General features: G+C 52.4%; 114 protein-coding genes and 1 pseudogene (1 of these 115 cut by a window edge). 67 read left to right on the top strand and 48 right to left on the bottom strand.

Translation table 11 applies throughout. The features are described 5' to 3' along the window. The 8 genes from ACN2TU_RS21660 to ACN2TU_RS21625 form a co-directional block, all read left to right on the top strand. Positions 1–345, top strand: the 3' end of a protein-coding gene (locus tag ACN2TU_RS21660; protein ID WP_435158362.1) for a thiolase C-terminal domain-containing protein. It extends 825 nt beyond the left edge of the window; only the last 345 of its 1170 coding nucleotides appear in the window; its start codon lies off the left edge, out of view; its stop codon occupies positions 343–345. After that, positions 342–773, top strand: coding sequence for a Zn-ribbon domain-containing OB-fold protein (locus ACN2TU_RS21655; RefSeq protein ID WP_435158360.1), 432 nt, complete (start codon positions 342–344; stop codon positions 771–773). Before ACN2TU_RS21660 ends, ACN2TU_RS21655 begins: the two co-directional genes overlap by 4 nt. A 375-nt stretch (positions 774–1148) precedes the next feature. After that, on the top strand, positions 1149–2024 hold the full coding sequence (locus ACN2TU_RS21650; RefSeq protein ID WP_435158358.1) for a hypothetical protein: 876 nt from the start codon (positions 1149–1151) through the stop codon (positions 2022–2024). A 459-nt stretch (positions 2025–2483) separates the two neighbouring features. Further along, positions 2484–2792, top strand: coding sequence for a hypothetical protein (locus tag ACN2TU_RS21645; protein WP_435158356.1), 309 nt, complete (start codon positions 2484–2486; stop codon positions 2790–2792). A gap of 236 nt (positions 2793–3028) precedes the next feature. Further along, complete coding sequence (locus tag ACN2TU_RS21640; RefSeq protein ID WP_435158353.1) at positions 3029–4249, top strand: vWA domain-containing protein; 1221 nt, start codon at positions 3029–3031, stop codon at positions 4247–4249. A 239-nt stretch (positions 4250–4488) separates the two neighbouring features. Further along, a complete protein-coding gene (locus ACN2TU_RS21635; RefSeq protein ID WP_435158351.1) occupies positions 4489–4815 on the top strand; it encodes a hypothetical protein in 327 nt (108 codons plus the stop codon). Next, complete coding sequence (locus ACN2TU_RS21630) at positions 4709–6214, top strand: DUF6895 family protein (RefSeq protein ID WP_435158350.1); 1506 nt, start codon at positions 4709–4711, stop codon at positions 6212–6214. The genes ACN2TU_RS21635 and ACN2TU_RS21630 overlap by 107 nt, the downstream gene beginning before the upstream one ends. 789 nt (positions 6215–7003) lie before the next feature. Then, positions 7004–8752, top strand: a complete 1749-nt coding sequence (locus ACN2TU_RS21625; RefSeq protein WP_435158349.1) for a carboxypeptidase-like regulatory domain-containing protein — start codon at positions 7004–7006, stop codon at positions 8750–8752. A gap of 81 nt (positions 8753–8833) precedes the next feature. Here the strand turns inward: ACN2TU_RS21625 and ACN2TU_RS21620 are convergent, their stop codons facing one another. The 3 genes from ACN2TU_RS21620 to ACN2TU_RS21610 form a co-directional block, all read right to left on the bottom strand. Then, positions 8834–9043, bottom strand: coding sequence for a hypothetical protein (locus ACN2TU_RS21620; RefSeq protein ID WP_435158348.1), 210 nt, complete (start codon positions 9041–9043; stop codon positions 8834–8836). 90 nt (positions 9044–9133) lie between these two features. Next, entirely contained in the window at positions 9134–9391 is a 258-nt protein-coding gene (locus tag ACN2TU_RS21615) for a hypothetical protein (protein WP_435158347.1), read from the bottom strand. 205 nt (positions 9392–9596) lie between these two features. Then, positions 9597–9836 carry a hypothetical protein gene (locus tag ACN2TU_RS21610; RefSeq protein ID WP_435158346.1) on the bottom strand — a complete coding sequence of 80 codons (240 nt, stop codon included), beginning with the start codon at positions 9834–9836 and terminating at the stop codon, positions 9597–9599. Positions 9837–10158: 322 nt separating this feature from the next. Here ACN2TU_RS21610 and ACN2TU_RS27000 point away from each other — a divergent pair, with 322 nt between their 5' ends. From ACN2TU_RS27000 to ACN2TU_RS21600, 3 genes are all read left to right on the top strand, one after another. Continuing rightward, on the top strand, positions 10159–10347 hold the full coding sequence (locus ACN2TU_RS27000; RefSeq protein WP_472850217.1) for a DUF8008 family protein: 189 nt from the start codon (positions 10159–10161) through the stop codon (positions 10345–10347). Positions 10348–10625: 278 nt separating this feature from the next. Next, positions 10626–10949, top strand: coding sequence for a hypothetical protein (locus ACN2TU_RS21605; RefSeq protein WP_435158344.1), 324 nt, complete (start codon positions 10626–10628; stop codon positions 10947–10949). After that, the gene (locus ACN2TU_RS21600; RefSeq protein ID WP_435158343.1) at positions 10950–11459 is read left to right on the top strand and encodes a PIN domain-containing protein; all 510 of its coding nucleotides are present in this window, start codon (positions 10950–10952) and stop codon (positions 11457–11459) included. It begins immediately after the preceding gene. Between the two features lie 58 nt (positions 11460–11517). Here ACN2TU_RS21600 and ACN2TU_RS21595 read toward each other — a convergent pair whose 3' ends face one another. Beyond that, positions 11518–11676, bottom strand: coding sequence for a hypothetical protein (locus tag ACN2TU_RS21595; RefSeq protein ID WP_435158342.1), 159 nt, complete (start codon positions 11674–11676; stop codon positions 11518–11520). Between the two features lie 684 nt (positions 11677–12360). On the opposite strand from ACN2TU_RS21595, the gene ACN2TU_RS21590 reads away from it, so the two are divergent. Beyond that, positions 12361–12963 carry a DUF7342 family protein gene (locus ACN2TU_RS21590; RefSeq protein ID WP_435158341.1) on the top strand — a complete coding sequence of 201 codons (603 nt, stop codon included), beginning with the start codon at positions 12361–12363 and terminating at the stop codon, positions 12961–12963. A 4-nt stretch (positions 12964–12967) separates the two neighbouring features. Then, entirely contained in the window at positions 12968–13387 is a 420-nt protein-coding gene (locus ACN2TU_RS21585; protein ID WP_435158340.1) for a toxin-antitoxin system TumE family protein, read from the top strand. Positions 13388–13389: 2 nt separating this feature from the next. Here ACN2TU_RS21585 and ACN2TU_RS21580 read toward each other — a convergent pair whose 3' ends face one another. Continuing rightward, complete coding sequence (locus tag ACN2TU_RS21580; protein WP_435158338.1) at positions 13390–13629, bottom strand: hypothetical protein; 240 nt, start codon at positions 13627–13629, stop codon at positions 13390–13392. Between the two features lie 330 nt (positions 13630–13959). Here ACN2TU_RS21580 and ACN2TU_RS21575 point away from each other — a divergent pair, with 330 nt between their 5' ends. Then, a complete protein-coding gene (locus tag ACN2TU_RS21575) occupies positions 13960–14238 on the top strand; it encodes a hypothetical protein (RefSeq protein WP_435158337.1) in 279 nt (92 codons plus the stop codon). 373 nt (positions 14239–14611) lie between these two features. Here ACN2TU_RS21575 and ACN2TU_RS21570 read toward each other — a convergent pair whose 3' ends face one another. Together ACN2TU_RS21570 and ACN2TU_RS21565 are read right to left on the bottom strand one after the other, a co-directional pair. Then, entirely contained in the window at positions 14612–14800 is a 189-nt protein-coding gene (locus ACN2TU_RS21570; protein ID WP_435158434.1) for a helix-turn-helix domain-containing protein, read from the bottom strand. Between the two features lie 255 nt (positions 14801–15055). Continuing rightward, positions 15056–15265 carry a hypothetical protein gene (locus ACN2TU_RS21565; protein WP_435158335.1) on the bottom strand — a complete coding sequence of 70 codons (210 nt, stop codon included), beginning with the start codon at positions 15263–15265 and terminating at the stop codon, positions 15056–15058. A 387-nt stretch (positions 15266–15652) separates the two neighbouring features. Between ACN2TU_RS21565 and ACN2TU_RS21560 the strand changes: the two genes are divergently transcribed. From ACN2TU_RS21560 to ACN2TU_RS21535, 6 genes are all read left to right on the top strand, one after another. After that, positions 15653–16333, top strand: coding sequence for an IS6 family transposase (locus ACN2TU_RS21560; protein ID WP_435158334.1), 681 nt, complete (start codon positions 15653–15655; stop codon positions 16331–16333). Positions 16334–16609: 276 nt separating this feature from the next. Next, positions 16610–16909 carry a bacteriophage holin gene (locus ACN2TU_RS21555; RefSeq protein ID WP_435158333.1) on the top strand — a complete coding sequence of 100 codons (300 nt, stop codon included), beginning with the start codon at positions 16610–16612 and terminating at the stop codon, positions 16907–16909. A 464-nt stretch (positions 16910–17373) separates the two neighbouring features. Beyond that, positions 17374–19095, top strand: coding sequence for a SulP family inorganic anion transporter (locus tag ACN2TU_RS21550; protein ID WP_435158332.1), 1722 nt, complete (start codon positions 17374–17376; stop codon positions 19093–19095). Between the two features lie 146 nt (positions 19096–19241). Then, complete coding sequence (locus tag ACN2TU_RS21545) at positions 19242–19439, top strand: hypothetical protein (protein ID WP_435158331.1); 198 nt, start codon at positions 19242–19244, stop codon at positions 19437–19439. Then, complete coding sequence (locus ACN2TU_RS21540) at positions 19429–21816, top strand: amino acid permease (protein ID WP_435158329.1); 2388 nt, start codon at positions 19429–19431, stop codon at positions 21814–21816. Before ACN2TU_RS21545 ends, ACN2TU_RS21540 begins: the two co-directional genes overlap by 11 nt. Positions 21817–22466: 650 nt before the next feature. Then, the gene (locus ACN2TU_RS21535) at positions 22467–23387 is read left to right on the top strand and encodes a phosphatase PAP2 family protein (RefSeq protein ID WP_435158328.1); all 921 of its coding nucleotides are present in this window, start codon (positions 22467–22469) and stop codon (positions 23385–23387) included. A 59-nt stretch (positions 23388–23446) separates the two neighbouring features. Here ACN2TU_RS21535 and ACN2TU_RS21530 read toward each other — a convergent pair whose 3' ends face one another. The 5 genes from ACN2TU_RS21530 to ACN2TU_RS21510 all read right to left on the bottom strand — a co-directional run bounded on the left by ACN2TU_RS21530 (position 23447) and on the right by ACN2TU_RS21510 (position 27969). Beyond that, positions 23447–24769 carry an RNA-guided endonuclease InsQ/TnpB family protein gene (locus ACN2TU_RS21530; protein WP_435158326.1) on the bottom strand — a complete coding sequence of 441 codons (1323 nt, stop codon included), beginning with the start codon at positions 24767–24769 and terminating at the stop codon, positions 23447–23449. A 415-nt stretch (positions 24770–25184) separates the two neighbouring features. Further along, positions 25185–26294 carry a demethoxyubiquinone hydroxylase family protein gene (locus ACN2TU_RS21525; protein ID WP_435158324.1) on the bottom strand — a complete coding sequence of 370 codons (1110 nt, stop codon included), beginning with the start codon at positions 26292–26294 and terminating at the stop codon, positions 25185–25187. Positions 26295–26381: 87 nt separating this feature from the next. After that, a complete protein-coding gene (locus ACN2TU_RS21520) occupies positions 26382–26756 on the bottom strand; it encodes a DUF7475 family protein (protein ID WP_435158323.1) in 375 nt (124 codons plus the stop codon). Positions 26757–26845: 89 nt separating this feature from the next. Beyond that, positions 26846–27646 (bottom strand): ZIP family metal transporter, encoded by an 801-nt coding sequence (locus tag ACN2TU_RS21515; RefSeq protein ID WP_435158322.1) that lies wholly within the window; start codon positions 27644–27646, stop codon positions 26846–26848. Positions 27647–27729: 83 nt separating this feature from the next. Further along, positions 27730–27969 carry a hypothetical protein gene (locus ACN2TU_RS21510; RefSeq protein WP_435158320.1) on the bottom strand — a complete coding sequence of 80 codons (240 nt, stop codon included), beginning with the start codon at positions 27967–27969 and terminating at the stop codon, positions 27730–27732. 199 nt (positions 27970–28168) lie between these two features. On the opposite strand from ACN2TU_RS21510, the gene ACN2TU_RS21505 reads away from it, so the two are divergent. The 6 genes from ACN2TU_RS21505 (at position 28169) to ACN2TU_RS21480 (ending at position 34750) form a co-directional block, all read left to right on the top strand. Continuing rightward, positions 28169–29551, top strand: coding sequence for a phenylacetate--CoA ligase family protein (locus ACN2TU_RS21505; protein ID WP_435158318.1), 1383 nt, complete (start codon positions 28169–28171; stop codon positions 29549–29551). Positions 29552–29628: 77 nt separating this feature from the next. Next, complete coding sequence (locus tag ACN2TU_RS21500) at positions 29629–30132, top strand: alpha/beta hydrolase (protein WP_435158316.1); 504 nt, start codon at positions 29629–29631, stop codon at positions 30130–30132. Beyond that, on the top strand, positions 30110–30538 hold the full coding sequence (locus ACN2TU_RS21495) for a hypothetical protein (RefSeq protein WP_435158441.1): 429 nt from the start codon (positions 30110–30112) through the stop codon (positions 30536–30538). Before ACN2TU_RS21500 ends, ACN2TU_RS21495 begins: the two co-directional genes overlap by 23 nt. Before the next feature lie 1393 nt (positions 30539–31931). After that, positions 31932–32378, top strand: coding sequence for a right-handed parallel beta-helix repeat-containing protein (locus ACN2TU_RS21490; RefSeq protein ID WP_435158315.1), 447 nt, complete (start codon positions 31932–31934; stop codon positions 32376–32378). Next, positions 32375–33982 (top strand): choice-of-anchor D domain-containing protein, encoded by a 1608-nt coding sequence (locus tag ACN2TU_RS21485; RefSeq protein WP_435158432.1) that lies wholly within the window; start codon positions 32375–32377, stop codon positions 33980–33982. The genes ACN2TU_RS21490 and ACN2TU_RS21485 overlap by 4 nt, the downstream gene beginning before the upstream one ends. 72 nt (positions 33983–34054) lie before the next feature. Next, positions 34055–34750, top strand: a complete 696-nt coding sequence (locus ACN2TU_RS21480; protein ID WP_435158314.1) for a phosphoglycerol geranylgeranyltransferase — start codon at positions 34055–34057, stop codon at positions 34748–34750. 184 nt (positions 34751–34934) lie between these two features. Here ACN2TU_RS21480 and ACN2TU_RS21475 read toward each other — a convergent pair whose 3' ends face one another. Then, entirely contained in the window at positions 34935–35222 is a 288-nt protein-coding gene (locus ACN2TU_RS21475) for a hypothetical protein (protein ID WP_435158312.1), read from the bottom strand. A 216-nt stretch (positions 35223–35438) separates the two neighbouring features. Here ACN2TU_RS21475 and ACN2TU_RS21470 point away from each other — a divergent pair, with 216 nt between their 5' ends. From ACN2TU_RS21470 to ACN2TU_RS21460, 3 genes are all read left to right on the top strand, one after another. Next, positions 35439–36086: a dihydrofolate reductase family protein gene (locus ACN2TU_RS21470; protein WP_435158311.1), complete on the top strand. Its 648-nt coding sequence runs from the start codon at positions 35439–35441 to the stop codon at positions 36084–36086. A gap of 462 nt (positions 36087–36548) precedes the next feature. Beyond that, the gene (locus ACN2TU_RS21465; protein WP_435158309.1) at positions 36549–36995 is read left to right on the top strand and encodes a VOC family protein; all 447 of its coding nucleotides are present in this window, start codon (positions 36549–36551) and stop codon (positions 36993–36995) included. A gap of 172 nt (positions 36996–37167) precedes the next feature. After that, positions 37168–37416 carry a hypothetical protein gene (locus ACN2TU_RS21460; protein WP_435158306.1) on the top strand — a complete coding sequence of 83 codons (249 nt, stop codon included), beginning with the start codon at positions 37168–37170 and terminating at the stop codon, positions 37414–37416. Positions 37417–37644: 228 nt separating this feature from the next. Here the strand turns inward: ACN2TU_RS21460 and ACN2TU_RS21455 are convergent, their stop codons facing one another. Beyond that, entirely contained in the window at positions 37645–37929 is a 285-nt protein-coding gene (locus ACN2TU_RS21455) for an SWIM zinc finger family protein (protein WP_435158304.1), read from the bottom strand. A 130-nt stretch (positions 37930–38059) separates the two neighbouring features. Beyond that, positions 38060–39166: a nitrilase-related carbon-nitrogen hydrolase gene (locus ACN2TU_RS21450; RefSeq protein WP_435158302.1), complete on the bottom strand. Its 1107-nt coding sequence runs from the start codon at positions 39164–39166 to the stop codon at positions 38060–38062. Positions 39167–39706: 540 nt separating this feature from the next. Here ACN2TU_RS21450 and ACN2TU_RS21445 point away from each other — a divergent pair. Then, the gene (locus tag ACN2TU_RS21445) at positions 39707–40561 is read left to right on the top strand and encodes an SMP-30/gluconolactonase/LRE family protein (protein WP_435158300.1); all 855 of its coding nucleotides are present in this window, start codon (positions 39707–39709) and stop codon (positions 40559–40561) included. 53 nt (positions 40562–40614) lie between these two features. Here ACN2TU_RS21445 and ACN2TU_RS21440 read toward each other — a convergent pair whose 3' ends face one another. After that, a complete protein-coding gene (locus ACN2TU_RS21440) occupies positions 40615–41022 on the bottom strand; it encodes a PPC domain-containing DNA-binding protein (RefSeq protein ID WP_435158298.1) in 408 nt (135 codons plus the stop codon). A gap of 611 nt (positions 41023–41633) precedes the next feature. Here ACN2TU_RS21440 and ACN2TU_RS26995 point away from each other — a divergent pair. Further along, positions 41634–41798, top strand: coding sequence for a DUF6788 family protein (locus ACN2TU_RS26995; RefSeq protein ID WP_472850216.1), 165 nt, complete (start codon positions 41634–41636; stop codon positions 41796–41798). Positions 41799–42061: 263 nt separating this feature from the next. Here ACN2TU_RS26995 and ACN2TU_RS21435 read toward each other — a convergent pair. Beyond that, a pseudogene (locus ACN2TU_RS21435) lies at positions 42062–42274 on the bottom strand (helix-turn-helix domain-containing protein); the annotation flags it as partial. Between the two features lie 209 nt (positions 42275–42483). Here ACN2TU_RS21435 and ACN2TU_RS21430 point away from each other — a divergent pair. From ACN2TU_RS21430 to ACN2TU_RS21405, 6 genes are all read left to right on the top strand, one after another. Further along, positions 42484–43650: a thiolase domain-containing protein gene (locus tag ACN2TU_RS21430; RefSeq protein WP_435158296.1), complete on the top strand. Its 1167-nt coding sequence runs from the start codon at positions 42484–42486 to the stop codon at positions 43648–43650. Next, on the top strand, positions 43647–44033 hold the full coding sequence (locus ACN2TU_RS21425; RefSeq protein ID WP_435158293.1) for a Zn-ribbon domain-containing OB-fold protein: 387 nt from the start codon (positions 43647–43649) through the stop codon (positions 44031–44033). Before ACN2TU_RS21430 ends, ACN2TU_RS21425 begins: the two co-directional genes overlap by 4 nt. A gap of 40 nt (positions 44034–44073) precedes the next feature. Continuing rightward, on the top strand, positions 44074–44574 hold the full coding sequence (locus tag ACN2TU_RS21420) for a gamma carbonic anhydrase family protein (protein WP_435158431.1): 501 nt from the start codon (positions 44074–44076) through the stop codon (positions 44572–44574). Between the two features lie 84 nt (positions 44575–44658). Further along, positions 44659–46677, top strand: coding sequence for an AMP-binding protein (locus ACN2TU_RS21415; RefSeq protein ID WP_435158291.1), 2019 nt, complete (start codon positions 44659–44661; stop codon positions 46675–46677). 133 nt (positions 46678–46810) lie between these two features. Continuing rightward, positions 46811–47785: a 3-hydroxyacyl-CoA dehydrogenase family protein gene (locus tag ACN2TU_RS21410; RefSeq protein WP_435158289.1), complete on the top strand. Its 975-nt coding sequence runs from the start codon at positions 46811–46813 to the stop codon at positions 47783–47785. Between the two features lie 94 nt (positions 47786–47879). Beyond that, on the top strand, positions 47880–49550 hold the full coding sequence (locus ACN2TU_RS21405; protein WP_435158287.1) for a TCP-1/cpn60 chaperonin family protein: 1671 nt from the start codon (positions 47880–47882) through the stop codon (positions 49548–49550). Between the two features lie 196 nt (positions 49551–49746). On the opposite strand, the gene ACN2TU_RS21400 is transcribed toward ACN2TU_RS21405, so the two are convergent. The 5 genes from ACN2TU_RS21400 to ACN2TU_RS21380 all read right to left on the bottom strand — a co-directional run bounded on the left by ACN2TU_RS21400 (position 49747) and on the right by ACN2TU_RS21380 (position 55667). Beyond that, entirely contained in the window at positions 49747–50646 is a 900-nt protein-coding gene (locus ACN2TU_RS21400) for a carbohydrate ABC transporter permease (protein ID WP_435158286.1), read from the bottom strand. Next, entirely contained in the window at positions 50636–51529 is an 894-nt protein-coding gene (locus tag ACN2TU_RS21395) for a carbohydrate ABC transporter permease (protein ID WP_435158285.1), read from the bottom strand. The genes ACN2TU_RS21400 and ACN2TU_RS21395 overlap by 11 nt, the downstream gene beginning before the upstream one ends. Before the next feature lie 123 nt (positions 51530–51652). Further along, a complete protein-coding gene (locus tag ACN2TU_RS21390; protein WP_435158283.1) occupies positions 51653–53074 on the bottom strand; it encodes a type 2 periplasmic-binding domain-containing protein in 1422 nt (473 codons plus the stop codon). Between the two features lie 465 nt (positions 53075–53539). Next, complete coding sequence (locus tag ACN2TU_RS21385) at positions 53540–54658, bottom strand: ABC transporter ATP-binding protein (protein ID WP_435158281.1); 1119 nt, start codon at positions 54656–54658, stop codon at positions 53540–53542. Positions 54659–54890: 232 nt separating this feature from the next. Then, on the bottom strand, positions 54891–55667 hold the full coding sequence (locus ACN2TU_RS21380) for an SDR family NAD(P)-dependent oxidoreductase (protein ID WP_435158280.1): 777 nt from the start codon (positions 55665–55667) through the stop codon (positions 54891–54893). A 184-nt stretch (positions 55668–55851) separates the two neighbouring features. On the opposite strand from ACN2TU_RS21380, the gene ACN2TU_RS21375 reads away from it, so the two are divergent. Both ACN2TU_RS21375 and ACN2TU_RS21370 read left to right on the top strand, forming a co-directional pair. Then, positions 55852–56706: a beta-keto acid cleavage family enzyme gene (locus ACN2TU_RS21375; RefSeq protein ID WP_435158279.1), complete on the top strand. Its 855-nt coding sequence runs from the start codon at positions 55852–55854 to the stop codon at positions 56704–56706. A 493-nt stretch (positions 56707–57199) separates the two neighbouring features. Beyond that, entirely contained in the window at positions 57200–57967 is a 768-nt protein-coding gene (locus tag ACN2TU_RS21370) for an IclR family transcriptional regulator (protein WP_435158430.1), read from the top strand. Positions 57968–58572: 605 nt separating this feature from the next. Here ACN2TU_RS21370 and ACN2TU_RS21365 read toward each other — a convergent pair. Further along, positions 58573–59253 carry an IS6 family transposase gene (locus ACN2TU_RS21365; RefSeq protein ID WP_435158278.1) on the bottom strand — a complete coding sequence of 227 codons (681 nt, stop codon included), beginning with the start codon at positions 59251–59253 and terminating at the stop codon, positions 58573–58575. A 126-nt stretch (positions 59254–59379) separates the two neighbouring features. Here ACN2TU_RS21365 and ACN2TU_RS21360 point away from each other — a divergent pair, with 126 nt between their 5' ends. Together ACN2TU_RS21360 and ACN2TU_RS21355 are read left to right on the top strand one after the other, a co-directional pair. Next, positions 59380–59772: a DUF6788 family protein gene (locus ACN2TU_RS21360; protein WP_435158276.1), complete on the top strand. Its 393-nt coding sequence runs from the start codon at positions 59380–59382 to the stop codon at positions 59770–59772. 293 nt (positions 59773–60065) lie between these two features. After that, positions 60066–60530 (top strand): nuclear transport factor 2 family protein, encoded by a 465-nt coding sequence (locus tag ACN2TU_RS21355; RefSeq protein WP_435158274.1) that lies wholly within the window; start codon positions 60066–60068, stop codon positions 60528–60530. A gap of 168 nt (positions 60531–60698) precedes the next feature. On the opposite strand, the gene ACN2TU_RS21350 is transcribed toward ACN2TU_RS21355, so the two are convergent. Next, positions 60699–61556, bottom strand: coding sequence for a 3-hydroxyacyl-CoA dehydrogenase family protein (locus tag ACN2TU_RS21350; RefSeq protein WP_435158272.1), 858 nt, complete (start codon positions 61554–61556; stop codon positions 60699–60701). Between the two features lie 125 nt (positions 61557–61681). Here ACN2TU_RS21350 and ACN2TU_RS21345 point away from each other — a divergent pair, with 125 nt between their 5' ends. Further along, on the top strand, positions 61682–62122 hold the full coding sequence (locus ACN2TU_RS21345) for a PaaI family thioesterase (protein WP_435158271.1): 441 nt from the start codon (positions 61682–61684) through the stop codon (positions 62120–62122). 201 nt (positions 62123–62323) lie between these two features. On the opposite strand, the gene ACN2TU_RS21340 is transcribed toward ACN2TU_RS21345, so the two are convergent. Genes ACN2TU_RS21340 through ACN2TU_RS21330 form a run of 3 tightly spaced genes read right to left on the bottom strand, consistent with a single transcriptional unit; the run spans position 62324 to position 64909 of the window. Next, positions 62324–62740: a MaoC family dehydratase gene (locus ACN2TU_RS21340; protein WP_435158270.1), complete on the bottom strand. Its 417-nt coding sequence runs from the start codon at positions 62738–62740 to the stop codon at positions 62324–62326. Continuing rightward, on the bottom strand, positions 62740–63198 hold the full coding sequence (locus tag ACN2TU_RS21335; protein ID WP_435158268.1) for an FAS1-like dehydratase domain-containing protein: 459 nt from the start codon (positions 63196–63198) through the stop codon (positions 62740–62742). The genes ACN2TU_RS21340 and ACN2TU_RS21335 overlap by 1 nt, the downstream gene beginning before the upstream one ends. A 52-nt stretch (positions 63199–63250) precedes the next feature. Further along, on the bottom strand, positions 63251–64909 hold the full coding sequence (locus ACN2TU_RS21330; RefSeq protein ID WP_435158267.1) for an AMP-binding protein: 1659 nt from the start codon (positions 64907–64909) through the stop codon (positions 63251–63253). A gap of 232 nt (positions 64910–65141) precedes the next feature. On the opposite strand from ACN2TU_RS21330, the gene ACN2TU_RS21325 reads away from it, so the two are divergent. Further along, positions 65142–65945, top strand: a complete 804-nt coding sequence (locus ACN2TU_RS21325) for an enoyl-CoA hydratase/isomerase family protein (RefSeq protein WP_435158265.1) — start codon at positions 65142–65144, stop codon at positions 65943–65945. A gap of 1 nt (position 65946) precedes the next feature. Then, positions 65947–66726 carry an enoyl-CoA hydratase/isomerase family protein gene (locus ACN2TU_RS21320; protein ID WP_435158263.1) on the top strand — a complete coding sequence of 260 codons (780 nt, stop codon included), beginning with the start codon at positions 65947–65949 and terminating at the stop codon, positions 66724–66726. Positions 66727–66748: 22 nt separating this feature from the next. Here ACN2TU_RS21320 and ACN2TU_RS21315 read toward each other — a convergent pair whose 3' ends face one another. Next, positions 66749–67876, bottom strand: a complete 1128-nt coding sequence (locus ACN2TU_RS21315; protein WP_435158261.1) for an acyl-CoA dehydrogenase family protein — start codon at positions 67874–67876, stop codon at positions 66749–66751. 105 nt (positions 67877–67981) lie between these two features. Between ACN2TU_RS21315 and ACN2TU_RS21310 the strand changes: the two genes are divergently transcribed. Then, entirely contained in the window at positions 67982–69154 is a 1173-nt protein-coding gene (locus ACN2TU_RS21310; RefSeq protein WP_435158259.1) for a thiolase domain-containing protein, read from the top strand. After that, entirely contained in the window at positions 69151–70572 is a 1422-nt protein-coding gene (locus tag ACN2TU_RS21305; protein WP_435158258.1) for a zinc ribbon domain-containing protein, read from the top strand. Before ACN2TU_RS21310 ends, ACN2TU_RS21305 begins: the two co-directional genes overlap by 4 nt. A gap of 6 nt (positions 70573–70578) precedes the next feature. Here ACN2TU_RS21305 and ACN2TU_RS21300 read toward each other — a convergent pair whose 3' ends face one another. Continuing rightward, a complete protein-coding gene (locus ACN2TU_RS21300; protein ID WP_435158256.1) occupies positions 70579–71364 on the bottom strand; it encodes an SDR family NAD(P)-dependent oxidoreductase in 786 nt (261 codons plus the stop codon). Positions 71365–71975: 611 nt separating this feature from the next. Between ACN2TU_RS21300 and ACN2TU_RS21295 the strand changes: the two genes are divergently transcribed. Further along, a complete protein-coding gene (locus tag ACN2TU_RS21295) occupies positions 71976–72731 on the top strand; it encodes an IclR family transcriptional regulator (protein WP_435158255.1) in 756 nt (251 codons plus the stop codon). A 23-nt stretch (positions 72732–72754) separates the two neighbouring features. Here the strand turns inward: ACN2TU_RS21295 and ACN2TU_RS21290 are convergent, their stop codons facing one another. After that, a complete protein-coding gene (locus ACN2TU_RS21290) occupies positions 72755–73615 on the bottom strand; it encodes an amidohydrolase family protein (protein WP_435158254.1) in 861 nt (286 codons plus the stop codon). Positions 73616–73713: 98 nt separating this feature from the next. Here ACN2TU_RS21290 and ACN2TU_RS21285 point away from each other — a divergent pair, with 98 nt between their 5' ends. Further along, on the top strand, positions 73714–74109 hold the full coding sequence (locus tag ACN2TU_RS21285; protein WP_435158253.1) for a cupin domain-containing protein: 396 nt from the start codon (positions 73714–73716) through the stop codon (positions 74107–74109). A 6-nt stretch (positions 74110–74115) separates the two neighbouring features. On the opposite strand, the gene ACN2TU_RS21280 is transcribed toward ACN2TU_RS21285, so the two are convergent. Continuing rightward, positions 74116–75039, bottom strand: a complete 924-nt coding sequence (locus ACN2TU_RS21280) for a TIGR03619 family F420-dependent LLM class oxidoreductase (RefSeq protein ID WP_435158251.1) — start codon at positions 75037–75039, stop codon at positions 74116–74118. A gap of 110 nt (positions 75040–75149) precedes the next feature. Between ACN2TU_RS21280 and ACN2TU_RS21275 the strand changes: the two genes are divergently transcribed. Together ACN2TU_RS21275 and ACN2TU_RS21270 are read left to right on the top strand one after the other, a co-directional pair. Continuing rightward, positions 75150–75308, top strand: coding sequence for a hypothetical protein (locus ACN2TU_RS21275; RefSeq protein ID WP_435158250.1), 159 nt, complete (start codon positions 75150–75152; stop codon positions 75306–75308). Positions 75309–75310: 2 nt separating this feature from the next. Next, positions 75311–75748: a cupin domain-containing protein gene (locus ACN2TU_RS21270; protein ID WP_435158249.1), complete on the top strand. Its 438-nt coding sequence runs from the start codon at positions 75311–75313 to the stop codon at positions 75746–75748. A 75-nt stretch (positions 75749–75823) separates the two neighbouring features. Here the strand turns inward: ACN2TU_RS21270 and ACN2TU_RS21265 are convergent, their stop codons facing one another. From ACN2TU_RS21265 to ACN2TU_RS21230, 8 genes are all read right to left on the bottom strand, one after another. Then, positions 75824–76972, bottom strand: coding sequence for an acyl-CoA dehydrogenase family protein (locus ACN2TU_RS21265; protein WP_435158247.1), 1149 nt, complete (start codon positions 76970–76972; stop codon positions 75824–75826). A 146-nt stretch (positions 76973–77118) separates the two neighbouring features. Next, on the bottom strand, positions 77119–78285 hold the full coding sequence (locus ACN2TU_RS21260; RefSeq protein WP_435158246.1) for a thiolase family protein: 1167 nt from the start codon (positions 78283–78285) through the stop codon (positions 77119–77121). Further along, positions 78282–79319 carry a thiolase family protein gene (locus tag ACN2TU_RS21255; RefSeq protein ID WP_435158244.1) on the bottom strand — a complete coding sequence of 346 codons (1038 nt, stop codon included), beginning with the start codon at positions 79317–79319 and terminating at the stop codon, positions 78282–78284. The genes ACN2TU_RS21260 and ACN2TU_RS21255 overlap by 4 nt, the downstream gene beginning before the upstream one ends. Before the next feature lie 127 nt (positions 79320–79446). Next, positions 79447–79938, bottom strand: a complete 492-nt coding sequence (locus ACN2TU_RS21250; protein ID WP_435158243.1) for a Zn-ribbon domain-containing OB-fold protein — start codon at positions 79936–79938, stop codon at positions 79447–79449. 185 nt (positions 79939–80123) lie between these two features. Next, a complete protein-coding gene (locus tag ACN2TU_RS21245) occupies positions 80124–80885 on the bottom strand; it encodes an SDR family NAD(P)-dependent oxidoreductase (RefSeq protein ID WP_435158242.1) in 762 nt (253 codons plus the stop codon). Between the two features lie 258 nt (positions 80886–81143). Beyond that, a complete protein-coding gene (locus tag ACN2TU_RS21240; RefSeq protein ID WP_435158241.1) occupies positions 81144–82775 on the bottom strand; it encodes a class I adenylate-forming enzyme family protein in 1632 nt (543 codons plus the stop codon). 383 nt (positions 82776–83158) lie between these two features. Then, the gene (locus ACN2TU_RS21235; protein WP_435158240.1) at positions 83159–83611 is read right to left on the bottom strand and encodes a nuclear transport factor 2 family protein; all 453 of its coding nucleotides are present in this window, start codon (positions 83609–83611) and stop codon (positions 83159–83161) included. 240 nt (positions 83612–83851) lie between these two features. Continuing rightward, the gene (locus ACN2TU_RS21230; RefSeq protein ID WP_435158239.1) at positions 83852–84796 is read right to left on the bottom strand and encodes an amidohydrolase family protein; all 945 of its coding nucleotides are present in this window, start codon (positions 84794–84796) and stop codon (positions 83852–83854) included. Between the two features lie 122 nt (positions 84797–84918). Between ACN2TU_RS21230 and ACN2TU_RS21225 the strand changes: the two genes are divergently transcribed. Continuing rightward, on the top strand, positions 84919–85320 hold the full coding sequence (locus ACN2TU_RS21225) for an acyl-CoA thioesterase (protein WP_435158238.1): 402 nt from the start codon (positions 84919–84921) through the stop codon (positions 85318–85320). A gap of 256 nt (positions 85321–85576) precedes the next feature. Here ACN2TU_RS21225 and ACN2TU_RS21220 read toward each other — a convergent pair whose 3' ends face one another. From ACN2TU_RS21220 to ACN2TU_RS21205, 4 genes are all read right to left on the bottom strand, one after another. Continuing rightward, positions 85577–86752 (bottom strand): acyl-CoA dehydrogenase family protein, encoded by a 1176-nt coding sequence (locus tag ACN2TU_RS21220; RefSeq protein WP_435158237.1) that lies wholly within the window; start codon positions 86750–86752, stop codon positions 85577–85579. Positions 86753–88246: 1494 nt separating this feature from the next. After that, positions 88247–89878 (bottom strand): class I adenylate-forming enzyme family protein, encoded by a 1632-nt coding sequence (locus ACN2TU_RS21215; RefSeq protein WP_435158236.1) that lies wholly within the window; start codon positions 89876–89878, stop codon positions 88247–88249. Positions 89879–90177: 299 nt separating this feature from the next. Next, positions 90178–90360 carry a 3-hydroxyacyl-CoA dehydrogenase family protein gene (locus tag ACN2TU_RS21210; protein WP_435158429.1) on the bottom strand — a complete coding sequence of 61 codons (183 nt, stop codon included), beginning with the start codon at positions 90358–90360 and terminating at the stop codon, positions 90178–90180. 60 nt (positions 90361–90420) lie between these two features. Beyond that, positions 90421–92082: a flavin-containing monooxygenase gene (locus ACN2TU_RS21205; RefSeq protein WP_435158235.1), complete on the bottom strand. Its 1662-nt coding sequence runs from the start codon at positions 92080–92082 to the stop codon at positions 90421–90423. Between the two features lie 782 nt (positions 92083–92864). Here ACN2TU_RS21205 and ACN2TU_RS21200 point away from each other — a divergent pair. Further along, complete coding sequence (locus tag ACN2TU_RS21200) at positions 92865–93839, top strand: alpha/beta hydrolase (RefSeq protein ID WP_435158234.1); 975 nt, start codon at positions 92865–92867, stop codon at positions 93837–93839. A 41-nt stretch (positions 93840–93880) separates the two neighbouring features. Here the strand turns inward: ACN2TU_RS21200 and ACN2TU_RS21195 are convergent, their stop codons facing one another. Further along, entirely contained in the window at positions 93881–95401 is a 1521-nt protein-coding gene (locus tag ACN2TU_RS21195; protein WP_435158233.1) for an aldehyde dehydrogenase family protein, read from the bottom strand. A 399-nt stretch (positions 95402–95800) separates the two neighbouring features. On the opposite strand from ACN2TU_RS21195, the gene ACN2TU_RS21190 reads away from it, so the two are divergent. The 5 genes from ACN2TU_RS21190 to ACN2TU_RS21170 all read left to right on the top strand — a co-directional run bounded on the left by ACN2TU_RS21190 (position 95801) and on the right by ACN2TU_RS21170 (position 100729). Next, positions 95801–96106: a putative quinol monooxygenase gene (locus ACN2TU_RS21190; protein WP_435158232.1), complete on the top strand. Its 306-nt coding sequence runs from the start codon at positions 95801–95803 to the stop codon at positions 96104–96106. Between the two features lie 672 nt (positions 96107–96778). Then, positions 96779–97096 (top strand): hypothetical protein, encoded by a 318-nt coding sequence (locus tag ACN2TU_RS21185; protein ID WP_435158231.1) that lies wholly within the window; start codon positions 96779–96781, stop codon positions 97094–97096. 500 nt (positions 97097–97596) lie between these two features. After that, positions 97597–99558: an archaea-specific SMC-related protein gene (locus ACN2TU_RS21180; RefSeq protein ID WP_435158230.1), complete on the top strand. Its 1962-nt coding sequence runs from the start codon at positions 97597–97599 to the stop codon at positions 99556–99558. 519 nt (positions 99559–100077) lie between these two features. Then, positions 100078–100341 (top strand): pyridoxal-phosphate dependent enzyme, encoded by a 264-nt coding sequence (locus ACN2TU_RS21175; protein WP_435158229.1) that lies wholly within the window; start codon positions 100078–100080, stop codon positions 100339–100341. 202 nt (positions 100342–100543) lie between these two features. Beyond that, positions 100544–100729, top strand: coding sequence for a hypothetical protein (locus ACN2TU_RS21170; protein WP_435158227.1), 186 nt, complete (start codon positions 100544–100546; stop codon positions 100727–100729). Positions 100730–101562: 833 nt separating this feature from the next. Here ACN2TU_RS21170 and ACN2TU_RS21165 read toward each other — a convergent pair. Beyond that, on the bottom strand, positions 101563–102324 hold the full coding sequence (locus ACN2TU_RS21165; protein WP_435158226.1) for an IclR family transcriptional regulator: 762 nt from the start codon (positions 102322–102324) through the stop codon (positions 101563–101565). A gap of 333 nt (positions 102325–102657) precedes the next feature. Then, entirely contained in the window at positions 102658–103443 is a 786-nt protein-coding gene (locus ACN2TU_RS21160) for a creatininase family protein (protein ID WP_435158224.1), read from the bottom strand. Between the two features lie 367 nt (positions 103444–103810). On the opposite strand from ACN2TU_RS21160, the gene ACN2TU_RS21155 reads away from it, so the two are divergent. The 6 genes from ACN2TU_RS21155 (at position 103811) to ACN2TU_RS21130 (ending at position 109963) form a co-directional block, all read left to right on the top strand. Beyond that, a complete protein-coding gene (locus ACN2TU_RS21155) occupies positions 103811–105523 on the top strand; it encodes an ABC transporter substrate-binding protein (RefSeq protein WP_435158222.1) in 1713 nt (570 codons plus the stop codon). A 111-nt stretch (positions 105524–105634) separates the two neighbouring features. Further along, positions 105635–106597: an ABC transporter permease gene (locus ACN2TU_RS21150; protein ID WP_435158428.1), complete on the top strand. Its 963-nt coding sequence runs from the start codon at positions 105635–105637 to the stop codon at positions 106595–106597. Positions 106598–106599: 2 nt separating this feature from the next. Continuing rightward, on the top strand, positions 106600–107598 hold the full coding sequence (locus ACN2TU_RS21145) for an ABC transporter permease (protein ID WP_435158220.1): 999 nt from the start codon (positions 106600–106602) through the stop codon (positions 107596–107598). Beyond that, positions 107588–108628 (top strand): ABC transporter ATP-binding protein, encoded by a 1041-nt coding sequence (locus ACN2TU_RS21140; protein ID WP_435158218.1) that lies wholly within the window; start codon positions 107588–107590, stop codon positions 108626–108628. The genes ACN2TU_RS21145 and ACN2TU_RS21140 overlap by 11 nt, the downstream gene beginning before the upstream one ends. Continuing rightward, on the top strand, positions 108621–109754 hold the full coding sequence (locus tag ACN2TU_RS21135; RefSeq protein WP_435158216.1) for an ABC transporter ATP-binding protein: 1134 nt from the start codon (positions 108621–108623) through the stop codon (positions 109752–109754). The genes ACN2TU_RS21140 and ACN2TU_RS21135 overlap by 8 nt, the downstream gene beginning before the upstream one ends. Beyond that, positions 109751–109963 carry a hypothetical protein gene (locus ACN2TU_RS21130; RefSeq protein WP_435158213.1) on the top strand — a complete coding sequence of 71 codons (213 nt, stop codon included), beginning with the start codon at positions 109751–109753 and terminating at the stop codon, positions 109961–109963. Before ACN2TU_RS21135 ends, ACN2TU_RS21130 begins: the two co-directional genes overlap by 4 nt. 232 nt (positions 109964–110195) lie before the next feature. On the opposite strand, the gene ACN2TU_RS21125 is transcribed toward ACN2TU_RS21130, so the two are convergent. Beyond that, positions 110196–110885, bottom strand: coding sequence for an MATE family efflux transporter (locus ACN2TU_RS21125; RefSeq protein WP_435158211.1), 690 nt, complete (start codon positions 110883–110885; stop codon positions 110196–110198). A gap of 35 nt (positions 110886–110920) precedes the next feature. Then, entirely contained in the window at positions 110921–111262 is a 342-nt protein-coding gene (locus tag ACN2TU_RS21120; protein WP_435158209.1) for an MATE family efflux transporter, read from the bottom strand. Positions 111263–112115: 853 nt separating this feature from the next. Here ACN2TU_RS21120 and ACN2TU_RS21115 point away from each other — a divergent pair. The 4 genes from ACN2TU_RS21115 (at position 112116) to ACN2TU_RS21100 (ending at position 115105) form a co-directional block, all read left to right on the top strand. Continuing rightward, complete coding sequence (locus ACN2TU_RS21115) at positions 112116–112991, top strand: ParA family protein (RefSeq protein ID WP_435158207.1); 876 nt, start codon at positions 112116–112118, stop codon at positions 112989–112991. Continuing rightward, positions 112988–113401 carry a DUF7970 domain-containing protein gene (locus tag ACN2TU_RS21110; RefSeq protein ID WP_435158205.1) on the top strand — a complete coding sequence of 138 codons (414 nt, stop codon included), beginning with the start codon at positions 112988–112990 and terminating at the stop codon, positions 113399–113401. Before ACN2TU_RS21115 ends, ACN2TU_RS21110 begins: the two co-directional genes overlap by 4 nt. A gap of 241 nt (positions 113402–113642) precedes the next feature. Continuing rightward, positions 113643–113774, top strand: a complete 132-nt coding sequence (locus tag ACN2TU_RS21105; RefSeq protein WP_435158427.1) for a DUF7333 family protein — start codon at positions 113643–113645, stop codon at positions 113772–113774. 128 nt (positions 113775–113902) lie between these two features. After that, positions 113903–115105: an MFS transporter gene (locus ACN2TU_RS21100; protein ID WP_435158203.1), complete on the top strand. Its 1203-nt coding sequence runs from the start codon at positions 113903–113905 to the stop codon at positions 115103–115105. The last annotated feature ends 238 nt before the right edge of the window (positions 115106–115343 follow it).

Raw genomic sequence — 115343 nt, 5'->3', positions numbered from 1 at the left:
GATATCGCGGAGGTCCACGACGCCTTCACCGTCTGCGAGGCCATGCTCGCGGAGGCCGTCGGCTTCGCCCCCGCGGGAACGGGCTATCAGAGCTACCAGGCGCCAGCGGAGCGGGCTGACGGCTGGACAGACGTGCAGTTGAGTCCGAGCGGCGGACTGAAGGCCCGCGGCCACCCCATCGGCGCGACCGGGCTCTTGCAGGCGCTCGAAGCCTACGAACAGCTCACGGGGGCCGCAGGCGACCGCGCGGTCGAGGGGGCCGAGACGGCCTTGTTACTCAACGAAGGGGGCGTCGCGGACGCCGTCACCGTCGGCCACGTACTCACGACAGCGGAGGCACCATGACTGACGGTGACCTCGATGTGACCGACCCGCGGACACTTCCGGGCTTCTTCGACGCCCTCGCGGACGGCGAACTCATGGGCGGGGTCTGTGCGGACTGTGGACAGGTGCTGTTGCCGCCGCGGCCGGCCTGCTACGCCTGCGGCAGTCGCGCCGTCGACGTCGAATCGCAGTCGCGCGAGGGCCGGGTCTTCTCGTACACGGAGATCCACACGCCGCCGCCGGCGTTCGCGGCGGACGCGCCCTACACGGTCGCCGTCGTGGAACTCGCGGACGGTGGCCGCCTCCTTGGGCGCGTGGCCGCCGACTACGCCGACGTCGCCATCGGTGATTCGGTCGAACTCACGGTGCGCGAGCCGACGGCTGCAGAGCGGGAGGTCTCGCTCGACTATGAGACCGACTGGCCGATCCACGTCTTCGAGCCGCGGTGAGGGTCAGGCCCGGCTCCACGTTGAATGTCGGTGGCTAACCAGGTAACTCGACGACTCGCTGGTTTCTCAAGCGGCGTGTGATGAGTTCGAGCGATATGACGACCAGCAGATTTCGTTCGTTGATCACACGAGTGCGGTACTGGCTCGTGAATACGATATCGACCATATCCTTGCCTTTGATCGGGATTTCACGACGCTCGGACTCACTCGCGTACCTGCGGATATTCACTTCCCCGAGTGATGTTGGTTTGGGGATCGAGGACGGCTTTAGCTGGATGATTTGTGTGCGTCTTCTGTCCCGTGATACAGTCAAAAGTGCCAGCGGAAATTTATTCGTCCGGTAGTATTTTCAACATCTGTGAAGAACTAGCGAGTATGGCGATACGTGCTGAATCTCGGGGTAATCTATCGAACGGTGAACGCCCCGACACGCTCTATGCGTTCGTCGCTGGTCTCTACGTTGCCATCCTCCTCACTCCGATCATTATTCTCGGAATTTCAACGGTTAGCGCCGATGGTGCCACCCTGTACGTCAGCTTTCTTGTTTCTGTTACTCTCTTGGGGATCATTGCTGGGTGGCTTATTTCTCACACAGCTGGGCTTGCAATTCGGCTTGGTCGCCACGACATAATTTGGCTGCTCGTCGCTATTCCGTTTGTCCCCTTTGTCGGTGTGTTTGCAGCATCTGGAATCGGTGTTTCACCACCCGGTATTGCAATCGTACTTGCAATGGTGACAATGATCGGTGGGATGTTTACGAGTCTCCCTCTCGTCACGATGAGCCGGAATAGATACACAACTGCTGCGCTTGCAGGGACGACTGAAATCACAGAGTGGGAGGGACGGTGGTCACAACGGTGGCGACAGATCTCGTATGGCGTGATGATTATCGCGATTCTCGGGAGTAGTGCTGGTATCATTGCGCAGGTTATGTTTCGCGTCGAGTGGGCGGGAGATCTATACTTGCTAATGGTGCTCTGGGCACCGCTTGCAGGCGCAGGGAACCCACGGACGTTTCGCGTTACCGATGCTGGCCTCGTTGTTGAGCGACCGATGCTGCATCGGTTCCGACCGTGGACAGCGTTCACAGGCTATTCACTCAACGACGAGGCGTTGGTAATTCACCGAAAGGGATGGTGGCGTCAGAACCTTCGGTGCGATCGAGACGATATCGATAATGTCGATGCAGTCACAGCAGCACTCGATACTGTGTTGGCTGACCGCACTGGTCCATTCTCAAAAAATGTGTGACTGTCTCATTTTTTAACAATAGCACAAAGCATATACCGAACCCCACAAAGGATCAGGTGTGGCGCGGTTGCCTCTGACACCCTGAATGGGCTCCCACGTGGGTCTGGCGCCATCACTCCCGATCCACACGCCCTCTCCCTCGCCACACCCTCCTTCCTGCTCGCACGCGTGCCATAGTGTGCCCGAGCAGAAACCCTACATTCATCATGCATACACTGACCTCCGCAATTAGTTCGGGGCCGGATCGGCAGACACGATTCCAGACCGGTCTGGTCGCTTTTGGGTTGTTTGTGTGTTCTGCTGGGTTTCTCGCTGTGGTAAAACAGTTTGACTGGTCTGTATTCCAATTTCTTCGGTTAGAATAGGATCAAACTGCTACAGTCGAATTCCGACTAAACCGCGAATGCAGGCCGCCAGCTCTTCGAGACGGTCCAACGCTCGGAACAGAATACCGAGCTCGTGAACTTCCGCGAGAAACGTGCCGAGAGTCAACAGAACGAGGACAAATACCTCGATGTGCTTGAGCACGCGAAGAACGTCGCCAATACGAACGACGTAATGGTCGCACGAATCGGGTATCGAGAGGTTGCGACGCATTATGGCTGTGCGTACAAGAACGACGGGAATCGGGTGATGGAGGAGATGGCCGAACGGATCCAGGATGTGAGTTACAAGGAATCCCGTTGCGCGGGAAGATCTGTCGTTTACGACGGAGAAGATGTCACATATGTGGGGATTCTCACTAATAGGTTCCCTGAACCAAGTTAATTCATTGACAAGGTATCTTTGACTGTGTTCTTGAGCAAATATTTCCATAATATTTAATTACTTCTGATAAGAATATTTCGATATAGAGCAAGAACCATCAACCCATTCAGTTATAGATTGAAGAATAACCCACATACATATGTATTTATTATTAATGAGGTACAGGTATATGTAGCAGACGAGAAGAAATCAGATGATCCACTACCCACTCAGTGGGTAAACGGTCATGTTGGGACATGGATGACTTCTGTCGGCAGGAGACGATAGAGATGCAGAAGAAAACGACGGAAACGCAAATAGACTTGGAAGAACCGAGACTGACACGCCGCCTAGTCATGAAGATCGCCGGTGCCAGCACGTTAGTTGGAGGACTCAATTTTGCCACCAGAGTGGCAGGAGCTCAAACGTTAGAGGACCTCTGTGAACTTGCACAACTCGATGTGATCGTCGTTCTTGACCAGTCCGGCTCGATGAGCATAGGATCGCCGACTAGGATGCAACAAGCCAAGGCCGGGGCGACGGCCCTAGTAAACGCGCTGAACGTCTCAACAGACGGTGTGCACGTCGGTATGTTGACGTTCGGTGGTGAACCCGGCTCCAGCGACATCCCATTGTTCCAGCCACTCACTGGCAATGCCTCCACAGCTCTAGGAGCGATCAGCAGCATTCCCGATAGCCCATCTGGCGATATCTTCACCAACATGGAGGCCGGTGTCCAAGCTGGCCGGGAAGAATTGAGCGGGATGGATTACTCCGACGATATCGTTGCAAGCGGAAACTACCGCTCGGACGTACCGAAAATAATGGTGCTCCTCGGCGACGGGGCACCGAACCGAGACAACAACGACAATGAAGATCCCAGCACGTTCTCTAGTCTCGGTGGGAACGACCCGTCCGAGGAAGCGAACGCCGCAAAGACGGTGGATGGTATCGAGGTTTACACCATCGGCGTCGGCCTAAATTCGTTGGGCCAAGACCTGATGCTGGAGATGGCCAGCGAACCGAAGACGTCACACGCCTTCCCCAACGTGGATGTCGGGCAAATCGAGGCTACGTTCGAGGAGATCGCAGCAGACATCTGCCCGACTGAGGTCGAAATCGATATCAAGCCTGGGAGCTACCCGAACGCCATCAACTGTAACACCAACCGCGAGGGCGTGATCCCGGTGGCCATCCTTACTACCACGGACTTCGACGCGACGACGGTCGATCCATCATCGCTTCGGTTCGGGTCGCCAAGCACGGTTATCGGCGGTGGCGGCGCCACACTTGCCCATGGCAGTGGCCATATCGAGGATGTGGATTACGATGGCGACGTGGATTTCGTGGGGCACTTCCCGGTGAAAGATGCTGGGTTCACGGACGGTGACACGGAGGGTGTACTCGTTGGCCTGACCGAGAGCGGTGAAAGCCTTGCTGGTATAGATAGCGTCAAGATCGTCGGGAAGTGCCAATAGACACCAACCCGATACGCCGTTACTCGTCGAACTGAGAGCACAATCAAAAGCAACGAAAAGTGATGAGACGACGGCTCGAATCACTCTCGTTGACAGCAACTGACAACCACCTTACTTGGAAGCAGAAGTTCCCTAACGAGCCGTGTTCTTCCCAGATCTGTTTACACTCGGCCAGAATGGAATCCCCATTATAAATCGCTAAGTTTATATTTTTATATATCTTATATAATATGCGGTTGATGGTTGTATCGACCGTAATGGTGTCTATAATGACCAAAAATGTAAAGAGAAATTCCGAAGTTAGCGATCTAACTCCTGAGCGAGCGGTACTCGATCTCGTGATGTCCGACGCTTTCCGCAAGGAGGTTTTCGATATCGACGACATCAGTGTGGGCGACCTCGTCAATGTCACCGCGAAGAGTGAACTGCCAGATCTAAAGTTCGATCCGAGCTGGGTCTGTGTTAATCGAGGCGTTCTCATCTACGGGATGTACGATCACGACCGGCTGTTCGATCGCGAGATTATGGAAGACGTCCTCGAAGGAACTGGAAACGTGGAAAGGTAGCCGGCCCGATAGCCGGCTGTTTTACTTTGTAATCATGAAGAGTGAAAATATGAAGAACGAAAACGCAAAAGCGGAGAGCAATAGCGATTGGAGTTCATCCGGGGCTGAATCACAGTGCTTGATCGACCCAGTCCACGAGGACGAGGTCCCGGCAGTACTCGACGAGTTTTCGGAGAGGATCGACGAGTGGTTGTCTGATCGCGTCGACGAGTTCGATCCACTCTTGTGGACGAGTACTGACGACCGGGATTTCCGCCGGAAAGCATTCAGCGAACTCAGCCTCTATCTCCACGTTAGGGGGATATCCGGTCTCCCGCGATCGGCGATACCGCTTCAGGAACTCATAGATGAGCGCGTAAATGACCCCCGGTACTACACGTTGTTGTTCCGGTACCCTGAGCGTTTCCTCGCGTTCGCTTATCCGTTCGCTTATGCAGAGAGTAGCGGTACCCTGAGACGGGACGCCGCATCGGCTGTGGAACGGACACTGACCGACCCGTATATTTGGTCGGTGGAAAAGGTTCCCCACCGTGTGATGGATCTCTGGTGCTTTTGCCTTATGTACGGCTACGAGATCGATTTAAACACGGACGATATCCTGCGTATGAGTTGTCTCCACTATCCGCTTGACCCGTCAACTGCGACTCCAATGGACGTGTACGCGCTCACGCACAATCTCCTCTTCTACCATAACTTTGGGGTCAAGAACGCCGCGTTTCCGGGGGAACCAACGGTATACGATATCGAGGAGCTGTTGACAGGACTGCTCCTTCGATTCATCCTCGAAAACGACACAGACATCGTCGCCGAACTACTCGCTGTTGGAGTACTGGAACGAAAACTCGCGCCGACAATTGTCAGGGCGGCCCTGGGCTGGCTTCGTGACAAAATGAGTGGTCGATCCTATATACCTGGCCCGCAGAGAGAGGATAGCGGGATAGACGCAGAAGGACTAAGCGAGTGGGAAGCCAACTATCACACTAATATAGCTACTGCGATGGCTATCGAAGTTCTCAAGCGAGACTGGCCGGCTCTGTGTCAAGAGTACGGAAAGGCTGATCCAGCGTCTCAGATTCCGAACGATGATCTCCTTCGACTCGGAGACGCGTTTCGGGCGCTCGCTTCATACGATCTAGAGGCGGCGGCGAATCATCTCGCCAAACTCTCTGGATCACCCGTCGTAGATGCGTACCCAAACTTAATTACCAACGCAGTTGGGTACCTCCGCAGCCAGCGGACACCAGACGGGGAGTTCGGGTTCCTCTCCGATGAACTGGCCCTTTATTTGGCATTGGGTGGTAGCAGCGAGTCGTTTCAGGAACGATACGTGAATCCGATCACGGCAGCCTGCAATAGAGCACTCGCCGAATTCTCTCACGAAACATCGACACCGGTATAACCGTAGTTGAGGGAAGCCGACGACACGCCGGTAATCGTCATACTCGTAGATGGACTGGTCGAATAGCAGCAAAGAGCTGAAAGCGTTCCCAGCTTGGAATAGTACCCGAAAGGAGACATGTGGAAAAGCGAATCGGTATCCAGACCCTGCTAGCTGGAAGGAGTCAGTCTTCTTTGTTTCTGGCTCGCTACCCTTCGCCGCTCTTGGGGTAGGCCGCGTTTGGGATAACTCGTCCTTACGAAACGGTTCTGACGACGAGAATCGATAACATACGACCGGTCGACCTCCCGGAGAACGATCATAACGTAATTGGCATCTCCCACTGGAAAGAAGCGTTCAATGTGTGTATAGATGTATTTTTATATAAGTTTTTCTGATATATTATCAACGATATAATTATAAAACATTGTATAAATAGGAGGAGAAGTGTGTTTACCGACATGAACGGAGATATGCTGAAGGCCGACCTGCTGCGTCACGTCCAGGCGGACGACTGTGGTCACCGATCGATTCGATCACGGACGGATACCGCGGGTTTTCTCCTCAATAAAGGTCGGCGAGTATGCGCTCGTCGAGAGGGATGGCCGTCAATGACCGATTCGATGGTCTGTTGTAGCTTGATCGCTGTTGATCGCTGACGAGAGGCACGAACAAACCAGAAACCAGGAAGAAACCATGCAATACACCTTTAATGGACGCCTTTGTGGATATATCTGCTCAGGCATTCAGGAACCGATAGAGAAGGCAACCGTTCGCCTCTACCGACCCGATTGGGAGCAGCGAGAGCTCGTGGAGCTCGCCACGGCCAGGGAGAAAGAGACCTTCAGGATCCTTGACGACGACGTCGTCGAGGCGAAAGCCGACCGGCTGCTTGCCGAGAGAGATACGAACGAGGAGGGGGAGTTCTCGATAGATGTGGACGACGCGGACTATGACGGCGGTCCGTTCGAGATCGACGTCCGGACAGACCACGTCCCGGGTGCACAGGCAAAGGACACGGAGCCGGTTCAGTTCACGATCACGACACTCCAGCCACGGTGGCGCAAGTCTGAGCAGGGAGCGATCGCGTTCTGGGAGTACTGTCTCCCGAAACGCTCGTGGTGTCACGTGCGTTCGCTGTTCGACGTCTGGGTCGTCTGTGGCAGGGTCACAGTCTGCGGGAGCGACGCACCGGTGCCCGGCGTGACCGTCGCCGCCTTCGACACCGACATCATCGAGGACGATCCCTTGGGTTCTGATACGACCGATAGCGCGGGTGCGTACCGCATCTATTACACGTCGGAGATCTTCGAGCGAACGCCGATGCCGTGGCTTGACATCGAGTTTACGCCCGGGCCGGACCTATTCTTCCGGATCACCGCTAGTGGGGGTGGGATCCTTCTCGACGAGGACCGCAACGAAGGCCGAACTCCGGGCCGTGAGAACGTTGGACACTGCCACCACGTGGACCTCTGCGTCCCGATTAAGGATGGGAAGGACCCGAAGGGGTGGGGGAAGGTAACCCCAACGCTCTGGACCGGAGTCGGATCGGCGTTCGCCGTGCCAGGGGACTTCGACGACGACGGCTACGCCGAGTCCGGCGGAACGAAGTACGCCCTGACGGGCAATATCCAGTTCACGGGCAGCGCGCCAGTCTATGGCCCGAGTGGTGCGGCGCTTGAGTACCGGTTCCTCGTCTCCGAGACGACCGCCTCGAACGCGACCGGGTCACTCCCGGCCAGCACGTTCACCAAGGCGATCGGTGACGATGCCAACCCGGGTCTGTTTGCGTCCTCGAAGTTGGGAACGATTCTTGTGTTCGTTCCTGCGTCCGGCGAGGCGGAGTACGTCGAGGTCTGGTCCTCGCCTGCCGACCTCGATACCGACGGTTGGCTCAACATCGAGAAGGCCATTGACCGCTCGCTCCAGAACGACTCCGACGTGGGTGTCGGCCTGACCGAGGTTAACCCTCTTGCGTGGGACGACAGCGACCAGCTTATGGGCCTCAACAGCACCGTGTTCGCGCCGAATGACCCCGATCCGACGCCCGCGAACGTAGGCGATCCCATACCGAACGGGACGTACCCCGAGCGGAAGGTCTCGATCAGGTTTGAGACGCGGAACGCCGGGAGCCTGCTCGCCGGCGGCCACGGCAAGACGCTCAACTCGATGGTGATCGACAACAATCCGGCGTTCAAGCGGCTTTCGTTCCTGCCCTTCGAGGGCGCCGATCCTTGTGCACCTATCTCGGGCACAGTCGAGCTTGCCTACAACGTCTACCATGACCACCTCGGGCAGGCTTGGATCACTCTCCAGAAGAACACGGATCCGTCACAGGGAATTGACGACAATGCAGCCGCTACCGACAAGATCCCGGTGGACATCGACCTCTCGGGGGTCTCCGAGGGGGTGCACAACACAGGCTTGGACATCACGAGCGAACTCGACGGCCGGTGTGTCTACATCGTCCAGTTGCACGAGCGTCGGCGCTTGCATACCGGATACATGGCCGTGCCCCCGAGCCACACGCCCCCGATTCCGTTCTTCTATGAGCCATAGTCGAACAGCTGCTCATCAGGAGATACAATCTGGAAATCTACGAGGGCTTCGTCGAAGAATGCTGCAAGCAGTGAACCGATCTCATCGCGAGAAATAGCGTCTCGGTTCTTTTTTGACGACATGCGGAACCAACAACTCCCGATAAAACCCGACGTCATACTCGTTCAACTCCTCACTCGCCAACAGCACCCGTTCACGCGACTGCTTTGCATCGTCGACCACCGCATACGACACGCTCTGACCAGGGGTACGCGCCAACCCCAAATCAGCCGCTCGCCCCAGTGCCGCCACACTCCGGGTTGACTGCGTGTAGTCTTCCCGCTTTTTCGAGACACGATTAGTGATTACCAACGCATTCGGGTCAACCGCTCCCCACTCCAGTCAATCAACCCACGACTGCAATTCCTCACAAACCGCCTCTGGATCACGATATGCATCCACCGCTCGAATCAACGCTTTCTGCGCATCGTCGATATACGAGGGCGAACTTCGCTGGCGACACTCGATGCCCCGATGTTTATACTTGTCTTCACCAGCGACTTTCCCGAAGTACTTCGTGAACGCACCGGTATCCGAATCACGAAACCGCACAAACGCTATCCAGTCGTAGTGGACTTCGTGTTCGAGCAGTGGTGGCAAAACAGCAGATTCTCTGCTCCAAACTGTTTGGTTTTTCGCTTACCACAAAGCATTTAAGTTTGGCAGACATTATCTAGCATGTGGCGAGGTCGCTCTGACATTCACCGGATCTGGCGCCATCACTCCTGATCCGTCCTTGCCCCGCCACATCTCTCTTTACAAAGAATGGGTACCGATTCGTGAGCGCTGGGTAGTGGAACGCTCGTTACTGTGTAGATTCGTAATCAGTGAGTCTAAGCTTGCCCTCAACTTCGTAGAGATGGCCCTTGTTGTAGAGCCGTTCGACAATATCTGTGGCACTTGGACGGTTCAACTCCTCCTCTTCCTTAAGAATCGAGTACGCTTGTTCGTAAGTCACCTCTCCCTCAGCTGGGAGCTCTCTCCCAAGTGCATCGAGCGCTTCTTGAGCAAGTGGTGTGAGTGGCGACTTCTCATTAGAGCCCATTCGTGCTGCCACGTTCGCATCTTGAGTAAGTAAACCTCCCGGACAGAGAGGTATTTGTGACACTATCTAATTGTTTGAGACAAGGGGAAATGCGCACACGGTGTGGAAGGATGGGCTTGGAATGAACACAGTGGTCCACACCGTCTACTGGGGTACGCTAACTGCATTTGATTCATAGAACTCGATGGATAAAGTCCCCAGCCAACCGGAGCAAAACTGAACACACGCGGGAGCAGCCGCTATCCCACATCCCTCACACATTACTACACCGCGAACACGATTGACGACACGAGTACTCTTGAGTTAGCATAAAATATAACTAATAATCCCCAACAACAGCAAACGTTCCGGCGATAGACGCCTTGGAAAGATCAAGCGCCAGCGATCCAAGGACGGCTTGAGTTACAAAGAGACGCGGCTCGTCCTGAAAGCCGATGTCGAACTTTCCGGGGAAGTTACGAATCAGAACACAGACGACAGTCCGACCACAGACGCGGTTGCCGGAGAGTAGCGTGGTCGGGACGAACTCACGCCCGAGAGGGACACGAATCTAACACGAACACCCACACAAACGCGGATGTGGACGCCCCAAATTGACACAGTTCGGGGCTGACGCCGTACGGCTACTCGTAAGTACGGTAGTTGGATCGGCGTCTATCGGCTCAAAGCCAGCGGGAGGGGGAGAGGTTGTGCCGGCCACCTTGTCTGTGGTCGGGATGGCCGGTACGTAGGACTCCCGTGATGGAATGCGACAACAGAGTTTTCCCCCTCGGCTCACAATGTACACACATGAGTTCGGATACAGGCGAGAAAAAGCGAGTTCAATTCCGTGCTCCCGAGCGGCTTGTCCAGCAAACGGATACGCTCGCCACAGTCTTGGAGACAGATCGAACGACAGTCATTCTCTCGGCACTCCGAGACTATCTTCGCGATGCCGCGCATAACGACGAACTCAAACAGGAAATCGCAGAAGCATTCTACAGTGATGATATTACGTTTACACAGTTGAAAGAACTCGTTGGCCACGAAGAAGCCGCCAATTTCCGGATTCTCAAAGAGCAGCTCGAGGATGAATTCATCGATGCGACCGCCGAGGAGCTAACTGATTCATAAATGCAGATTGTCGCAGACACATCTGCTCTCGTGAGCCTCGGCACGGTCGCCAATCACACGTGGAACCCACTCGACCATCTCCTTGCTACCCACACGATTATCGTTCCAACGCTGGTTTTCGATGAGTTAGGAGAGACAGCAGCATACGATGATGCATCAGGACAGGGTGCAAAACAGGTTCTCGATCGGCGGGAAGCTTTTGACGAACGAGTTGTCGATCTCGAAGAATCATTCCCACTTGATGATGGCGAGAACGCCGCCGTGACACTCACAAATGAACTAAACGCGACGCAATTTTTATGTGACGAGTTTAATCGTCTTGCTCTCATTCATGCCTCACTCGTTGACACTCGGCTTGTAACAACGCCGATGTTGCTCGTTGTGCTCGTACGAAATGAAATCGTGTCGCCGACTGATGCTGAGTCACTACTCGATGAGATGAGTACTGCCCGCAGTTGGTCGAAAAACACCTATGTACAACGTGCTAGAGCCGTCTTGAATAGCCAGTGACTTCGTCGATTCGTATAGCTTGACTGCAGGTCGCTAACTCTTTGAGACGGTTCAGCGTTCAGAACAGAATACGGAGCTCGTCAATTTCCGGGAGAAGCGTGCCGAGAGTCAGCAGGTCGAGGACAAGCGACTGGAGTGAGCCATTCATTCGCCCGTCGGTTTCGAGCAGTGTAATGCCGGGGTCAAGCGATGGAAGTTCTGGTGAGGTCTGGTGCATTATCACAGATATCATATTTACCGGGTATCAGATAGGCACGCCAGGGCCTATTCCGAATATTCCAATAGAGGAAATATCAATGAAAATCGATGCGAGTGACGGTCGTGCTGGTCACCACTATGAAGCAAGAGCCGATGTTCTGTTACCGTCAGTTTGGGGCACCTCTACATCCAGAACTCTCCGTCTGGAACAGATCTCAGAAAGCTCCGACAGAATCGGTCGTCAGTAGCCCGATCGGATCGTTTCCGATTGGATTTTCCGAAAACGCAGTTCTCCCACCAACGCTCATTCGGAGAAAGACAAGGAAAGCCGACCGCAAGGCTCTCACAGCCAGCCAGGCCGTTAGCGTCGGATGATGGCGTCGGGAATGGCCAGGTGTGAGAGCGCATCTGTATCATCGGACGGTGGCATAAAACGCATTCCGGTAACACAAATGCTGATTGTAGTAACTGTCATACGCAACACGCCCGACAATGGCGGTGGAATTCGCCGCACCTCATCTATTTTTTGGAGTTTTAGTTCTCGGCAGGTAAAGTATCAAATGAGAGTAAGTTATCACAGTATACTAACATCATTGCACCACCGGATTCCTAATAGGAGTCAAATATGATTTGTAGTGCGACTACTATAGTATTGATTTAGCAAATCTTTTTAGTCGTCTGTACTAATAGAATAGTAAGCATCATGAGTGACTCTCCACGGGACATTGCCTCGGAATGGGAAACCGAACTCGAGAGTCGGACGACTGTCGAGAAGGTATACGATGTGCTTCTCCAGTTGAACGATCCGCTCCGGGTCTCTGAGATTGCAGACCGAGCAGGAGTCGCACCAGATACCGCACGGAAATATCTGGAATTCCTCAGAGAGATGGGAGTCGCGAAGAAAATTGGCGACGATCCAGTGACGTATGGTCGGAACGACTCATATCTTGAATGGCGGAATATCGATCGTCTGCAGCGAGAGTACACTATCGAAGAGTTAAACAATCGACTATCGGAACTCAGTGATACCATCTCGTCATTTCAGGAGACCTATGAGGCCGAATCGCCTGGTGATGTCGTCCCGCAGGAGCATGGCTACGAGAAGCTTGATCAGACGATGGACGATCTCCGACAGTGGAACGCTGCCTGTGAAGAAGTCGATACGCTTGTCGAGGCACTCGGACACGGTACACCAAGTGCACAGACGGGGACGGTGAAAGTGGCAGATATGGTTCGGTTCTTCCAGCGGCTTCAGTCCGGCCAACCAAATTCGACTGCAGACACACGCTCAGAAAACCACTCGTGATCAGATGGATGGGAAGTCACCGAACAAGGAGATTCTGCGAAGAGTTGTACGGAAACTTGGAAATATAAGTCTCGTTACGCAGGTTAACCCATTTTCATTCAACAAACCTGCGACCGTCGAGGTCGTCTTTGATGAGACTGCATATCCTGAGCAGATCTCGTATGTGTATATCGATATCGAGTTACAGCTCAATGGTGATTTCTATATTCATTATGTGGAAGAGTGGGAAAGAGAACGGAAAGAGTGCCGCTGGGATCGACACGAGAATCCACATAACGCTCGCGATCACTACCATCCGTTTCCAGCAGCGACTACTGATGATGCAGAAGATCGACGTTATCCCGAGGACTTCTTTGATGTAATTGGAGAGGTCATCACAGATATTCAGTCACGGTGGGGAGAAACGTTCGAGATAGCCGACTAACCTCACTGTTTAGATCCATAATCAGTGAGTCGGAGTTCCCCCTCAACTTCGTAGAGATGGCCCTTATTGTACAACCGTTCGATGATATCTTCGGCAGCAGGCCGCTCAAGATCCTCTTTCTCAGCCAGAACGGCATAGGCTTGCTCGTAGGTGAGCTCACCAGCAGGTTGGATTGTGTTCACGAGTGCATCAAGCGCTTCTTGCGCAGGTGGTGTGAGTGGCGACGTCTCATTTGAACCCATTCGTACGACCAAATTCGAGGACGCGATAGGTAAACCCTCGGACAGAGTCCACTCGTTACACTACCTAGCTCATTGTGAGAAGGGGAATGAGCAAGCGACATGGGAGCATGGGTTGGGATGAGCACAAGAACCCACATCGCCTGCTGGGTTACGTTGACTGCAGTCTACGCTTGGTACGTGATGGATAAAGACGTCAGCCAACCAGAGCGGAAGTGAAACTGAATACACGGGAGGATTCGCGGCCTGGACGCTTCTCACCAACAACGCTGAGCCGAGAGCGCAACTGCCAAGCCGAATATTCTTGGGTTAGTATAGAATACTAACCCCCCAATGCCCAACACAATCAAACGTTCCGGCGATGGCCTCGCTCTCCAGGTCACAAAGCCTGCCCGAGCCGCTGGACTCGTTGAAGAGGCCGACGACGAGCCGACCCGTCTTGCAGACATCCGCGTGTTTGCATTCGGCGGTCTCCTTCTCGTCGTCGACATCGACCGTATCACCGACGAGAACATCGTCGAGCTCGCAACGTCAGCCGCGCTCGTGTATTCGAGAAGGTCTCTGTCTACCTTCCGTAAAAAGGGTGAAACGGTAATATTGGTTTCCAGGTAGTTGAATGGAATCGACAGACAGCTATCGGCAAAGGAGCCGTGCCAGCAGGCCACCAGAGTGGTTGTCAGCGGGTTTTGCTGGTCACAATGCAGCTTCTTCTCGTGCTTTGTTCGCGTGGTGCTGCGCTTTCTGTGCTTCAGGGAGACGTAAATTGAGCGTTTTCTTGTCAGCTTGGAGTATCCGGGTTCGGCTGGGTTCTCCCTTCAAACATTCTGATCTTTGAAAAATTCTTCCTGGCCTTCTCGCAAACTCCTTATTTGTGTAGCTATTCATTAGATACCTTCATTATCGAACCATCAATCGTCGAAACAGGATCAACAGTACATACAAATCTATGCTATAACACGGATGCTGTTGAGTTACCTCTAAGAGATCATCTGGATCGATCTTCAATCATCGTCTCATGAATCATTATACTGAGCCCTCGGCGAAGTCGTTGTGAATACGCGCTATCACTAATATCAAAGGACTCTGCCAACGTCGTCAAGGTTGTTTGCCGTGGGATCTGAAAATATCCACGCTTGTAGGCCGTTACTACCGCCTCCCGTTGTTCCGACGTCATTGAATTCCCCTCATGTGGGTAATGGGGATTGTAGACGGGGCGCAAAATGACTGGGATATCATTCTCATCACATTTTTCACGAAACTCGGGTAGGTCGTCGTGGCGTGGGAATTGCAACCGAAAGTCCCAGCCCTCACCAATGCTTTCTCCCTCAAGTAGTCGTGCCCACGTGTCCATCATCACTTGGAGGAGACCGTTGACCTCATGGCTCCAATAAACCTCGAAGGGCTGTCGTTTCCCGTTGCTAGTGAGATACTAGACATCTTCTGTGAGCGGTGATGCAGCAAGGATCGCAGTGATTTCGTCTTGGTCCCGATCAGCGTTTGACACCCAGAATAACGGAATGATCGAATCTTGAAGGGGAACGATACGTTCGAGTTCGATCTGGATTCCAGGCACTTCCTCAAGCAAGCGGCCTAACTCGAATGCATTTGCCGAAACCGTGATATCAACGATTGGAATCATGGACAGATCTCTGTGTAAATGAGTTTGTCTTATGAGCGGATGGGTATAAATATCCTTCACATGTAAAAGTTTCATGTTCTGAATATTATATTGTCACTGTGGTGTCGTGACTCTTTGATCCTTTAAATAAGGTGTTAATTTATGAAGCTATCCTTCGACAGCGAAGAAACATCAACCGTACATTAATGATAGTATTAGAAAGTAAAAATGGGATTTACCTCATTCTCCGAAAAACATGATACCTCCTCCCATTACAGAGAGGCCGATAAATGGGACAGAACGGTGAGCTGCTTCCTATGAGAAAAGCTGAATCATCACGAAACGATACGAAGTGAAAGTGAAGGCACTGTCTAGATAAGGACGAGCAGGTCAAAAAGCTAGTTGTTCATGCTACCTTCAAACCTGCTCAGAGAGAGTTTAGACACGGCTACGCTTGAATGTTGGGAGCGTGAGCGGACGGCAACGCCCGTCAGGGCGTTCGCCGTCCGCCTCCACGCGACCGGTTGTTCGCTTAGAGAAACAAAAGCGATTCTCGCGCTCCTCGGCGTGAAACGGTCGCATCAAGCGATCTTTCAATGGATCCATCGAGTATCAGACAGCGTGTCCGACCCGCCGTCGGCATCGCCGACGCGGGTCGCGGTGGACGAAACCGCTGTCAAAATCAACGGTGAGTGGTTTTGGGTATTCGCTGCAATAGACACCGAAACAAAGCTGTTGCTTGATGTCAAAGTGTTTGATCGGCATGGTACTGATCCGGCGGCTGCGTTTCTGTCTGATTTGGCCGAGAAACACGATCTTTCAGACACTGTGTTTCTCGTCGATGGCTACGGCTATCGGACTGCCCTCTTCCGAATTGGATTGCGCGGTCAGCTTGACTATACGGAGCGAAACCTGATCGAAAAGTGGTTTCACACGCTCAAACAGCGCATTGACCGCTTCCATACGTCATGGGTGGGCAATCGGCCAATCGTCCAGCGGTGTCTTGAACAGTTTGTGCATTACTATAATCATCAACGACCGCATCAATCGCTCAACAACCGAACGCCTGTCGAGGAGGAGCTAAACTAGACAGTGCCACCCGGTTCAAAATGCGTGATTGATTTGATAACCGAAGTAGAACGTGCGACAGCAGCGAGGTCAATCTCTTGAATTTGGCCGATTTAGGCGATTGACTTCCTGTGGGCAGTATAAGCGGAAATGAAATCAGCCGGGTCACCGCCCTCGGGGAAGCACAAAAACCTCTCGCATCCGTGAAAGCGGCTTCGAGTGCCAGCATGACTCTTTCTTTCCGCCCGGTGTTAATCGCCTCTTCCCGAATTGTGTCTTCTCATCGAGTCACACCGAATGGCCCCCAATTTTATTCTACTTGTCGTCGCATCCTTGTCGATTACTTCAGAGACACTACGACTCGACTCGTGGGCGTTCGGCTGGGCGTGCGGACTGCTCTGGGCAGGGAGCGTCGTCGTTCTCGGCCTCACCGCCCGAGTCGGATGGGGAAAACGGTGGGAACGACTCCTCGCCGACGTGTATCGTGGCTACAACGAAACCACCGCTGGACTCGCTCTCGGAGCAGTCTGGGGGTTTTTCGACGCGTTCATCGGTGGTTACACCTTTGCTCTATTGTACAATCGCCTCCGTCAGTAATGTCCATACTGTCACGCCGACCGCCTCATCGAATGAACGAAATGTACGATGTCGGGATAGAATTTTCATTAGAGGGATTGTTACGATAGACGACAAGATGGATCTCATCTACTGCAAACGAATCTTTGCCTGCCGCTGACGGTGTTTCTGAACGAAGATGTGATCCTGTCAACTCTCTCGTGCAGGCACGAAAACGAGCACGTTCTTCGATGACCATCCGAACATTGACCGGCTATTACTCGTCCTTACGTTTGCCTTTGGGAGTACTCTCGCAAGCTATCTACTCGGTGGAAACGTCGGGGGTGGCAGCGATTTCGGGGATTCTCGTCGGTGTGCTCTACGTCTGCATTCGAGAGTATAGATAACTTTCACAAAGAAGAGGTATGAGTAAATCATTCTCACGCTCCGGGTCGAGAGCTAGCTTTTTGAAAACTGCTGCCGTGAACACAGTGGCACACTGGACAATGGGAACGGAATCTTCGGATCAGCGTTCGTCATCGTTTAGCCTTTTTCCAATCGTCGAGTGGCGTCGCCGCTACGACCGGTCGTGGCTACGATCGGACGTATTCGCGGGAATTACGGTTGCTGCAGCAGTCATCCCCGAAAGCATGGCGTACGCATCACTCGCCGGTCTCCCACCAGAGACGGGCCTGTACGCGAGTCTTTTCGCTGTTTCCACGTATCTCTTCTTCGGCACGTCGAAACAGGTCATCTACGGTCCGACCTCCGCACTCGCAGTCCTCCTCGCCGCACAAGCTACCGGACTCGGGACGACCACTACGGCATCTGATTATGCGACGATTGTTGCAGTGACGACACTACTCGTTGGTGGAATCGCCGTCATCGCGTGGCTGCTTCGCCTCGGATTCCTCGTGAACTTCATCTCCGAGTCCGTCTTGACCGGATTCTCGGCGGGAGCCGCCCTGTTCATCATCTCGACTCAGCTCGACAAACTAGTCGGCATCGCCGGTCCTTCTGGCCCGTTCTACGACCGCGTCTGGTTCGTCCTCACCCATCTTTCGGGCGTCCACCCACTCACCGCAGCGGTTGGTATCACCGGAATCGTCCTCCTCGTTCTCGGCAGGAAGTACCTCCCGCGCGTACCGACTGCGCTCGTCGTCGTGCTACTGTCAATTGCGTTTGCGACGGCGACGAATCTCGCCGCTCGGGGCGTCGCCGTCGTCGATCCGATACCGAGTGGACTGCCCTCACCTGCCGTGCCACAGTTCGCTCCGAACAGCGTCATCGGACTGTTCCCGATCGCGCTCGCGCTGTTCTTGCTCTCGTACGTGGAAGGCATGGGGGCCGTCGAGACGTTCGCCCAGCGCAACGACTATCGAGCGGACGCGAACCAAGAACTGCTGGCGACCGGTGTCACAAATATCGCTGCAGGACTCGGGCAGGGATTCGTCGTCGGTGGCAGTATGTCTCGGTCGGCACTGAACGACGCTGTCGGTGGAAAGACACAACTGACGAATGCTGTCATCGCCCTCGTCCTCGTTGGCGTCCTCGTCTTCTTGACCGGCCTCTTCACCGCTCTCCCGGAGACGATTCTGGCGGCAATCGTCATCGTCGCCGTCACCGACCTCATTGATGTCCCCGCGTTGCGCCGATTCTATCGCATCGACACGTTGGAGTTCGCCACAGCTAGCTCCGCGTTCGCTGGCGTCCTCGTCTTCGGCATCCTCTACGGCGTCTTCATCGGTGTCCTCGTTTCCATCTTCGTAGTCGTCGGCCGGGCGACGTATCCCCACACGGCCGAACTGGGACGAGTCCCCGAGTCCGACGAGTTCGGCGACCTGTCCCGCCACCCCAAGAACGAGACGATCCCGGGAGTTCTCGTTTATCGAGTCGATGCGGAACTGTTCTTTGCAAACGCACCGACCGTCCGACGGAACCTCCTCGACAGACTCGACGCCCGCCCATCACCTGTCGAACTCGTCGTGTTCGATCTTCGGTCGTCACCGACGATCGATGTGACGGCAGCCGACACACTCCTTACTATCGCTGACGACCTCGAACAGCGCGGGATCGACGTTCGTCTCGCCGAAGCGGACGGTACCGTCCGCGATGTTCTCGACGAAGTACAGCCAGATCATTCGCTCGGGCAGACAACACTCAACGAACGTGTTATCACGGTCATCGAGGAGTGGCAAGACGAGACTGCAACGGGAACCGACGAATGATCGTTTCGAAGCGCCGCTTCGGTCGAGTCACAGAACTTCACGTTTCCCCATCTCGTTCGCGGTATCCACTTCCCGAATTAACGAATTCATGCGAAAATTCTCTGTTCCTATCCACGATTTTATCCATTTGAACTATTATCGAGGGCGTGGTAGCCGTGGTGGTGGTTTTTCTCCAATCGTCCACGTTAGTCTTGGAACTCGGGATCCTGTTGACGGTCCTCGCGTGGGGTGGCCTCCTCGTCGTCGTCCTCCACGGCCGGTACGTCGTCGAGCGAATCGCTGCGGGCACGTACCAGAACGCCCCGGCCGACGAGGCCGAGAAATCAGAACAGTATGAGCGATAGCGACTCACCGCTCGGCGGACTTGACGTTTCGGCGGACGGCGCGGACTTCGCCCGTGAACTCTCGCTGTTCGACATCATCGTCATCGGTATCGGCGCGATGATTGGCGGGAGCATCTTTGTCCTCACGGGACTCGCCGCAGGGGAATCCGGGCCAGCACTCATCTTGGCGTTTGCGCTCAATGGCTTCATCACCATCTTCACTGGGATGGTGTATGCCGAACTCGGCAGTGCGTTCCCAGAACCGGGCGGCGGTTATCTCTGGGTGAGAGAAGCCCTCGGTCGCTCACAGGCGTTCATCTCGGGATGGATGAGTTGGTTCGCACACGCGGTCGCCGGGTCGCTGTACATCCTCAGCTTCGGGTCGTTCGTCACGCTCATCCTCACCGAATTCTTCCGGGCACCGACCTTCGGCCTCTCGCTGGTCGATCTCCAAAAACTATTCGCCGTCGCGGCGGCGGCCGTCTTCACGTACATCAATTACCGCGGTGCGAAGGAGACGAGTCGCGCCGAGAACGTCGTCACGATGCTCCAATTGTTCATCCTCGCTGTGTTCATCGTTGCTGGCCTCTGGACCATCGCTGGCCAGTCGAACACGACCGTTCGCTTCGAACCGTTCTTCCCGAACGGCGTCGGCGGCGTTTTTCTCGCCATGGGACTGACGTTCATCGCGTTCGAGGGGTACGAAATCATCGTCCAATCTGGGCGAGAGGTCGTCAATCCCCGCGAAAACATCCCGAAGGCGGTCTTCTACTCGATGTTCGTCGTCGTCACCATCTACATCCTCGTGGGTATTGTCCTGCTCGGTGCCGTCGATGTGACGCCGGCGCTCCTCGAAACGGCCCGCCAGACCGACAGCATCGGCGGAAGCACGGTCGCAGACCTTCCAGCGAACCCGGCACTTTGGCAAGTCCTTGGTCATCTCGGCGAGTTCGGCCTCGCACAGGCCGCCGGACAACTCCTCCCCTACGGGACGCTCGTCATCCTGCTGACCGGGATTCTTTCAGCGTTGGCCGCGCTTAACGCGACAACATTTTCCAGTTCGAGAGTCGGGTACGCACTCGGCAACGACCGTGTCTTTCCGGATCCGTTCAGTCGCATTCATCCCGACCACCAGACGCCGCATGTCTCGGTACTCCTCAGCGGCACGCTCATCGCCGTGATGGCGGTCTCGCTCCCACTCGCACAGGTCGCCGCCGCAACCGACCTCATGTTCCTCCTCCTCTTTTTGCAGGTGAACTACTCGATGATTCGACTTCGACGCGAGTACGGCGACGTCCTCGAATACGGCTACATCTCGCCGTTCTTTCCCTACATCCCTATCGTGGGCATTCTGACAAAGTTATTTCTGGCGGTCTACTTCTTCAACTACAGCCCGCTCGCATGGTACATCGCCATCGCGTGGATTCTCGTCGGCTTCGGCGTGTTCCTCGCGTACTCCCGTGGCCGTATCCGCCGCACCGAGATTCGACGTGAGACCAGAGTCGTTTCCGACGAGCGCCGCCCGACCGAGCGGCCCTATCAGGTTCTCGTACCCATCGCGAACCCCGAAAGTGCGAAACCGCTGGTCGAACTTGCGAGCGCGATTGCACGCCGCAACGACGGGGAGGTTCTACTGACAAGCGTCGTAACGATTCCCGTTCAAACACCGCTGGAAGACGGCCTGCAGTTCGTCGAGAACGAACCCCAAATGCTCGAAGACGCGATGCAGTACGCGCCGGACGACGTGCCGATACACCGGACAGTGACACTCGGTCGTGGCGCGGGTCGAAGCATCACGAACATCGCCTATCAGCGTGACAGTGAACTCATCTTGCTCGGCTGGCGCGGGCGGCGTCGGCGCTCCGCGGAGTTCGCACTCGGCTCGACCATCGACACCGTCGTCGAGAACCCGCCGTGCGACGTCGCAGTTGCGAAACTCGCGCCAGCGACGGAGCCGCGGGAGATTCTGGTTCCAATTACGCGTAGCTCCCATGCGGCGTTCGCCGCCGACGTCGCTACGTCGTTCGCCCGGTATTGGAACGCAAACGTAAGGTTGCTCCACGTGGCCGAACCGGGGTCGAACAATTTCGAACCAGTCATGGCCGACCGACGAGAAGTAATCGCGGAGGAGGACGTCACCGTTTCGACCGCCTCCGTGACCGGGGATGACATTACTGACTCGATTCTGTCCTATGCTACCGAGGAAGGGGTCGATACCATCGTCGTGGGCGCGGCACGAGAGGGAATACTGCGCCGAGTTCTCTTCGGGGATATTTCCGAACGAGTGGGCGAGCAGTTCGACGGCCGCGTCGTGATGGTGAAAAAACACTCGCCGATTCGCTCGTTGTTCCGACAGTGGGTTCAGAAGTGGCTCGGACGGCGACGATCCGAGGACTGATTGTCAGGGCTTTGAGTCCTCACGCCAGTCGGAGAATCCGTCGTTGAGTTTGGCTTGCATCTGCTGTATTCCGTCGCTAGAAATCATCTGAATATTTTCTCCCAATTAAATTCCAATGTAACTTGCTTTCCCCACTCGGATGCTTCTAACGTGTCATATGATACACATTTGATCCATGAGGACATTCTCCACAATTATCCCCACAGGGTTCCCGCTTTATTACCTCTGTATAACCAAGGTGTTCTGTGAGTTCGACAACCTCCTCGCCCGGTGCTAGCTCAATTTGATCCGTCGGCTCATGATAAAATTGGAGAAGTTTCTAGACCTAAACGATCGTCTCCCTGAGGTCGTGGACACTCAGCTGCTGAAGTGCCGAAGCAATGTCGTCCGGGAAGTCGGTCGGAGGATTCGGCATGTCTCCAGAATCTTTCATACGCGTCCTTCGCTCCATGGCGCCTTAGTTATCACACCCCTCCCCGCCGAGCGTGACCCCAATTCTAGATCATAAGCGGCAGTGGGATCCGGTGGGTCGCCATCTTTGGGGAAGCAGAATTTATGGATCAATCTTGCGTAGTTCTGCGTGTACAGACATGCAACCGAGGTTAATCGCCGAACTCACAGTACAAGATATCTGAGATAGAGAATGGGGAATGAACATTTTTGTAATTTGGTATGAGAGTACTCTTCCTGACCTGCTTGGCGGCCAGGCGCCCTGGGCAGTCATTCTATTGTTCGCACTAATCACTCAGCTGGGTGATGTCTGGTTTCTTTTTCTCCTCAGCGGCGTTCTGTATGTTGGCGGTGAATACATTCCATACGTGGGAATCGATCGCCGTCGAGGGGTGTTCATTATTGGGCTTGTACTCACGTATGTCGCACTTATTGGGGTTCTCAAAGGTGTGTTGCTGCTCCCACGACCACCTGGAGCGACTGAGCCGCCCGCACTCCGATGGATTCCGTCGATATTTGCGGTCCTGTTCACCAGTATAACGACAGCTAAAGGATCAGGATTTCCGAGTGGACATGCACTGGGGGCGACGATGGTCTGGGGTGGCCTGGCGCTCGTCATCGACCGTGGATCATACCGAGTGCGATTCGGTATCGTCGGAGTGGTCGTTGCACTCGTCTCACTGTCACGACTCGTCCTCGGCGTCCACTACTTCGTCGATGTCCTCGCTGGGATTATCCTCGGGATAGTCGTCCTCGGTACCCTCTACTGGCTGGCCGAGAATGGAACGCACCCCGAACGGGTACTACTTACTGCGGTTGCGATTGGGGGCGTTGGATTGTCCGTGAACCTGACGTTCGAAAGTGTGATCGCCAGTGGAGGGGCAGTTGGCGGCTGGGTCGTCTGGCGAACTGTTGCTGAAGTGACCCCAAACCAGCCATCAACTAGACGAGAAGTCATCGTTGCACTCTTCGTGGGTGTGATTGCCAATGGAATCTTTGGTTCAGTATACATCCTTGACATACCGTATCCCTTCACATTTCTCGGCACAGCCACCGCTGTCGGAACTGCTGTCGGTGCACCACTCATCAGTAAACGGCTGAGCCGAGTGGAAACGGAGTAAACAGCATTCTTTGACATCCTCCCGCGCCTGAAGACGCCGGAATCCCGAGAGTTGGGATATTAGGGTTTACAGTCTACCACTTGTTTCCTCGGTGAGAATCCGTGGGACAAGTCGTGAAGGTAGACTCCGGGCTGTGCCAACCAGCCGGTACTCCTATCTTCGTCCAATTTGGACGCAGACTCAGAGTTACTTTCTGTGTTGTTGATGTTGAGGCGGATGTTCTCCGCCCCGTTCACGTCAGCGTTGAACGCCGCATCACACGATACACAAACGTACAAACCACGTTCAACACGCTGACTATCATCTTCCCTACCGCACACGCAACACGTCTTGCTCGTGTCGCGCTCTGAAACGTCTACAACTTCAATTCCCCTGACTTTCGCCTTGTACGTGAGGATTTTGGTGAATCGGTCGAACGCCCAGCCGTGCAAGTCGAGGTTGCCGTGCCGCCCCCAGTTCTTCGACTCACTGTTCTCATCCTCACGGACACCCGCGAGCTTCCCGATGTTGATGCGACCCACGCCACGCTCGATACACTTCTCTACGATGTGTTTGGCGAGGCTGTGGAAGAAGTGGGTGCGGCGCTCCGACCATTTCTGGTGAAGTCTGGTGGCCTCAGACCCGCCTGAATCGTCGCATTTAGCGGTTTCTTTCGGAAAGTAGTATCCGTCCTGTTTCAGTCGGTTGCCGGGGTACAAGTCGGCTTCCTCGGTGCTGTACGCAACCGCCGCGAAGTTACAGATTCCGAGGTCGATGCCAGCAGTCTCATTACCGGGGGAGTCGGGGGTCTCGACTTCGTGTTTGCACACAAGGTGAAGTTCCCAACGCTCCTTCGACTTGCTGTAGACAGCCCGAACCTGTTGCAGGTTTTCAACCGTGACTTCGGGACGTGCCTCGTATTCAACGAGGATGTAGTCCCAGTCTCTCGGGTGGTCTTTGTGGTTCGCGCCTTTCGAGAGCCTGACGTGGTTGTGCTTAGTGTCGTGGCGGATACCTTTCTGTTTCCACGTCACGGTACTGCGTGGGTGTTCTTCGTGGACGCGGTTTCCATCATCGTCGTAGTAGTTTTTCTTGCGGTAGCCGGGCGGATTCGCACGAGAGTCGTTCTTGCGTTTACCGTACCACGAGTTGAAGGCTTCAGCGAGTTCCTCCAGAACGCGCTGACTGGACTGCGAATGTAATCCTTTGTAGGTTGTATGAGTCTTCAACTCGCTTTTCAAGTCAGAATCATCGAGAATCTCGCCCGTGTCATCCCACACTTGGCGGGAGTGATAGTTCGCAACGTTCCACAGTTTCGATGCACTCCATCCGTGCAGGTCGAGCATCCGTTCCACTTGTGAGTGGTTGCGGATTTTCGCACGGTAAGTACGATGAATATGCATTCGTGAAACGTCTTCATAACAGGTTATGTAGTGTCGTGTTGTGAAAGTTTAGATTAGAACGTGGAATATCATGCCGGCAATCGAACGGTGGTTGGTGTAGAGTAGTGTCGGATTCATCCTGACCCTAAAGGGTCAGGTATTCTCCTCGATTTCGTATAAACAAAAGAAAAAGCGCAGATTTGATCAACAGTCTTTACGACCTACTCATACGCTCGACTAGTATGGGGAGCAACCTAAGTCGCCACAATTGCACTCCTCAGGCTCCGTTAGAAAACATAGACCAGGAAGTTGAAATCGGACTTCTCCACACCGCTAGACCTCATGACATCCGATTAACACCATAGTATCAAGAGAACCGCATTGCGTCGTTGGTATCTCTTTCCCGCCCAAACTACAGCAGATATACAGTCGTCCCTTACCCAGCGATCGCCACGCCAATCAAACTGCCAACGCCATAGGTCAGACCGGCTGCAGCAAGTCCGATAATCACCTGGCGGAAGCCGGAGTACAGAAGACTTCGGCCAGTGAGGAGCGTAATTCCAGCTCCGATGAGAAAGAGTGCACCAGCACTGAGGATAAGACTTCCACCAACAGCAAGTATCCCTGTGAGGAAAAAGAACGGGACGACGGGAACAATTGCCCCGAATGCAAAGAGGATGAATGAGGCACCTGCCGCTTCCCATGCTGATCCACCGAGCTCTTCACGTGCCAGTGTATCGAGTGCTTTCTCTTGGTTGGCGACGAGCTGTGCTGCGAGTTGTTTAGCTTGCTCTTGCGGGAGACCTTTCGATTGATAGATAAGCGACAATTCCTGTTCTTCCTCTTCTGGCACTGCCGCCAGCTCTTCGGCCTCGATCGCGATTTGGCGCTGGTATAATTCTCTCGAACTCTGGACAGAAAGCCACTCACCCATTGCCATCGAGCCCGCGCCAGCGAGCAGCCCCGCCAGTCCAGTAATGAGGATCGAGGACGCAGAGAGGGCAGCGCCAGCAACCCCCATGACGAGACTGAGATTCGAAATCAGGCCATCATTTGCGCCAAGCACTGCAGCACGCAAGGCATTGCCACTTGCAGACCGATGGCGTCCCTCCAGTTGTGCAAGCGTCCCACCTTCTAACCCTCCGCCAGTGGTTGTCTCTATCGCGTCAAGGAGTCGTGCATGCGATTGCTCATGGCTTGGAAGATCTGTGTCTTTAGCTTCTGGTTGTGCTGCATAGTCACGACTATCAGTTCGTTCACTAGCCGTGACGATTGGAAGGACGACTGCTGGCCCAAATCGTTGTGCAAGCCATCCCAGCGTTCGTGCTCGCCAACTTGGATGGCGATCGCCTGGTTGGACACCTGCTTCTTGGAGTTGTGTCTCCCAGAAGTGTGCATGCTCTTCTTCAGATGCTGCTAAGCGACGATACACCTCCGCTAATTCTGACCGTGACTCTGCATCCGCAATTGCACGATAGATGGTACTGCTGTCGATCTCAGCTTGACGATTCGCTTGATACCGCTCTACTGAGTCTTCGGACGCCATAGAACACTTCGTCAACGACCAATCTAATCAATCGGAGGGTGAAATACTGGCTCGAATCTCGCGTAGTTAGCTTCCCAGAACGGTGAGTTACGATCGTTTCTGCAGATAGAGAATCACGAGGACGAGGATGAACAGTGCTTGGACTGCTTTGTCGAAGAGCCTGAGTGGCTCGTAGATATCGGGCCATCGGAGGACGAAATACGCGATGAACTGAATGCCTGTGTAAATGATCCCAACACCGTACAGCAGTGGTTGATTTACGCCGAAATAGAGCAGTACAAGCGCGCCAAAGAAGCCGAGTCCAGCCAAGATGAAGAGTATTCCAATGATACCCTCATTAATATCTTCAATATCTTCATAGATATGAATCGCGCCGGTGAGAATCACGAGGACAATCCCGACATAGTCAAGGCTCGTAAGCGCTGGTTGCTGTCGAACTTGGCTACCTGATTCAGTGGTCACAGACAGTTCAAAATCTCGACGAAAATAGCCGTATTGGCCGACTATCGAAGGTTCATCTGGACTCGAAACGACCTACGTAACAGGTTGAATTATCCAACGATGAGGAGGGGCGACATAAGGGCGATTCCGATTGTAAATCCAACTACAATTTCTCGGTGTCCCTGTCCTGGGAGATTTTGACCACGAGTCCGTGCTTCGGGCAGCAGTTCATATGCAACGAGAAACAGCATTGCTCCAGCGGCAAACCCGAGCCCAAATGAGAGCGTGCGACGAGCAATTTGAACGAAATAGAACGCGACAATTGCCGCGAGCGGCTGGGGAACACTCGAAAACACTGCCCACCCGACGAGTTTCCAGTTCGAAATGCCCTGGGTCTTGAGCGGAATCGCAACCGCCAGTCCTTCAGGAATGTTCTGAAGAGCAATCGCCGTTGTGACAAAAATAGCGAGAATAGGAACACTGAACCCAAGGATCGGTTCTCCCATCCCAAGGTTCAAATCGGCGAACGAGACGCCGACCGCAACCCCCTCGGGAAAACTGTGGACGGTGAGCGTTCCGACGATGAGCACCAACCGACGGAAATCTGCCTCTGAGATAGTTTGAGGATGAAACTTGTACTCGCCAAGAAGACGGCTCGCCCCGAATACGAGCAGCGCGCCGACGACTACACCACTGGCAACCTCAACGAGTGGACCTTGATCTACCGCCTCAGGAAGAAGGCCAAAGAGGGATGCCGACAGCATGATTCCGGCAGCGAAGCCCCATAGCGTCACGTACGCGCGATCGCTGACATCCTCCACGAAGAAAAACGGTACAGCACCAAGTCCAGCAGCTAAATCCGTCAGGAGGGCGGCGAAGAAAACAAATACGACTGCTTCTGTGGGTGCCATTGGGTAGAAGGAGATAGTAGTACACGCGACACGTATTCAAATCTTGTCCACCCCTACCGATTCCGATCGAGTCCCTTCAGCGTTCATTCGATTTCGAACACACGGGCAACCGTACGATTGCTGTCGAGCGTCCGATGCATGGCGGTATTGGATGCGTCTTCAAGTTCATCTAACTGAACTACTCGAAGCATCGGCTCAAATGGTTTTGCATCGTGCCAGTCCGCGAATGGATCGTGTTGCACGTACAAACCGAGGTCGAGGTGGCTGACCACTTCGACCGCATTGGTCGTTTGATCAAGAACTTCTTCAGTTTGCTTCGTCAAATCGCTCCGCCCTCCTGAGAGGGGATCAGTATCTTGTAGTGCCTCGCCAACAGGCTATGAGTCACGGAGAGGAGACGTTAGCGACGTCATATCACGACTGAGATAGAACGGGCCAAGAACAAAGTCCGTTCCGCGTGAAGTGGAAACCAAACACGGCACGTCGAGCTGGGAAGATGGCTCGCTTCTCGGAGCCAGTACGATGAATCCAATCACGAAAGGGAAGATCACGCTCGACGTGTGGCGTGCCAAATGGGCGACCCGCTTGGAGATAGAGACACGACAGCGCCGACGGCTGGCAGATATGCTCTCGTTCGTCCGGCAACAGTCTCGGTTCTACAAGCAACACTATGCAGACGTTCCCGAGGGTAGTACCAACCTCAAAGCGTTTCCTCCTGTGACAAAATCGATGTTGATGGAAAGCTTCGACGATGTTGTCACAGATACGGCGATCACGAAAGCCGAGACCGATGCGTTCGTTGCTGACGAGTCGAAAATCGGCCAGCGATTCCTCGACCGCTACCCGATCTGGACCACGTCCGGGACTACGGGGGAGCCCGGTACCTTCGTCCAGGACGACATGGCTCTGACGCTACTCAACGTTCTCCCTGACCGCTGGATGCTAGATGTATTCTTCGGCATCGACCCGCTCAGGCGTCTTGTCGAGCATAACCTTCGACAGGCCGAAATCGCAGTCACTGGCGGTCACTTTGCCGGTGCCTCCGGAATTGCACTGCTGCAGCGTGAATCTACATTCCTCGAGAACCGGGTTCAGATATTCTCACCGACACAGCCACTCACCGACCTCGTCGCGGAGCTGAACCGTTATCAGCCCGCACTCCTTGTTGGATACGCTACCGTTCTCAGGGAACTGGCACGAACCCAGCGGGACGGTCGCCTCGACATCAACCCCGCAATTGTCTGCCCCACGGCAGAGCCCATCTCGGAGGCGGAGAAACGAGACCTTGAGCGGGCATTCGACTGTGCGGTGCGCGAGATGTATGGTGCGACCGAGTTCTTCCCGATTGCGGTCGAGTGTAGCCACGGGAACCTCCACATCAACACCGACTGGGTCGTCATCGAACCCGTCGACGAAGACTACCAGCCGGTCGAACCCGGTGTACCCTCGGAAACGGTGTTGATAACGAACCTCGCGAATCGCGTGCAGCCGCTCGTTCGACACGACCTCGGCGATAGCGTCACAATGTATGACGAGCGCTGTTCGTGTGGGAGTGCGTTTCCTATCATCGAGGTCGAGGGGCGGCAGGGTGATGTCCTTCATTTCGAGACGGCGGACGGACGAGAGCTCCCGGTCTTTCCACTTGCACTCTCGAGCGTGGTCGAAGAGGTGCCCGGGGTGCGTCGAACGCAACTCGTTCGAACGGCACCGTCTGTCATTTGCGTTCGCTTGGAGGTGACGTCTAACCGTGACGAAGTGGACGTGTGGGGGCAGGTGAGTGCTGATCTCAAGGCGTTCTTAGAAGACCAGGGTATTACTGGCATCACTCTCGAGAGAGCGACTGAGTCACCGCAACGCGATCCCAGGAGCGGGAAGTTCCGACACGTCTGGTCGGAACAGATCTAAGACGGACTTGGAAGCGATTTTCCTGAAAATCCTAGTAGTGAACTATTTTCGCTCATTGGATCGTACTACAACTGAACATGAACCAGAACACCACTAAAACAGCGATATCGTTCGAATCTGGTGGAGTACGGTGTTCTGCGGATCTGTATTTGCCGCTTCAGGTTGACGGACGGCTTCCGTGTATCGTTATGGGACACGGCTTCAGTGGCACGAAAGACTTGGGACTCCCTGCGTTCGCGGAGCGCTTTGCTGCGAATGGATTCGCAGTCTTAGCATTCGACTATCGGCATTTCGGGGAGAGCAATGGGGATCCTCGTCAAGTAGTCAATGTTGAACGACAGCGCGAAGACTATCACGCGGCGATTCGTCGGGCTCGAAGTCTCGGGATGGTTGATCCGGGCCGTGTTGTCGTGTGGGGAACATCTCTCGCTGGCAGTCACGTCATTGCCGTTGCTGCCGATGATCCGGAGATTGCTGCAGTCATAACCCAAGTTCCGATGCTGGATGCATTCCGGGGAATGGGATCCGAGCGAGCCCCTGTCGGGGATCCTCATTCGAATGCTCCTCGCAGCCGTGTATGATGCAGTAAGAGGCCAGCTTGGTCTGTCACCGTATCTGGTTCCCGTCATCGGTGACCCAGGTGGCTTCGCAGTAATAACTGAACCCGACGCGAGGCCAATCATGGAACGTCTCGCTGCCAACGGATCGACGTGGCGCAACGAATTCGCCCCACGCGTTGCATTCAACCTCCCACGATACAAGCAGGGTACCATAGAACGAGTCACAGCGCCAATTCTTTTTTGTGTTGCAGAGAACGATCAGCAGGCTTTACCAGAGTTTGCGGTACAGGTCGTTGAAAAGGCCAATCGGGCTGAGATTCTACGATATCCGGTGGGGCACTTTCAAATCTATGTGGGAAAAACGCGAGAGAAAGCTATAGTGAACCAGGTGGAGTTTTTGAAACGTCATCTCATATCCAGTTCGTAGAAAATCTGGGAACAACTACAACTGTGCTCAAATATCCCTCTTCCACTGATGTTCCAGTAGGAAGCAGCAGTTCTGCATTAATTCCGTATTAATCCATGAGCGGAAGTATGCAAGTCCGATATGCTTGCCAGACCCTCTTAGTTCTGCTTAGTGCAACATCGAGCAGTGAGACAGCTGGATTCTAGCCAATTCACTCTTCATGAGTTAGTAGGTCAAATATTGAGACCACAAAGAGCAGTGAGCAGAAGCCCCAACTATGAGCGGTTCGACAGTGCATCGATTGCTACTGACGGTCTCATTGGCTTCTGATCAGCGCCTACTAGAAATACGAACGGGGGCGGATTCGAACCACCGGGGCCACGACGTGGCCGCCATCGACAGGGTATTGATGGTGCTTCTGCCAACAAGCAACCCGTTCTCGCACCGGATTCCCCCACTGGGGAGTCGGTAATGGCCGTGGTGGGAATGACGACACGGCCAGTCGTCTGGAAGTCTGCCATGAAACACGCGGTTTGCAATGCTTGTCCCGAGCGCCGCGGGGCTAGTCTATGGCACCAGGGAAACCCCTACGACGCTCGCAACTTATCCAATGACCGCATTGAGTATTGTTATACGCCCCCTGAAATCAACACGACAACCATTCGACCGCAGCTCAGAGAGCGCGATGCGAAGTGGACGGAAGCGAAAACAATTGAGTTGATGAGCACCGTGGAGTTATGAGCAGCCAATCAAGGGCTAAAAACTACTACTTATAAAATCGTTAAGCGAGAGTAAAGTTCGTTGTGACGATGGTGTGATTCAAGAAGCCAGCCACGTGGGGTGGTGAGGATTAGCACACCGATGTGGATACACAAGCCCCACGTTTTCCGAACACTATCGCACATGCCACGGCGAATTTGTGCTCGGATATAGGTGAATGTAGGATGGTTATTTAGATCTTTTGCTGGTGTTGAATTTTACGTATGCTGTACGCACGACTTAAGAATTTGCTTGCCATCAATTCGGCGACTTCCTCGGATAACTCTTTGAACAGTTTATCACACCCGAACAGGACGAGCTTGTGATTCATAGAGAATAGACAGACCAGCACCATAATAGGGGTGAGCCATCCCCGGAGTGGAAGTATTCTCGAAAAGTTTTATTGTAATGGCACTATGCCGTCTGATGAATCGCATTCATTTCATAATACCACAATCAATATAGATTCATAAACAATAATTGAATGACCCATTGGCATTAGTGGTTACAGTCGTTTAGTGAGTTGGTCAATGGTGATGATTCCCTTGATTCGAATGAGTAATGTCTTATTACCAAAATTTAAATATTATATAATAATATTAAATTTATCTATTTTTTTACTTATAATTACGATACAAATTCTGTGTGATACAAAATGAACTACGACAAGAGAAAACAACAACTACTCGCAAGTGGGCTCGCCCTACTCATCGTCGCATCATTAGTAACGAGCGTAAGTCTGGTTGCAACGCAACCCGCACGCGCGCAAACACCTATCAACTCCTGTACGACGATTACTCAACCGGGAGAATACGAACTCACCCAGGACATCACGGACAGTCCCGACACAACCTGTATCGACATTCAAGCCGACGACGTCGTCCTCGACGGTAACGGGCACACGATCGATGGAGTCGACGCGGTAAACACGGTTGGTGTACAGAGTCAATCGCAGACGAACGTCACTGTCGAAAATCTCACCGTCACCGATTGGCTGACAGGGATCTCAGTCGACAGTAGTGACAATCACACTCTCACCAATATCACCGCGAATAACAACAACCTGGGCATCTTTTTCACTAATAGAACCAATAACATCTGACTAACACTACCGAGAACAACGACAGCAACGGCATCGACATCTCCTTTTCTGAGAATAACACCCTGACGAATGCCACCGCTACCAACAATAGCTATGGTATCTTTCACACCAATAGTGACAATAACACACTGGCGAAGGTCACCCCCACCGACAATGACTATGGTATCCTTCTCAATGGTGACAATAACACACTGACGAATAACACAATCACCGCGAACGTCAATGCAGGTATTTATCTTCAATCCCTCACTGCGAACAATTTCATCTATAACAATCTGCTGAACAACACCCAGAACGTTGAGTTCCAGGCTGGATTCCCCAACGTATCGAACAGGTGGAACGTCACGAACCAGTCTGGCCCGAACATCATCGGTGGGCCCAATCTCGGTGGCAACTACTACGCCACACCCAGTGGGGACGGCTTCAGCCAGACGTGTACCGACGCCAACAACGACGGGATCTGCGACACGCCCAATGACTTTGGCCTCGATAACAACAACAACACTGACTTCCTCCCACAGACAGGTGAGCCGAATATCTCCGTCTCACCATCCACCGTTGACTTTGGCTCCGTCAATGTCAGTAATACCACCACTACAAACATCACCATTACTAACACCGGTACTGCCACACTCGATGTCACAGATACCACCATCAGTGAACCAGATGCGGGGGAATTCAGTATTGTAAGTGGCGACGCGCCATTTAGTCTTGCATCAGGCGAAAGCCGAAACGTGACCGTCCAATTCGCCCCTGCTTCAGCGGGTGCAAAGTCTGCCACACTCGACATCGAGAGTAACGACGCTGATGAGCCAACCGTTTCGGTTCCGCTCGCCGGGACAGGGACAGAGCAACAACCCAACATCGACGTTTCACCAACCAGTCTCAACTTCGGCAAAGTCCCTGTCGGCGACTCCAAGACGAAGAACATCACCGTCACTAACACTGGTACTGGCACGCTCGATGTGAGTGCGACTGATATCGTTGGCGCAGACGCAAGCACATTCAGCATTGCCGATGGCAATGCGCCATTCAGCCTCGCACCAGGCGAAAGCCAGAACGTCACAGTCGAGTTCGCACCGACTTCCAAAAGCACGAAAACAGCAACCCTTCAGATCGAGAGCAACGATCCGGACGACCCAACCACAACCGTCGAGCTGTGTGGGAAAGCCGTCAAAGACAGCAAGACGGTCTTCCCCGAGCCACTCATCATCAAAAAGCACGGGAAGATCCTCTTCAAGATCGGCCCACCTCAGGATCTCAACGGTGATGGCCTCTACGAGGACGTCAATGGCGACGACAAATTCATTTTCAAAGACGTGGTCGCACTGGCGATCGTCGAGAACGCCTATCAGCACGACCACCTGGATCTGAACGCACAACAGGTTGCAGCGCTTGACTTCAACCAGGACGGGAAACTCACCCAGAAGGACGTCGGTGCGCTCGCAATCGACCTGTTCACGGAGAAAGCTGGCTGGCATAGTCAGTTGAAGTCTGCCGATCTGAACAAAGATGGCACAGTGACCGCGCGGGATCGCACCCTGGGACAAGCGGTGCTCAATGGCCAGGATCTCGTGAAGATGCTGTCAGTCGACGGTTGTTGAACTGCTCTTCGAACCACGAGTCCAATCAAACAGAGAGAAAGCGGTTTGCGTAGCACTGCACTACAGTTCATTATGGCGGCTGCATGGGCGCAGTGGGAGCACGTCACGAAGGTTGACCCAGATAAGCCACTTCACAATGGGGATTCCTACGCTGACATTGCTGACACAGGAACAGATGCACTCATTCTCGGTGGTACCACGAACGTCACAGAGTCCAGCGTTCGGTCAATTCTCGATGCACTCGTCTCCGTCGAAATACCCGTCTTTGTCGAACCAACCTACCACCCGACCAAGTTTCAGCATGATGCTCTGACCGGATATCTGATTCCAGTTGTCCTGAATGCCGGTGACAGAACCTGGGTAACAGGAGCACACCATGAATGGGTACGCTCGACAGAGACGATCGACTGGGAACTGGTGCATACCGAAGCTTACATCATTTTAAATTCAGAGTCGGCAGTTGCCACGTACACGCAAGCGGACTGTAACCTCGATGCAAATGATGTCGCTGCCTATGCTATACTCGCCGAACAGATCCTCGGCCAGGAGATCATTTATCTCGAGTATTCCGGCACCCTTGGTGATTCAGCTGTTGTCGCTGCCACACGAGATGCACTCTCATCAGCACAGCTCTTCTATGGGGGTGGGATTCACGATTACGAGTCGGCGTATCAGATGGCGAGTGTCACTGATACGGTCATTGTCGGTGATGTGCTCCATGACGCCGGTATCGAGGCCGTCAAGGAAACCGTTCGCGGAGCAACGTAGACTCAGCACGACTCGTAATTGTGGCCTCTACAATTGAAGGAACGAGTGAGATGATCGAGAGTGTATACCTGCAATCAGTCGCTCATAGGTTAGTATAATATTCTAACGTAGACAGTCTACTGGCTCATCGGCGTTCAAACACCACGACGTCAACGGTAGCAAAATAACATGAAAAGAGTGTGTTTCAGATCCGAGTGAATTGGTCGGCGTTTACCGGGAAGATGTTGCGACCGTAGAGTTTGATCAGATACGCGGCAATAAACCACGAGAAGATGACCATCCAGCCACCAATATAATTCGAGACGTCAAGGACATACAGGGCGATACCGCCGGTCGTTCCGAGAACCAGTATCTGAATGAGACTCCCGACGAGAATGAGCTTGCCAATCCCGACGAGTACAGCGATGTGTCGATGAAGTGTGTCTCGTGCGGTTTCATTCGGTGCTTCGATCGATAACGGTGGGATTTGCATAGCCTTATCCTCCATTCAATCGCGCATCTTGAAACGCACCGAATCCAAGAACGCAGACTGCTTTTACCCCTAATTGCTCGGAGCAGCTAATTTCGATCATCGAAACTAAATGTAGATCACCTGAATGGTGCTCTTCATCATTAGTGGGGTGGATCCAGGCCACTCTGGTTAAGACAGTAGCAAGCTATCTGGACTGCGGAAGTTGAGGTGGCACAGATGAGTGCGAACGAGACAATGACTGACGACATCAGCCGGACTGGCGATGGACAGAGAAAGGTAATCGTAAGCGAGTTTCTATCGCTTGATGGTGTAATGCAGGCACCAGGTGGTTCTGACGAGGATCGCGAAGGTGGGTTCGAGCATGGCGGTTGGCAGATGCAATACTTCGATGAGGTCTATGGGGACACAGTCTCCGAAGGGATCTTCACGTCGGACGCCCTTTTACTTGGACGGAAGACGTATGAAATCTTCGCTGCGTACTGGCCGACGGCGACGGATGAAGAGGTCAGCGGCGGCTTCGCCAACTTGATGAACAGCATCGACAAATACGTCGCCTCAAGAACCTTGGACACAGTGGAATGGCAGAATTCGACGCTGTTCAAGGGAGACGTTGCCGAGGCGGTCGCCAGACTGAAAGAACAGTCAGGCCAGGACATCCGTGTCATCGGCAGTGGCGAGCTTGTTCAAACACTCATGGAGCATGATCTTGTCGACGAATATCAGCTCATGATTCACCCGCTCGTTCTCGGCGGGGGCAAGCGACTCTTCAAGGATGGGAGCAAGAAAAACGATCTACAACTCGTGGACACCAAGACGACTGGAACCGGAGTCGCGATACTTCACTACCAGACGGAGAGGGAGTAGTGAGTCGAGATGACGGAGAATAGACCTGTTGCACCAACTCACTTGGAGTAACGTACTGCTCGACCTCAGTCCCTAATGAATCTACGTTTGTTGACAAACTGGATCTTGGACTTCCTCGAGGGCATGGTAGTACCACCCGTTTCTACTTCCGTTTACGATTGTAGTCAAAAATAGCTAATTTGGCCTTGTTGGAACCCTCAATCGGAGATAGTTTTCACCGATCGTGCTGCATACAGGACGCGTATCGGTCACTGGCCGGTTGTTATCTGGCGAAAGCTCGGACCGATAGACACAGTTCAAGGGCACATCAACGCCCTGACCCGGGTGGGCGTAATGAGAGCCTGGGACCGGCCCGCCCGCCTTAGCAGTCGGGGGCGCTCTAAGGTCGCGACGAAACTCCCCGCCACGCTTCCCCCGCCAACGAAGCCTATTTGCGCACCCCTCACCTAGTTTGCTTGGGCCATGGCGATCAAGCAAATGGACAACGTCCTCATCGTGGTCGAGGACCTCGAAACTGCGAAGGCGTTCTTCACGGAGCTCGGCATGGAGCTGGAGGGCGAGACGCGCGTCGAGGGAGAGTGGGCGGATCGCGTCGTGGGCCTCAAGAACGTTCAGAGCGACATCGCCATGATGCGAACCCCCGACGGCCACGGCCGCGTCGAGCTCTCGAAGTTCATGACGCCCAAGGCCACTCGCGACGGATCCGAGGAACCGGCGGTGAACACCTTGGGGATCCGCCGCATCATGTTCGCCGTCGACGACATCGACGAAGTTCTTGACCGCCTCCGCTCCCACGGAGCCGAACTCGTGGGTGAAGTCGCCCAGTACGAAGACGTGTACCGTCTCTGCTTCGTGCGCGGCCCCGAAGGTATCATCGTCGGGTTGGCCGAGGAGCTCGACGGAGCCTAGCGGGTCGCCCCCACGCTCTTGGCGGTCACCGTTTTGAGCCCGGGCATCCCCGGGGATCAGGATCAGCCGGAAACAGGGCGATTCGTCGCCGGTCCCAATCGGGAAAGACGTCTTTTCCGCGACGAGCCGTTCCAGAATGGGGGTTTTCCGGCGAGTTTAGGAACGCAGCCCCGTGACCATCACCCTCGAAGCGGTCGAGGGGGGATCCAAGGTGACCGTGCGTCAAGAGGGCATCCCCAAGCCAATCCCCGAAGAGGACGCCGCAGTCCTCGCACACAAGCCACCACTTTGGTACAGTGAACCGTTCGCAGTGTTGCGAGGTGTCGAGGTGATACGTCCAGCGGGTGAATGTTGCGCCGTGATCCGCGTCACCGAACTCGTGGTACTGCCATGCGTGAATGAGTTCGTTGCGAACGGTTGAACTGAACTGTTCCCAGCCGTGGTGCTCGAATGCGTCCCACGTGAGCGAGATCGTAATCTTGTCTGATACAGGATCGGATTTGGTGACCTCTGCCTGTCGTTGTGTTCGATGGGAGCACTCTGTCGATGGTTTCGACTGACAGATCACAGAAATGCTCATCCAGGTGGTTTGAATGTACATTGTGCGCAAAGGCGGTCGCAATCGCAGTCTTCCGGTTCGGGATCGTCTTCATCCTCGGGGGGAACACATCAAGGGTGCCGTCGCAATTTCGACTGCGGCCATGTGCTTGCAGAACGCACTTCGGTGAACGTGGTGCGGACACGTGCACGCCATCACGTTGTCCAGCGTGACGACGTATTGGTATTCAGCGGGGTTCTCGTGACTCTCATTGGTGACGTCGATGAGTCCGGGGGTTTCGACGTCAAAGGCAAATTGTTCGGCCTGTGCGCGTTTCTGTGCCGTCTCATCAGACTCAAGCGCTGCGGTTGGGGTTGCATGCGATGCGTTCGTCAACCCAGCATTCAATAGGATCGGATTCGAGAGCGAGTGTGGACTAACCTTGGATGCCTGAGACCCGCCTCCAAGAGGTGCTTGCTCGTTAGCTAGACACTGTTTTTGATTGTGGAAAATCAGTTCGAAAGGGTTACTCTATGGGTTCGTTAGCTTCGCCTCGATCTTGATACGGTGGTACCCAGATATCTTGTTCGATCATGGAGTCGATACGCGCCTGCGTGACTTCTTCGGCATACTTGTCATGGCGAGGTGGTTGTGCATCGAGATAACGGTTCTTTGGGTAGAGTTCCCGATCGTAAATGACCTGGCATAGCTCAGTGCGAAGGTCTTTCAACCAATTTGTCAGCGGCGATCGAGTACGGTGTTCACGCAATCCTTCGATATCGATGGGGGCACCGACATATGAGGATCCGGCACCATAGTCGTGTTCGGCAAGTACGTCACCTCGATGGTTAACGACCATCGACCCACCACCGAAGGTGTCAACGGGCGTCTCTTCATCCGGTGTGAGATAGTAGGTACCCAAATTTGGTGCAACAAGGTAGGCAGTGTTATCGAGTGCCCGGGCTCGATTCTGAATACGCCATCCGTCATTAGCAACGAGAGGTTCAGGACAAGAAATCCGACAAATAACCTCTGCCCCATTCATCGCGAGGCCGCGAACATATTCCGGATAGGCCCCTTCGATAGCCAATGAGATGCCAAGACGTCCGATATCCGTGTCTGCAACTGGGAAAAAAGCGTCTAAATCTCTGCCGTATTCTGCGACCCACGCATCCCAGACGTCGTGCGGGCTGACCGATCGTTCAACGGGGAGGAGTGGCGTCACCTTCCGGTGTTTTAGGATGATGTCACCGTCTGGATCGATAATAAATGCAGTATTAAAGAACTTGTTTGGAAACTTCGGTTCAGCTTTCTCCTTCGCTGAGGCGACAATATAGGTCTCGAATTCTGTAGCATATTCACCAAGTGTGTTGGTCTCGTCACCAGGAATGTCTATCGCGATCTCGTCTGCGTACGTCGCGTGATCCATGTCCATGACTTCATCAGTGAATCCCTGAAGCGCCCCCTCGGGAATGACGGCAAGCTTCACTGGCAATTCGAGACTACTCAGCCACGTCGCCGCTTTGAGATTGTCGTGGATGTGGTCAAGATTCTTCTGTATATCGCTACGTTCTGTCGCACCCCAGACGGTTGGAGAGAGACCAACCGCAGTGTATTGTTCGATCTTCGTCATCGGTACTCGATTGTATTATTTGTGGATAGGACATAATTATGTGTGGTGCTGTCATTGACCAGGGTTGACAAGCAGAGACAACATTATCAGCGACCAACGACATTAATCAATCTCGTGGGCAAATCGATTTCTCGTAAGTTGACTGGGGCTAATAGACCGATTGATGTGAGTGATATTCACCGACAGTTTGGAACACTTGTCTTCCAATATTGACTCTAGCAGAACGGCTGACATTGGGGAGAGTCATCTCCGACATAAGCGAGATACGCACCACGGACTACGCACAGACCGAGTCGAGGTCCCGGAGAAGTTTCATTTTCACATAGGGCTATCAACAGAGCCCAATCCGTGCTGAAATCGCTACACATTGGGTGACAAATCTTAACATGAACCGTTTCCTGTCTCTATCATGGTACAGATCGTTGATTACGAACTGTTCAAAGTACCGCCACGCTGGCTCTTCTTGAAGATCGAGACGAGCGACGGCATCGACCGTTGAGAACCCAAAAACCAATACCACATACTTGCGTCTCTTTGGCGATGAAACCCGAATTAGTCGCGGACTATCCGTGTGAAACTGGCGAAGCTCCGATCTGGCACACCGAGGAAGCGCGCCTCTACTGGACCGATATCCCCAACGGCATCCTGTATCGATACGACCCGTCGTCCGATTCGCACCAGGTCGTTCTGGAACGAGATACCATCGGCGGGACGACGATACAGTCTGACGGTAGTCTCTTGCTGTTCGGTGCTGGTGGCATCGTCGAACGCTGGGATGGCGAAACGGTGGAGACGGTCACAACGCTCGACGAAGCGGCTGAGACACGGTTCAACGATGTCATCGCCGATCCAGAGGGCCGGGTCTTTTGTGGAACAATGTCGACGGCGGATCGGCTTGGATCGCTCTACCGTCTCAACCACGATGGGACGTTTACCCGAATCGTCGACGAGGCTGATATCCCCAACGGCATGGGTTTCTCGCCGGATCACGAGACGTTTTACTTCACCGTTTCGAACGAGAATGCGATCTACGCATGCGATTACGAAACCGACACGGGAACTATCTCCGACCGGAGTGTCCTTGTCTCCACCGCGGATGAGGTAGGCGTCCCTGATGGCTTGACCGTCAACGAGAGCGGTGACCTCTGGTCTGCCCGATGGGACGGCCGGACACTCGTTCGTTACGCACCGACGGGTGAGGAACGCGAACGTGTCGAGTTCCCAGTTGAGAAAGTGTCTAGCGTAACGTTCGGCGGCTCCTCTTTCGAGCAGCTGTATGTGACGACGGCCGGCGGGTATGGCCGCCCCGAGGAGGGTGCCCTCGCTGGGTCGCTGTTCCGGGTCACGCCGGACTCGACAGGAACCCCCGAGTTCCGCTCGAGGATTTTCCCTTGAAATTTTGTATGTGATTTTTAGAAATTAATTAGTGTCGGGGGTTTGATGGTAGATCAGAGGTCAAACACGTCGAGTCCAGTTCGTTCGTCAAGTTGATGCTGTAACGGCGTTTCGCCCTTCTGAACAATGAGTTCAAAGGTGCCCGAAACGCGAGCACCACTGCAATGGCCGCCAATCGAGTCGAAATTACGTTTGCCTAATTGAATGTGCGCGTGGATTTTGTCCGGTCCAATATTTCCGGTGAAATTGGTCACCTCGAACTCGCCCTCGAATGTCTCTTCGTGATACTGCTGTCGCTCGACATCGTAATGCCCGAGTGTAACCTCGTCGACGGCCCCAATTCCCGTAAAAAAGGCACTGTCGATTGATTCTGTTTCTCTGAGTTGGCGTAGCGAATCGAGCACTTGGTCTCCCGGGTCGAGTCGAACAATGTACTGGTTCGCTTCATCTACATACTCCATGATTCTATCTACTGGCTACGATCGCTTTTCACTTAACATTCCCTACAACGGAAAGCCAGGATTAATTTTCAATTTCAATGAGAGTAGTCTATTAGTTGGTGCTGACATGCTCGGTGTGTCCATGAACTACGTCGGGTGCAACGACGCAACCTCGATGTTGAATGACAGTGTTAACCGAGCATGCCGGTGGTTCCGTTTACCACAGTTTATCAACTTCACCGACAAAACTAATCCTTTGTTTAGGTGTGAAATTTTCCAAATGGGTGCTAAAAATGGCGTGATATTCGTCTTATTTTTCTCCAATACCCTGTTAGAGTACGTATGATCTGGAAACTTAACCAACAAAACGGTACCATACCGCGTCTATATTGATGGTTAAAACAACACTGATGTCGGAACGAACCTTTGCCTTCCGATTTATTGCCGAAATACATTGTCGAAGGACTCTAAAGACATGTCAGTGAGTCGCTGCGAGCCGTTGCACACGATGCACAAGAACTCCGTGTCTATCGTGCCGCGCAGGCGGAGGCCGATCGGACAGCTGCCGCGGAAACCGATCAAATTGAACAAGCGACGGTCGATGAACTCGCTGCAAAAGCACAAGCGAGGGGATCCCAAATGATATCGCGGACTGGAACACAATTACTGAAAAAGGTGTCCCCACGAAAGCGTCAATCGTGACGAAAACCATTAATAGTAATCAGTATTATTATTTCCAATGGCGAAAAGCCGACCGCATTAAATCGCAATATGTCGCTTCCGTGATTTCAGAATAGCAATTTTCGAGAGTGGTGCCACTCTGACAAGAACACTAGAATAAACACCGTTATTAACATACACATCCATAGGTATAATTGTAGGTTAAAGTAAGGAACCAGTGTACAAACACGCTCTTACTATTCATACTTTTGGCGTGAATAAAATATATAAGGTGATGACTAAAACTATCTATGTACTTTTGCGATTGTTATATGACTCCAGATCGTTCATGATCATGAACCAATAGTGCGGATGTGACAAATTGCCTTGGAAATCATCGCGACACAGCCTGTGCCAGGGGTTCTTTCTCAAGTCGCTTTAGCCAATTATAGATCGTTCGCCGCTCGACACCGTACCAAGTGGCTAACTCGGTCTGAGTAACACCATTTTTGTAAGCAATTGCTGCCATTAATCGTACTGCTGGCTTCTTTCCCTCGATATCGTTGAGGGCTGCTTGAAGGTTCTCGAGAGATACCTCGCCAAGGTCGATCATCTTACCCACCTACTGAATATGGGTAAAAGTTCTAACGGAATTTGTCGATAGGAGATCATGGCACATTATGAACCAAATATTGAAAATTCAATCAATTATATAGTCTCTGTTCTTCGGATCCATACTATTCGTTGTGAATGGGGTACTCTGTTCGAAAATGTCTGTCTAACCGGAACACATATCATCCGTGATTGAGATGTCCAAATCGTATGCAAGCAGTCCGCATAGCTGGCGGTGGGCTAACCCCATTCGGCCAGTTTCCAAATCGGACCAGTCGTGACCTCTTTGCGGAAGCAGCGGAGTCAGCGCTTAACGATGCGGGGGTAAAATGTGAAGATGTTGATCATCTCTGCTTCGGGAATTTCGTCGGTGATGTCGCAGAACGACAGGGCCATCAGGGACCGCTAATGGCTGAGATGGCCGGCGTTTCTGCCCCTGCTACCCGGTATGAGAGTGCCTGTGCCGCTGGAGGAATGGCAGTCCGTGGTGCCGTTCAGAAAATCCGGCTCGGCGAGGCAGATGTCGTTATCGTCGGTGGGGCTGAACAACTCAATACACTTGATACTGGCGGCGCGACCGAAGCACTCGCGATGGCTGCCGATGAGCTGTACGAGAGCCGTGTGGGGGTAACCTTCCCCGGTGCTTACGCGCTCATGGCTCGCGCGTACTTCGCTGAGCACGGCGGGACACGTGAAGATCTCGCAGCCATTTCAGTGAAGAATCACGAAAATGCCGTTCACAATGAGTACGCGCAATTTCGCAATAAAATAACTATTGATGACGTACTTGACGCTCCGACAGTCGCAGATCCGCTCGGTCTATACGACTCTTGTCCTGTCAGCGACGGTGCCGCCACGGCAGTTCTTGTGAGTGAGTCGTATGCGCGTGAACATGATCTTGAGGCACCGGTTACGATCACCGGGAGTGGCCAGGGCGGAGATACCCTCGCTCTCCAGGGACGCTCCACCCTCACGCACACACCCGCAACGAAACAGGCGGCCGAAGCAGCCTATGCCAACGCTGGGATCACTGCTGACGCAGTTCAAGTGGCTGAGGTCCACGATTGCTTCACTATCGCAGAAGTACTCGCTATCGAGAGCCTTGGATTCTTCGAATACGGCAACGGAATCGCAGCAGCTGCGGAGGGCCATACAACGCGTGACGGATCCGTCTCAGTGAATCTTTCGGGAGGACTGAAAGCAAAAGGCCATCCTGTTGGTGCCACAGGGGTTGCACAAATTGTCGAGTTAACCCGATTGTTCAGGGGAGACCACCCCAATAGCAGTGCTATCGCCGATGCAACAGTCGGAGTTGCACATAATGCGGGAGGTACCGTTGCGAGTGCTGTGGTTCATGTCTTGGAGGTAGAACGATGATCGAAGAAGAGTCCGATGCAACCTACGCAGCATTATTGGACGCTATCGAAACCGACGGAGGATTTTACCTCGAATGCTCAAACGAACACGGATCACTCCCACCGCGACGTGTCTGTCCGGAGTGCGGCTCGACGCCCCTCTCACGTGAGCCGCTTCCGAAAAGTGGTACAATCGAAACCTACACTGAAATTCACGTCACACCGCCACGGTTCCAAGACGAAGGTCCGATCGTGGTCGCGATTGCTGAGTTTGGACCGGTTCGCCTGACTGGATACGTTCAAGACAGCGATGGCGATACAATCGAACTTGGTCAACCCATCGAACTGGATGTAAACGAGCACCGAGATATGAGTGAGCGGTTCATCGTCTTCCATCTAAAGTGAAAGGGATAGCACTATGCACGACAACTCTGACAGCGGATATATGCAGAAGCGAATCAAAGGAGAAGCTCCGATCGTTGCAGACTCAGCGTTTGTTTCAGAGCAGGCATACCTCATCGGGGACGTGGCGGTTGGCCCACGGGCCAGTCTGTGGCCGTTCGTCTGCCTTCGCGGTGACGGCGGTCCAACGATCGTTGGGGAAGAAACGAATGTCCAAGAGTTCGCGATGCTTCATGGAGCCGACCTCGGCGAGGGAGTGACGGTTGGACATAATGCCGTCGTCGATTACGCAACCGTGGAAGATCACTCGCTAATCGGGATGCAGAGTGCAGTTCTGCGTGGCGCGACAGTGGAGTCAAATAGTATCGTCGCGGCCGGCAGCGTCGTCCTCCAGGATCAAACCATTCCAGAAGGACACATGGCGTATGGCACGCCAGCGAAAACCAAGCCATTGACCGAGGCTCAGCAAAACGAAATCTCTCGCGTTCACGAACACTATGTGGAACTCGGCCAGACGTACAAGAAGACGAGACGGTTCGAATAGCTTCAACCGGTGCTGGGTCGGAAATACCTCGTGGTTTCCTATGGTTTTTAATAGATGCACCACCACCAAATGGTACGTAAAACCATGGCAGGCAAGCCTTTCGAGGAGACACCGGTAGTGCATGAACCGTCTCAAGCATTCGTTGAGTCGACGAACGTCTACAAATTTATGCAAGCGTACGGCATCGACGACTACGGCGACCTTATCGCCCGAACCTCAACGCAGGTTGAGGGCATCGAATTGTCGGGCGTTGAGTGGTTCTGGGACGAGCTAGTTGATTATCTCGACATCGACTTCTTCGAAGAATATGACGTGATTCGGGATGATGCCAATGGCCCACAGTTTTCTGACTGGTATCGGGGTGGAAAGATAAATATCGCCCATAACGTTGTAGACCGCCACGCCGCTACAGACGAAGAAACACGAAATAAGGTCGCCTGTATCTGGGAAGGTGAGAACGGTGAGGTCCGCGAAGTGACGTATCACGAACTCCACCGACAAGCCAATATGGTTGCGAACTATCTCGAATCAGTCGGCATCTCAACTGGTGATACGGTTGGCCTCTATATGCCGATGGTACCGGAGGTTATTCCGATTCTCTATGGTTGTTTCAAGACCGGTGCCGTCGCCGTTCCCATCTTTTCTGGGTTTGGCGTTGACGCCACAGCGACACGAATTGAAGACTCGGCGTGTTCCGTCCTCTTTACTGGTGACGGCTTCTCTCGGCGTGGCCGTGAAATCATGCTTAAAGGAACGGCAGACGACGCCATTGAACAGGCGGGCTATGTCGAACATACTGTCGTCTTTGACCGACTTGGTGCGAGTGATGATGAAAGTAATGTCAAGATTCCGTGGGTGGACGCACGTGACCAATGGTGGGCTGATGCCGTCGAGACCCAGGATGACACCTACGACACTAAAGAACTTCCAGCCGACCAGGAGTCGATGTTGCTGTATTCATCCGGGACGACTGGCAAGCCGAAAGGAATTGTCCACACTCACGCAGGTGTTCAGATGCAATGTGCGAAGGAACTGTACTTTGGCTTTGATCTCAAGCCTAGCGACCGCTTTTTCTGGGTCTCAGACATCGGATGGATGATGGGTCCATGGACGCTCATCGGGAATCATACGTTCGGTAGTACCATGTTCATGTACGAAGGGGCGCCAGACTATCCCAACCCAGATCGTTTCTGGGAGATGATTGATCGCCACGGGTTAACGCAGTTTGGTATTTCACCCACCGCGATTCGCGCGCTGCGAAAGCACGGCAATGAATGGCTCGAGGGCCACGACCTCTCCAGTCTGCGCCTGCTCGGGTCGACCGGCGAGCCGTGGGACCCCGAATCGTGGAACTGGTTCTATGAGAACGTCGGTGGAGGCGAGGCGCCCATCATCAACATTTCAGGTGGCACCGAGATCTGTGGCTGTTTCCTGATGCCAATGCCGATTCAGTCGCTCAAACCAACTACATTGGGAGGGCCAGGACTCGGTATGAATATCGACATTGTGGACGGAAGTGGCGAAAGCATTGCAGATTCTCACGAGCGAGGCTTCCTCGTCGCACGCGACTCTGCGCCATCGATGACAAAGGGGCTCTGGAGTGGCAAAGACCGCTATCTTGAAGAGTACTGGTCGACGTTCGAAGACCCGCCGATGTGGGACCACGGCGACTGGGCGCAGAAAGATGGCGATGACCTTTGGTTCCTCCATGGCAGAGCCGACGACGTATTGAACGTCGCCGGCCGAAAGGTCGGCCCCGCCGAAGTCGAGGCTGCACTCATCGATCACGAAGCCGTAAACCAGGCTGTCGCCGTGGGTGTCCCGGACGACACTACCGGTACAGCCGTCGTGGCATACGTTATTCTTGAGGACACTGCTCAGGAGTCGGATACGCTCCGTGAAGCGTTGCGCGAGCGAGTCGGCAACGAGCAGGGCAAACCGTTCCGCCCACGGAACATCTACTTTGTCGACCAGTTCCCGAAGACACAGAGTGGGAAGATCGTACGGCGTATCATCGCATCGGTCCACCAAGAGAACGACACAGGTGACCTCTCCTCTATCGAAAATCCTGAAGCAATCCGGGATATTCGCGACGCGCGTTGAACACTACGAACAGACCTGACCGGTATCTCGGCAGATTCTATTCTGTGCCAGGGTTTGAGACGTACTCTTGTGTAGTGGGCAAATATCGGAGGTGGGAGGAACATTCAACTAGCTCGTTTGTGAACAACGACGTATGGCGTTGAAAGACAGTGGCGAAGAGGCCGAAATAGCTCGTGTTACCGTCGTTGGCGCTGGGACAATGGGATATGGTATCGGTCTTGCTTTCGCCCTTGGGAGAAAACACGTGACGCTCTTCGATGTCGATGAGTCAGCATTACACTCTGCAGCAGAATCGATCTCCGAGAGCATTCAAACCCTCCAAGAACACGGGCAAATCTCCAAATCCGAGGTGAACGCAATTGAGGACCACATCGAATACGAATCGTCGCTCGAAACGGCGGTTCAACACGCAGACCTCGTAACAGAGGCTGTTCCGGAAAAGATGGAACTCAAAAAGACGGTTTTGGAAGAAATAGACCAGTACACGCCAGAGGATGCGATAATAGCATCGAACACCTCTGGACTCCCGATAACCGAACTTGCAACGGCCGTCGAGAAGCCTTCGTTGTTTATTGGGACGCATCACTTCAACCCAGCATATATTGTACCGGTCGTTGAACTCATAAAAGGCGATCAAACCGTGGATTCCATCGTAAATGACCTCTACTCCGCCTTCGAATCAATGGACAAAGTGCCGGTGATTGTCAACAATGACATTCCCGGATTTATCGTGAACCGAATACAGACCGCGATGGCATACGAAGCAGAATCACTGGTGAACAGGGGCATCGCGAGTGCTGCGGATATCGACCGAGCGGTGAAAGGAAGTCTCGGCTTCCGTTTGCCAGCCATCGGTATCTTCGAAAAATCAGACCATTCAGGCCTTGATGTCCACCATGAGGTCATAACCAACCTCCTTCCAGAACTCGACCGAGGGACTGAGCCGCACGACTTTCTCACAGAGTTAGTGGAGGAAGGAGAGTACGGTGTAAAATCAGGGAAGGGCGTGTACAACTGGAGTGAACAGGATATGGAAGCAGTGTACGCTGAGCGTGACGGTCAACTACTTTCACAGTTATCCATCTACCGTGAGGGACTCTCACGGTAATGCATCAAGAACACAGAATGACTGCACTGTCGTTATTCTAATTGAGAGCCTCTCGCACCGGAAGATTAACGGGATAGTGCTTCGTTCAACCGGTATGGCTTCAGGCAGTCACGAGAGTAGCACTTCCACTGGAAATAGGGGAGTAGGTAATTCCGGACAACCGCCGGAAGGCTCAGGTAGAGTTCTCACACAAAATATCGCGGGTGCAAAGTCAGTCGGAGACTTCATTTCTACGACCCTTGGTCCGTGTGGGATGGACAAGCTGCTACTCGACACCGACGATGCGGAAGAGGGACTCAGTGAATACTTCGAGGTGACTAACAATGGTGCATACCTTCTCAAGCGAGTTCCCTTCCAATCGCCAGGGGCACGAGTCGTTGCACGAGTAGCAGCTGCCCAAGAAGAGCGGTGCGGTGACGGGACAACGACGACGGCGATCTATGCGAGTGAAATTCTCCGAGCAGTAGAACCTCTGTTAGAACAGGGCATCCACCCTTCGACAATCGTGTCCGGAGTCGATTTTGCGATAGAAGTTGCTACTGAAGCACTGCGAGACGAGTCGCAAGCTGTTTCGATTAATGATAGCGAACAACTACAGTCGATTGCTAAAACAGCAATCCAAGGGAAAACCGCGGACGCGATCGTTGAGACGCTCAGTGAGTGGGCTGTCGACGCTGTCCAGACACTTGCGACAGATGAGGAGGACGGTGTTCAGGTGAACACCGATTTAGTTCAAGTCGAGTCGCTCCGAGCTGGTACTCTGAGTGATACAGAACTGATCGATGGGATGGTTTTAAAGAAATCATTCGCGGGAACGTACGAGCCAACCGAACTTCAGAATCCGACGATCGCTATCGTAACAGAGGGGATCGCCCGGGCAGAAACTATTCGACATCGACTCAGCAGTGACAGCAATTCGAGTACACAAGAGGTGGAATATGGATTGTCTGACCCAAAAAGCGTAGAGGCCTTCGCGGAATACGAGATTGAGCACGTCACAGAACTCCTTGACCCACTTGTAGCTGCTGACGTAGACGTCGTTCTCGTAGGAGACCGTGTGGAAGACGAATTACTTCCACACTTCGACGATGCAGAGATTGCCGTCGTTCGGAACGCGAGAGCTGGTCGGATGAAGAAGGTGGCGCGAGCGACCGGGGCAACGATAAATAAACACCTTCGTGAATTTACTCCCGACGATGTTGGAGAAACAGCCCAGCTCGAATGGAGACGCTATCCGGCAATCGAACAAAACGCGATTTTGTTTTGGGGTGGAGCCGGTGAACAAGTAGTTTCCGTGCTCGCACACGGAAGTACGTGGATGTCTGGCTGGGAGCTTGAGCGGAATGTGATGAATGCAATTCAGTCGGTCAGCCTCACAGTAGAGCACGACGGAATAGTCCCTGGTGGAGGAGCGATCGAAACCACGATCGCTCGTCGACTTCGAACTACTGCATCCACCGTTGGTGATCGCAGGTCACTCGTAATAGAAGCAGTCGCGGACGCTATCGAAGGAATTCCAAAGGCGCTCACTCGAAACGCTGGCATGGATACGATTCAGACGATTACTTCCTTACGTGCCGCACACAGTAACGGAACGAAAACAACCGGAGTTCTCAGCGACGAGCGAACCGTTGGTGAGGTCGTAGAGTCAGGAATTCTTGAGCCAGCCGAAAGCAAGCGATACGGACTCGAAGCAGCGGGGAGTGTCGCCACGACGATATTACGGATTGATGACCTGATTGTTAGCAACGACTCAAGTAACTAGGTGGCGGTATCTGTAGAACGGGGGAGATATCGCACCAATCCGGCGAGTTCTGGGATGGGCCCAGAATACCAATTGTTCTATGGGCGCAGAATATCTTTCTAAGAATCTGCAGTGTCCAGTAGTGAGTTTGGGCCCACACAGAAATTGTCTCGTGTTCGATGAACAGGACGTACTCAGAGGTAGTGTGGTGAGAAGACTATCCTTTCACACCCCCGGCTCCGAATCCCTTCACGAGATGGTCCTGTACGAAGATGTAGAGGAGCAAGACTGGAAGGGTAACGAGCGTGGTCGCAGCCATGAACTGACCCCACGGCGGGTTTGCAGATGACAGCATCTGGCTAAGTCCTACTGGGAGCGTTTGCATCTGGCTGGACGTCATGATAACGGACGACCAGAGATAGTCGTTCCAAGCAAGTGACCAGGTGAAGATCGAGGTTGCAATAATCCCGGGGAGTGCGTTCGGAAGAACGACGTAGGCGAACGCCTGCATACGAGAAGCGCCGTCGATCATCGCGGCCTCCTCGAGAGAGTACGGAATCCCATTGAAAAATTCTCTAAGCACCCAGATACTGAACGGGAGCGAAAAAGTCAGATACACGAGTGAGAGGCCGAACCACGAGTTATCGAGGCCCATGTCGTTCATGAGAACGCTCAGGGGAATCACGAGCACGATCGCAGGGAACATGTAGATCAACAGAATCGAACTGTCGATGAACTCTCTTCCCCGGTACTCGAACCGTGAGATACTGTAGGCCCCTAACGTACCCAGCGTTATCGTCAGCACCGTTGCAAGGAGCGACGTGATAACGCTGTTCCGATAGTAGATGAAGAATTGGGAGTTCGTCTCTATGAGGTCTACGTAATGGGCGAGCGTCCACAGCTCTGGGCTGACTTGCGGTGGCCAGGAGAACAGGAGTTGTTCCGGTTGAAGCGATGTTATGCCCATCCAGACGAGAGGGAACAACGAATAGACAACTGCAGTGGTTGCAAGGAGATACAATGCAGTTCGGTCGCTCCGGTCACGAATCCGTTTCGGGACGTGTTCTTGTATCCACTCTTCGAGACCGGCCGACGGGTTGGCTAGGTTAGGCTTCATTTTTCGTACCTCCTTGTTTGTAGAATTTCTGTAAATAGAGGAATCCAACGGACATCATGATGATGAACATCACGTTCGCAATCGCTGCGGCGTAGCCGAAGCTGAGGCCTTGGTAAGCCTCAATGTAGGCGTAGATGGGCAGGATTTGTGTACTGATTCCAGGACCGCCTCCGGTGAGCAGGTATATCGGGGCGAATTTTTTGAACATCCAGACGCTCCGCAACAGGATCACGATGACGAGGATGTTGTAGAGTTGCGGTAGAGTAACGTACCTGAACTTTGCAAGTTTGTATGCCCCGTCGAGTTCGGCAGCCTCATAGAGGCTGGGTGGGATCGTTTGGAGTCGTGCGAGTACGGTAATCACGACAAACGGGGTGAACCGCCAGACTCCCAGAAGTACTGCCGTCGTCATTGCATGGTCGTAGCCAAAGAAAACAATTGGATCGTCAACGAGGCCTGCTGTGACGATGATATAGTTGAACACGCCATACGTCGCGTTGAATATCCATCGGAAGTTGAAGACTGCGACAATAGTTGGGACCATGTAGGGGAACAGGACTGCTCCGCGGAAGAGCTTCCGCCCCTTGAAGTCCCTGTGGAGCAACAGCGCAATTGCAACACCAAGCACTATTTGCAACGTCATGGTACCAAGTGCCCATACGACGTTATTCTTCAACGAAACCCAGAAGTCGCTCGTTGAAAAGAGCCTATTGTAGTTGCTCAGGCCAGACCATTGGAGCGTCATGCTGAAGCCTGACGTTGAGTGGAATCCGAGGTAGATGGCGAAGAGGAGAGGGAATATAACGATCACGCCAAATACTAACAGTGTCGGGATAATCAACGACACTCCTAGTTCGCTCTCGGTGATATCCCTTCGAACCACTCGACGTGCGAATCCTCGCAGTGATTGTAAATTCCGCTCCTTCCCGTCCAATATGCTCATGTGTTGTAATGGGTATAATTCGAAGTGATCATTAAACTCTACCGGTTCTTGAACATAGACGCTTCAGTTACTACCATAGTTCGCAACCTCTTGCTCTGCCTTTTTCGCCATCTCTTTTGCTGCTTCGTCCACGCTGATTTTGCCAGCGAAGTAGTTGGATCCTGGGCCACTCATCACCGGTTTCTTGATCATACTCGCCATTTCGGGGAACGCTTCGAATTCAGGTCCGGCACGACACTTCGGGTGAGCAACTCGCGTATCTTCGACGAGATTATCCCGGATCTCTTTCCCGTGTTCGTAGTCCGACCAGACGTCGAACTCATCCCACGCTTCTTGATGGCCCTCATAAATTGGGACTGTGTTTCCTGGCGTCCCTTTCATGAATTCATCGACGAAGTACTCAGGCTTGACGTAGTTCTTCCACCACTCAACTGCACCGTCCTGATTCTTCCCCTTTTTGATCAACTGACCGCCATCACCAGACATGAGCGACTTCTCGTCAGGACTCGCTTTGTCGTTATCTGGCTGAGGGTGCGAAATAGTTGTCACTTTGTCTGCGATATCTGGCGTCTGTTCGACGACGTTGATGAAGGTCCGACCCCAATATTGGCATGTAGCGACCTTGTCCGCTGCAAAGTTCGTGTAGATATCTCCGTAGCTAAACGACTCTTTGCCGGGTGCACCATACTCAGCCAGTGCGTTCCAGTGTTCCAGCGTATCTCTAGTAACCTGTGAATCGAATGCGACGTTCTTCTCAGGATCGAGTGCATTACCGCCTGCGCCACGAAGCCGGGTGAAGAAGATAGTCGCCATGTAGGCGTTCTTTGCCGTCGAAATGGCGGTACCAGCTAGGTTCGGGAACTTATCTGATTCGTGAGCCTTTTTCAGCACACGCAGTTCATCATTCCAGCTTTCTGGGTACTCTTCATCGATGGCTTCGAGAACATCAGTCCGCATCCAGAGCGTGTTGGATTGACTGTTCGACTGCATCGTGTAGAACGACCCATCTTTATCTAGGTAGTGGGTCTCGGGAACGTCATTGGAAATCTTCCCCGCTGATTCCTCAGCGGCGTCCATTAGCCGCTTCGGGTTCTCGATGAAGTCTTGGTCTTTCAGTAGGAGGTTGAGTTCGTTGTCGAGGAAGAATACGAGATCCGGCCAGTTCCCGGTACGAGCCGCCTGAACTAGTCTCCTGTAGATTTTCTCCCAGTCCGTGTACCCCATCTCGATCTCGAGATTTTCTCGACTGGACTTGAACGCCTCGTTTGCCGATTTGTATGAACGCTTCGACGCTGATGAGGTGTACGTGGTAAGTAGTTTCAGTTTCGAACTGTCCGAGGAACCACTCGTCGAATCTCCCGAGCCCGACCCACCGAGGCAACCCGCAAGTGCAGCAGCCCCAGTAGCGCCCGCTCCCGCAAGAAACATTCTCCGTTTCAATTCTTCGTCATCTTCTGATGACTCTGGATTGGTATGGCTAGTCATACTCCGTGTTCACTACTATACTATGTCTATATTAATGTTACCATCACCCAGACACCCTTGTTGTAGTATTCACATAAGGAGCGGTGCGTACTGAACCGCCAGACCAGTATCGTCGAACGATAGGGAACGTCACTACCCAGTAACCATCACAGATTCCGAGTAAATGCCTAAGAAAAATCTTAAGCAAATCGAGGCATAGAGCAACTTATGGCTCGTGAATACTCTCGTCTGAAAAGAATCGTTGTCTCTCTCGAGATTCTCATCGGCTCATTCGCTACTGCGATCTCATTTGGTCTGTTCGTCCAACTTGCAACCGGAAGTGGACTGTCCGTTACTTCAGATATCGATTCGAGCGTCCGGGCAACCATCGCACTACTCGTAGTTGGTGTCGTTTTGTTTGTAGATGGACTCCGACGTGGACGTAGATGGTGGTAAGAAAATCAGGGTTCAGCGTACACCGTCTCGTCAGAGAACTGCCTGACCATCCGAGTTGTTGAAGAGGTGGATCCGCTCAGGAAGGAACTCAATGTTCACGAAATCGCCTCGTTCGACATCCATTCCCTCATCAACGACAACAATGACCCGCTCACCATTCTTATCGAGGTGAAGAATATACTCGTCTCCTGCAGTTTCGACTACCGCAACCTCCATACGGACAGTTCGGTTGTTATCGCTTTCTAGTGAATCATTCCCCCGGACAATGAAGTGCTGAGGGCGGATTCCGAGTATGTATTTTGCTCCTTCTGTCGTACGTTCATGAATATGAGAGACTCTTTCTTCACCCGTTTGGAGAGTGATTTCGTGAATGTCTGTGTTGAGAGTAACAGCGTCGTTTGTCTGAGTAACCTCACAGTCGAGGAAGTTCATACTTGGAGTACCGATGAAATCTGCAACGAACTTATTCGCGGGATTGTTGAACAATTCCTGCGGTTCTGCTAACTGTTGAATACAACCTTGGTGAACAACGGCCACTCGATCACTCATCGTCATTGCTTCAATCTGATTGTGGGTCACATACACCGTCGTGACGTCCAATTCTCGCTGTAGTTCAACCAGGGTTGCACGCATTTCGACGCGAAGTTTTGCGTCAAGATTAGCAAGGGGTTCGTCAAGTAAGAACACTTTGGGATCTCGAACGAGACTCCGACCAAGGGCTACACGCTGTTGTTGCCCACCCGACAGAGCCTGGATTTCCCTATCAAGTAGCTCCTCTATTTGGAGCATCTCTGCGGCTTCTTCAACCCCCTCATTACGTTCTTGTTTTGGCATCCCCTGCATTTTTAGCCCGAACTCCATGTTACCACGAACGGTCATATTCGGGTACAGAGCGTAGTTCTGGAACACCATCGCGATATCTCGCTGTTGTGGTGGGGTTTCGGTGACATCATCATCGCCAAACGAGATTGTACCATCCGTGACAGAAACGACACCAGCCAGCATCCGCAAGAGAGTCGATTTCCCACTTCCACTCGGGCCGACTAAGGTTACGAACTCTCCGTCTTCGATGTCTAAAGAGACATTATCGACAGCAACCACATTCTTATCATAAATTTTCGTCACATCTCCAATGCTAACTGTCGCCATGTTACAAGCCTATATTTCTTTCTAGTAGATAAACTCTGTGATACAGGAGACTATTCAAGCAGAGCCCCCTAAGAAGGGTTCGAGAATTTCTAAGCGTATGACACTGATATTGTATCTTTGGCCTTAGTAGGACTGCTGCATCTAGTGGGAAAAAGTGGAGACGGTCAATATCCGATTGGGATCAGCAGGTCAGATAATGTGGACGATGTGCACCGAGTCAGTTCTCGTACGGTCAGTACATGACCTTGCCACTTGAGACATTGATATCCTGGCCTGTAATCCGAGTCGAGTTATCTGAACAGAGAAACGCTGCAAGTTGTGCGATGTCTTTCCGCGATACTAGTTCATTCCTTGCACTTGCGTTCTCAGCTTCTTTGCGAATATCTGAATATGTTTGATTTGTTGCTTCAGCTTTCTCCTCGAACACACGTTTAATTCGAGGGCCATATACAGAGCCGGGGCAAATCGCGTTAACATTGATATTGTGTTCTCCGACTTCCGCTGCAAGGGTGCGAGTGAATCCAAGTAGACCCATCTTCGCCGTCGCATAGGGTAGTCGCTGCTCAAGTGGACGCTTCCCGGTGACGGAGGCAATATTCACGATGCGTCCGTAGGACTGGTCTTTCATGCCCGGAAGTAGCTCTCGACACATGTAGAATGGCCCACGGAGATTAACGTCGATCGTCTGATCCCATTCTTCTGCTGTGACTTCTTCGCATAGGCGCGTAGGGCCAGCAATACCTGCGTTGTTCACGAGTATCTCAACCGAATCGAATATGTCGAATATCTCGTCAATCGTCTGCTGTACATCGTCTAGTTGCTGTAAATCAGTCTTAATGGTGACCGCACGCTGTCCTTCATCCTCAACAAGTTGCTTTGTCTCCTCCATAGCAGATTCATCAATATCTGCTACCACCACATCTGCCCCGCTTGCAGCAAGTTCAATACAAATTGCTTGGCCAATTCCGCGACCGCCGCCAGTAACGACGGCTGTTCTATCTGCAACCATGTTAGATACTCTCCTGCACCAATATATAAATATACTGGCGTACCGCTCACTGTTTGAAAATGAGGAAATTCCTGCTGTTCTTGAGTACCTGCTCGCATTGTCATGCATGAGATGGATCCTCCAAAGTCAATGGATTTGCATCGTACAAAAAGTATAAGTGATCCTTCCAGCCATCTCTAAGGAGATGCCATACAATGGCTACAGCGACTACTTTGAGAAGAAACTGGTCATCAGCGTGGCGATGACTGGTGGTCATCAAGGTAAAGAAGCGAACCCGAATCTCCCGGAACAGCCTGAAGAAATCGCCCAAGACCTACAAGCGTGTGAGGAAGCTGGCGCATCCATAGCCCATATCCACGCCCGAGATACGAATGGCGATGGCACAAAGGACGTAGGCCGGTTTCAAGAAATACGAGACGCGATAGATGACTACTGCGACGAAATCCTCGTGAACTTCACCACAGGAGGTGGAGGAATCTGGTCACGGGAAGAACGAATCACGCCGATTCTTGAAACAGACCCTAAACCAGCTATAGCAACTGTTGACCTCGGCCCAGTAAACTTCGGGCAGACTCGTACTGCCGTGAACACTCGTGAGCAAAATGAGGAATATGCAAAGGCGATGCTCGATGCTGGCGTGAAACCTGAACTGGAACTATTCAATCCAGGCCATATTCCAGAGATGGAAAATCTGATTGAGCAGGATCTGCTCGAACCACCGTACTGGTGCACCCCAATTTTTGGAATGCAGAATGGGATGCCAGCTCATCCAAAGAATGTCATCAACTTCGCCGACAACCTCCCCAATGAGAGTGAGTGGCAGGTCCTTGCCCTTGGTCGTCATCAATTACCACTTACAACCATGGCGATCACCATGGGAGGACACGCCCGAGTTGGCATGGAAGACAACATTTACTACCGGAAGGGCGAGCTCGCGGAGAGTAATGCCCAATTAGTCCGGAGAACAGCACGTATCGCCGATGAATTAGAGAGGCCGGTCGCGAAACCAGCGGAGACGCGTGAACTGCTCGGCCTATGATCACCCGATAGCGAAGGGTGTACTGCCGGTAGAGGTAGGCGATGACCGATGAGGTAGTCTTTTCGGCATCGTCGAATACTCCATTAACGTTCATTTGTTATGTGATAGTGTAGTCTGCCAGTATTGAGGCCGTGAATCGGCGGGAGCGACCATTTTAAGAGGAATTACGTAGAAATTGCAATTGATCGTGCAGTGGTGATTGGTCGAGTAGGGTATGATCCGCTAAAAGGATTAGTGGATGTGCCGTAGTCAATAGAAATTCTTCGATAGTAACCCCCGTGAGAGGCGATTTGACCCCGGAATTCGAAGAATAGTGTCCTGAATTGTGAGGGAGAGGTATTTGATAATTTGGAATATTATATATGGCTTCGTGCCGCGTTTCCCTCGTTAGCGAGAAAAGGGAACTAAATACGGTTCTATTCAAAGTACGTGCTAGGAATTATATTGGTTTTCGATAATACGGAATTTTATATACCTCGAGCGGATATACCCAATTATGACCCCTGAAGACAGCCGGACGTTGAAATCGACAAAAACGACGCTCGAACTCATCGATGTACTCCAAGAGCTCGATGGAGCGAGGGTGACTGAGTTAGCAGAGGCTGTCGGGAAATCCCCTAGTACCATTCACAGTCATCTTGCGACACTTGAAGAACAGGAGTACCTGGTTAGAGAAGGCGATATCTATACTCTCGGCCTGCGATTTCTCGACTTAGGAGACTATGTGCAAAATCGGACGAAAGGATTCCGAACCGCAAAGTCATATACTGAGCAGATGGCCGATGAGACGGAGTGTCGGGCTGTATTCGTCGTTGAAGAACACGGCCGCGGAGTATATTTACACACCTACTCCGGAAAACACGCTGTGTGGCAATACTCAACAGTCGGTAAACGGTTCTATCTCCATCAAACTGCCTCAGGGAAGGCACTATTGTCTCAGGTATCGAAAGCTCGATTAGAGCAGATCATAGACCGCTGGGGCCTTCCAGCAAAGACTGAGAACACCATCACGGAACGTAGTCACCTCCTTGAGGAACTTGAGATGATTCGTGAGCGTGGTTACTCATTCAATCGAGAAGAACAATTGGATGGCGTCAAGGCAGTTGGAGTTCCCGTCTCCGACTCTAACGACCGAGTCATTGGCGCGTTCAGCGTTGCAAGCCCTGCAAATCGCATGTCCGAAGAATGGTTTGAGGACGAACTTCCCAGCATTGCACTCGGCGTAGCAAACGAATTTGAACTCGAGTTCTCTCTCTCGTAGCCGCACCTTCGAGGTCCGTTACACTACTAAGATTGTAATATCTCGGCATTCACGATGACAGAGACCTAAGCATGGAGAATCTACTCGCTTCCGCTCTACTGCAGACCATGGCATCGGCTTGAGTTCATCAGAGGAATCGAAAAAGGAAGGTTCCAAATAGTCACAAGTATACTACTGTAACACCAGCGTAAGATCAATGACAGGTGAGCAAGATGGTTGTGGATGTACGGTTGGCCGTGTAGCTGATAAGTATGAGATGCCAAATGCCGATTCTCGGCTCATAGAGAAATGGCAAAGCGGAACAAACGTCCGGCAAATCACTGAGGAATTGAATTAGGCCATTATCAAATCCGAGTTGAGCGTCGCGAACATTGGACGAGTTGAGTGGAGCCGATCACTAGTTTATTCAGCGACAAAATACTTATTCGCTTAGATGTGAAGTTTGCCAGACAAACGCATACAATGGCGTGATGGTCGTCATCGCTCTGCTCCAACACCCTGTGTAGGTGTGTGGTTATCTAGATATTAACCAACAGAGCTAAACCCTCTCACGATCAAATTGTTGGTTAAGGAAACCAACACCGATGCCGGAACAACGGCACTGTCTAGTTTAGCTCCTCTTCGACAGGCGTTCGATTGTTGAACGATTGATGCGGTCGCTGATGGTTATAGTAGTGCTCAAACTGTTCAAGCCACCGCTGGACGCTTGGCCGACTGCCCACCCACGACGTATGGAAGCGGTCGATCCGCTGTTTGAGCGTGTGTAACCACTTTTCGATCAGGTTCCGTTCTGTGTAGTCGAGCCGACCGCTCAACCCAATTCGAAAGAGGGCAGTCCGATAGCCGTAGCCATCAACGAGAAACACAGTGTCTGAGAGATCGTGTTTCTCGGCCAATCCAGACAGAAACGCAGCCGCTTGATCGGTCCCATGCCGATCAAATACGTTGACATCGAGCAGTAACTTTGTTTCTGTGTCTATTGCAGCGTACACCCAAGACCACTCGCCGTTGATTTTGACAGCGGTTTCGTCCACCGTGACCCGCGTCGGAGCTGCCGACGGCGGGTTGGAGGCGTTGTCAGATACCCGATGAAACCATTGAAAAATCGCTTGATGCGACCGTTTTACGCCGAGGAGCGCAAGAATCGCTTTTGTTTTCCTGAGCGAACAACCGGTCGCGTGGAGCCGGACGGCGAACGCCCTGACGGGCGTCGCCGTCCGCTCACGCTCCCAGCATTCAAGCGTAGCCGTGTCTAAACTCTTTTTGAGCAGGTTTGAGAGTAGCATGAATCACTAGCTCTTCAACCTGCTCGTCCTTATCTAGACAGTGCCTTTGGTACGTAGCTATCTCAATAGTTAACCAACAAATTTATATCTCTTGTAACATAGGGTTGGTTAAGGAAATCGACACGGATGACGGAACTACCTATGCCTCAACCCTCTGATCGGCTGCCCAAGTATATCGTCGAAGGCTTGCAGAAACAAGACAGTGAGACGTTACGAGCGGTTGCGGACTACGCACAAGAGCTTCGTGTATATCGTGCTGCACAGGCCGAAACCGACCGTACAACAACCGCTGACAGACATCAGAGAGAACGGGCGACGGTTAACGAACTCGCTGCTAAAGCACAAGCGGAAGGGATCCCGGGTGATGTCGCGGACTGGAGTACGATTTCTGAAAAGGGGATCCCGACGAAAGCATCGATCGTGACGAAAACAATTAACGATAATAAATATTACTATTTCCAATGGCGAGAAGGTGACCGTATTAAATCGGAATATATCGCCCCCGTGAGTTCAAAATAAGGACTCTCGCTAACAACGTAGCTTACCATAGGTATGGGGTAACTGGCAATTAACCAACAATAGTTTGAACAAAGTCGTAGATTAAAGATAACACTTGGAAGGTTTTTCAAATTTTGATGATATGATATTAGGACGTTTGATTGATTATGTCAGTATAAGTGTAGACGAAGAACCCACGAGAATTTTATTGAGGCGAAGGCATTTCGCTTGAATCTTGGTAGATCTCATTTCGGCTTCGGCTAGTGTCCCCAAACTCCCGAAAAGTTAATCTGTCGATTACCATGTTTAAGCGTATGTCAAAGAAAGTCCGGCTAGACCGAATAGTGTCGCACTTGGAATTGCGTGAAATACGTGCGAAGTACTGCTATGCTATCGACGAGCGCGACTGGAACGAGTTTCGCACGTTGTTCACAGACGATCCGGTCCTCGACTTTGGTGCAATGGGTGTCTACAAGGGGCGGGACGGCCTCGATAGATTCATCAACGAGTTCGTCGAGAACCAACTCCTAGGTTCGGCACACCTGCTAGCGAATCCGCTCATCGAAATCGATGGCGACGAGGCGACTGGAGCATGGTACGTGAACAGTCCGATAACGTTCACTGACGGTACCGGCGCCTGGCGCCTTGGCCGATACGACGATGAGTATCGTCGTATCGACGGGCGTTGGCGGATCGACCATATTCAACTGCGATTTATTTACACAGCAGACTACGACGGCGAGACATGGAGTGACCTTTGTCTGGTTTCAAAGAGCTAAGAGCGGATATGATCCAATAAACAAGTGAGCCTTCTCACCATGACGTACTAGTGACCCCCACAGCACGATCGCTGGTCTGGAAGGACATGTCTATCAACGCTGTAGTAGACATTGCGGCGCCCGAATGAGAGCGCATCGTGAAGTTGGCCTTCTCGAGGCACCGTGATATTACTTTTCTTCGTCCCAGTTATAGAATCCCTCTCCAGTCTTAACACCGTAGTCACCGGCTCGAACCATCTTTTTTACGATCTGCGGGGGACGGTACACCTCGCTACCTAGTTCCTCAGCAAGGTACTCGCCGACCTTGACGCGGGTATCCCATCCGTTGTAGTCGCCAAGTTTCAGTGGCCCCATCGGGTGGTTGTATCCCAGCTCCATCGCTGTGTCGATATCTTCAGGAGACGCAACACCTTCTTGTACCATTCGCGCTGCTTCCATCCCCAGCACGAGGCCGAGTCGAGAGGTAGCAAATCCGGGGAAGTCGTCGACAACTATGCTTTCTCGTCCGAAGTCGGTTGCAAGCTTCTCGGCTTGTTCCACCGTCTCGCTGCTAGTATTATGGCCGGTAATGAGTTCGACCAGTTTCATCTTCACTGGAGGATTGAAGAAATGGGTGCCGAGCACACGTTCGGGATTGTCGGTGACGCTGGCAATCTCGGTTATCGACAGCGACGATGTATTTGATCCAAGCACAACATCTGAGTTCGCCTCGGTGTCCAGTTCTTTGAATATCTCCTGCTTGAGATCCATGTCCTCGCTAACAGCTTCGATGATGAACGATGCATTTTCCGTGACATCTTTCAATTCCGTCGTTCCAGTGATGCGCTCGAAGACCACGTCGGCCTCGTCAATGATGTCGCGCTCCTCCGCCTCTTGGAGGTTACGCTCGATGGTATCGAGTCCGTCTTGAACAAGATCGTCTTCAATATCACGCATGACGACATCGAACCCATTCTGGGCGGCAAGTTGTGCGATACCGTTACCCATTGTACCGGCACCGATGATACCGATTACTCTCACTGCCATACTTAATCCGTTTCTGGCAGTCGTTAAAACATTTGCCCCGTAGTCAATCTACGTGCATTCGTGTAAATCCTGATATTTCCCGAAGAGACTTACCATGTCGAGCTAAAGATAGTACTCGAAGCGATATGACCGATGAGTCCGATAGAGACCAACAGAAGGGATTTGACCTGAGCGCTGATGATCCACTGGGACAGTTACGAAAACTTGCCGAGGGTCACTCGTTCATCGATGAACTGTCCCCACAGTTCCGCTCATTCGAAGACGGCACCCTGTATATGCTGTTTCCACACCAAGAACAGTGGGTGAACCCCGGTATGGAAGGATCACTCCACGGTGGCATCGTCTGTGCTATGCTTGATACCGTCATGGGATTTGCATTGATGGGGACAGCGGCTACCACCGAGGTGAACAGTGGTCCCACGGTGAACCTTAACGTCAACTTCCTCGTCGGTGCAGACGAAGACTTCGAAGCGGTTGGCGATGTCGTTCGGATGGGCTCTTCGACGGCAGTGGTCGATGGGATCCTTCGGGGAGTGGAATCCGGCGAAACCATCGCGACTGCTTAGGGGGTCTGCCGAGTGTACGAGAAGTAGCCAAAATCGCACTAATGGGTCGAATGTCAGAGGGTCTTCTATGTACCTATGTCCAATATCATTAATACACGATCAATCAGGTTTCACAGAGCATCTCCATTCGTTCGTGGACGTGGATGTCGTCTTGATTATACGCAATAGCGATAATACGAGCACCTCCTCCTCAAACTGGAGTTACTTCCGAGGGACCCGCGCAGTCACAGTGCCGCCAACGATGACATCATCTTCTCTGCAAAGTTCGACCTCAAACTCGACGTGACCGTCGCTATTTTCAATCCACTTGTCAGCCACTGTCGCTGCAGTAGTAACCGTCTCATCCTCAAATACCATATCTTGGAAACGGACGTCAAACGATCGCAAATCAGATGGGGAGTCAAGAATGGGGACGATACTCTGAAGGAGATACGAGAGATTAGCAGGCCCTTGGTTTAACAACCCAGGATAGTCCATCTCCTCTGCGCGACGCGCATCGTAGTGTGGTGGATAGGGGTCCTGAAGAATGGCAGCTAACAACTTCATATCCGACCCAAGCAGATCCTCAACTGTCCGTGGCGGCAATTCATCACCCGGAGATAATTCCTCGTATAGCATTATTCCTCACCCATGAGCACCATGTCGGCTTCCATGTCGAACACAGGGGCGCCATCAGACATTGTCACCTCATAGACTTGGGTGACGATAGTCAGCGGACCCGTGCTTCCTTCTTTTTTGTCGACATTACTGATGTAACCGCTGACTTGGAGTGGCTGACCAGTCTCCAGAGGAGCGTGGAACTCAGCCCGTAACTGACCGAGTGCTGCACCACTGGTCCAGTCGTCCGCAAGCCGGCCCATTGTCTCCTCAATGCCACCGGTTGCCTCGACAACGATATGCTGACACATCGAGAATGGAACGAGCTGTCTCGGCTCACCGGCCACTTGGGCGGCTTCATCGTAACGAAAAGTATCCTCATCGTTACGGGTCGCGTCCGCCCAGAGATAGGCCTTCCAGTCTTCTACGGTGAACTCACCGCTGGGCAGTTCCGTACCCTCTATATTCGTCCGTGTCATGTTCTACGGGTACACCCCTCGATTATATAAATGGTAGGCGAGCTGATTTTCATCATCCTTTTGTGACAGTGACATCTGACTCTCGGCGATCCCACGCCGCATCATTGTCACGGTCGCGGAGCTTCTTCTTTTGAATCTTCTCGTTTTCGGTCTTGGGAAGTTCGCTAACGAACTCGAAGAACCGTGGTACCATGAAATACGGCATCCGATCGTTACACCACTTAGTGAATTGTTCGGGGGTTGCAGACTCTTCCTCTTCAAAGACAATAAACGCCTTGACCTCATCCTCACCACCCTCCTCTTCGGCTTCGACACCGACAACGGCCGCCTCCTGAACCGCTGGGTGTTCGAGGATGGGCTTTTCAACCTCGTAAGAGGAAATGTTCTCTCCGCGGCGACGGATAGTGTCACCCATGCGGTCGACAAAGTAGAACCAGCCGTCTTCGTCGCATCGCAATCCATCACCGGTGTGGAACCAACAGTTTCGCACCGCTTCGACCGTTTTTTCTGGCATCCCGTAGTATCCAGACGTGATGATAGAGCTGATAGTTGGCCGGATGGCGTATTCGCCCATCTTCCCCGTTTCAACGGGAAAGTCGGTTTGGGGGTCAACCAGTTTCACATCAAAGTACTCGTCGAGCAACAATCCAGCAGCGCCCTCAGGTCGCTCGACTCCATAGGGTGCAAGTACGGGCATGCAGGTTTCGGTCGTCCCGATGACCTCCGAGATGTACTCGATTCCGTATCGCTTCTCGAATTCGTCCTTGATGCCATAGGCGGTTGGCGCGGCGAAGAGACACCGAAGGTCGTTGTCATCATCGATATCACGCTCAGGTTGCTGGTAGACAAAGTCCATCATCGACCCGAGGAAATTACACACCGTCGCGCCCGTCTCGTTGAGTCGGTCCACCCAGTTAGAGGCGCTGAACTTTTCAAACAAGCAAATCTTCGCACCGGCGATAAGCGACGGGAAGACTGCCAGCACCTGTGCGTTGCTGTGGAACAGAGGATTACCTGTCATGTAGATGTCTTCGTCGGTCAGCTGAACGAGGTTTCGACACTGCTCCGCGAAGAAGTACTGATGAGAGTAGCTCTTTTGAATCGCCTTCGACGGCCCTGTCGTCCCGGAAGTCATGATTAGCGACGCGATATCCGTGAAGTGAAGGTCGACAGTCGGATTCGAGTCGTCATCGGAGATTAGCGACTCGTAGGTCGAGAAAGATAGCCCAGAGTCTGATCGCTCAACGATGTTTTCATTCTCACCGAAGACAGCAACGGATTCGAGGTGGTCGAGGGCATCTTCGATTTGAAGAAGTCGATCGACGAACGACTCATGAAATACACCGAACTCTGCCTCCACTAGGTTCGCGACGTGTGTGAGAGTCCCCTCCTTATAACTCGTATTTATAGGAACCTCGACAGCGCCAATTTTACTGAGCGCGAACCAGAGATAGAGATACTCCAGTGAATTCGGTAACATAAGAAGGACATGATCGCCCTTCTTAATACCGGCCTCGGCGAGGCCGTGGGCGAGCCGATTAACGATTCGGTTGGTTTCAGCGAAGCTGACGGTTTTATCGGTCGTTTCCCATTGTAGAAAGGTCTGCTCGCCCAGTGTTTCAGCGTGGTGTTCCAGTACGTTCGGCAAGAGCCAGTCTTTCTGGTTTTCCCATTTGAGACAAAAGTCTCCGTAGTCCTCGTAGGTCTGCATCGCGTATTAAATGTGTTTTCCAGTACAAATAGGCACCGGAGGATAAGGCATGGCTGACATTTTCTAGTCGGACTCAACACTATCTAAGCCATCAGAAATTGATGAATAGGGATTGCGATTGCCGATGGCCAGTACTTAACGACACGCACCAGTCAGAGGCGGGTACTGCCGAGTTTTAGGGTCACTCGCGGAGATACTTTCTTTATCTCCCGGGTGCAGGTGTGAAACGACCATGGATCCACGAGAGGTGGCAGCTGATAGTGAAACGATTAGTCTTCATTTCGATAAGCCAGTTGAACACGCGGTGACATTCGTCATCGACCGTCCAGAGGCGAGGAACGCGATGAACGAACAGCTCCGTTCGGATTTCAAAGCTGTATTTGATGCGCTCGAAGATTCCGAGATCCGCGCCGTCGTCCTCACGGGATCCGACGAATCTCGTTTATTCGTCTCGGGGGCAGATATTAGCGATCTGCGGGAGCGTGACGTGCTAGAGCAGCGCCATATGAGCCAACGGCGGAAGGTTTACGATGTCATCGCTAACTTTTCGCTGCCGGTCATCGCCCGGATCAACGGCTATGCTTTTGGCGGCGGTCTAGAACTTGCGTTAGCCTGCGACATTCGGGTGGCGGCTCAAGATACCAGTCTCGGTTTTCCCGAGGTCGGTCTCGGACTTATTCCAGGTGGGGGTGGCACCCAGCGACTCCCGCGGCTAGTCGGTGAGGGACAGGCCATGCGGCTCATCCTTACTGGTGATCCTGTCGGTGCGGAAGAGGCACATTCCCTTGGCTTGGTGGACGTCGTAAGCGATGACTTAGACGAGACGGTCGCCGATCTCGTCGGAAGTATCGTCGGGCATAGCCCAGTAGCATTAGAGTATGCCAAACAGGCCATCACGGCGAGTTCGAACATGGATCTCGACGAGGGCATCGAGTTCGAGACGCAACTGTTTGTCCAGCTGTTCGCCACAGAGGACAAAGACGAGGGAATAGACGCGTTTCTTGAAGATCGTGAGCCAGAATGGAGTGGTCAATAAGATGTACGACGAGATAACCTACGACGTTGACAACGGCATTGCGACGGTGATGATCGATCGACCGGATGTACATAATGCGTTCACCGAGCGGACCATCGAAGAGTTGAACGACGCTCTAGAACAGTTTCACGAGAACGAGACCGCGTACGTCGCCGTTCTCACCGGTGCCGATAATGGATTCTGCGCTGGGGCGGACGTCAATACGATGCCTGACTGGGCCGAACAATCAAAAGAGGACTACGCATCCTTTCTCGACGGCGTCCAAGATGTTGTTCGGAATCTCCGGGAATCTGCAAAGCCGACGGTCGCTGCGGTCGGTGGTCCGGCCATCGGCGCAGGCTGTGACATGGCGTTGGCTTGCGATCTCCGTGTCGTCGGTTCTGATGCCGTCCTCCGGGAAGGCTTTGTCAAGATCGGCCTCGTCCCTGGCGATGGCGGCGCGTGGCTACTTCCGAGACTCATCGGGGAGGCGAAGGCCCGTGAGTACCTATTGACTGGTCGAGACATCTCGCCCGAAGCGGCTGTGGAGATGGGACTAGCTGTCGAGATAGCTGACAACGCTCTTATCGCGGCTCGCGATATCGCCGCGGAAATCAAAGATATGCCGGCACAGGCCGTCCGGCTGACAAATCGTTTGCTCAACGGCGACGAATCCTTCGAGGACCACGCCCAGCGGGCGATAGAATACCAGTGGGACTGCATCACGGACCCCGAACACAAAGAGGCAGTTGCGGCCTTCCGCGAAAAGCGCGAGCCGGAGTTCGACCGAGATTTCAGTTAAATCGATTTCAGTCGAAAGAAAGTTAGACGAGGTCCGGCAACCCGTGTTTCTTGATGACAGCCGCAATCTGGTTCTTCTGTATCTCGTCCGTACCCGCTGCAAGGCGACGACCACGGGTCATCCGGTAGAGGTACTCAAGAGGGTGGCCCTGTTGATAGCCGTTCGCACCGTGAATCTGCAACGACTCGCTAACGATGTGTTCGGCCCGTTCCGTAGAGTGAAGTTTTGCAAGCGACGTTTCGAGCCGATCCGGGATACGCCCTTGCTCGTGGGCGTTAAGCGCCGCACGATAGGTTAGCATCCGGGACGCTTCCAACTGGGTCAGCATATCCGCAAGCTTCCATTCGATGCCCTGGAAGTCGCCGATTGGTTGGCCAAACTGCTCGCGTTGCTGGGCATAGTCGAGCGCCTTCTCGAGGGCGTTTCGCGCAAATGAATTGGCGAGTGTCGCACACCCCAACCGCTCCCAGTTGAGCGCCTTCAGCTGTTCAGTGAACGCATCCTTCCCACGGGTGAGTACGTTCTCCTCGGCAACGTCGACGTCTTCAAACCGAAGTTGGCTCTGAGTCCCACCGTGCATATTAGTGTAGTGTTCTTGGATCTCAACGCCGTCCCAGTCGAACTCTACGACAACCGATCCCAAGCCTTCAGGGAACTTTACCCAGACGACGACAGCGTCTGCATGTGTTACATTGCTTACCCAGATTTTCTCGCCATTCAGAACGAGATCGTCGCTGACCTCCGTTTGCATCGAACCAACATCGGAGCCTGCCTCGGGTTCGGAGATGGCGATAGCGATGAATGATTCACCGTCAAGGACTGCCGGCAGGTACTGATCTTTCGCATCTTCAGTCCCAAACATCTCGATTGCGCGCGGTGCTACCATCTGTTGATTGTAAATGAACTCCGCAGTGTCAGGACAAACAGCACCGACAGCTTCGATAGTAAGCATTGCCTCGAACTCGCTCATGCCACCTCCACCGTACTGCTCATCGAAGTTAATACCTAAGAACCCTTGCTTGGCCAGCAGTTCTACGTTTTCCCAGGGCGGTTCTCCATCCCATTTGAACGCCTTGTCGGCGAACTCATCGCGGGCGATGTCCTCAAGTGCAGAGAGAACCATCGTCTGTTCGTCTGTCAGCTCAAACATCGATAGAATGTATTCGACCGACCGAGTACAAAAATCCATCGAGTATTCGAACCGGTGGTGTGGGAGGGTGACAACTTATGCCACTGGAGGCGAAAATAGTGGGCGATGCGCGATGCATATCTCATTGGAGCGGGTCAGAGTGACTTCGGGGCTTTTCCCGACAAGAGCTATCTATCGCTCTTTCGGACGGCGTTCGAAAACGCCTGCGAGAGTGTCTCAAAAGAATTCGACCCTGTCAACGTTGACGAAGCATACGTAGGTAACCTGAGCATCGGCGGACGACAAATTGGACTGCCAGGACCAGCAGCAACCGAACACGTAGGACTGCATGCCATTCCCTCGGTTCGAATCGAGAATGCGTGTGCGGCGAGTGGCTATGGTGTCCGGCAGGCCGTCCAGGCCGTAAAAAGCGGCATGGCCGACGTTGTCTTGGCCGGTGGGACTGAGGTTATGAACGACCTTGGTGACGATCGAGTCCGCTACTGGCTAGGCGTCAGCGGCGAGATGGAGTGGGAGAGGATGGCCGGGACCACTTTCTCGGGCGTATTCGCTCAGATTGCCAGCGCTCACATGGCTGAATACGGTACAACCCGCGAACAACTCTCACACGTCGCTGTAAAGAGCCATGAAAACGGCGCGAAAAACCCTCATGCCCATCTCGGCCACGAATGTTCACTCGAGGACGCCGAGTCCGCGCCAACGGTGGCCGATCCGCTGACGCTTTACCACTGCTGTCCGATGTCGGACGGTGCCGCTGTGGTCCTAGTAGCCAGCGAAGAGGTCATCGACGAGTACGACGATGATCCGATCCGAATCGCAGGCGTGGGCGCAGCAAGCGATGGTGTAGGACTGTTTGAACGCAATTCCTATACCGCAATTCCTGCCTCCGAGACAGCGGTGAACCAGGCGTATGAGGACGCAGGGATGGGCCCTGATGACATTGATTTTGCCGAGGTTCACGACTGTTTTTCAATAGCAGAGATCGTTGCCTACGAAGACCTCGGATTCTGTGAGCGCGGTGAAGGCGGTGTGTTCGCCGAGCGAGGTGCAACCAAGCTCGACGGCGAACTCCCGGTTAACACCTCAGGGGGCCTCAAATCAAAGGGGCACCCCATCGGCGCGACTGGTGCCAGTCAAGTTGTAGAAGTATTCGAACAACTGCACGGCCGCGCGGGTGAGCGCCAGGTCGAAAACTCCCAAATTGCCCTGACACACAATATCGGTGGCAGCGGCGGAGCTGCCGTCGTCCATATCTTCGAGAAGGAGGGGGCAGCATGAGTGTTGGCATCGCAGGCGTCGGTGTCTACGCACCCACCAGCAGACTTTCGACAGACGAAATTGCTGAGACTTGGGGTAATGTCAACGCTCCAGGCATCGAGGCGACTGCAGTCCCGGCTGCCGACGAAGACGTCCTGACTATGGGTTATGAGGCTGCACAGCGGGCGCTCAACGCGACTGGAACGAACCCAGATGATGTGACCACCCTCATATTCGCGACGACAAACCCGCCTCTCGCAGAAGAGACACTGCTGCCCCATCTCGGAGAAATGCTGGCGCTGCCAGATGACTCCGAACTGGAATTACACACCGGATCCATCGCAGCCGGCTTGGTCGCACTCAAAGCTGGCCTGCGGGCCGTCGACGATGGGACTGCGCTCGTCGTCGCCAGCGATGCCCCACGCGGGAACCCTGACACGGCGATTGAACAGGGGGCCGGAGCAGGAGCGACTGCCTTCGTTCTGACCGTAGGCGCACCGGCCAAAGTAACCGATTGGGCGTCTTACTCGGAGCCATCGTCCGGCACACGATTCCGCCGGCGCGGTGCCCAGGTTACCGAGGGCCTCGGCATCACAGCTTTCGACCGGGATGCGTTCCGAACCGTCGTGACCGGCGCACTCGATCAACTCACCTACGATCCGGAAACCATCGGTGCCGCTGCAGTCCAAGCAACGAATGGCCGACTCCCTTATCGGATCACTGATGCGCTCCCTGTCTCGAACGAAAACCTCGCTCAGTATACAACGGTTCACAACATCGGTGATACCGGGGTTGCAAGTGTCCCACTGAGTCTCGCGTGCGCTCTTGCCGATGGAATCAGCGATATCTTGGGTATCGCGGTCGGGAGCGAGGCAACAGCGGAAGCAGTGACTATCGCGGTACATGACACCGTTCCGACCATCATTGATCTCGGTGGTACCTCCGATCTCGAATATGATGAATACCTCCGCCAGCAGGGCGAACTAAGCAAAAGAAAACCGGAAGGCGGCGGCGGGTACGTCAGTATCCCCACATGGCACCGCTCGTCCGCCCAGCGGTACCGTTTGGAGGCCGGCCGGTGCTCGGTTTGCGGTGAATTGAACCTACCGCCGAGAGGAGCCTGTAGCTACTGCCACAAACTTGCAGAGTATGCTCCCGTTCGGCTTGATCGGACAGGTGTCGTAGAGGCTGTATCCGTTATTTCGCAAGGAGGGGCGCCCCCTGAATTCTCGGAATTACAAGGACGCTCTGGTGCTTATGTGACCGGTATAGTTGCTTTCGACAGCCCAGAGGGCGACTCCGCGAGTATTCCAGCAATGTTTGTCGAGACCGACCCTGACGACGTTACTGTCGGCGACGGAGTGGAGATGACAATCAGACGAATATATGCGCAAGAGGGCGTTCCGCGGTACGGATTCAAGGTCAAACCCCAGAACTGACACTCGTCAGTTCTCGTGGTGGCGCGTACGGGCGATACGTGGGACACCTTCGACAGCGATTGTCTGGCCAAGAATATACCGGGCGGCTGGGCTAGCGAGGAACTGCGCAACGGAGGCGATTTCTGCAGGGGTGCCAATTTGACGGTCGACTTCCTCTTCGTCGATATCTTCGGCACTGATACCCATCTGACTCTTTAATCCCTCGGTGGCTACAAGTCCAGGCATGATGCCGTTTACGTGGATACCATATTTTGCCCACTCATAGGCGACTGTTCGAGTAAAGTTGTTCATACCGGACTTGGCGGCAGCGTAGTGGGCCATCTCCGGAGCACCGTCTCGTGCTGCAACGCTCGAGATATTGATTATAGTACCCCCATCGCCATTACGCATCTGTTGGCCAACAACCTGCGAGCAATTAAATGCACCGTGGAGATTAATGTCGACAATAGTTTGCCAGCCGTTTTTACTGATGTCCTCGAACGGAGACCTGAAGCTCGCGCCTGCGTTGTTCACGAGGATATCGATCGGTCCGAATGTTTTAGTTGTCGTCTCCACGAGATCTTCGATGGCACCATAGTTGGTCACGTCGCACTCGATGGGCAACGCTTCACCCTCGTAGTTCCCGTCATTGATCGCGTCGGCGACGGGGTCAACGTGCTCCTTTGACCGTGAGCAAATAACGACGTTTATACCGTTCTTAGCGAATCGTTCACCGATTGCGCGTCCAATACCGGATGACGAGCCGGTTACTACTGCTGTACTGCCGCGAATATTGTACTCCGAGGTAGTCATACGAGTTTCATATACAGGTATCAGCATCATGCATGTAAATCTATCTACTATGAACACTCCAGTATCTGCCAATGATCTCTGAAAACCCCTTTCTTTATTCAGTTGATAGAATTACCCAAGCAACTTCGGCAATGCCGAGCCCAGAGAGAGAAATCTACAATACAAACCATCCAAGAGCAAGGTGGTAAAGATGTCAAATAGAAATATTTCTTAGATCAGTACTGCTAACCCGGCAGTATTAGCAAGCGAAAGACTTCGGTAATACCGAAATATATTATGAGTAAACCGAGAGGGCTTCGTTTCCAAAGAGACCCATCCATTACAAAACTAATCATGTAATAGTTGGTCGAATGATGGAATGCTATGGAAGTTGCGTGAGATCAGATGTCGACAAAGATCGAAATGAGCGTGCTCTATAGTCGAATTCATGCAGAACAACCGGAGATCCTCGACTTTCGGTAATACCGGATTCACAGCGTTCTATCAGCGGAGAATTTATAATAATATACGATCATCACATATCACTATCAAGCGTAAAGTAAGGACAGACGAGCGTCCAAAATCCGGAATGACCGGATGATTTATTTGCTATTATCATAAATTAACTGTGTATGACCAAAGAAGGTCCCGTCAAAACTGCTCACACCGTGTTCAACGTTATCGAAGCAATCCTTGAACTGGAGGGAGCCAGATTTACGGAACTCGTTGACCATCTTGGGATGGCCCAGAGCACGCTCCACGACCATCTCAAAACGCTCGAATCGATGGGAATGCTCGTCAGGGATGGGAACGAGTATCGGGTTGGGATTCGATTTCTTGAATACGGGGAACAAACACGACAACAACGTCAGCTGTACGAAGTCGGTCGGCCACAAGTAAAGGAATTAGCCGAGGAGACCGGCGAGCACGCGAGCCTTATGATCGAGGAAAACGGCGATGGTGTCCTCCTCTGCATCGAGAAGGGCGACGTTGCCGTAAACCTTGGTGCATATGCCGGAATCCGCGTACCGCTGACCTCGAATGCACCGGGGAAAGCGATACTCGCACATCTCAACGAGGAGCGGATCGACGAGATTATCGTAGAACATGGTCTCCCCCAACTTACCAGTAAATCGATCACAGACCGGAGTGAGCTTGATAATGAGTTAATGAATATCCGCGAGCGCGGATACGCAATCGATTCAGGCGAACTCGTTGAAGGGGTTAAAGCAATTTCAGCGCCGATCGTTAGCCGCGGCGAGATACAGGGTGCCGTCACTATCGGTGGGCCAGTTAAGCGGATGAGTGGCGAGCGTTTCGACAAAATACTGCCCGATTTGCTTCTCAAGGCATCGAATATTATCGAACTCAATATATCTCACAGATGATCGCATCCTTCGCGATTGAGGGCTTAGACGCCAAAAAGGTCACGTGCGTTCTTAGACAGAAGTTTCCGCTCGATTTCGGGATCAAAATCGAGGTCATCAATCTGATTAAGCGTTTCTTCGTACTCCAAGACTGGGAAATCTGTCCCGAAGACTGCCTTGTTGCGGCCACGCGATTTGATGAAGTTCACCACGTTTTCTTCCCAATACTTTGGAGCGTGTGCCGTCGCACCGAGATAAACATTGGAATGCTTCCATGCCAGTGCCTCGAGTTCTTTCGACCAAGGCCAACCAGTGTGGCAGGCGACAATATCGAGTTCAGGAAAATCGAGTGCCAAGTCGTCGACCAAGAGAGGTTTACCGTGCTTACTCGGCATCTTCATTGCTGAATGACCGACTTGCATTACAACGGGGACGCCGAGTTCAGCGCACTTTGCGTAAAAGGGATAGTAACGACGATGATTGAGTGGCAAGTCCCACCCATATGGCTCGAGCAGGCCAGCAACGAAATCGTGGTCCTCAACGTATTCTTCGAGGCACGCGACGCCGTCCATTCCCTCACGAGGGTTGATACCGGCCATACCTCGAATGCGATCAGGATACTGCTTAGTGACCTCAGCGACCATCTCATGGGGCACGTCGATCTGCATCCCGCCATTGGGATCGCCGAACTTCAGCGCGGGGATGAATACCTGGTCGACACCGTTGCGATCCATTCTCTCAATGAACTCGTCCGGTGTCATTCCGTTATTCGGGTCATACATATCATCTTTTCCGAATATACGGGCAGCGATCCGCTGAGCCTGGGAGTTGTAGTAACGTTTCATCCCTTCCTCGGTAAATAGATTACACCAGATATCGATGACCTCTCTGTCGTGTTCCGACATAATAGATAATAACTCGGGTGGCACCTGTTTAACATTACCGATAGATCCAACAATACCCGGACCTTTTATACTATCTCGCGGCCATTCCTGAAACGAGGATGTATTCGAAGATCAATCTCGATGAAGCGCCAGACAGGACCCGAACCGATGAGGAACCAGCTGTTCGAATGCTCGGCTATGAACTCCGTGAGCGCGGCGAGTCCCGTCCCGAAGAAATGCGATTCAATTACTTCTACTATGATGCTGGGAACACAGTCCGCCGTCATACACAGAAAGAGCAGGAAGAGTTATTCTTCGTTGTGAAAGGGCGCGCGACAATGGAAGTCGGTGAGGAGGAATTCGAGATCAATTCGGGCGACTTTGTTGTCGTCGACCCTGGCCCATGGCGGCAGATTCACGCCCACGAGGATACGGAAATATTCGCGGTCGGAGCCCCGAATGTCCGCGATGATGCGGTTTTCGAAGCAGATGTCGAAGAGACAACCCGCGAATGACTCACCTCAGAATGCCTCGATAATTTCATCGCCAAACTGTTGCATCAGATCAAGCTGCTCGTCGATATCGGTAGTGAAGAAGTCAACAATGAGACGCGTGGTGCCAGCCTCGCGGTAGGCCTCTATGTCTGCAATGATGTTCGACGCAGAACCTTGGAGCAGCCGATCATCGTCGGCATCGGGATTAATGTTAACGGGGCGTAGCACACCGATATCGGGTTCTCCGTCGCGGTCGTAGTCCCTCCAAGCGTTCATGATGCGCTCGCGCGCGGCGGCAACATCATCAGGATGATCCCATAGTGTGGACCATCCGTCGCCGAACTCGGCAATACGACGGAACGTCGCACCAGATTTTCCACCGATCCAGACCGGAATGTCACCGGATGGTTGAGGATAGAATCCGACTTCGTCAAACTCGTAGAAATCGCCGGTATAGTCCGTAACGCCCTCTTCCTGAGCGAGATCGAAAATTTCGAGGAACTCGTCGGTTCGCTTACCCCGTTCCTCAAAGGGAACATCAAGCGCGTCAAATTCGGGTTTAAGCCATCCGGGGGCGACACCGAAATCGAACCGACCGCCAGAGAGCACGTCCAACGAGAAAATATTCTTTGTCAGTACAAGCGGATGGCGGCATGGCGCTGCAACCACGTTCGTTCCCAGCATAATATCGTCGGTGACTGCTGCCAGTTGTGACAGCACCTCAAAAACATCGAAGAGGCTCGTCGTTGTGTCGAAAGGTGGTTTGCCTGTCTTGGAGAACTCGTAGTCGGTCGGTATCTCCCCTGGGTAAACGATGTGATCTCCGGCGACGAGTACGTCGAAACCACTCTCTTCAGCGACTTGTGCGCTCCGCGCAAAGACGTCTGGGAGTTCTTCGTCCGGGATTCCATACGAATTACTCGTCGCGGACAGCATCACACCAAATTCCATATTGCTACTCTTCCGCATGTGATAGATATCATAAGGGGTGTTCAATTAGCTCTTTTGGTTAGTCCAACGATTAGCACATAGAGATATCTGCTCAAGACCCCAAAACGGGTATGCTACAGTCACCATACGATATCGACTACTACCCCAACTGCGGACTAGACATATTTGAGATGCATAGAATCAAAGGGATGTACGACGACATGGATACTGACGACATCACCAATCATGCACGCTATAATGACAATCTCGAAGAAATCTGGACGGAGTAAATATGGACTTTCTCAACGATGAGCAGACACCCAAAGACGCCCTCTGGGTCGCCCACACCGACGATGTACCTCTCGTCGACCTGAGCGAACGCGATGACGTTACACCTGACGTGAGCACCCGGCCTGTGGACGAAGTATTGGGTCTCACCGAGGTGGGGGCAAAGCTCTGGTACTTTGAACCAGGTGACGAAATTGGATACCATGCCCACCCTGAAGAGGAGGAGCTATATTACATCGTCCAAGGTCAATTTTCACTGAAACTCGGCGATCCGGACGATCCGACTTACGAGACCGTTGGGCCAGGCACGTTCTATGCGGCTGGCCCCCACGAACCACACGGCCATCGATGCGTCGGTGACGAGCGGGGAGTCATACTAGCAGTAGGCGCTCCCGGGGACGCCAGTGACGCGGTGCTGGATCCCCACCAGATGGAGCGGTAGGTTTCACCACCACCGGAGAGGAATAGATTCATTACTAAATCCTACTGAGACAATAATCGTACTTCAGATCGTCTGTTACTTATACAGGTGATTAGCAATAACCGTCCGATTCACCTCGTTCGTACCCTCATAGATCTGGGCGCCCTTCGCCTCGCGCATATAACGCTCGACGGGATAGTCCGTCGAGTAGCCTCGTGATCCGTGGATCTGAACTGCCTCGGTGGCGGCATCCATAGCGGCATCACTTGCAAACGTCTTGGCTATTGCAGCTTCTTGGCTCACTCGCTTGTCCTGGTCGCGACGTTCGGCGGCTTGATAGGTGAGCAAACGTGCCGCCTCAAGGTCCATCTTCATATCGGCTAGCTTGAATGACACACCCTGAAAGTCACGGATAGGCTGGCCAAACTGTTCACGTTCATCAGCGAACTCGGCACTGGCGTCTAACGATCCTTGGGTAATACCCACACCCTGAGCCGCAACGCCGATACGACCCACGTCCAGCGCCGCCATAATATACTTGAACCCATTGCCTTCTTCACCGACAAGATTCTCTACGGGGACTCGCAGATCATCGAATTCAATCTCGCTCTCGACGACGGCATCACCCTCCATGCACGGAATATCCCGGACAATGTTGAACCCCTCCTTCTCCTGGGGGTTCGGGATCGCAATGATACTGACGTCCTCGTGGCTTCCTGTTTGCTCGGTTCGGGCAACGACAAAGACGAAATCAGCCACCGCACCGTGGGAAGTCCAGACTTTGTGTCCGTTGAGGATGTATTCGTCTCCGTCGCGCCTTGCGGTGGTTTCTAGGGCGTTTGCATCACTTCCGGCCTGTGGCTCCGTAAGTGACACAGCAGTCACTTGATTTTCAGTAAAGATGTCGGTGAGCCACTCCTCGCGCTGCCATTCAGTAGCGAATTCAACAAGTGTATGGCCGACCAGGCCACAGGACAGTGACACCACACCTGCCGGGATTTTCCAGACGCGACTCAATTCCTCGACAGTAATGACAAATGATCGGTAGTCAAGTCCCTCACCTCCGTACTCCTTTGGAATAGTAATGCCGTACAGGCCTGCTTCGCCGAGCTCATCGATGAGTTCGAGCGGGAATTGACCCTCATTCTCATACTCCTCAACGACCGGTTCGATTTCAGATTCGACGAATTGTCGGACACGTTGACGATGCTCGCTGTGCCGATCTTCCAAACCAATAGTTGACATATCCTGGAATTCCTCCGGACTGTTCAAAAGGTAGTGGAGCAGTCGCTTATACCTTGTGTCAGTAGTAGGTGGCATCAAGCGAAAAGTCGGTTTCAATGGTTTACCCAACGAAAATCAGGGTACTTGGAGGCGCAAAGATCGAAGGGTCAGTCTGTCGAAAATACGGCAAGCTGATGGAATTGGCCGAGATTCGCACCCCATGAATGCGCCAGACCACGTTTTGGGGTGCCGACCTGTCGGTCTCCTGCTTGACCCATGAGTTGGAGTGCGAGTTCGGCGTGGCGTGATAGTGACGCGCAGATACCAGAGTTCGTACATAGAACTCCCCCAGAGGGGTTGAATGGAATATCGCCATCCCGAGCAGTTGCCCCCTCCCGGACGAGGTGTTTCGCCTGGCCCTTCTCACAGATCCCCAAGGCTTCGTACTCCATTAACTCGAACGGAATATAGGGATTGAATGTCTCGGCGATATCCAGTTCTTCACGAGGATCCTTGATGCCAGCTTCGTTGTACACGCGGTCGGCTAGTGTATGAAGCTTTGGGAACCACTCATAGGTTCGATAGCCTGAGGAGAATGTGTTGCTGATGCTGTTGATAGCGTCGACCCAAACCGGCGTATCTGCGAGGTCTCGTGCAACATTCTCACTTGCCATTACTATGGCTGATGATCCCGAGGAGACCGGACAAACCATCAACCGGTGTAGTGGCCATGCGACAATGGGCGAATCGAGAATGTCGTCGACGGTCTTTGACTCATTGCGGTGAGCGTACGGATTTAGCGCGGCAGATTCGTAGTTCTGAGCGGCCACTCTCGCGAAGTCCTCCTCGGTTGGTCCAAAGGCGTCCATATATGCCGAACTAGGCAGTGCACCCATCTGGATGGCAGTAATGTAATTGCGCTCGAACAGTGGCTCCGCAGCCGTGTTCATCACCTGTTGGCCTTCCAGCACCGAGTCAAACGTCGGTGAGCCATATACTACGGCGATGTCGTACGTTCCAGAAGCAAGGTACTCGTAGGCTGCCTTGACGCCGCTTCCACCGGCCGTCCCACCGGTATTGATGCTGAGCACAGGAATATTGTCACCCATGCCAAGCACCTCTAGCGTTCGTTCAACGCGGAAAGTGCCCTCAAATCCGTCGACAGTTGTGAACATGGTAGCGTCGACGTCTTCAGGATCAACGTTTGCGTGGTTTAGCGCGGAATCGATAGCAGAGTATGCCTGTTCGTCCTTGGACCTCGTTGCATTAAGATGGTGGGTGAACGAGTCAGGTTCGGAATAGCCAACTCCTACGACGGCGACATCCCGGGTCATGATGCACCCCCTTCGAGGACAAGAACAGCATCTGTCCGCCCCGGTTCCCCCAGATGAAGGTCGTTGTCCGCAACAACGACCCGGTCGGCGCCAACGTCCTTGATAGCTTGTGCTGCCGCAATGGTTCGATAGATACCACCAGCGTTCGGTGGGTTCGTTGCGAGTGGACCACCCGAGAGATTGACAGGGAGATCCCCGTCTGGTGCAGTAACGCCATTTCGAAGGAGCGTCGCACCGTCACCGTTGTCACAGAACCCGAGTGCCTCGTAACCTAGCAATTCGAAGGAGGGAGTGGGTCCGGCAATTTCGGCTGCGTCAACGTCGGAGGGTTTGATACCGGCACCTTCGTAGGCTGCCTTCGCCGCACTTCGCAGTGCTGGCTGGTTAAGTCGCTCATCGAAGTCCCTGTAGCCATACTGACTGCTATTGATCCCGATCCCGGTGAGCCACACTGGATCGATACTAAGTTCGGCAGCTTTCTCCTCGGACACGAGGATGAGGACGGCCGCGCCGTATGATACCGGTCCAATCATGAGTTCGCGGAGCGGTCCGACTACTGTGTCGGATTCACAGATGTCAGCTTTCGTGTACTGCTCACGCCGGTGGGCCGTGGGGTTCTCACTGGCTGCGGTATAGTTTTTGGCGGCGGTGCGGGCTAAGTCATCGACTGTAACATCACGGCGCTCTAAGTGAGCGTTTGTCAGAATACCGTATGACTGGAGGTGGTCCTGTCCGATAGGACGGGCGTACAGCGGTTCCTGACTGATATGGCTCACCATACGGTGTTCTGTTTGGACTGTATCAGCTGCCACTACCGAGACGACGTCGGCCTTTCCCGCGCGAATCTTCGCTACCGCTTGGTGGATGCCAGCACCACCGCCGTTCTGGATGCGCATCACAGGTTTCTCGTAACCGCCTGCGGGAGTCACCTTCATACCGCTGCTAATGGCTGCTCCGTCGAAGGCGTCTTGGTCGGTCAGCACGAGTGCGTCTAAGTCATCGCGAGTGATGCCAGCTCGATCGAAGGCTCGCATCGAAATCTCCGATGTTATTTCTCTTGCAGACATATTCACCTCTTGCCGGAAACCCTCTACCGCGTGGGCTGCTATCGCTACATTAGTCATAGTTTACTCCATTTATTGGCTAGATTCGTCTTTCGTATCATGCAATCGGTCGGAAATACTCGATATCTCTAATGTCGCCTTTGCGCTCGTTAGCCCACACTGGCTCGACAGCCGTACCCTTCTCAACGCTCCCGATGAGATCATGAGGATCTTCGTACTCGATGTCGTCGAGAAAATGCAGTAGACAGGTAGCCGATTCCCCGAGCCGGATGACACCAGTCATATACGGTGGTTCGGGCATGTTCCGAAACTCAAAGAAACAGACCGTGTAGCTCTCGAGAACTCCACGCTGTTCGACTTCGACCCATTCATCGGCTTCAACGAAGCACTCATCACAGACGGATCGTGGCGGTACGAACACGTCGCCACACTCCGGACATTTGGTTCCAAGAATAAGTTTTTCTTCGAGTCCATCAAAGAACCGCTTATTCGTCTCGCCGATGTTGAGACTGAAGTCCAAATCCCAGTGGAACGACTTTTTGTACTCAGGATGCTTTGGTGCAGATTGGGCTGGCTGATCGTTCGGCATCTCTAATCATATTTCAATGTGCGGGTAATCGATAAAAGCCTTTTGACGACTTAGTCCGATCATTTCACCTATCGATTGGATATGAGTCAACACGTACTGAACATTTGTTGCCGCCTTTCGGTATCTCTCGGATCTAATCAACCTATTTTGCACTCGCGTGAATCCAATTCAAACGCGTTGGTGTATTATTGGGAGAGGAATCCACCCTCGACAGCGAGGGTGTGACCCGTTACACGAGAGGATAAGTCTGAGCCCAAGAACAATACCGCGTTTGCGATTTCTTCGGGTTGGGCAAGTCCTCCCATGGGTTCCATCGCACGGAATTGCTCTTCCATCTCTGGGTTTTCTTTCATGATATTGTTAACCATCGGTGTTTCAACGAGGCCGGGCGCAATAGCATTCGCTCGTATTCCATCTGTTGCGAATTCGAGTGCTGCACTCTTCGTTATAAGGCTCACACCTGCCTTGGAGGCACCATACCCGCTGTATTGGGGTACTGCAACTTGCCCACCAATCGAGGACGTGCTGATGATGCTACCACCACCGTACTCTAGCATCGCCTCAATACCATATTTCAATCCAAGCCATACTCCTTTAAGATTCACATCAATGACTTTGTCGAAACCGTCCTCGTCATAATCAACAATATTATCTAATGGCCCATCAATGCCTGCGTTATTGAACAGTACATCAATTCCATCAAACGCTTCTATACATGTGGTGATCATGTTTTGGATGTCCTCTTTTTGAGAAACATCTGTTTCAACAAAAACCGCATTAGCACCCATGTCTTCGATCTCACTCACAGTGGCATGACCGCCTTCAACATTAACATCAGCAACTACGATGTCGGCACCCTCTTCGGCGAACCTGAGAGCCGTCGCTTTGCCGATCCCTTGAGAACCTCCAGTAATTACCGCTGCCTTACCGTCCACTAACTTGCTCATTTTTAATCCGGATATATACTCGGTGGCAAATGATTAAATGGTTTTGGTCATTTTTTGATATATGTCCAAACCGGGTTACTTCTCGCTGACTACCACCGATTCTGAACGTTACTCCATTCAACTCAGCATTTGAATTCGGATTAGTACTAAAATGTCTAATGACCAATTTCAGGAAGCATATTTTTGAATAGTATGGTGTTGAAAATTTCGCTCGTCCTTTAATGTTCGATCGGCGGATGAAAATGCAGTGGAGTTAGCTTAGACTTCGCGAACCCGATTGGCCTCGTCAACGTCCCAGTCTTCAACCTCTTCACGGACGATCTTACCAGTTGCAGACCGCGGGAAGTCATCGGGATGGACGGTGTTGATGTAATGTGGGAGTTTGTAGTTCGCGATATCTTTCTTTAACATCTCCATGAGTTCATCGGTGTCAACCTCATCGGGGTTGAACGTGCTAATAATCGCTCTCGGCACTTCCCCCCACTTTTCGTGGGAGACACGAACAACGGTTGCCTCTTCAATTTCTTCGTGTCTAAGGAGAACTTTCTCAATTTCTGCTGGATAGATGTTCTCCCCTCCGCTCTTGATCAGGTACTTCCTCCGGTTGACGAAGCTATAGGTACCGTCGTCATTGTAAACAAAGATGTCGCCGGTTCGGAACCATCCGTCCTTGAAGTCTTCCTCGTTTGCCTCTGGATTGTTTATATATCCACTACACAGCGTCGGACCACGAGCCGCAAGTTCACCTCGCCCTTCAACCTCATTCCAGTCTTCGTCAATGAGTTTCAGATCGACGAACGAGGATTCTACTTTCGCGAGATCATCATCGTCGGGCAGAACTCCAACAGCGATATTGTTTCCGGCACTGAGTACGTTTGCGTCCTCAGTTGCTCCGTAAGAGTTCGTAAATGGCATATCGAACTTCTCGGTTACGCGCTTGACCTTCTTCGGATCGACAAGGTCGACTAACGCCCCGATTTCCCGGATTTCTCGCATATCCTCGGTATCAATGTCGTTCTCCTCCAGATAGTCAAGGAATCGGTTGATGACGCCAGGGAGCAAAAACAACCAGCCGATTCCTCCCTTATCTTTCTCAAGGAGGATGTCAACGATACGCTCGGTATCGAATCCATTTGGCGGATAATAAGTTCCACCCAGGGAGAATACCGCCGGGAGGGCGTCCGCCGAGATGATGTGGAACAACGGTGCCCATGCAATCCAGCCATCACCCTTCTGAAGATTCCAGTCGATGGTGTATGTGTAGCCTCGAGCGAGCCAAGCTCGATGACTAATGACGACACCCTTTGGAAGACCAGTTGTACCAGAAGTGTATAGCACTACCAGACCCTGTTCAGGATCTACTCGATAATCGGGTGCCGGCTCATCGGTCGTGCCTTTTTCGATCAACGTTTCATAGTCGATACCTGAGTCTCCCCCGTCAAGATGGATGATTTCTGGTGGATCGTCAAGACCCTCCCTGATCCAATTCGCTTTCTCTTCATATTGTTCGGAGACAATGAGTGCATCGGGCTCGACCAGGCTAGCACAATGGACTAATTCCCCCTCCTCAAGTCGCCAGTTAAGCGCGGGAACGAGGAAACCGACTTTTGCGGCAGCAAAGTATGGTTCAATATACTCGCCTCGATTCTCTGCGAGGACAGCTATCCTAGCGTTTCCCTTCTCATACCCCCGCTCTAAAAGAGAATTAGCTAACGCATTGACTCGTTCATTGAACTCGGCGTATGTAACCTCTCGCCCGGGTTCGCTCACTGCGACGTTGTCAGCATACATCCGCGCTGCTTTCCGCATTAGGTCACCGACGTTGAAATGCCGAGACTGTTCGATGAACGACTCCTGGTCTTCGATACCGAGATCGAAATTGTAGTTCATACGTATTTTTCATTGCAATCATTAAGTATAAACTTTTGCCCTGTTCCGCCACATTGATTAATTCGATTAGGTATATTCATACTATTTTTCAAAATCAAAGAAAATTATTGTAGCGGACAGACGTACTGTATGTCTGGCACTGGTAAACAGGACTCGTCTCCCGTTCGACTTGAGCAACGGCCAGTTATCTCGATCCAACGTTGGTTGCCCAGATCATAAAAATCAAGTGACAACAAGTATTCGGATAGCGGTAGTATTTTCAATCGTAATAAAATCGAACGGACGACTTACCGGTGTCGGTTCATGACTATTGATTAATAATATTATATATTAACTATTGGATTTAAAAAGTATTTATTGGAGGTAGCTATTAAATGGGGCCTTTAGATAGCCATCGGTTCCTCGACCCAACCCTCGTCGTAGGGCGAGAAGTATTTTGAATCGTAAGTAAGCTTCTCGATAAACCATTCATCATCACTTTTCACGAATTCGACCTCATAAAACCCGGCGAGCCACGCCGCACCCATTTCTTCAATGTGGCCCAGGTCGAGGAAGTGCCAGCGACCCGTCGCGGTGTCACCGTCCACAGTTATCCACGGGTTGATAGCTAGATGGAACGAGTCGAGAATACCGGTTTCGCCCTCGATGTACCCTTCGAGGAAATCTTCGACTTCGTCTTGTCCATCATAGAACCCGAATTCACCATAATCAATAGCACAGTCCTCGTGGAGTAGTTCGAGAACCCCATCGAGGTCGTGTTCGTCCATCCTCAGCATGTAACAATGCATGAGGTTTGATACCGTTAGGATCGCCGCAGGGTTGTCTACTTCTCGCATGGTACCGCCTAAACCCTTACTTTGCAAACATAAATAAGTTTTGTACGTAGCGCTCGAACTTCCTACCATATTGTAGTTGCAGCATAGCTGCACTCAAATGAGAAATTACGCTATTCAGCACCCATATTTCACTGGGCGAGTATAATCGAATATTGTCAGAATACCATCCTTGATCCATTCGTTTTCCGATACTGATGAGATGAAAGGTAATCCCAATCTGACGGTGACTTACTTTAGCGGCTAACCGTCCAGCCCAAGGAGATGGTCGGTGTTCTTCCCGAGCAAGTGTTCAATCTCCTCATTCTCGAATCTTGGCGCCTTCTCACGAGTAGTTAGCCCACGGATATTTTCAAGCCACTCTTCTTTCGGATGAACCGGATCAAACGCTGGATCATCAGTTCCAAAGTGCATCCGATCCCCCCCGACAGCGTCCATCAGCTGCCGAACCGCAGTAGCGAACTCGTCGGGGCGTTCTTTGCACCGCTCTTGCCAACCGGAGATATCGATATGGAGTTGCGCGTTAACTTTCGACCGGGCGACTGCGAGAAGATCACGCCACCACTCAAACGACATATGTGCCGCGATAATGGGTAAGTCGGGGAAGTCGCTTAGAACCTCATCAAGATTCGTCGGGTGAGAGTATTTACTGTATAATGGGGCAAAGACGGGTCCAGTGTCGGTTAAGACGGGCACATCATGCCGCTGAGCCACTTCCAGTAACCGATAAGTCTCTTTGTCGTGGTGGTAAAACCCGGCTGTCGGATGGAGTTTCAATCCGTCCATTTTCCACTCTCCGAGTGCCGTTTCGATATGCTTGGCCGCGTCAGGACGACGCGGGTCAATGGTGGCGAACGTCGAAATGCGGTCAGAGTGATCGTCACGAAACTCTGCCATAAGGCGATTGACCTCTTGGATTGGAGTGTCTGGCTCACCGAGTGCTAGGCCGAAGTCAACCCCAAACACGACTTGGTGATCAATGTCCGCCTCGTCCATTCGTTCAAGCAATTTATTCCCCGTTGGATCCCAGTATGTTGGAAGGTACGACTCGCGGATACGTTCCGGATCAACCGAATTCCCTTTCTTCTCGTTTTCGCGAACGGCGATATCGACGAAAGCGTCCCAAAACCTTTCTGGGAGCCAATCTTCCGCCCATAGATGCGAGTGGATGTCGACAACTCTAGTCATGTTATAAAGCGAACAAGCCCTCACAGTGTGGAAAAAGTTTCGGTGGTCGGGTCTGCTCGACGGCGGCCACACTGATACCCGGAAGCGAAAACAGTTTTACCCGTTGGGAAGAGGATGCAAATATGGCGTTTGAGTTCACATGGACGATCTACGCAGGGGACACAGACTACTCCGAACGAATCTGCACACCGGTCGTCGTTGACTACGTCGTGAGAACGCTCCAAGAGTTTCGGTCATCTATCGGATTCACAAACAAGCGGTTCCAACATGAGGCCTACATTCCCCCTGCACGGAACGTTGACATCGACTACCTCGCACCAATCTGGGCTGACGATGAGCTTACGATCACACTTGACCCATCGATTGGGACTACCTCGATGACCTACGAGCTGACGGGGACGACAGAGCGGAGTCATGCCGTCGAAGGATCACTTACTACTGTCTTCGTCGATTCAAACAGTGGAGAACCGATTCCAATTCCAGAGGAGTTTCGTGATAATGTCGAGTCGTTCCTATCAGAGTGACGATTGCGCGGTTGGCTTGAAAAATCCACGATGACGTTCGAAGAGTCACACCCCATGTAAAGGACACAGGTTTTGACCACGATGAGCGAGCTCATATAAAATAATTGATAATTTCTATGTACTCGATATACTCCACGAGATTCTGCGAAGGGATAGACCCGACGCAGCTGTCGAGCGGATGTTCAACGCGAGCGCCTCCAACACACCTAGAACCGCCCTAGGCGACTTCATCGATCCGAACCACGTACGTCACTGTTCATGTTCCGTAAGAACGGGGCAAGCCGAGGACGTTCTGGCCGATGTGATTGAGAATCATCTCCTCGGACACCGGACCAGTGCGCTGATGGCGAGCGACGCCCCAGCAAGCCGCAATACCCATTTCACTGCTCGCAGACATTCCACCGTACGTCGTCATCGACGCTTCGCAGGCTTCCCAAGCAGCCTTACAGGCGAGATAGTTGGCGATATTCGACGTCTCGCCTACGTCGCCAACTTGTTCGTCGTACTGCCAAGCCGCCTTACGCAATTCTGTACGGGCTGACTCCATTTTGGCGTGTGATTCCGCCAACGGATGCTGAATCGCTTGGTGGGCACCGATAGGCTCATCCCAGACTTCACGGTTCTTTGCGTACTGGATAGCCTTGTCCAACGCCTCTTTTCCTGCACCCCATGCCGACAGTGCGGCGGTAATGCGTTCAACGTTAAGCATACTGAAAATCTGGTACATGCCAGATCCAACCTCGCCCAGTATCTGGCCCTCATGGACTCGTAGGTCATCGATAAATAAATCGTAGGTTGGTTCAGTGTAGTAGAGGTCTAGCGGAATCTCACTGTACTCAATACCATCAGCTTCTGGGTCAACGATGAACATCGTCATCCCGTCAAATTTGCTGTCGACCTCCTCACGAGGAGAAGTTCTGGTCATCAACAACAGTTGGTCCGCAAACTCCATACCGGAGATCCATTGTTTGCGGCCATTGATGTCGTACGCATCGCCATCCTTTTCAGCCGTTGTAGTCGTATTTGCGGTATTCAGACCTGCGTTGGGTTCGGTCATACCCAGCGCCCAGACATCCTTGCCGTTGGCAATGTTTGGCAGGTACGACTCCTTTTGATGTTCAGTCCCGTTCTCAACAATGCTAATTCCGCCGAAGACGGTACTCATCGTGAATCGAAACGTCGTCTCCCAGGCGTGGGACTCACACAGTGCTTCAAGGATGACAACGGTATCGAAAAGGCTCAACCCTTGCCCATCGTACTCTTCTGGCAGTGGCGCTCCAAACCAGCCGCCAGCAGCCAGATCATCAAAGATTTCAGTGGGTGGTCGACGTTGTTCGTGAACATCCTGCCAGTAATCATCGCCGTATTGTTCAGCGATGTCTTTTACTGCACTCTTCATCATCTCGTGTTCGCGTGACAACTGGAAGTCCATCGGATATCATACTGATTCATCTAATACCAGTAAAGTGTATTGTCTACTGAGGCCGGATGTCGCTATCGAACCTGTTAGAATCGATTTTTACTCCACAGTCTCGACACTGATAATTGTTTCACAAAGTTACACCACAATTTTCAGAACAATGATGCCAACTTGACATTCTTTGATGGCCTTACTACAAGGATTTCAGGTTTAGAAAATATTCGCTTCCTCCGAAAACCAATGTTCCTATCTTTTGTCTAATTCTATTGACTCCACTATAACACCAACGACTGGTTTTGCGTGTTTTGTTGAGAATGGAGTAAAACTGTCAATTAGATAATGTCGCCAGACGAAGTGAGTTCGGTATTACCGAAATAGATAGTTTTGTTTTATTCGATATAAAAATTCGAATTATTGAATTAATCTTATTTGGAAGATAACGCTACATTGCCGATAAAGGGATGGAATGGCACTGCATTCGACAAAGGCATACTCTGACCATCTTAGAAGGAGTATTCATTTAGAGATCGTATGCGTAAACTGGAAAACACTACTTTGTCAGACGATAACAATACCCAAGTTCACTCCGGTATTTCCGGACTTCGTCTCTACGGATAAAGCCAGCTTTCACAGCCCATTCCGTTTCTATATGAATGTCCTCCTCATCAATAAGTGAGAAATCGGAGCGAGTAAACGCCATATTGGTCTCAACAAGAGTACTAGAAATATTAAAAAGTGACAATTTAGCTTATGATAAATCGATTTTAAGCTGCTTATGAAATAGTATCCCTGTCTTTGCTGACTCCGTCAAAAGGGCTGACAGAATCAACTGGCAATCGATGTATTCGAAAACCCATTACAAGCCTAAGAATGTAAAGCACCTATAGCTTCGTTATCAAACCGGGACTGTGTTGGAGCTTCGACTCTCCCAACATATGCTCACCATAGGAGACCACATCTGAACAGAGAGCCACTAGATCCCCCTCACAGTATCCGACAATTCCGGAGAATATTTTGATGGAATTGGAGTGACAAAGGCTCTTAATTTGACTCGAGCTATCTTTAAAGGCCTTATCAGGCACTAATCTTGATTCGGTATTAGCGGATTCCGTTTGTCCATTTGCAACAAATTATTTGAAAGTACACACCTTCATTCATTTCCAATAGAATATCAGACGGCCAGTCCCCTGGCTCTTATCCCGAGAAAACATTTCAAAGTCGCTGTTTAGGCGACCGGGTAGCAAATCCGATCACAGAAAACTGACGTATTATTTTAAATATAAAATTTCTTTTTACATAGTACAAAAAATAAATATTAATTAATAAGCCACTTCGGTCTTCGAATTGAAAGGACGAATATATTCTCAGTCCTCCTATTTGCTCTACAACAGAGTGCTAACCCAGTAGTCACGAACCAATCCCGACTCTTCGTGAAGAGACTAGCAAGCCGACCATAGTCCCACCGCGATGGTCAGCGGATGGAGATGCTTATAGAAGCATGGACTTTCAAACTTCACGAACCCGTTCGTCGTCGGATATCTCCCACCCCTCGACTTCTGCGCGGACGATCTTTCCCGTCGCTGACCGATCGAACGCTGTTGGATCAACGAATTTGATGTAATGTGGTAGTTTGTAGCGCGCAAGTTGTTCATCGACCATCTCCATCAACTCCGATCGGAGAGTATCAGGGTCGTCGATATCAGCGACAGCAACGATAACCCTTGGGACTTCGCCCCAATCTGGATCGTCAGCACGCACGACGATTACCTCTTCGACAGCGTCGTGCTTGGTGATAATCGCCTCAATTTCTGCGGGATAAACGTTCTCTCCGCCCGGCTTGATAAGGTATTTCCGTCGACTGACGAAGCTGTAGGTGCCGTCACCATGGCGCTCGAAGATGTCGCCGGTTCGGAACCATCCGTTCCTGAAATCCTCCCGGTTTGTCTTCGGATTCCGGATGTACCCGCTACATAGTGATGGCCCCCGAAGGGCCATTTCGCCCTGTTTGGCGTCAGTATCGTTCCACCGCTCATCGACGAATTTAATATCGATGAGTGAGGTTTCGTGCTTCCTGAGTATCTCCGCATCCGGGGAGACACTGATAGGAATCTTACTCCCGGAGGCGGCATGTCCATCCTCTGCTGCCCCGTAGGTGTTCTGAAAGGGTGCGTCAAGGAGTTTGGTTATGCGCTCGATTCGCTCGGCTTCGATCATGTCTGGAAGTGCACCAATTGTGCGGATTTCCGGGAAATCGGCAGCGTAAAGTCCTCGCTCTTCAATATGGTCTGAGATGCGTTCGACCACGCCGGGAACGAGAAACAGCCAACTGATCGGTCGTGAAGATTCGAGGAGGACAGTGACGATTCGTTCTGGATCAAAGCCGTTGATCGGGTAGTATGTACCGCAATGGACGGCCGTGAGGCCGATCCAAGTCAAACCCGCGGGGTGAAACATCGGACCCCAAGCTGGATAGTTGTCTCCCCGTTCTAATTCGTAGTCGATGCTGATCTGGACGACCCGGCTTAGTATCGACCGGTGACTGACAACAACCCCCTTTGGCAGTCCGGTCGTACCGGACGTGTTAAAAATCGCAAAGCCTTGTTCGGGGTCGACGCGTTCGTCGGGAAGGGGTTCAACCGGCTCACCTTCGTCCACGAAATCCGCGTAGGGGATGTCACCATTACCGTCGTAACCGACGATTTCGAGAGTCTCGTCGATGTCTTCGGTTATCCAGCCCGCTTGTTCTGTGAACCGTTCGGAAACTACAAGAACGTCTACATCAACCAGGTCGGCACAGTGAATGAGTTCTTCACGCTCAAGGCGCCAGTTCAACGTCGCTAGCAGACAACCAAGTTTCGCGCAGGCATATGCGAGCGTCACCGTTTCACCACGATTTTCGGAAAGGACTGCAACCGTTGATTCAAGAGGGACACACCCTCGATCGCACAACGCATTTGCGAGGCGATCTGACCGTCTATCGAGTTCGGCATATGTCTGCTCCTGCTCAGATTCACTCACAGCGATGCGGTCAGGATACATTCGTGCGGTTTTTCGGAGTTGGTCCCCGAGCGTGAACGAGCGTGACTGCCGGATGAATGCCTCCTGATCGGGGACGCCAAGTTCGAAGTTGAATTCCATTGTCTTCATAGAAGTGATCAAGTGCTGTTAAAGTATCGTTCAACCTAAATCGTGAGAAAGTATCAACCGAAACGAGTGGTATCCAGGCGTTCGCTATAGTGATGCCCTTGTATCACCCTGAACCCGTCTTGGTGGAACACAATCGGGATTTCGACTTCGAAAACACCCAACAGGCTGTCTGCACCCAATTTGTCCCTTTCACACATTATTGCCAAAATAATTTCATTTACTTTGAGTCAGAGTTATAAACTCCCGTTCTTGACTCAGGCCACAAGAGTCTAGAAAGGATCGTATCACAGTTAATCCGTCACTTCGTGACGCTGGCGAAGAACCTCGAGAATACGGACGTTCCCCACGTCGCTCGCTAATTGGGTTGGCTCGCTCGGAAAACCAGCACCGCGCATCACTGCCACATCAATCTCATCAGAGAGTGCGACGTCTGCTGCGACGAGGTTCCCGGTTTTGTTCACGACCGCGGCGATGAGACGAGACTGTATGGTGGAGCAAATGTAAGTATTTTGATCACTTGAATATCCTGCTGTTTAATCCGCTAATTGCGATTCGAGGGAGTTAGCAAGTTTGAAACCTTCATAATCTTGCTCTGCGACCTCGGTACATTTTTCCCGGTATGCATTGAGACCACCTGGATAGATGAGGAATGTACTCTCTTTCCCGGGAATGTTCTCACCCCTATACCAAGAATCTGCCTTGTCATACAGCATCTGACTGGCTACCTCATCATTGTGTGCAACCCATTCATCCTCTGCATCTTCAGCCGCTTCAATTATCTGATAGCCATTTTCCAACATATACTCGACGCAGTCAGAGATCCACTCGACGTGCTGTTCAATTGATACCGTCATGTTCGTTAGCACCGACGGACTCTGTGGACCAGTAATCATGAACATGTTTGGGAAATCGCTAGTGGCGATGCCAAGGTACGTCCGAGGGCCAGCATTCCACTTCTCTTCTATTTTCAGCCCATTCCGCCCACGAATGTTTAGCGACTCGAGCTTTCCCGTAACGGCGTCAAAGCCAGTGGCATAGACAATAAAATCAAGATCGTGGTGTGAATCAGCGGTCTGAATACCGCTTGGTGTTATCTTTTCAATGGGGCTTTCATTTACGTCGATGAGTTCGACATCATCTCGGTTATATTTCTCGTAGTAGCCGTTGTATGCGAGTGGCGGGCGTTTAGCGGCGTACGGATGATCCTTTGGACAGAGTGTTTCTGCAACTTCTGGGTCGTCAACCTGCTCACGGATTTTGGAACGAATAAAGTCACACACCGCTTCGTTGGTATCCTCGTTAATCAATGCATCCGCGAACACTTTGAGTAGTGGGCCGCCTTCGTTCCAACGTTCTTCAAGGGCCTCGTTAATCTCTTCCTCAGAGAGTCCATCGGCAGTTTCGTAATAAAACTCCCATCCAAGGCCGCCATCAGAATTGTGTGCATCCTCCCAGAGCTCATCATAGTTCCGCCGAATCATCTCCCATTCATCGTCCTCTAGTTGGCGATTGCGTGCGGGGACAGCGTAGTTTGGCGTTCGCTGGAAAACTTTCAAATGGTCTCCCCGTTCAGCAAGTTTCGGCATAATCTGAATACCGGTAGATCCGGTTCCGATAAGTCCAATGCCTTTGTCACTCAGATTAACGCCCTCGTTTGGCCAGTTGGACGTGTGATACCAGTCTCCCTCGAACCTTTCGATGCCGTCAAAATCCGGAATATAGGATTTGGAAAGATTACCGACAGCCGGTACGAAAAACTGAGTCGAAAGCTGGCTTCCGTCAGCCATACCGATTTTCCATATGCCAGTTTCGTCATCGAAGACTGCCGAGGTAACCTCTGTATTGAACTCAATATCCTTCAACAGATCGAGTTTTTCTGCCGAAAATCGAATGTATTCTCGGATTTCTGGTTGATGAGGATATCGTTCACTCCATTCCCACTCTTTCCTAATCTCCTCCGAAAAAGAATAACAATAGAGCCAGCTATCACTGTCACACCGAGCACCCGGGTAACTATTGTGGTACCAGGTTCCGCCCACGTCGTCGGCTTTTTCAAGAACCGTCACTGATAATCCGTGTTCGTCGCGCAGTTTGTGGGCCATATACACCCCTGAAAAACCAGCACCAACAATAATCGCGTCATAATCCGTCTCTTCGATGAGTGCTGTATCGGTACTCTGATTGCTCGTGCTCATTGACAATCCACAACTATTGTTAACGATTAGCACCCATATATAATTTTGGGAGCCACGAACTGCTTAAGTCATCCTCCCAAAAATGTCGTCCGTAACTATACGGTAATCGACGTTCGCCAACTCTCTTAGTACCGAGTACTCCGAGAGTACAGCGATAATGCTACATACACACACTAAACATGCCCGACCAGAGCCCCGATTGTAGTGATTCCATTTCTCAACGAGAAGGACAGCTACAGAAACCGAAATTTACAGCCCCGTCAAAACAACATACCTACAGATTCGACTCTTTATATTGCTTTAGTAATTCTTCTGCTCGATGGAGGTGCGAATTGGATTTCAAGATTTCGCCATCCAGACTGGAATCTCTCGCCCATCGAATATTATCTAGTACTTTCTCTATCTCATCCTGTTTTTGTTCAGGCATGTCCACGGACATGATTCCTCTTTCTGATACAGATTTATCGTCCTTAATTCTTATGATAAATTGTTTATGACTAGTTGAACGTGGGAAATTAGTTGAGCAAATTTCGCAGTACACGTTGATAGAAAATAGCACGTCTCATCAGCATTTGAATATAGATGAGAAAATAATAAAGGACGTATGGGCATCTCAGTCAATGGTTGCATTAGGTAATCAGTCGCACGTAGATACCGGGCAGTAACGTGGTTTCAAATCAGAGAAGGGCAGGAAATTTTAAATCATATACTACCATCCACGTCTGAGCGATATCGTTCAGTCACCCTTAAATTTATAGCATGTGGAATCATTATGGATGTTGATGTCCGAGCAACTTGGTAAGCAGGTATCTGCCGCAGAGGAACCACATCCAGAAATTAACGGGCTTCTCCAACAGATGGGTGCCGCTCCAATGCCACCACTGTGGTCGCTCTCACCCAAGGGTGGGAGGGCGTTTGTTGAGGGAATGTTCCCTGATCCGGAAGAACCCGAGCCTATTGCAGATGTGATGGATGTGCCGATCGACGTGGACGGTGGTGAGATCCCGTTACGAGTGTACATCCCAGAGGCTGAAGGCCCATTCCCGACGTTGATTTACCTTCACGGTGGTGGGTGGGCAACTGGAAGTTTAGACGGTTATGACCCGACCTGCCGGGCATTGACTAAAGCTGCTAACTGCATGGTCGTTTCAGTCGGCTACCGTCTGTCTCCGGAACACAAATTTCCGACGCCTCTAGAAGACTGCTACACTGCTGCAGAGTGGGTGATAGAGAGTGCGGAAGCAATGCAAATCGATACCGACAATATCGCCATTGCTGGCGACAGCGCTGGTGGAAACCTGGCCGCAGCAGTCACGCTCCTTGCTCGTGAACGGGGCGACTTCTCGTTCGACCGCCAGGTTCTCATCTACCCAGTACTCGATCATTCCTTTGATACAGAGTCGTACGAAGAGAACGCAGAGGGATATCTATTGACCAAGGCCGATATGAAGTATTTCTGGGATCTCTACCTGCGAGACGAGATCGATAGCAAGAGTCCATACGCATCGCCATTGCAGGCCAATAATCTCGAAGCACTTCCGCCAGCCACGATAGTAACCTGTGGTTTTGATCCACTTCGAGACGAGGGCGCCGCATACGCAGCGGAATTGACAAATGCAGATGTTGATGTCAACCACATCCATTATGATGATGGTATCCACGGACTTATTCAACTACTGGTCGAACCAATGGATCTCACACCCGCACGGGAACTGATTGCAGAAATTTCTGATGATCTGATAACAACATTCGACTGAAATATTCGCTCTTTCGATTTTTTGAGTAGAAAAATGAAGCGTTACATGTGGGGCCAGCTATCCTGAAGATTGATATTGACCGTCTTTGTCTGCCGATATTCGTGATAGGCTTGTCTGTTCATCTCACGTCCGGAGCCACTTTGTTTGTACCCGCCGTGTGCAACTCCCGTCTGGAAGCCGTTGTAGCAGTTGACCCAAACGACGCCCGCTTGTAGTTTGTCGCTCATCGTATGAGCAGTCTGCAGGTCAGTAGTCCAGAGGCCGGATGCCAAGCCGTATTCAGTATCGTTCGCTTGTTTAACCATCTCGTCACGATCATTCCACTTGAGGACAGAGAGGACAGGCCCAAACACTTCTTCGCAGGCAACAGTGTCCTCGTTGTTAAGATCTGTGAGAATTGTTGGCTCATAGAACGGTGCACCGCCGAGACCCTCGATATCCCTACTTTCACCACCGGAGTACAGAGTTGCACCTTCTTCGACTGCCGTTTCGACGTAAGACTCGACACGATCAAGGTGCTTGTGGTCAATAAGTGGGCCGAGCATCGTTTCTTCTTCCAGTGGATCGCCCATCTGGAACATCTGGCTCGCCGTCGTCTCTACCATTTCGAGGAATTCGTCGTGAATTTCTTCATGAAGGAATAGCCGTGATCCAGCGGTGCAAACCTCGCCGTTGAATCCGTAGATACCTATTGCGACACCCGTTGCAGCGGCTTCGAGATTTGCATCTGGAAAAATGATGTGCGGAGATTTTCCGCCGAGTTCCAATGATACCTCCTTGAGATTCGACGCCGCACTTTTCATCACTGACTTGCCAGCCCGCGTGGAGCCGGTCAGCGATATTTTTCGAATACGTGAGTGTGATGAGATTGCTTCCCCAACCTCGTGGCCCTCACCAGGAATCATGTTCACTACCCCATCCGGCAAGATATCGTCGATGATTTCCATCACCAAGAATGACGAAATAACGCCACGTGGAGACGGTTTGTAGACCACGGTATTTCCTGCAGCAAGGGCAGGGGCTAATTTCACGCCGAGGTTTCCGACCGGACCATTCCAGGGCGTAATGAGACCGACGACGCCGTAGGGCTCTTCCTGTGTGTAGATGTGATGAAGGTTCTCGACATCACCAGCTGCCGGCACCTCTCCTTTGTCCTCTGTCCGGGCTATCGAAGCGAAATATCGCAACTGACCTGCGGTTTGCTCGGCGAGAGCTGGTGTCGTCACGATAGGGAATCCCGTTTCAAGCGTATCGATAGTGGCGAGAAGGTCTGCTTCCTGTTCAATTGCATCTGCGAGTTCTTCGAGGTGTTCTGCCCGACCTTTAGCGGTGAGTTCTCTCCACTCGCTATTGTACGCTTCTTCAGCCGCGTCAACTGCCTTATCGACATCTGCTGCACTCCCTCGATGGTATTTTGCGAGGGTTTCGCCAGTGATTGCATCCAATGCGGAGACGACATCATTGGCTTCTGAATCAACCCATTCACCGCTAATGTACAATCGGTACCGATCCTGGAGCGGCTCTTTTGCCTTGCGATGGCTTTCGAGGACTTCCTCACTCACATTGTCGGAGTTACCACGATAATTCTTGGTTTGCTGCGATGGCATTGGCGAAATCTAACAAAAGTATCTTGTGGGCTAATAATAAATCTAATTATCAATTATATTATAAACCAGAGTCACTTTCGTTGCATCCGCTTCCGGCAAGACGGCAGACGATGCAATATCACCGTTCACGTTAATTTGGACGAAACGCACGTATCGCTGCTGCTTTAGGGAAGCCAGGAATTGTGAAACTATGCAATGACTTACTTCTCGCCGATGCATTTTTCGAGAGTAGTGATCTGTGATCTACTCCTACGTTCTCTCTGATGGGACTCCCACCAGAGTACGTTTACATTCCTGTATCCAAGATGGAACCGGGTAACTACTTTATATTAAGAGAGACATTCTGAGAGTGCAATGTTAGTAATCAATGCAGAAATTCCAGTAAACCCTGATGAGCGTGAACGTGCGCTCGAAATAGCATCTGATCTCTCAGAGAAGTCGCGGGCAGAAGACGGTGTAATCGATTATCGTGTCTCTATCGACGTAGACGATCCGAATGTACTCAGAATCCTCGAACAGTACGAAGATCAGGAGGCATTCGACACCCATATGGAAGCAGAGCACACACAAAATTTCCTGGCCGAACTCCCAAGTTTGATCGCCGGTGAAGTCGAGGCAAATCGTCTGAAAGTAAAATCGAGAGCCGAATTAGAGATATAAATCAGAATTCAAACAATGCTTGAGGGTGGTGGTGAATCCATCATCAGTTATCTTTAGCCGGCCTTAGTGCCACCAAAGGAAGTCTGACAGCAGGCCGTGTCGCAGGTTTCATGAGACCAACCAGTCAGCAGCATCAAACCAGAAGACAACCTAATTGCTACAGTTAACCGCGAGCTCATCGAAGAGACAAAGACATGAAGCTGATCCTGTAGACTATCTCACGATCTTAAACCAGCGAACGAGATGCCGGACTATGTTCTTCACTACTTCATAGCTCACGATTCGCACTAACCAGCAAACAGAGCTAAATCATAACGAAAGTATTCGATCGGAGACTATCTCATTTGGGTATCCTCTGCGAAGAGGTCATGGTAGCTCCCGTATTTGATTCTTGAAATTTTACTTAAAACATTGGTCATGGTTGAAAGTCGAATGTCTGTACCAAGAACTCACATAGATTTCATTGAGGATCCCAGGGTTCGTTTACTTCCGCTTAGTAATTTAATCCCTTGTTGTGAATTTGTCAATATCTGATGAGAATTTAGCTCCCATTCAAATTATGGATAATCGTTGGAATTAAATTGGGCCGATTTCAAATGAGCCTCATGAGTGATTAACCAACAAATCTATACCTCTTGACGACCTATTGTAGGTTAATAAGATATGACACCAATGCCGGAATCAACCAAACCTACACCCTCCGATTTATTGCCGAAATACATCGTCGAAGGGCTCCAAAAACAAGATCGCGAGACGTTGCGAGCCGTCGCCCACTATGCACAAGAACTTCGTGTCTATCGTGCCGCTCAGGCAGAGTCTGATCGGACAGCTGTCGCTGAAACCGATCAGATTGAACAAGCGACGGTCGATGAACTCGCCGCCAAAGCACAAGCGGAGGGGATTTCGGATGATGTCGCGGACTGGAACACAATCTTGGAAAAGGGTGTCCGCAAGAAAGCCTCGATCGTGACGAAAATTGATAATAACTAATGTGATTAATTCTAATAGCGAGAATGCGGTCGGGTTAAATCAGAATATATCGCCTCAGTGATTAGAGATGGCGATTCTCGATGGTGATGCCTCCCTAATGGTAGTACAAGAAATCATTTTATTAACCAACGCATTTTTGAAAAACATTGTGTAGGTTAAAGAAGGGGCAGTGTACAAACACATCCTCTAATGATTATACTTTTGACGCGAATGAAAGACACAGATTGTGATGACTGAATCTAACCATTTACTTTTGTGGTTGTTATATGCCACCGGATCGTTCATCATCATGAACTACTAATCCTAATATGACAAATTTCCTTGAATATCATCGCGACACAGCCTGTGACTACGGTCTTACATCAAATGACACCCATAATACAAATGATAAAATCGTATCTCGGTCTAATTATTCCTGTGCAGTATGGCTGCCACTCGGTAGAATAACTTCCAGCTTAGTAAGGAAATTCACTTATAAGCTAGAGACCGTTACCACCAATATGGAAGCGACACAACGGGATCAACATCAGATCGAGCTCAGCGCGAGCAACATCGGCGGGATCGACCAAACAGACGTTACCTTCTCGCCTGGCGTCACCATACTTACTGGGCGGAATGCAACTAACCGTACTTCGTTCTTGCAAGCCATTATGGCGGCACTCGGGAGCGACCAAGCAACCCTCAAGGGCGATGCAGAAGAAGGAAGTGTCGAATTGACAATTGGCGAACGCACTTATACACGAACGCTGGCGCGTACCAATGGTTCAATTACGACGAAAGGCGATCCCTACCTTGACGATGCCGAACTTGCCGACCTATTTGCCCTCTTACTTGAGTCGAATGAGGCACGACGTGCCGTTGCTCTTGATGACGATCTCCGCGATCTCATCATGCAGCCTGTCGATACAGAAACTATCGATGCCGAAATCAAGCAACTAGAAACCGAGAAACAGCACCTCGATAATGAACTTGAGACGCTCGAATCACTTAATCAGCAGCGACCCAGTCTAGAGCAACAGCGAACCCGGCTCGAAACAGAAGTTGAGGAAAAACGAGCTGAACTCGAGGCAAAAGAAACAGAACTCGAAGAGACTGATGCGAACGTTAGTGAGAAGCGAGACGAAAAGGCGGAACTCGACGAAAAGCTCGATGAACTACGTCAGACACGCTCCACACTTGAAGATACTCGATACAAAATCAGCAGCGAAGAAGACAGTATAGAGGCACTTCAAGACGAGCTCTCCGAATTGGAAACCAAACAGAACGAGTTACCAGACGAACCGTCGAATACGGGCGAAATCTCCCAGAAAATCCAATCACTTCGCGAGCGTAAACAACAGCTCAGTTCGACGATGACTGAACTGCAGACGATCATCCAGTTCAACGAAGAGATGCTTGAGGGCACGAGTCCAGACGTCCGCGACGCGCTCCAACCGACCGGCGGTTCGGACTCGACATCGACTGACTCGATTACAGATCAGCTTGTCGCTGACACAGAAACGGTAGTTTGCTGGACGTGTGGCAGCGAGGTCGACAAAGAAGAAATTGAAGCCACCCTCGAGCGACTTCGGACCTTGCGCCAAGAGACGCTCGACGAACGCTCCGACCTGAACTCAAAAATCAACGAGTTGGAAGATAAGAAATCGGCACGTGAAAACAGACAGCGTGAACGCGAACGAGTCGAGCAACGGATCACGCAGCTTGAAACCGAACTCGACGATCGCGAAACTCGCCTTGAAGAGCTTCGAGCTGAACGATCTGACCTCACCGAGGAAATAGAAACGCTCGAAGAGGAAGTCGACTCGCTTGAAGAGGAAGATTACAGCGAGGTGCTCGATCTCCACAAAGAAGCAAATCAACTCGAGTTCGAACTCGAGCGACTGGAATCTGATCTGGAAGATGTTGAGACAGAACTCCAAGATATCGAGACAAGGCTCGATGAACGAGAACAGCTCGAGGCACAACGCGCAGAGATTCAGGAGGAACTAGCGGATCTGCGTACCCGGATTGAGCAAATTGAGCAAAATGCAGTTACTGAATTCAATGAGCATATGGAAACCGTCCTCGACCTACTCGATTATGCGAATCTCGAACGCATCTGGATTGAGCGGACGAAGCAAGATGTCCGTGAGGGACGACGGAAAGTCACGAAAAGTGTGTTCACCCTGCACGTGATTCGAAGTACAGAATCGGGAACTGCCTACGAGGATACAGTCGATCATCTCAGTGAGAGCGAGCGCGAAGTGACTGGATTGGTGTTCGCGCTTGCGGGGTATCTCGCACATGAGGTGTATGAGGACGTCCCGTTCATTCTTCTCGATTCGTTGGAAGCGATTGATTCGGATCGGATTGCAACACTGGTCGATTACTTTAGTGAGTATGCAGATTATCTCGTTACTGCGTTGCTGCCAGAGGATGCGTCAGCGCTTGATGAGAAATATGAGCGCGTAACTGAGATATAGGGTAGATTTTTTAACTTTTTCATGGCGGTTGTGATGAATTGTACAAGGGCGTACAATTTTTGTTTAAATCAAAATGGCTCCACCTTATGTAGTAGAGTATGGAAGTCACCCTCACAAACCAACCAAATCAGATATAAGAAAGACACTCTATAGGTGAGCACCAGAGAAACAAACCTCAAGCCGGTATCCAATTCCATCCCGAGAGCATTCGTGTGAAGCCAAGGAACACATTTGTAAACTCCCATGAGTTAATCGCGAAGTCTACTGATTAGATCCGTAATCACGGTCAGAAGCACTGGATAGACAGTTCCTTTGTTTTCTATTAGATTGTAAATAGGATGCTTGAGCTGTCGTTGTATTTTATGCCATATCTATCAGTTGGTATGGAAAGCGATAACGACTCCAAATTATGAGTAGCAGACGGAGTTTTCGGTGGCACCACCTACAAGTATAAGAGAAATCGCTGTGAGTGTATTGCTCAAGCGAGGTTGATGATCGGTCTCGCTAGTGATCAGAGCCATGAGTGTGTCACTATCAGAGATTCGAGAAGCAGCGACGAACCTTAATGATAAATCCATCGTCAGTCAAACACCTAAGAGGAGTCGGTCTTTAGAGGCCGAAACGAATGCAATGGTACGATTGAAGATGGAACATCTACAACGGACGACATCGTTCAAAACTCATGGGCTCTACAATAAGATCATAAATTTGATATATAGAGGCTGTGTAGCCACCCGAGTGGTTGCTGCCAGTGCTGGAAATCACGCACAGGTGTTGCACTAGCCGCCAAGTCCGATGCATTCGTCAGCCGAACTCGAACTCCTTTTCTGCAGTCTGCTCGGTCCTGCTTCTCGTGGCCGTGTTCGGCGAGCGCAACGTCGAGTGATTCCATGCCGATAGGGACGAAAAGAATTCGGTCGTCGGTCTCGATGGAACTCACATTGTCCTCAACGAGTACTTCTCCGATAGTCGCGTCCAGATCATCTTGCGTCAGGTCGTCACGGTTGACCATGTCCGAGAGAGCACCACGCTGGAGGCACTGGTCTACGTCGTCGACAATGATATGATCGGCCGCGAGGATCGTCTCGTCAGGGAGTTCCCTGTATTAGCCGAGCGCGACGACGAATGCGTCATCAGCAAGCCACGATTCTTCCAGCACTGGAGTCTTTGAGTTCGTGACGGTCAGGATGGCGTCGCTCGCGACGACCGCCTCAGGGTCCTCGTGGACGGTGAGATCGGCATCGAGCTGCGGACGGAGTCTAGCCGCGAGGTCGTGAGCCTAACAAATGAACCTTATAACACCCCGCCAGAATTGGTCTAGTCGCTCCGAACGTGCACTATGGTTCTCAATGATCACATCAAACACTCGATGAACGAACACTTCGTCTGGAGGATAGCTAAACAGCGCTGACTAAGGCATTACAGGATTGGTATTGTAATCGATATAATGAAAGCACTCGGCCGACCATTACAAATATAGCATTGTAATCCATCTCCCCCCTCAAAGGTACATCTTACAGCGAGACACTGGTGCTGACACGGGCTACGACGATATATTTCTACGGACAGCTCCAATCTTATCGAAGCTCACCTCCTTCTGCAAACCGGGCGGCCCCGTCTTTACACTAGTTCGGCCATCCGTGATTATTGGACTGTATTTGATGGTGATATTTTTGTGCAATAATTGACTTAGACCGACGTTGACAAGACCCGTGAGGGAGCTTCCTACGTGTTTCTAGCGTAGAGGAGCACTCTTACTCTTGTTCAGCAATCGAAACGTGTGTAGGGGAGAGTGATGTAACTCATAGCAGTTTACCTCGACGACTAGCAATAAATGCGCGAAATAACGTCCTGAGTTCGCACCCATCAATCCCTTCTCCAAAAATTGAATCAGCATTTCACTCGATTGAGCGATCTTCTTCAGCGGCTGTCATTACAGAACTGAACTTGTAAGGACATCTGAGAGCAGTTTGCTGCGTCCAACATTGTTGGAAGTGCTTTCGCTCAATAGTATAGAACTGTGATCTCGATGATGTTCGCCGCGTTCTTGACCAATTTCGGAATTTTTTCTTCGAATCGATTGCCGTGTATCCGACCAACAGGTCCCGAGACACTTACCGCACCGACCACCTTCCCGTCACGGGTGATTGGCGCACCGATACAACGGAGCCCCTCGCGCAGTTCACCGTCGTTCACAGCGTATCCCTGCTTCGACACTTTCTCGAGTTCTGCCCAGAGTTCATCCCGTTCGGTTATCGTCTGTTCCGTTCTGCGGATCAACCCTCTTTCGTCGACGATTTGTTCGACTTCCTCTCTCGGAAGTGCTGAGAGTATGGCCTTTCCCGACGCCCGGCAGTGGAGATCGACGTGTTTACCGATGTGAGACTTCACCGGCATCGCTTGCTCACCCCGCTTTCGGTAGAGATACACACCGTATCCGTGTTCGGGTATCATCATGCTCGCTAGCTCACCGGTCTCCTCTGCCAATCGATCGATTTCCTCGCAGCCAAGTTCATAGAGCCGATTCTGTGATCTGGCGGTTTCACCGATCTCGAGGAACCGCATCCCGATTCGATACGTACCATCGTCGTTCACTGCATAGCCGACCTCTTCTAGTGAGGTTAGGTACACGTGTGCGGTGCTCTTCGGTATTGAGAGTTCGTTTGCGACATCTGTGACTCCTGCCCCACCCGACCGCGTTAAGTAGTCGATGACCTCAAACGCTGACCGTAGCGATTTGAGTGGCTTTGTCTTTGCACCAGACATGACTTACTGTGTGAATCGCACCCACATATATGTTCCTCCGACGGTGGATAGCTCGTTGACAATGATCTCAAACTAAAGTAGTTCGAGGGCTGCAAAGTTGGTGTGTTTTGTCGGAACAATCCAACAGTCTTGGACATATATTTGAAGTGCCAAAATATGATTTCCGATGGAAGTCTCCTAACCCCACTGTTTCGACCGTGCTTCTCCTACCAACAAGTCGGATTGAAGTAGGCGAGCACAGCAACTCGAAAGGTGATCGATTTAAAAATTCTGCAAAACGAATTTCAACCACGACGCTGTCGGGATGAAACGAAAGGTGACTCAGTCCAATGACTAGGACGGCTGTTCGAGTGTGTGAACACCATCACCCGTCTGTTCAAGATCCTCTTCGAGTGCATCAAGGATTCGGTCGGTTGTGTCGGCAACCACTTTCTCCATGAACTCGGCGTCCGATCTATTGGGATCTCCACGGCCACCTTGTACTGCGAGGTCGGTGTACCATGTGTACTGTCGAGCGTTGAAGTCGGCCTTACGCTCTTGTTTCTCCTTCTTTTCTGCCCGAACAAGCTCTGGATGGAATAGCTCAGTGACGCTGGTTTCGTGTTCTCCTGCATGGCTCCAGTCTTCTCCGAAGCGTGTCTCCAGTTGGTCACGAGCGTACGAAGTCCAGTTTACGAGGTACACTTCGATATCGTGCTCTCGCTGGAGACGATCCCCAGCGAGTTTCAGTGGTGCGTTGTTTCCACCATGACAGTTGACGATGAGCAACCGCTTGGCTCCGTGTTGTGAAATCGAGGCCCCCAGCTCCTCAACGACTTTCTGATACGTATCAGGCATCAGCGTCAGGGTTCCTGCCCGGGTCATGTGGTGTTCCGAGTATCCGAATGGAAGCGTGGGCAGACGGATCATAGAGAGATCACGGTCAGATGCGGTTTGAACGAGGATGCGGGTCAAGTTCTCTGCCCGGAGGGTATCGACTGAAACGGGGAGGTGGAGTGAATGTTGCTCGATTGCACCAGTTGGTAAGACTGCAAAGTCCGCATCTTCAATGGCACCTTCGGCGTCTTCCCACGTCATGCTCCCGAGATCATAGTCGTCGTAACTAAGCGAGACGGTCATATTGGTACCATGTTTCCGTCACCACCGAAATGTGGTGAACTCAACGTTACTACTTCGGCTTGAGTCGAAGACTCTGTGTTACTGGCTAACATCGAAAGTCTACAAGTAGCGATGTGGATCTTATATTTATATCTTTGCACAGTTGGCTATTATTGCAACATAATCACCGTAACTCTCACGCGTACATGGCTTATCAACAGCACAACTCGTGACTTCCAAGCTATTCCAAGGACGAATAACGAGCAGTCAAAAAATCGACAGCATAGTTCTCCAAAGTCAATGAGTAATATTGACGATTATGCATAGATTTAAATGATGGTACTCCTTTGATCCCAATGTCAAACGTTGGCAATAGGTAAGCATACACATGGCTAGAGACATCACTGAATACGATATCAATCGGCGACAGTTCCTCGCAATGAGCAGTGCACTCACGGGTGCCTCGCTTGCTGGGTGTACTGGAAATGAGAACAAAAGTGGCAGTAACAGCAAAAGTGGCGGTAACGCCTCGGACGAAACCGTTCGCCTGAACGTCGCAATCGCGTCAGAACCGTGGAACTTCGACCCGGCGCTGTGGGCCGATACAGGGTCAAGCTCGATCGGGAGTCTGATTTACGACGAGGTGATCGAACTGACTCCGGACTCGGAGCTCGCACCGGGACTCGTTAAGGAGGTACCGAAACCGACGAACGACGGGATGGCCTTCGACTACACACTCCGCGACGGACTACAGTTCCACAACGGGGACGACGTGACCGTCGAGGACTTCAAGTACTCCGTCGACTGGATTCTGAACCCAGACAACAACTCGCCGATCCGCCGCCGGATTCCGAACGTCGAAGGGACAGAAATCGTTGGTGACCGGACGCTCCGTCTGAATCTCACGACAGAGTTCTCCACGCTCAACTGGTGGCTGACTCGGGGACTAGAGGGAATCGTTCAAAAGGGCTCTCGTGGCACCGCCAGCGAACGGGAAGGACCGACAGGAATCGCGACGAACCTCACAAGGGATCCGAGTGGTGCCGGTACCGGTCCCTTCAAATTCGTCGAGTGGAACACCAACGAGAATGTCCTTCTGAAAAAGAACAAGAACTACTGGAAGGACGGCGTTCCGAAGGTTGACGAGATCAACTTCCAGATCATGCCAGAGGACTCGACCAGACTGGCGAACCTCCGGTCTGGGAGCACCGACCTGACGACTTCTATCCCGGACAAGGACTTCAAGTCGCTGAAAAACGACCCGGATATCGAGACAGGAACGGTACCAGGGAACACGACCGAAGTGCTCTATATGAACCTTATGGAATCGGAGGGTAACCCGATGTCCAACGTCAACAATCGTCGAGCAGTCCAGTGGGGCATCGACGCCGAAGAGATCTTAGACGAGATCTTCTACGGGAGAGGAGTCGCCCAGCAGGGGCTCTGGTATCCGGACAGCGAGTGGACGTCACCCAAGCTGAAAGAGATGGAGATGTACGACCCCGACAAGGCCCGACGAGAACTCGAGAAGGCAGGCAACCCCGACGGATTCACCTTCGAGATGCTCATCACAAAGGGCTCTCACCTCAAAGATCAGGGTGTCGTCATCCAAAACCAGCTCTCGAGGATCGGCATCGACGTCGAGATTACTACGCTCGAGAAGTCCGCACTGTTCGACCAAATTTATAATACGACAAAGTGGCATGCTGCCTTGGAGAACTGGACGAACGCCATTCCAGTCGTCACCTACTGGCTCAGCACCGGGTTTGTTCCGAACGACCGAAACCACAACAACTGGCATCACGCCTCCCCCGACCTCCCGGACCGGTACGCGCCGAGCGGGCCGCCTGCCCCTGAAGACGCCGAAGGGAACTTCTCTAACGGACACGACTGGTACGTTCAGACGCTGGAGAAAGCTCAACGAACCGCTGACGAACAAGAACAAAAAGAGATCGTCTACCGACTTCAGGAGTACCTCGTCGAGAACGCCATCCAGCTCGACATCGCCTACTCAAGTAAGCTCGCCGCGTGGAGTGGCTCCGTGTCCGGCTACGAGATGGGGTCGTTCTCGTCTGACCTCCGCCCGGCGACAAAGAACTGATAGTTCAGGACAATTCACAAAAAGAGTCATCTACAACCCTTACTAACTGGTTCACGTTACAATCATGGAAACAACCGACAGAGTGTTGATACGTATTTCGAATCTATGAGCATCGCACGATTTATCCTCAAACGACTGTTGCTGATCGTACCAGTGCTTTTCGGTGTGAGTGTGAGCGTCTTTGGGCTGCTCCACATCGCACCAGGGGGTCCCGCAGCAGTCATGCTCGGTCCACTCCAAAACGAGCAAATTATTCAACAGGTACGACAACAGCTCGGGCTGAACAAGCCGTTTTACGTTCAGTACTGGCTGTGGGCCAGCAGTGCGGTTCAAGGTGACCTCGGAACCTCGTGGACCGTACAGCAGGGGACGCCAGTCGTGACACTAATCAAGAGCCGTCTCCTGCTCACGTTCGAACTCGCCCTTCTCGCACAGCTTCTCGCAGTGCTCATCGGAATTCCGGCCGGAATCATCGGTGCGGTTCGGCAGAACAAACCTGCAGACCACCTCTCTCGTATCGGTGCGCTCTCAGGCATCTCGATTCCGAATTTCTGGTTGGGCATCGTCCTGATTATGGTGTTCGGTGTCTCCTTCAACTTCGACTGGGGGACAGGTGGCTGGATTTCCCCGTTCGAAGACCCGATTGCGAACCTGCAGCACCTCCTCTTACCCGTCATCGCACTCGGGACCGCACGGGCGGCGATCATCCAGCGAATGACCCGCTCCGAGATGCTCGAAACGCTGAATCAAGACTACGTTCGTACGGCCCGAGCGATGGGAGTTGGTGAACGCGAGGTCATCCTCAAGGATGCGACAAAAAACGCTCTCATCCCCGTTGTGACCGTCATTGGAATCGGAATCGGTGGGCTGTTGAACGGTGCGGTCCTGACGGAGACTGTATTCAACCTTCCCGGACTCGGGAAGCTGTTCATCACGGCGATTGCCCGCCGGGATTTTGAGGTCATCCGTGCACTGGTATTGTTCATTACGTGCGTGTTTGTCTTCGCAAACCTAAGCGTGGATGTCCTCTACGCGTACCTCAATCCGAAAATCCGTGAAGACGGGGACAGCTGAAAATGACAACAAAAGAAGTAACCAAAGTCAAGCAGGAGGCGCAGACCAGTGAGCATCGAAGCCAGTTCGAACAGTTCTGGCGCGAGTTCCGGAAGAACCGGCTATCGATAGTCGGAGCGGTAATCATCGGACTCACGCTCTTCGCTGCGATATTCGCGCCGGTCATTGCACCGCACGACCCCGCTACCCAGTTCGACGCACCTGAGGGAGAACACAACCCCCTCCCGCCAGGTTCTACCTTGCTCGTCGAAGGTGAGTCCAACGCGGAGATAACGGCGTATCTGGGGACGGACAACCACGGCCGCGATCTTCTTTCGAGGATGATCTTTGGCCTCCGGACGCTCATGATGATCTCGATCGGTGTCAATCTGGTCGCAATGACCGTCGGCATCACTCTGGGTGCGATTGCGGGCTACTTGGGTAACTCCTGGGTAGACGAGACTATCATGCGAGCGATGGACATCATCCTCTCGTTCCCGAGCCTGATATTGGCCATCGCGATTATCGGCATCCTCGGAGCAGGAAAGACCGATTACGGGTGGATCGTCGTCCCCAACCTCGCGAAGATCATCTTCGTCATCGGGTTCGCCTACATCCCGCGGTTCGCGCGGGTGATGCGCAGTGCGGTCCTCAAAGAGATGGAGGAGGACTACGTGGACGCGGCAAAATCGCTCGGCGCGAGCGACTCCCACATCCTCACTCGTGACATCCTCGTCAACACCATTCCCATCGTTGTCGTTCAAGCGACGCTCTACATGGCGACTGCCGTGCTGGCAAGTGCGGGGCTGTCGTTCCTCGGGCTCGGTTTGCAGCCACCGACTGCGAGCCTCGGACTGATGCTGTCGAACGCTCGGAGCTTCGTCTACAGCGGTCAGTGGTGGTTCCCGGTTTTCCCGGGGTTGGCGCTCATGATTATCATCCTCGGGTTCAACCTGCTCGGTGACGGACTGCGCGACGCGCTTGACCCGCGGTACTCTCAAGAGGGCTCCAATGACCAGTGAACCGATTCTCGAAGTCGAGGAACTGGTCACCCAATTCCACACAGAAGAAGGAGTCGTCAAAGCGGTCGACGGCAACTCCTTTACCCTTCACAAAGGCGAAGTGCTAGGCATCGTCGGAGAGTCCGGCTCTGGAAAGAGTGTGACCGCGATGTCGGTAATGCGCCTCATCGATGAGCCAGGGTACATTAAAGAGGGAACCGTCCGGTACAAAGGGGAGGACCTACTGACGAAGAGCAAGGCCGAGATGCGACAGATTCGCGGCAACGACATCGCAATGATGTTCCAGGACCCGATGACGTCGTTGAACCCTGTCTACACGATAGGGAGTCAGATCTCTCGGGTCATCCGCAAACACACAGACGCGACGAAAGCGGAGGCACGAGAGCGGACGATCGAACTCCTCGGTGACGTCGGTATCCCCGAACCTTCGGCCCGCGTCGACGACTATCCGCACCAATTCTCCGGCGGAATGCGCCAGCGGGTTCTCCTCGCGATGGCCATCTCCTGTGATCCGGAGATACTCATAGCCGACGAACCGACGACGGCACTCGACGTCACCATCGAGACACAGATATTCGACCTCATCGACCGGCTTCAGAAGAAGTACGGCATGAGTGTCATTCTCATCACGCACGACTTGGGTGTCGTCGCTGGAAGCTGCGACAGGGTTGCCGTCGTCTACGCAGGGCGTATCGTCGAGCGTGCAGGAGTCAATGACCTCTTCGAGTCTCCCCGTCATCCTTACACTCGAGGATTGATGCGTTCGATCCCGAACCTCCGGTCGACAGAGAGCAGGCTGACACCCATCGAGGGTCAGATTCCAGACCTCACCACACTGCCGGCTGGCTGTTCGTTCCACCCCCGTTGTGTCCACGCGACTGAAGAGTGTGAACAGACGGATCCCGACCTGCGTGCGGTCGAGGCCGATCGCGAGGTGGCGTGCATCCACGCCCTCGGCTACAGTCAAGCAACGATGACTCGAAATGCAAGCGACTCAGTAACGACCGATGGAGGTGTCTCCAATGAGTGACCGCGACACGATAATGAGCGTCCACGGACTTACAAAGCATTTTACACAGAACGACAGTTTCATCGACCGGCTGTTCGATGCGACGCAGACGGTCAAAGCAGTCCAAGATGTCTCGTTCGAAATCAGTCAGGGAGAGACGATCGGACTCGTCGGTGAGTCCGGTTCGGGCAAGTCGACCACCGCTCGGAGCATTCTTCAGCTCGACGAACCCACCGCTGGCACCGTCACGTACGATGGAACCGACGTGACGTCGCTCTCGTCGAAAGAGCTGAAGCAGTTCCGAAAGCGAATCCAGATGGTGTTCCAGGACCCTGCGTCGAGTCTCAACCGACGAAAAAGCGTCGGACAGATCATTCGGCAACCGATGCAAATTCACGGCCTGTACAAGGGCGAACGCGACGGACGTGTCGAGGAGCTCATGGAACAGGTCGGACTCTCACCCGAGTACTCGAACCGCTATCCTCACGAGTTCTCCGGCGGACAGCGACAGCGCGTCGGTATCGCCCGCGCACTCGCCGTCGAACCGGAGTTCCTCGTATGCGACGAGCCTGTCTCGGCACTTGACGTCTCGATCCAAGCACAAATTCTCAACCTCCTCAAGGACCTTCAGGTAGAGTACGACCTTACCATCCTGTTTATCGCCCATGACCTTTCTGTCATCCGGCACGTTTGTGATCGAGTCGCGGTGATGTACCTCGGCGAGATCGTCGAGGTCGCAGAGACCGAACAGCTGTTTGCGAGCCCACAGCACCCGTACACCCGAGCACTGCTCAAAGCGATTCCGGAACCAGACCCGGAACTCGCACAGCAGCGAGAACCGCTCTCGGGTGAGGTGCCGTCACCCATCGAGCCGCCAAAGGGTTGCTCGTTCCACCCGCGCTGTCCGGAGGCGACAGACGAGTGCCGCTCCACCGACCCGGACTTGGAACAAGTCGACGGCGCGACGGTCGGTCACGAAACCGCGTGCATTCACGTCGATTCGTTTGACGGGGACGGCGGCATCACGCTCGAATCGGCGGCCAGAGACCGGTACGCTCCAGAAAACTTCCTCCACGAGAACGAGACCGCAGCGAGCACCTCACCCGAGAGAGAGGGAGCGTTCACCACCACGGAGGCCAGCGAATGATTCGACTACAGGACACCGTCCAGTCGGTGATCCCGATCCTGATGACGTTCGTGCTCGTTCTCGCGTACCAGTCGATAATCTCGACGGTATTGTCAGGAATCCTCGTGTTCGGTGTGACAGTCGCGCTCTCGATCGCGACGTGGTACCTCATCTGCCGCGTCGCGTTCGATAGCGACGGTCGCCTCCCCGTCGGCAAACGGCCGTTCTGAGCGGACATCTGACTTCCTGCACTGATATTGTCGACCGATGCGAGCCGCGTTCACGGACGTCATACGATTGGTAATCATTCGTACGTGCTACAAGACTTCGCCACTGAACAGCCTCGTCGCGAGGCTGTCAACCAGTCACCTACGGGCCGAGACACCGCCGCCGACAGAGCGGGCTGCTCAATCCGCTGTCGATGCCCGTTCGGCCATTTTCTGGTCTGCTCTCTCTGCCCAATCATCCCACAGAAAGCCGGTGCACGCGACGAGTGCCCACCAGACGTACGTGAGGACGATTCCCATGTAGACTGCCGAGAGGCCATACTCGAACCAGATACTGACGAGGTAGCTGAATCCAAGCACGAAGCCGAAAGTTCCGGTGAACCGAGCGTAGAACGGCGTCCGCGTATCGCTCGCGCCTTAGAGACTTCCAGCCATCGGGAAGAATCCCGAGAAAGAGCATCGAAATTCCCGAGATACGCGTGAAGGCGACAGCGTATCCGAGGGTTTCTGAGTCCTTCGTGAATATCGTCGATAGCGGTTCTGTCCCGGCCCAGATAACGGCACCGACGACGCCGAGCGTGAGTGTGTTGAGAGCCGTGATGGCTAAGCCAGAAAAGCGCGCGTCGACCGGCTTTCCCTCACCGATTCTCTGTCCGACGATGATACTCGCAGCGACGCTGTACGAGCGGTACAGGGGGCCGGCGAGCTGTTGGTAGATTCGTCGTGCGATGTGATACGCTGCACTCACTTCCGGCCCGAAGACGAGCAACAAGGCGTTGAACAGGAAGTTTGCGACCGACGTACTCATTCCTTCAGCGAAATTCGAGAGACCGACAGCGATGAGTTGCTTCGTCACCTCGGCATCTCGCGGCCGTCTGAGCGACAGGTCGGTTCGGTCAGTCACGATCATTCCGAGCACCGCCACGCACTCGAACCCGCGGCTGAACGCTGTCGGCAGCCCTACCCCGACGATGCCGAGACGTAGGATCCCATGAGTCCGAGCCCCAATCCGATCGTCGCGAAGATGTTGACGACGTTCGCTAGCCCATTCACCACGAGCGGCGTCCGTGTATCACTGGTCCCCTGCAGGGAGTGTGCTCCAACCAACGCAACGATTCGGAGCGGTGCGGCGGCGAAGACGAGTGCGAGATAGCGCGCTCCCATCCTCACGACATCTCGCTCGGCACCGAGAACTGCGATGAGAAAATCCGACAACGTGAACCCGATAGCCACGAACGGAAGGCCGACGAGAAATCCGATGAGGAGCGCTTGCAGAAGGGTGAATTTGCTAAAATCGTACATTCTGGGGTCGCTATAGCTGGTGCAGTCTCATCTTGCGATACCCGGAGAATTAGTATAGCCAAATATAGTTTATAATTTTGTAGAGAGCTGGAATCAAAGAGTAGAGCGGCCCTATTGGGCAATTTACTGCAGAGACCAATATTCTAGTTACATCCGCTTATCGCGGTAATGGGAAGTGAAATTGGTCGGATCGGTGCCGTCACCGAAGGAGATCTCGTCGTCTACCCCACGCGAGAGCCTACTGGATTTTTCGAACCCATGGTACAGAAGTCACACTATGGCGTACATTACTAGGCCGAACCAACTGTGGAGGTAATGAATACGCCAGCAACTCATGTCCCCGCATCGTTAGAAGCAATGCAACACCTACTGACGGACGATGTCTCACCAACATGAGGTTGAGGCCATGTTTCTAAGCCACAAAGTGGGTATTCGAGCTCGTCACGTCTTCGACAGACGCACCTTCAATTGATACGCTCAGTGCTATAGCCACGACACCAAGTATCTCCATTCAGGAGTGAACATCATGGTGTTCATTGAATACATTCATGAATGGTGTTCAGTGGTGCCGTGATTGGGAATCGATGAATGTTTTCAGCCCCTTTGTTCAGTGGCCACATCATCAAATACATTCATTCACCCCATTCATTTTGTGAGTACATCAATTATGTTCATAAACCACATTCACCACCTGTGTTCATTAGCTATATTCACTAGTTACACCCACTATTTGTGTTCAATGATTGTGTTCAGAGAGCACACACATATATGGTGTTCAGTACATTAAAGAATGAAGTCAAGTCATGAATTCGTCTGACGTACATTCAAGATGAATGGGCCTCATGACGTGAATATGTTAGCGTACTCGACGTACAGCGAGGCAGGCGGGGTTGGAAAGACCACGACAGCAGCGAACCTGGCCGTAGCACACGCTCGAGCGGGTCTCAAACCACTTGTCGTTCCGCTCGACCCACAGGATGGAGACCTGTCGCGGCTCTTCGATGTCGACGACCAACGAACGGAAACGGTGGACAATATCGTCCGGCACATGATTCGCCGTCCAAAAGGCGACTTCGACGATCTCATCCGAACAGTCGATGGCGTGGACATCATCCCGGAACACAATATGCTCTCTGACCTCGCAGAGTATCTCCAACGCGAGAAAGATCAAGCAGAAGCCATGGGAGAAGCGTTTGGAATGCACGCCCAATTACTTCGCGTGCTTCGCGACGCGGGAGTTCCAGACAAGTACGACGTTCTCATCTGCGACCCACCAGCGACCGAAGGACCGCACCTCTACAACGCCATCCATGCGACGCGGTCGCTAGTTATTCCTGTGGAACCCACCGCAAAGGGCCGAGCTGCCGTCGAGGGTCTCGAATCTCTCGTGGCTGGTCTCGAAAATCAACTAGATCTCGATGTCGGCGTCCTTGCGGCACTCCCAGTTGGGTTTAAGAATACACGAGATCAACGAATGATTCTCGATGAAATCGACTACCCGACTCCGGAGATCATCGGAGAGCGTGCGTCGCTAATGGAAGGGTGCTGGATGCAACAGTGTTCGGCGTTTACCTACGTCCGCGAGCACCGCGACCGCCGTCGCGACTACGAGCTCGAAACCCTGGCGCAATTCGACCGGGTAGCACGGCAACTTGAAAGCCAAGTCGGACTCGAAGCCCCGAACCCCCCTGAGCCGGGCGATCTTGACCACGAGGTGGTGATCGCATGACGGGAATGAAAGAAGGTGCAGGCGAGAATCCCTTCGCAGAGGATACTCCGTCAACAGAAACAGAGCCGGATGACCAGCCAGGCCGTACTGACGACACGCCGGCTGTTAACAGCGGAACTGAGACCAACGACACGGACTGCTCAAAACAACCAGCACGGCAGCAATCCATGCAGATACCGTACAAGTTCCGTCGTGACGGTGTCCAAGATGGTCGCGATCGTGTGCCGCTATTTCTTCAAAAGGATACAAAGAGCGCTGAGCGTGATGCGCTTCGGGAACTTGAAGACCGATTTGGAGACGATGTCTCTCTGACTGACCTTCGAGAGGCGCTCATGAAGGTTGGACTTCAGCATCTCGACGAAGCTGAAATCCATCTCGAGGAATGGGGATATGGGATGACATTTGATTAATTGGACCATCTTCAATATATCGTAGAGGTTGATGTTCTACGACCGTACCGACGACCTTGGGCCAGAGCGATAAACTGAATACTGCTATACAAACTGCGTTACACATCTGCAACCCAGAGTTTCGGAGAATAGGCAATTTTCACGTGATTTTGGGCTAATCGTGGGTCGAACGGGCTACATTGGTGAGGACTCAGCTATCCCGTTCGGTAATATTTTATCAAGTATTTAACACTAGCTCAAAATTCGACGTCTTGCAGAGTGTCGGCACTCACGACAGACGATCCTTCTGATGGTGCTCTCGTCGATGGCGATCTTCGCGGCAGTTGCGTTCTGGCCCGGGATGAAATACGGTGGAAATCGGTTACTCCAGTAATCCCGAGTGCAAATCACCCCCAACACAGATTGGTAAGGCGGGATTTGCCGCATGGCTCTTCGAATTTCTGTCTGCATGGAAGAAACAGAAAGGGTTTGACAGTGCTCTGAGAACCGAGTACACAGACTGTGAGTAACCGACCAACCACAGGAGGTTCTCAACGCGAGACGCTAGGTCTGCTCATCGGTTTTTTCTTGCTTTCAACAGCGGCCGCAGCCTATGAGATCGCCCCGGCGAGCGTCTTGCCGGTGATTCAAGAATCACTCGGACTCAAGGCGAATACGGCAGGTTGGCTCGTCAGCATTATGTACGCGACTGCAGTCGTCACCAGCGTCCCCGCTGGTATTGCCATCGACCGCTTTTCGGTGCGTCGGATGATTATCTTCGGCACCGTCGCACTCGTTGTCGCGGGTGTCTGGGGCTGGTACGCGGCCACCGCCAGCACGTATCTCTGGCTGCTAGTCTCGCGCGTGCTCGGCGGTATCGCGTATGTCATCTTCTGGAACGCGGGTGCGAACGTCGTCGGAAGCGCCGTTGCACCTCACCATCGGGCAACCGTAGTCGGCGTGTTTACCGCAAGCGCACCCGTTGGATTCGCGCTCGGCCAGTTTGGTAGTCCCCTCATCGCAAACGTTGCTGGTTGGCCTGCAATCCTCCCGCTGTATGCCGCCATGGGCGTTGTCGGCGTCATTATTTTCTTGCTCGCGACCCGCCACCACGTTCCCGGCGTTGATACGGCTGCCCCCGATCGCACAGCGTTGCGCGAATTGTTCACTAATCAGGCGGTCTGGATCGTTTGTGTGCTCTGTTTTCTCGTCTACTCACTGTATCTCTTTATCAACACGTGGTTGCCGAGCTACCTAGTCACTAGGTTCGACATCTCGCTAGCGGCGAGCGGCCTGCTGACCGCGCTGTTCCCGGCGATTGGAGCGGTTGGACGGTCAAGTAGCGGTGTCGTCTCTGAGCGAGTTTTCAGCGGGAAACGTCGCCCCGTTGTCGTGTCGTCGTTCGTCGTCGCCACACCCGCTATCGTCGCCTTCGCGTTTGTCTCGCAGCTTGGGCTCGTCGGCGGGGCGGTGGTCGTCGTCGGCTTTGCCATCCAGCTCGTTACTGGACTGCTCTTTTCGTACATCGCCGAACTCGTCCCGCCGGCGGTGCGAACCACAGCTGTTTCGTTACTGACGAGCGTCGGCCTGCTGGGCGCGTTTGCTGCACCCATCGCCGCCGGCACTATTATCGACCGTGCAGGCTACGGCCCGGCGTTCCTCGTTGCCGGTGGGGTTGCCTTCCTCGGTGTCCTCTTAGCCCTGCGCGCACCCGAGCCCACCTAAGAGCACGTCTCTTCTGACAGCAGTTGGTGGGGTCGTTCTGACGGTTGCCGGAGCGGTTTCAGCGAGCGTGCTGAATGGAGCGAACGTATCGGTCAGAGGCCTTCTGGATTATCTTGCGGTAGCGAGAAAACCCTGTGCTTTAGCGCGGGCGAGGATGTCACCTATGGTCAAAGATTTCACCCTGATATAAAGTTGTAATCGATTCCCAAGGAAGACGATCTGATAAAAGATCGGTCGG

Source organism: Haladaptatus marinus, from assembly GCF_051194195.1.
The sequence above is the reverse complement of the archived record's forward strand: the minus strand, read 5'-3'. Positions and strand labels throughout refer to the sequence as shown.

Bases quoted from the DNA above. Each gene is read 5' to 3' on its own strand.
- ACN2TU_RS21355 (WP_435158274.1), top strand. From the start codon at position 60,066: ATGTCAAAGAAAGTCCGGCTAGACCGAATAGTGTCGCACTTGGAATTG.
- ACN2TU_RS21280 (WP_435158251.1), bottom strand. From the start codon at position 75,039: ATGGAATTTGGTGTGATGCTGTCCGCGACGAGTAATTCGTATGGAATC.
- ACN2TU_RS21525 (WP_435158324.1), bottom strand. From the start codon at position 26,294: ATGGCGTCCGAAGACTCAGTAGAGCGGTATCAAGCGAATCGTCAAGCT.
- ACN2TU_RS21110 (WP_435158205.1), top strand. From the start codon at position 112,988: ATGACGGGAATGAAAGAAGGTGCAGGCGAGAATCCCTTCGCAGAGGAT.
- ACN2TU_RS21120 (WP_435158209.1), bottom strand. From the start codon at position 111,262: ATGTACGATTTTAGCAAATTCACCCTTCTGCAAGCGCTCCTCATCGGA.
- ACN2TU_RS21595 (WP_435158342.1), bottom strand. From the start codon at position 11,676: ATGCACCAGACCTCACCAGAACTTCCATCGCTTGACCCCGGCATTACA.
- ACN2TU_RS21535 (WP_435158328.1), top strand. From the start codon at position 22,467: ATGAACATTTTTGTAATTTGGTATGAGAGTACTCTTCCTGACCTGCTT.
- ACN2TU_RS21560 (WP_435158334.1), top strand. From the start codon at position 15,653: ATGCTACCTTCAAACCTGCTCAGAGAGAGTTTAGACACGGCTACGCTT.
- ACN2TU_RS21565 (WP_435158335.1), bottom strand. From the start codon at position 15,265: ATGATTCCAATCGTTGATATCACGGTTTCGGCAAATGCATTCGAGTTA.
- ACN2TU_RS21335 (WP_435158268.1), bottom strand. From the start codon at position 63,198: ATGACACGGACGAATATAGAGGGTACGGAACTGCCCAGCGGTGAGTTC.
- ACN2TU_RS21445 (WP_435158300.1), top strand. From the start codon at position 39,707: ATGAAACCCGAATTAGTCGCGGACTATCCGTGTGAAACTGGCGAAGCT.
- ACN2TU_RS21440 (WP_435158298.1), bottom strand. From the start codon at position 41,022: ATGGAGTATGTAGATGAAGCGAACCAGTACATTGTTCGACTCGACCCG.
- ACN2TU_RS21175 (WP_435158229.1), top strand. From the start codon at position 100,078: ATGAGTGTGTCACTATCAGAGATTCGAGAAGCAGCGACGAACCTTAAT.
- ACN2TU_RS21300 (WP_435158256.1), bottom strand. From the start codon at position 71,364: ATGACTACCTCGGAGTACAATATTCGCGGCAGTACAGCAGTAGTAACC.
- ACN2TU_RS21570 (WP_435158434.1), bottom strand. From the start codon at position 14,800: ATGACGTCGGAACAACGGGAGGCGGTAGTAACGGCCTACAAGCGTGGA.
- ACN2TU_RS21260 (WP_435158246.1), bottom strand. From the start codon at position 78,285: ATGACCCGGGATGTCGCCGTCGTAGGAGTTGGCTATTCCGAACCTGAC.
- ACN2TU_RS21410 (WP_435158289.1), top strand. From the start codon at position 46,811: ATGGCGTTGAAAGACAGTGGCGAAGAGGCCGAAATAGCTCGTGTTACC.
- ACN2TU_RS21190 (WP_435158232.1), top strand. From the start codon at position 95,801: ATGTTAGTAATCAATGCAGAAATTCCAGTAAACCCTGATGAGCGTGAA.
- ACN2TU_RS21310 (WP_435158259.1), top strand. From the start codon at position 67,982: ATGCGCGATGCATATCTCATTGGAGCGGGTCAGAGTGACTTCGGGGCT.
- ACN2TU_RS21350 (WP_435158272.1), bottom strand. From the start codon at position 61,556: ATGGCAGTGAGAGTAATCGGTATCATCGGTGCCGGTACAATGGGTAAC.
- ACN2TU_RS21380 (WP_435158280.1), bottom strand. From the start codon at position 55,667: ATGGTTGCAGATAGAACAGCCGTCGTTACTGGCGGCGGTCGCGGAATT.
- ACN2TU_RS21450 (WP_435158302.1), bottom strand. From the start codon at position 39,166: ATGACGAAGATCGAACAATACACTGCGGTTGGTCTCTCTCCAACCGTC.
- ACN2TU_RS21550 (WP_435158332.1), top strand. From the start codon at position 17,374: ATGGGAACGGAATCTTCGGATCAGCGTTCGTCATCGTTTAGCCTTTTT.
- ACN2TU_RS21515 (WP_435158322.1), bottom strand. From the start codon at position 27,646: ATGGCACCCACAGAAGCAGTCGTATTTGTTTTCTTCGCCGCCCTCCTG.
- ACN2TU_RS21290 (WP_435158254.1), bottom strand. From the start codon at position 73,615: ATGTCGGAACACGACAGAGAGGTCATCGATATCTGGTGTAATCTATTT.
- ACN2TU_RS21275 (WP_435158250.1), top strand. From the start codon at position 75,150: ATGCTACAGTCACCATACGATATCGACTACTACCCCAACTGCGGACTA.
- ACN2TU_RS21345 (WP_435158271.1), top strand. From the start codon at position 61,682: ATGACCGATGAGTCCGATAGAGACCAACAGAAGGGATTTGACCTGAGC.
- ACN2TU_RS21250 (WP_435158243.1), bottom strand. From the start codon at position 79,938: ATGCCGAACGATCAGCCAGCCCAATCTGCACCAAAGCATCCTGAGTAC.
- ACN2TU_RS21145 (WP_435158220.1), top strand. From the start codon at position 106,600: ATGACAACAAAAGAAGTAACCAAAGTCAAGCAGGAGGCGCAGACCAGT.
- ACN2TU_RS21640 (WP_435158353.1), top strand. From the start codon at position 3,029: ATGGATGACTTCTGTCGGCAGGAGACGATAGAGATGCAGAAGAAAACG.
- ACN2TU_RS21240 (WP_435158241.1), bottom strand. From the start codon at position 82,775: ATGAACTACAATTTCGATCTCGGTATCGAAGACCAGGAGTCGTTCATC.
- ACN2TU_RS21230 (WP_435158239.1), bottom strand. From the start codon at position 84,796: ATGACTAGAGTTGTCGACATCCACTCGCATCTATGGGCGGAAGATTGG.
- ACN2TU_RS21415 (WP_435158291.1), top strand. From the start codon at position 44,659: ATGGCAGGCAAGCCTTTCGAGGAGACACCGGTAGTGCATGAACCGTCT.
- ACN2TU_RS21130 (WP_435158213.1), top strand. From the start codon at position 109,751: ATGATTCGACTACAGGACACCGTCCAGTCGGTGATCCCGATCCTGATG.
- ACN2TU_RS21635 (WP_435158351.1), top strand. From the start codon at position 4,489: ATGGTTGTATCGACCGTAATGGTGTCTATAATGACCAAAAATGTAAAG.
- ACN2TU_RS21610 (WP_435158346.1), bottom strand. From the start codon at position 9,836: ATGGGCTCTAATGAGAAGTCGCCACTCACACCACTTGCTCAAGAAGCG.
- ACN2TU_RS21655 (WP_435158360.1), top strand. From the start codon at position 342: ATGACTGACGGTGACCTCGATGTGACCGACCCGCGGACACTTCCGGGC.
- ACN2TU_RS21135 (WP_435158216.1), top strand. From the start codon at position 108,621: ATGAGTGACCGCGACACGATAATGAGCGTCCACGGACTTACAAAGCAT.
- ACN2TU_RS21475 (WP_435158312.1), bottom strand. From the start codon at position 35,222: ATGCAAATCCCACCGTTATCGATCGAAGCACCGAATGAAACCGCACGA.
- ACN2TU_RS21360 (WP_435158276.1), top strand. From the start codon at position 59,380: ATGACGGAACTACCTATGCCTCAACCCTCTGATCGGCTGCCCAAGTAT.
- ACN2TU_RS21315 (WP_435158261.1), bottom strand. From the start codon at position 67,876: ATGTTTGAGCTGACAGACGAACAGACGATGGTTCTCTCTGCACTTGAG.
- ACN2TU_RS21215 (WP_435158236.1), bottom strand. From the start codon at position 89,878: ATGGAATTCAACTTCGAACTTGGCGTCCCCGATCAGGAGGCATTCATC.
- ACN2TU_RS21245 (WP_435158242.1), bottom strand. From the start codon at position 80,885: ATGAGCAAGTTAGTGGACGGTAAGGCAGCGGTAATTACTGGAGGTTCT.
- ACN2TU_RS21590 (WP_435158341.1), top strand. From the start codon at position 12,361: ATGAGTGACTCTCCACGGGACATTGCCTCGGAATGGGAAACCGAACTC.
- ACN2TU_RS21580 (WP_435158338.1), bottom strand. From the start codon at position 13,629: ATGGGTTCAAATGAGACGTCGCCACTCACACCACCTGCGCAAGAAGCG.
- ACN2TU_RS21205 (WP_435158235.1), bottom strand. From the start codon at position 92,082: ATGAGCACGAGCAATCAGAGTACCGATACAGCACTCATCGAAGAGACG.
- ACN2TU_RS21140 (WP_435158218.1), top strand. From the start codon at position 107,588: ATGACCAGTGAACCGATTCTCGAAGTCGAGGAACTGGTCACCCAATTC.
- ACN2TU_RS21480 (WP_435158314.1), top strand. From the start codon at position 34,055: ATGGCGGCTGCATGGGCGCAGTGGGAGCACGTCACGAAGGTTGACCCA.
- ACN2TU_RS21420 (WP_435158431.1), top strand. From the start codon at position 44,074: ATGCAGAAGCGAATCAAAGGAGAAGCTCCGATCGTTGCAGACTCAGCG.
- ACN2TU_RS21320 (WP_435158263.1), top strand. From the start codon at position 65,947: ATGTACGACGAGATAACCTACGACGTTGACAACGGCATTGCGACGGTG.
- ACN2TU_RS21375 (WP_435158279.1), top strand. From the start codon at position 55,852: ATGCCATACAATGGCTACAGCGACTACTTTGAGAAGAAACTGGTCATC.
- ACN2TU_RS21650 (WP_435158358.1), top strand. From the start codon at position 1,149: ATGGCGATACGTGCTGAATCTCGGGGTAATCTATCGAACGGTGAACGC.
- ACN2TU_RS21555 (WP_435158333.1), top strand. From the start codon at position 16,610: ATGGCCCCCAATTTTATTCTACTTGTCGTCGCATCCTTGTCGATTACT.
- ACN2TU_RS21505 (WP_435158318.1), top strand. From the start codon at position 28,169: ATGAATCCAATCACGAAAGGGAAGATCACGCTCGACGTGTGGCGTGCC.
- ACN2TU_RS21490 (WP_435158315.1), top strand. From the start codon at position 31,932: ATGAACTACGACAAGAGAAAACAACAACTACTCGCAAGTGGGCTCGCC.
- ACN2TU_RS21180 (WP_435158230.1), top strand. From the start codon at position 97,597: ATGGAAGCGACACAACGGGATCAACATCAGATCGAGCTCAGCGCGAGC.
- ACN2TU_RS21185 (WP_435158231.1), top strand. From the start codon at position 96,779: ATGCCGGAATCAACCAAACCTACACCCTCCGATTTATTGCCGAAATAC.
- ACN2TU_RS21325 (WP_435158265.1), top strand. From the start codon at position 65,142: ATGGATCCACGAGAGGTGGCAGCTGATAGTGAAACGATTAGTCTTCAT.
- ACN2TU_RS21500 (WP_435158316.1), top strand. From the start codon at position 29,629: ATGAACCAGAACACCACTAAAACAGCGATATCGTTCGAATCTGGTGGA.
- ACN2TU_RS21390 (WP_435158283.1), bottom strand. From the start codon at position 53,074: ATGACTAGCCATACCAATCCAGAGTCATCAGAAGATGACGAAGAATTG.
- ACN2TU_RS21365 (WP_435158278.1), bottom strand. From the start codon at position 59,253: ATGCTACTCTCAAACCTGCTCAAAAAGAGTTTAGACACGGCTACGCTT.
- ACN2TU_RS21255 (WP_435158244.1), bottom strand. From the start codon at position 79,319: ATGCGAGCCTTCGATCGAGCTGGCATCACTCGCGATGACTTAGACGCA.
- ACN2TU_RS21330 (WP_435158267.1), bottom strand. From the start codon at position 64,909: ATGCAGACCTACGAGGACTACGGAGACTTTTGTCTCAAATGGGAAAAC.
- ACN2TU_RS21285 (WP_435158253.1), top strand. From the start codon at position 73,714: ATGTATTCGAAGATCAATCTCGATGAAGCGCCAGACAGGACCCGAACC.
- ACN2TU_RS21165 (WP_435158226.1), bottom strand. From the start codon at position 102,324: ATGTCTGGTGCAAAGACAAAGCCACTCAAATCGCTACGGTCAGCGTTT.
- ACN2TU_RS21575 (WP_435158337.1), top strand. From the start codon at position 13,960: ATGCCCAACACAATCAAACGTTCCGGCGATGGCCTCGCTCTCCAGGTC.
- ACN2TU_RS21400 (WP_435158286.1), bottom strand. From the start codon at position 50,646: ATGAAGCCTAACCTAGCCAACCCGTCGGCCGGTCTCGAAGAGTGGATA.
- ACN2TU_RS21265 (WP_435158247.1), bottom strand. From the start codon at position 76,972: ATGTCAACTATTGGTTTGGAAGATCGGCACAGCGAGCATCGTCAACGT.
- ACN2TU_RS21605 (WP_435158344.1), top strand. From the start codon at position 10,626: ATGAGTTCGGATACAGGCGAGAAAAAGCGAGTTCAATTCCGTGCTCCC.
- ACN2TU_RS21235 (WP_435158240.1), bottom strand. From the start codon at position 83,611: ATGCGAGAAGTAGACAACCCTGCGGCGATCCTAACGGTATCAAACCTC.
- ACN2TU_RS21600 (WP_435158343.1), top strand. From the start codon at position 10,950: ATGCAGATTGTCGCAGACACATCTGCTCTCGTGAGCCTCGGCACGGTC.
- ACN2TU_RS21465 (WP_435158309.1), top strand. From the start codon at position 36,549: ATGGCGATCAAGCAAATGGACAACGTCCTCATCGTGGTCGAGGACCTC.
- ACN2TU_RS21155 (WP_435158222.1), top strand. From the start codon at position 103,811: ATGGCTAGAGACATCACTGAATACGATATCAATCGGCGACAGTTCCTC.
- ACN2TU_RS21405 (WP_435158287.1), top strand. From the start codon at position 47,880: ATGGCTTCAGGCAGTCACGAGAGTAGCACTTCCACTGGAAATAGGGGA.
- ACN2TU_RS21585 (WP_435158340.1), top strand. From the start codon at position 12,968: ATGGATGGGAAGTCACCGAACAAGGAGATTCTGCGAAGAGTTGTACGG.
- ACN2TU_RS21340 (WP_435158270.1), bottom strand. From the start codon at position 62,740: ATGCTATACGAGGAATTATCTCCGGGTGATGAATTGCCGCCACGGACA.
- ACN2TU_RS21160 (WP_435158224.1), bottom strand. From the start codon at position 103,443: ATGACCGTCTCGCTTAGTTACGACGACTATGATCTCGGGAGCATGACG.
- ACN2TU_RS21305 (WP_435158258.1), top strand. From the start codon at position 69,151: ATGAGTGTTGGCATCGCAGGCGTCGGTGTCTACGCACCCACCAGCAGA.
- ACN2TU_RS21430 (WP_435158296.1), top strand. From the start codon at position 42,484: ATGCAAGCAGTCCGCATAGCTGGCGGTGGGCTAACCCCATTCGGCCAG.
- ACN2TU_RS21425 (WP_435158293.1), top strand. From the start codon at position 43,647: ATGATCGAAGAAGAGTCCGATGCAACCTACGCAGCATTATTGGACGCT.
- ACN2TU_RS21115 (WP_435158207.1), top strand. From the start codon at position 112,116: ATGTTAGCGTACTCGACGTACAGCGAGGCAGGCGGGGTTGGAAAGACC.
- ACN2TU_RS21200 (WP_435158234.1), top strand. From the start codon at position 92,865: ATGTCCGAGCAACTTGGTAAGCAGGTATCTGCCGCAGAGGAACCACAT.
- ACN2TU_RS21270 (WP_435158249.1), top strand. From the start codon at position 75,311: ATGGACTTTCTCAACGATGAGCAGACACCCAAAGACGCCCTCTGGGTC.
- ACN2TU_RS21225 (WP_435158238.1), top strand. From the start codon at position 84,919: ATGGCGTTTGAGTTCACATGGACGATCTACGCAGGGGACACAGACTAC.
- ACN2TU_RS21220 (WP_435158237.1), bottom strand. From the start codon at position 86,752: ATGGACTTCCAGTTGTCACGCGAACACGAGATGATGAAGAGTGCAGTA.
- ACN2TU_RS21295 (WP_435158255.1), top strand. From the start codon at position 71,976: ATGACCAAAGAAGGTCCCGTCAAAACTGCTCACACCGTGTTCAACGTT.
- ACN2TU_RS21470 (WP_435158311.1), top strand. From the start codon at position 35,439: ATGAGTGCGAACGAGACAATGACTGACGACATCAGCCGGACTGGCGAT.
- ACN2TU_RS21540 (WP_435158329.1), top strand. From the start codon at position 19,429: ATGAGCGATAGCGACTCACCGCTCGGCGGACTTGACGTTTCGGCGGAC.
- ACN2TU_RS21530 (WP_435158326.1), bottom strand. From the start codon at position 24,769: ATGCATATTCATCGTACTTACCGTGCGAAAATCCGCAACCACTCACAA.
- ACN2TU_RS21495 (WP_435158441.1), top strand. From the start codon at position 30,110: ATGCTCCTCGCAGCCGTGTATGATGCAGTAAGAGGCCAGCTTGGTCTG.
- ACN2TU_RS21385 (WP_435158281.1), bottom strand. From the start codon at position 54,658: ATGGCGACAGTTAGCATTGGAGATGTGACGAAAATTTATGATAAGAAT.